This window comes from Micromonospora sp. CA-249363, from assembly GCF_050950185.1.
Taxonomy (GTDB): Bacteria; Actinomycetota; Actinomycetes; order Mycobacteriales; family Micromonosporaceae; genus Micromonospora.
Genome location: NZ_CP192020.1, coordinates 5,247,538 through 5,359,414, shown reverse-complemented (window position 1 = coordinate 5,359,414; position 111,877 = coordinate 5,247,538). Strand labels below are relative to the sequence as shown.

The following is a 111,877-nucleotide window of genomic DNA, read 5'->3' as shown; positions in this document are numbered from 1 at the left end:
CGTTGCCGAGCTGGACCAGGAACCTGGTGATCCACGCCCAGGCGAAGTCCGGGTGCCGGCGAGGGCTGATCCACATCGAGGCGAACAGCGCACGGACGCGCAGTGCCGGTCGGTGCGCGCGGGGCAGCGGGTCGTCGGGGGTGAGCAGCGCGAACGGCAGCGACAGCAGCAGGATGGCCACCGCGATGGCCAGGTAGCCGGCGGCGTTCCCGGTGACCACGGCGGTGACCAGCACCGCCCCGAGGACCAGCCCGAGCGCCTGCGGGATGCCCACCCAGCCCGAGACTCCGCCGCGCTGCGTCACCGGCACCCGGTCCGGGATGGCGGCGGTGAGGCTGGCGAGCATCGCGTTGAAACACACCTGCGCGGCGACCCAGCCGACGGCGACCCCGAGGATGGTCCGCTGCTGGGCCAGCAGCACCAGCGCCGCCGCGCCGAGCACCGCGCCGCCGGCGGTCCAGACGTGCCGCCGACCGAACTCCCGGCCTCCGACGCGCAGGCAGGTCCGGTCGGACAGCGCGCCCGCCAGGGGGTTGGCCAGCACCGCCGCCAGCGCGCCCAGGCCGGTGACCACGGCCAGCATGGTCTCCTTGTCGCCGGGCGCGATCCGCTCGATCTGCTGCGGCAGCAGGACCTGGATGGGGGTGAAGAACGCCATCCACACGCCCAGGTTGGCCGCGAAGACCAGGCCGATCCAGCCGCGCCGGACCGGCACGGTCGGCTCGGCGAGCGCCGCCGGCAGCGAGGCCGGCGTCGGGTCGAGGGTGGTCACCGCGCCGACCCCGGCGCGCTGCCCGCGATCACGTCCCGGAGCCAGGTGTACGACGACTTCGGCGTCCGCCGCTGGGTGGCGTAGTCGACGTGCACCAGACCGAAGCGCTTGGTGAACCCTTCGGCCCACTCCCAGTTGTCCAGCAGCGACCAGACGAAGTACCCGCGGACGTCCACCCCGTCGTCGATGGCGGCCCGGACCGCCCGCAGATGCCCGTCGAGGTACGCGATCCGCTCCGGGTCCGCCACCTGCCCGTGTGCGTCCGGCTCGTCGTCGTACGCGCAACCGCCCTCGGTGATCTCGATGGGCGGCAGGGCGTCGCCGTAGGTGTCGCGCAGCCAGCGGAGCAGCTCGTGCAGCCCGTCCGGGGCGACCGGCCAGTCGAAGGCGGTACGCGGGTAGCCGTCCAGCGGCACCAGGTCGAACGGCAGGGGCGAGCCCTCCTCGGCTGCCCGTACACCGGTGGGGTTGTAGTAGTTGACCCCGAGCACGTCGATGGGCGCGGCGATGGTGTCCAGGTCGCCGGCCCGGACGACGGCCGGGTCGAAGCCGGGCAGGTCGGGATAGCCCCGTCCGAGCAGCGGGTCGGTGAAGAGCCGGTTGTGCAGCGTCTCGTACGCGGCGCCGGCGGCCCGGTCGGCGTCGCTGTCGCCGAGCACCCGCACCGGCGAGTAGTTGTTGGCGATCGCGACCGGGTTGGCGGTGTGCGACCGCAGCGCCCGCACCGCGAGCCCGTGGCCGAGCAGTTGGTGGTGGGCGACCGGAAAGGCGTCGAAGAGCAGCATCTGGCCCGGGGCGTGCACGCCCATGCCGTAGCCGAGGCTCATGTGGATGAACGGCTCGTTGAGGGTGATCCAGAGTTTGACGCGGTCACCGAGGCGGGCGGCGGTCCGCTCGGCGTACTCGGCGAAGTGGGCGCCGGTGTCCCGGTGCAGCCAGCCGCCGGCGTCCTCGAGGGGCTGCGGCAGGTCCCAGTGGTACAGGGTGGCCACCGGGTCGATACCGGCGGCCAGCAGGTCGTCGACCAGCCGGTCGTAGAAGTCCAGGCCGGCGGCGTTCGTCGCGCCGCTGCCGTCCGGCTGCACGCGGGGCCAGGCGATCGAGAAACGGTACGCCCCGACGCCCAACCCGGCCATCAGCGCCACGTCCTCGGCGTGCCGGTGGTAGTGGTCGCAGGCGACGGCCCCGCTGCTGCCGTCGCTGATCAGGCCGGGGGAGAGCGCGAAGGTGTCCCAGATGGACGCTCCGCGTCCGTCGGCCGTGGTGGCGCCCTCGATCTGGTGGGCAGAGGTGGAGACGCCCCAGCGAAAGCCGTCGGGGAACTCGGGCATCGGTGCGGTCGACATACGCCCTCCCGGTGAACGTGAAACGTGTTCGGGACTCTAGGACGCCGTCGATGAATGCGCCATAGGGCGGTCTGGCGTAATCCGCAATGGTTGATCGGCGTGTCTTTTTCCGAACCCGTCCGGGTTGGTCCGATTTGACGCATAGAGTGCCGATATCGTGGGATGTCCTCACTGGAGGCAAGACGGAAATGATCCTCGTGGAACGCAGTGCGCACGTGGCGGCGCCGATGGAAGTGGTCTGGGACGTCGTTCAGCGGGCCGAGCAGTTGCCGGCCTGGCTGGCGGGGGTTCGCGCGGCCGAAGTGCTCTCGGGAGAGGGCTTCGGGCGGCGACAACTGGTCCAGGCGGGGCGCTCGGCGCATGAGGCCGAGGTGATCGCCTATCAGGAGCCGACGCTGATCGGCTGGCGGGAGCGGGCCAAGGGGGCCGGTGCTCGTGCGGAGGCGCGCACCGAAATCTACGTCCAGCTCACCGAGGACGAGGAGGAGGGCGGGACGGTCGTGCGGCTGATCGTGGTCCGCTGGCCGGCCGGGCCCGTCAAGGCGGCCCTGCTGCGTCTGGGTCTGCGTCGGGTCGGCGCCGACCTGGAGGACTCGTTGGCCCGGCTCACCGACCTGGCCGCCGTCGGCTGACCGAGCCACGTCCTCCCGGCGTCACCCGCCCCGGCGGTGGCCCGGCGTCCCCACCAGGAACGTCGGCCCACCGCCTCCCCGTGCCCCCGCTCCCCAGAGCCGGGTCGACCATGGACCTGTGGTGCCCGGAACGAGGTGACTTCACCGCTTCGTCCCCCACCACAACCCCGTGATCGACGCAGTGCGGGGCAGGGACGGGGAAGGGCCCGGCGCGTCAGCGCCGGGCCCTTCCTGGATCGTGCTTGATCAGCTGTCGCCGCCGGTCTCGCCTACGGGGGCGGCGTTGACGTCGTCGATCGCGTACTTCTTGGCGGCCTCGGCCGGCACCGTGGCCTCGACCGCGCCGCTGCGGGCGAGCTGCCGCAGCGTGGCGACCACGATCGACTCGGCGTCGACGTGGAAGTGCCGGCGCAGCGCGTGCCGGGTGTCCGACATACCGAAGCCGTCGGTCCCGAGCGACGTGTAGTCGCCGGGTACCCAGCGGGCGATCAGGTCCGGTACGGCACGCATCCAGTCGCTGACCGCGACCTTCGGCCCGTCCGCGTCGGCCAGCTTCTGCGCGATGTACGGCACCTTGGCATCGGCGCCCGGGTTGAGCAGGTTGTACTCCTCGGCCTCCACCGCGTCGCGGCGCAGCTCGGTCCAGGAGGTCACCGACCAGACGTCGGCGGCCACCCCCCAGTCCTGGGCGAGCAGCTGCTGGGCCTTGAGCGCCCACTGCATGCCCGTGCCGGAGGCCAGGACGTTGGCCTTCGGGCCGTCGACCTGCGGCGCGGGCGAGTAGCGGTAGATGCCCTTGAGCAGGCCCTCCACGTCCACGCCCTCGGGCTCGGCCGGCTGGAGGATCGGCTCGTTGTAGACCGTCAGGTAGTAGAAGACGTTCTCCTGCGCGTCCCCGTACATCCGGTGCAGGCCGTTCTCCATGATGTGCGCGATCTCGAAGGAGAACGCCGGGTCGTACGCGACCACCGCCGGGTTGGTGGCGGCGATCAGCAGCGAGTGGCCGTCCTCGTGCTGCAGGCCCTCTCCGTTGAGCGTGGTGCGCCCGGCGGTCGCGCCGAGCAGGAAGCCCCGCGCCATCTGGTCGGCCGCGGCCCACAGCCCGTCGGCGGTCCGCTGGAACCCGAACATCGAGTAGAAGATGTACATCGGGATCATCGGCTCGTCGTGGGTGGCGTACGCCGAGCCCGCGGCGGTGAACGAGGCGACCGAACCGGCCTCGTTGATGCCCTCGTGCAGGATCTGCCCGGTGGTCGACTCCTTGTACGACAGGAACAGCTCCCGGTCGACAGAGGTGTACCGCTGACCGTGCGGCGAGTAGATCTTCGCGGTCGGGAAGATCGAGTCGAGACCGAAGGTGCGCGCCTCGTCCGGGATGATCGGCACCCAGCGCTTGCCGAACTCCTTGTCCTTCATGATGTCCTTGAGCAGGCGGACGAAGGCCATCGTGGTGGCCACCTTCTGCTTGCCCGAGCCGCGCTTGACGTCGGCGAACCGCTCCGGACCGGGGATGCTCAGCCGCTTGGTGCTGGTCCGCCGCGACGGCAGGTAGCCGCCGAGCTGCTCGCGGCGCTCCTTCAGGTACGCCAGCTCCTCGGACTTCTCACCCGGGTGGTAGTACGGCGGCAGGTAGGGGTTGTCCTCCAGCGCCTTGTCCGGGATGTCCAGGTAGAGCCGGTCGCGGAAGGTCTTCAAATCCTCCAGCGTCAGCTTCTTCATCTGGTGGGTCGCGTTGCGGCCCTCGAAGTGCGAGCCGAGCGTCCAGCCCTTGATCGTCTTCGCCAGGATGACCGTCGGCTGACCGGTGTGCTCGGTGGCCGCCTTGTAGGCCGCGTAGAGCTTGCGGTAGTCGTGCCCACCCCGCTTGAGGTTCCAGATCTCGTCGTCGCTGAGCGGGTCGACCATCTTGCGGGTACGCGGGTCACGACCGAAGAAGTGCTCCCGCACGTACGCGCCGGACTCCGCCTTGTACGTCTGGTAGTCGCCGTCGGTCGTGGTGTTCATGAGGTTGACCAGCGCGCCGTCGGTGTCCGCGGCGAGCAGCGGGTCCCACTCGCGGCCCCAGACCACCTTGATGACGTTCCAGCCGGCGCCCCGGAAGAACGCCTCCAGCTCCTGCATGACCTTGCCGTTGCCCCGGACCGGGCCGTCCAGCCGCTGCAGGTTGCAGTTGATCACGAAGGTGAGGTTGTCCAGCTCCTCGCGGGCGGCCACGCCGATCGCGCCCAGCGTCTCCGGCTCGTCCATCTCGCCGTCGCCGAGGAACGCCCACACGTGCTGCTGCGAGGTGTCCTTGATGCCGCGGTGCTGCAGGTACCGGTTGAACCGCGCCTGGTAGATCGCGTTCAGACCGCCGAGACCCATCGAGACGGTGGGGAACTCCCAGAAGTCCGGCATGAGCCGCGGGTGCGGGTACGACGGGAGACCGCCGCCCGGGTGCGACAGCTCCTGGCGGAACCCGTCGAGCTCGTGCTCGCTGAGCCGCCCCTCCAGGAACGCCCGCGCGTACATGCCGGGCGAGGCGTGGCCCTGGTAGAAGATCTGGTCGCCGCCGCCCGGGTGGTTCTTGCCCCGGAAGAAGTGGTTGAAGCCCACCTCGTAGAGCGACGCCGAACTGGCGAAGGTGGAGATGTGCCCGCCGACGCCGATCTCCGGGCGCTGCGCCCGGTGCACGAGCATGGCGGCGTTCCACCGCACGTACGCCCGGATGCGCCGCTCGACGTGCTCGTCTCCCGGGAACCACGGTTCGCGCTCGGACGGGATCGTGTTGATGTAGTCGGTGGTGGTCAGGGGCGGAACCCCGACCTGGCGCTCACGGGCCCGCTCCAGCAGGCGCAGCATGACGTAGCGGGCGCGCTTGGCCCCCCGCTCGTCGATGACACCGTCAAGCGACTCGACCCATTCGCTGGTCTCTTCAGGGTCGATGTCCGGAAGCTGGCTCGGTAGGCCGTCGCTGATCACCGGGCGCTTGCGTTCCGTAGCCACAGGCGTTCCCTCGGTTGTGTGTGGGATAGGTCTCTAGCGCCATCCTGCCCCCTGGTGGCACCCGTCGTCACGTCTAGGTCCCCCGGACGCGATGCTGAACACAGGTACCCGTCGGTAACTTAGCGCTACGGCGGCCCGGCTTCCCGCTTGCCCGGGCTCGCTACGGTGCCGAATATGAACCGGCGGCGGGTGGTGAGCGGCAGCGTGGTCCTCCTGGTTGGCGCGCTCGGAGCGCTGGTCTCCGTGCCGGCGCTCCTGGCGGGGAATCCCGCCGTGCTGCCGATCACGATTCTCGGCGTCGCGGCGATGGCGTTCGGCGCGGTCCAGGTACGCGCCGGCCGGCGCGCGCCCGCGCCCCGACGAGGGCCTCGTCGGGTGCCCGGTCCGCGCCGACGGCACGCCGACACCAGCGTCCCCCTGATGTACTACGGCGACTCGGGCGGCGGCGACCGGTCCGACAGCGGCGGCGGGGGCGACTCCGGCGGTGGCGGCTTCTTCGGCGGAGACTCCGGCGGCGGCTTCTTCGGCGGCGGGGACTCCGGGGGTGGCTTCTCCGGCGGTGGTGGGGACTCCGGTGGCGGTGGCGGCGGTTCCTGACCGTCGGCTGCGGCAGAATGCGACGTATGCGCAGTGACGTGATCACCGTCCAGACCGGGTCCCGGCCGGCCGTCCGGGACATCACCGCCGAGGCTCAGAGCTTCGTCTCCGGCGAGGGGGACGGTCTGCTGCACGTCTTCGTGCCGCACGCCACCGCCGGGCTGGCGATCATCGAGACCGGATCGGGCTCCGACGACGATCTGCTCACCGCGATCGACGCGCTCCTGCCCACCGACAACCGCTGGCGGCACCGGCACGGCTCGGCCGGCCACGGGCGGGACCACGTCCTGCCGGCGTTCGTCCCGCCGTACGCCACGCTGCCGGTCCTCGACGGCCGGCTGGCCCTGGGCACCTGGCAGTCGATCTGCCTCGTCGACACCAACGGCGACAACCCGACCCGCCAGGTCCGCTTCTCATTCCTGCCCGCCTGACGCTCCGCCCGCCCGTCCGCGCGCGCGGCCCGCCCCGCACGATCGCGGCCGGCCGCCGTCCCGGTCGCGGGTCGCCCTTCCCGGTAGGGGTCAGACCTCACCGAGCACCCGACGTAGCTGCCCCGGCGTGTGGCCCAGGTGGGCGTGCAGAGTCCGGGTCAGGTGTGCCTGGTCGGCGAAGCCCAGCTCGGCCGCCAGTACGGCGAGGCTCGGCGCCCCTTCGGTCAGTCGGTCGAGCGCTCGCCCCACCCGCAGCCGGTTGCGGTAGCGGGTCAGCGGCACACCGACCAGCGCCTGGAAGGACCGGCTCAGCCGGTACGGCGACACGCCGAGCGAGCGGGCCAGCGGGACGAGGCCGTCGGTGTGCGGCCCACCGTCGTGCAGCGCCGAGCGGGCCGCTTCCACCAGCGCCCGATCCCGTGGCGGCGCGTCGACCGCCGGACCGGTGGCGGCGCCGACCAGTCGGACCAGGCGTTCGGCGGCGGCGAAGCCCGCGTCGCCGAGGCGTACCGCCCGCAGCAGTCGCCGGTGCGCCAGGTCGATGCGGGCGTCCAGGTGCAGCACCGACGTGGCAGTCCGGCCGGCGAGCAGTTCCCGCCACAGCCGGGGCGAGAGATGCACGGAGGTGCAGTCGTCGCCGCCGGCCGGGTGGGCGAACCGTTCCTCCTCGCCCGGCACCGTCAGGTAGCCCACGGTCGGGTCGACGAACTCCTCTCCGCCCCGACCGCGCCGCCGGAAGCCACCCCGGCGGGCCAGCACGATGCCGTGCGCCGTGGCGGGCTCCGGGCGCGACCAGCCGGTGTGGTCGTCCCGGCAGCGCACCGCGTGGACCACGAAGTCGGGCTGGCGCACGAGGGTGTGGCTGCTGCGCATGCCGTCAGGCTAGGCCCACCCGCCGACACGGCACCGACGTCGTGCGTCGGATCGGGCGGCCGCAAGGATCGTCAAGACACGCGTCCGCCCAGGTCGACAGGGTGGCCGGCATGACTTCCACGACGACGACCACGCAGGGACGCCGTGCCCCGCTCGTCGTCCTGCTCACCGGGCAGGCGATGGCCTCGATGGACACCTCGATCGCGGCGGTCGCCGCCCCGACGATCCGGCTCGACCTGGCGGGGCCGCCGGCACTGGCCCAGCTGGTGTTGGCCGGATACACCCTGGCCTTCGCCGTGCTGGTCGTCACCGGTGCCCGGCTCGGCTCCCGACATGGGCCGGCCCGGGTCTTCCTGCTCGGCCTCAGCGGGTTCACCATGGCGTCGCTGGCCTGCGGCCTCGCGCCGGATCCGGTGACGCTGGTCGGCGCCCGCGTCGTGCAGGGCGCCATGGCGGCGCTCATGGTGCCGCAGGTCCTCGCCCTCATCCAGGCCACGTACGTGGGCGCTGCCCGAGGTCGGGCGATCGGGGCGTACTCGCTGATCCTGGCGCTCGGTGTCGCGGCCGGGCAGGTGGCCGGCGGCCTGCTCGTCACCCTGGACGCCGGCGGGCTGGCCTGGCGTACCGCGTTCCTGGTCAACGTGCCGGTCGGCGCGGTGCTGCTGGTGGCCGGTCGGCGGGCGCTGGCCGCCGTGCCGACGGCGACTGTCCGGCCCGCGGCGCTCGACCTGCCGGGGGTGCTGTTGCTGGCCGCCGCGATGCTGGCCCTGGTGACGCCGGCGGTGCTCGGTCGGGACCTCGGTTGGCCGGACTGGTCGACGCCGGCGGGGGTGGCGGCGGGCGTGCTCGGCGTCGGCGTGTTCCTGCGCCACGAGCACGGCGTGATCCGGCGCGGCGGCACCCCGCTGTTGGACGTGGCGGTGCTGACCCGTGTCGGCGTGCCGGCCGGGTTGCTCGCCGCCTGCCTGGTGATGGGTTGCTACGCCGGCTTCCTGTTCACCCTCACCCTGCGGTTGCAGGAGGGGCTCGGTTTCACCGCCCTCGCCGCCGGGCTGGCCTTCCTGCCCTACGCCGCCGGGTTCGCGCTCTGTGGCCTCGCGGTGTCCCGTCTGCCCGCGCGACTGCGCGACGCGCTGCCGCTGCTCGGCCCGCCGGTGTTGGCGGCCGTCGTGCTGCTGGTCGCGATGCTGACGCGGCATGGTTGGCCGTGGCTGCCCGGAAGCCTGTTGCTGCTCGTGGGCGGCGCCGCACACGCCGCCGGGTTCACCCCGCTGGTCGACCGGCTCGCCACCGCCCTGCCGGCCGGCGCGGCGACCGCGTTCTCCGCGTTGATCTCCACCGGGACCCTGCTGGCCGCGGTGCTCGGAGTTGCCGTCATCGGTGGCCTGCACCTGGCCCGGCCCGACGCACCTGTGGCCGCCCTGGTGACGGCCGGCCTGCTGGTGACCGCGCCGGTGGCTGCCTTGCGCTGCGCCCGCGCCCTGCGCCGGCCCGCGGGACCGTCGTTCGCCGCGACCGATGCGGCGTCATCGTCCGTCGCCGCGCCGGCCGCGGTCACCGAACCCGAACGCTGAGCCGGCCGGGCGGACCCGATGCGTACGATGTCACCGTGACGCCAGCGGACGGGCAGGTGGACCGCGCCGGCCTCGCCGCCGACGTGATGCGTCGGATGGCGCACCTGACGGCGTCCCTGCGGCACCGGCAGGGCACGGCCTTCGCCGAGTTGGGGCTCACCCCGGCGGCGGCCCGGGCGTTGCACGAGCTGGACCCGGACCGTCCCCTGCCGGCACGTGACCTCGCCGACCGGCTGAGCTGTGACCGGTCGAACGTGACCGCGTTGGTCGACAAGCTGGAGCAGGCCGGCCTGGTCGAGCGTCGGACCGACCCGGCCGACCGCCGGCAGAAGACCCTCGTGGTGACCGGCGACGGTCGCGTCGTGCGGGACCGGGTGGCCGAGGTGATGTCCGACTCCCGACTCCTTGCCGGCCTGCGCGACGAGGAGCTGTCCACCCTGCGTGACCTGGTGTGGAAGGTGTCCGACGGCGGTTGGCCGGAGCCGTGCGACCCGCAGTGAGTCGACCCCTGCCGGCCGTGTCCCACTGGGCGACGGTGGCCCGCGTCGGTAATGCTGTCGGACGTGACCACCCCGCAAGATCTCGACGACCGGTTCCGCGAGACGCTGGCGGCGCTGCCCGCCGCACCGCAACGGCGTGACCTCGCCGATCCGGTCACCGACGACGCCCCGCTGACCGGCGCCCAACTGCTCGAACTGTTCGACGCGCAGGTGGCCAGCCGGCAGCTCGACCTGGCCGGGCGCTGGCTACGCAGCTTCGGGGAGGGCTTCTACACCATCGGCTCGTCCGGCCACGAGGGCAACGCGGCGGTCGCCGCCGCGCTGCGCCCCACCGATCCGGCGCTGCTGCACTACCGGTCCGGGGCGTTCTACTGCCTGCGCGCGGCCCAGGTCGCCGCCGCCGCTCCGGCGTCCGCCGCCGACGATCCGGAGCCCGCCGCCGAGGCCCCGGAGCCGGCCTCCGACGCCGAGCCGGCCGGGTCCGAGACCCCGGGCGGTGGGTTCGGGGTGTACGCGGAGGCGGCCCGCGACGTGCTGCGGGGCATGGTCGCGTCCAGCGAGGAGCCGATCGCCGGTGGCCGGCACAAGGTGTTCGGCCGGGCTGACCTGGCCATCGTGCCGACGACCTCCACCATCGCCTCGCACCTGCCCCGAGCGGTCGGGATGGGACTGGCCGTGGAGCGGCTGCGCCGGCTGGAAACCGCCGGGCGGCGTACCGGGACCGGGGTACGGCTCGGCAGCGGCGCCGGCGCGGCGCACGTCCCGTGGCCGCCGGACGCCATCGTGGTCTGCTCGTTCGGCGACGCGTCGGTCAACCACGCCAGCGCCACCGCCGCCTTCAACACCGCCGGCTGGTACGACCACGCGGGCCTGCGCATCCCCGTGCTCTTCGTCTGCGAGGACAACGGGCTGGGCATCAGCGTCCGCTCGCCGGAGGGCTGGGTGGAGGCGACGCTGCGCGCGAAACCGGGCATCCGCTACTTCAGCGCGGACGGCGCCGACCCGGTGCGCGCGTACACGGTGGCGCAGGAGGCGGCGGCCTGGGTACGCCGGTACCGGCGGCCCGCCGTGCTGCACCTGCGCACGGTCCGGCTCATGGGCCACGCCGGGGCGGACGCGGAGTCGGCCTACCGCAGCCCGGCCGAGCTGGCCGAGGACCTGGACCGGGACCCGGTGGTCGCCACCGCGCGGCTGCTCGTCGACGCCGGCGTGGCGACCTCCGACGAGCTGCTGGCGCGGTACGACGAGACGGGCTGGCAGGTACGCCGGCTCGCCGAGGAGGTGCTGGGCGAGCCCAAGCTGGCCTCCGCCGCCGAGGTGGTGGCGGCGCTGGCGCCCCGCCGCCCGGTGCGGGTGGCGCGGGCCGTGGCCGACGCGGCGGCCCGGGCCAGCGGGCCGGGCGCGGCGGCCCGGGAGGAGGCGTTCGGCGGCAAGCCGCCCGAGCTGGTCGGCCCGATGACCCTCGCGCAGAGCATCAACGCGGCGCTCGCCGACGGGCTGCTCGACCACCCCCAGATGGCCGTCTTCGGTGAGGACGTGGCCGCCAAGGGCGGGGTGTACGGCGTGACGAAGGGCCTGCGCGACCGGTTCGGGGCGGCCCGCGTCTTCGACACCCTGCTCGACGAGACGTCCGTGCTGGGGCTGGGCCTCGGCGCCGGGCTGGCCGGGATGCTGCCGGTGCCGGAGATCCAGTACCTGGCGTACCTGCACAACGCCGAGGACCAGCTCCGCGGTGAGGCCGCCACCATGCAGTTCTTCTCGCGGGGGGCCTTCCGCAACCCGATGGTGGTGCGGGTGGCCGGGTTGGCGTACCAGGAGGGGTTCGGCGGGCACTTCCACAACGACAACTCGGTGGCCGTACTCCGGGATGTTCCCGGTCTGGTGGTCGCGGTGCCGGCGCGGCCCGACGACGCCGCGCCCATGCTGCGGACCTGTCTGGCGAGCGCGGCGGTGGACGGCAGCGTGTGCGTGTTCCTGGAACCGATCGCGCTCTACCATACCCGTGACCTGTACGCCGACGGCGACGGTGAGTGGTTGGCCGGCTATCCCGAGCCGGGCTCGTGGGTGGCCGGGCACGTGCCGATCGGCCGGGCCCGGGTCTACCGCGTCGGCTCGGCCGACGACCTGACGATCATCACCTTCGGTAACGGCGTGCGGATGTCGCTGCGGGCCGCGGCCGTGCTGGCCGAGGAGGGCGTCGGGACCCGCGTGGTGGACCTGCGCTGGCTGGCGCCCCTGCCGGTGGCCGACATCATCCGGGAGTCCTCGGCGACCGGCCGGGTGCTGGTAGTGGACGAGACACGCCGGTCAGGTGGTGTGGGCGAGGGAGTTATCGCCGCCCTGGTGGACGGGGGATATGTGGGCGCAGCACGGCGAGTAGCCGGAGTTGACTCGTTTGTACCATTAGGTCCGGCAGCACGTCATGTTCTGGTCTCCCCGGAGGCCATTACCGACGGTGCCCGTACGCTGCTGGCACGGTAAATTCCGTTCCACCCGGTGCGCCACTTGCGCGCAGACCAACAACTGTGTGGACTTTGCCTGACGGCGTCGGTCCGACGCCGCGAGCAGGGACGAGATGAGGAGGCACGCGACAGTGAGCGCGACCGCTGGTCAGGCCGCCGACGGGGTACGCAGCCTGGCGGACCGGTTCGGCATCGAACCGGGGATGGTCGTCATGGAGATGGGGTACGACGACGACGTCGACCAGGATCTCCGCGACGCCCTGACCGACCGCTGTGGAGATCTGGTCGACGAGGACACCGACGAGGTGGTCGACGCGGTGCTCGTGTGGTACCGCGACGGCGACGGTGACCTCTTCGAGCTGCTCGTCGACGCCCTCGGCCCGCTGGCCGACAACGGAGTCGTGTGGCTGCTCACCCCGAAGGCCGGGCGCGACGGGCACGTCGAGCCGAGCGAGGTCGCGGAGTCCGCGCCCACCGCCGGCCTCCAGCAGACCTCGACCGTCAACGCCGGCCGGGACTGGAGCGGCGCCCGCCTGGTGCTCCGCCGAGGGGCCAAGGGCAAGAAGTAAGCCACCCTCGCCTCCTCGCGCCCCGGCGGTTCGCCGTCGGGCGCGCTGGGTTGGCCCCGTCCCGAGTCGACCGGAGGAGTTCGCATGCCCGTCGAGGTTGGCGTCGAGGCGCCGGACTTCGTGCTGAAGGACCAGAACAACCAGCAGGTCCGACTCTCGGACTTCCGCGGCCGGCGCATCGTGCTGCTGGTCTTCTACCCGTTGGCGTTCACCGGCACCTGTCAGGGCGAGCTGGCCGAGGTGCGGGACAACATCGACGAGTACGCCAACGACGACGTCCAGGTGCTGACGGTCAGCGTCGACTCGGTCTACAGCCACAAGATCTGGGCCGACCGGGAGGGCTACCAGTTCCCGCTGCTGGCCGACTTCTGGCCGCACGGCGGTGTCGCCCAGGCGTACGGGGTCTTCAACGAGGTCGCCGGCATCGCCAACCGGGGCACCTTCGTCATCGACAAGGCCGGCGTGGTCCGCTTCGCCGAGATGAACGGCCCCGGCGAAGCCCGCGACCAGCAGGGCTGGCGCAAGGCGATCGCCGACGCGGCGGCCTGATGCGGTCGGGTCGGCGGCGAGCAGGTAGGCTTGTCAGCCACCGGCCCGCCGCTCACGGGGCGATCCGGGGCGCGTAGCTCAGCGGGAGAGCACTCGCCTTACAAGCGAGGGGTCGCAGGTTCGAAACCTGCCGCGCCCACCAATCACCACCAGCCGTAGACGCTGCGGGTGCTTCTGCGCTGCCGGGGCAGCTTGTCCTCCGCGTGTACGACGTCGAGCTTGCGGAGCGCCTGAACCATCGCGTCGAGGTTGGCTGCGAATAGGCCGGCAGGTTGAATGCTTTTTGGTGAGGGCGGCCATGACGTCGGGGGCACAGAGTCGCCGCCCTGCTCGCCATCCTGTGACCAGCCGGCCGGCGAGACGAGGGTCGGGGCTGTCGGCGGGGGAATTCTCCCAGGAGTGTCAGGTCTCGGGACGCCCGTGACAGATCAGTCTCGGAACCTGGGTGACAACCGTGGCTAGAAGTTCGCTGGCCCTAGCATCTGAGGGGTGCCCGCTCGCTGGAGCCTTCCTCGCGTCGTGAACCGCCTTCATCGCGATGTCATGGCGCCGCTTGGCTTCGAGGGCCACGGCAACAGATGCACGCGGGCGGACAACGGGCTCCTACGAGAGATGCGGTTCTATACCTCGCGGTCGGGCGACCCCGCCACGAAGGGGATCCAGGTGTTCCTCAGCGTTCGGATTGCGGGCCTGCCGGAACCACTGGTGGAGTTTCGCCGCGACGCGCTGTGGACTCACCTTGAGCCGATCCGCCAACTCAACGAGTACCCGCGCCCCGAATCTGAGGAGCCGTTGCCGGGAGAGTTGATAGATGACGTCGCCGGACCAGGAGTCTCCTTCCTGTGTCACTCCGCAGACCTTCACGCCTTCGGCCAGTGGGCGACCGAAGTCCATGCCCAACAGGGGTCATGGGGGGTGTTCCGGCATGTGTATCCGGGGGGCACCGCGCCCTTGCAAGCAGCAGCGTTCGCAGCGGCGGTGGCGGGAGACAAGGCTCTGGCTAACCGCACGGCAGGGGCTGTGGTTGTTGAGGAAGGGAACCCGCGCGAGGTACGCGACTTCCGGTCAGAGCTAGGAAGAGTCGTCCCGGAATAAACAAGACTTTTAGCTGGCCAGCATAAGCCTCGTTGAACTGTCACGCAGGTGTTGATACCGATCTGTCACGGATGTCCCGACACCGGTCAACCGGACTGCCCGCAAGTGGTTCAAAGCTTCTGTACGTCTTCAAGGCGGCCCGCAACGGGCGCACGCGCCGCCGCCTGGTGCGCGTCCGTCGCTCCGCTGGCGCTCCGACTCCGGCCACGCAACACGCCCGGCGGCTGGCGCGGAAAGCCGGAAGCCCAAGGGGCCGCCGCAGAACGACGGGGCTTCGATGAGTGAGGTGGTGAGCCGGTCAGCCGGCCGGGCCGCGCGGCCACGAGTCCACGCGGCATAGGGGAGCGCACGCCGGCCGCATCGGCGAGCGGGCGGCCGGTGGCGGGGTTGTGGTTACTGCGCCTCCCGCGGGGCGCTCGGGCTCCGAGGTGGTTACAACCCCGTCGGCGGGTTGCGGTCCGTGGGTGGTTGCGCGAGCCATCCCGCCAGCCGACGCCCCGGCCAAGCCGAGCAGACCACCGCCCGACCCGCCAGCGCCCGACCGTGCGTCAAGGCCGTCTTGACGTGGCGGACCGGGCGGCGGCCCGCTCCCCGGAGGGCGGGTCGACGGCAGACGGGATGGCTTCGGACGACGAGGGTGCTAGGGATTCGCAAGACTTCAGGCCAAACTGAGCCCATGGCATGGGATTGGGTCGTCGCTCCCGTCGTAGCCGGCGTTGTGGGGTTGGCCGGTATCGCCTCTACATGGTCGATAGGGCTTAGAGATCGCAAGATCCGAAGCGAGGAACGCAAAGAGCAGCGCCGGTCAGAGGTGTACATCGATCTTCTGGTCCAGGTTTCCCACGACATTATCGATGCAATTCCCCTTGTTGGCGCGATTGGTGGGGCGGTTCCGCAGCCGCGCAAGCCGGAAGACGGCATCCTGTTGAGTGCCAGACTTGAGGCGTTTGGCACCCGAGAGGTTCGACGTAGATACACTGCATTGCTGGAGGAGATCGAGAACATTAGAGGCTTGAGGGCAACGATCGATCGTCGGCGAGAGGGAACGCCCCTGGTATCCGAGTCGGAAGTTACTCAAAGCCTTTCAACTGACGAGTTGTGGAAGGTTAATAGGGCAGGATGGCAAGACCTGCTCAAGTTGCGCGATGAATTGACCGATCAGATTCGTCGCGAACTGGGAGAACTGCCAATGTCGACGTAGGGATTTCGAGCTGCCTTGCCTGCTCTTATAGCGAAGCCTTGGGTGCCCAAAGGTTTACTCGCGGCTGTAGTAATCGCCTGTGAAGCGCACAGGATCATGCGCAGTCACACCCTCAGGCCACATATCGCTGGACAAGCTGGACCGAGATGGACTGCCTGAAAGGACTTCCGCCACTGCACTTAGCGAGCGATTGCGTACTGGCAAGACATGCCGTGCAAGTGCGACATGCTCTCCAACCTGCGTGATCCTAATACGTGCCTGGTACCGATCCACCGATCCAAGAACTTTGCCTGTCTTCGGGTCACGAATATCCTGCGTCCTTGAGTCGAAGACGTCGAACAACATCCCTTCTTTGACTCCTTGTGCAGATCCGATATTGATGACGAGTTCATCATCGGTAACGATTTTGGCTACAAGTCCCGACACCATCTCATCAGTCATCCTGATCGCGCTCCGCCCGTTTGCGTGCTTGTTCTTGGATCTCTTGGACCTCTTCCGGTACGATGTCCCGCCAGTCTTCGAGCGCATCATCGGCGGTCGCGATCTGTTCGGTAACTAGCTGGTCAAGTGCTACGAATCCCGCCCTGACATGCTCGTAATCTACTCGAGAAGTACTTCCTGTGCCGAGGCTAGCGAGCCTAACTGATTGCCGGTCTATTTCGGTACGCAGCCGTCCCAGCGCTTCATATAAGTTCCTCATGCGGCGGAATGCCGACCGGGCGTGCCTCCGTAAAGAGTCGTCGGCGGCGCTCTTGGAGGAGGCAAGTGTGAGAAGGATAGAACCCGCTGTGCTGAATATAAGCGTTATTGCCTGCAGAAGACCCGTAGCAAGGAGATTCGGGGGTTTTGAACCGCCACGTACACCGTCAGAACGGCCAGTGCAGCCGCACCGACGAACAGGCCGCCACCAAGCCTCGATAGATCTCGACGTCCCTTGGCCACTCAGGCAGGGTAGAGCATCAGTCGACCGGTGGCGTGGAGGCGACTCTGGCGGATTGTCTGGTTACCGGAGATCGTCCGGCACGGATCAGTACACGCCCCGTGCCCGACCCTGCAGAGCGACCGGTCGCAATTCCGGACAAAAGGGTGAAGAGTCGCTTAGCCGACAGTTATCTGGTCGCCTTGCCGACAGCCATCTGTCTGTTCGGAGACACTAGCTGGAGTTTTTTTTGAGGCCCAGGTGTAGTAGGCACAGCCAAATAGGCAAGGCCGCTGACCAACACAACCATCACGCAGGTAGACAAGGACTGCATGGCGGTGGGGACAGCAGAGAAACCTGCCGTGATCTTGGCAACCTCCGCCAACGTGGTGCCAGCAACCACGACGGCACGACGAGCAGCAGGCGAGGACCTCTTGGCCCTCTTCGGCTGTCGGCATCCCATGCGAACAGGGTAAGGCAGTGAAGCGAGTCCGCGCGGGCGAGCTGGACCGTGTCCGTTGCGGGCCCGATCTCGCGGTCGCTGACAGGTAGCCACGGCTAAGGCCCGAGGACAGACGACCTGCCTGGCCAGCGGTATCGGCAGGCAGTGGGTCCGCACGGCTCGCAGCGCCGAGAGTTCCTAAACCGTGTGCGCCCGGCCCGCACACGGTTGCACCCTCTGCCCGATGCCGGGCATCGGCTGGAGATCATCGGGCACAGATTCGGCACAGCCGACGGTGAGAGCGCGTGTGGAACGTCGAGAGTTGCCGAGGGATGCTGGCCAGGCCAGCGCACCGGTACGTCCGTCTTAGCCAGCTTCTCCCCCATGTCTCGGGTTAGGGGTTCCAATCCCCCGACGCACTCCGATGCCCTGGATCGGTGCCCGGGCCGCCGCTAGCGTTGTCAGCGTGAGGAGGGAATTCGAGCCGGAAGTACAGCGGCTGCGGGACCAGGCGATGACATGCGTCGGTCGCTCGTCTGGTCGGACCCCGATCCGTTCCGCGCTGTACCACCTAACGCGAGGTTGGGTGGACAGGCGCCCCCGCTATACCCTCGGCCAGCTTCCAACACTTGGAACACCTTGGCAGGACACCGTTTCCGGTCGGTACTTCGGGTGGCGCTGTCGGGAGGCGAACCTGGATGGCCGGTTCGCCTTCGCGGTGGAGTACGTAGTGTGTCCATACTGCCGAGCCGCTTGGGTGGACAAGCCGCATACGGCTGAGGAGTACCAGCGGAAGGGCCTTGCCTCAGCGGCCTTGAGCGCACTTCGCGAAGAAAACCCGGGGATGGATTGGTTCACGGGAAGCGGACACATGAGACACGCGAGAGCCTTCTGGGTAGCTGTCGGAACGGGCGCTCCTGGCGGGTACCAACAGCGCGAGTTGTGCGAGCACATCGACAGGCACGGGGGATTGAAGCCACGTTGGCTGCTCAGGCGGCAGCGGCGACTTAGCGCGAGTGTGCGACAGCAACGGTGACAGCGACCGGCCGGGACGAGGGCAGCCGCCAGAGGCTGACCACGGACAGCCGCCCGAGGTCGCAGACGTGGACGGACCCCGCCGGACGAAGCGCCCAGAACTTACAAGCGAGGGGTCGCAGGTTCGAAGTCTCATGTCCGGCGAGGTCGGCTTGTGTGACAACAGGGACGTTGATGACGCCGCCGTGACGGTGCTGGAGCGCACCTTCAGTCGCATTGGGCTGCCGGACTACCCGCTGTGGTCGTTACCAGACGGCCCGCCCGTGCGGTGGTTTGCCGACACGGACGTGCTCTTGCGCGACGACGGCCGGCAACGGCTGTGGTTGCGAGCGAGGACCCACGACGCCATGGAGCGAGTACGGCGGGCATTGCCAGCGACTGGCTCATGAACGCGGGATAGACCATCCCTGCAAACACATCCACCTACCGGCGGGGGCGGACAGCGCTTCACCAGCACTCAGTACCGGCAGCCGGCCGGGCTGCCGCGCCATCACGACCAGCGGCGAACGCTCCTGGTGCTCCTGGTGGTTGAGCGACGTCAGCCCAGCTACCGGGACCGTTTGTCCTCGACGTGTACGACGTCGAGCTCATGGCCGTCCTGGTCGCGCTTGTGGCGTCCATAGAGGCCAACGGCCAGGTCGCTGCCGTCTTGGACTTCGTCGGGCCCCACGTAGGTCAGCACGTCGTTGTGGTGGCCGTAGACCACCCATCCGGGACCGGGATCGAGAGTGATGGTGCTGAAGTCTCCGGCAGATGAGCCGACGTGAACGGGACCGTATTCGCGCAGGATCTCGATGGCCTGAGCGGCGAGGTCGGCGCCGGGTCCGGGAGCTGGTAGTACGACGCACGTGCCGTGGGCGAACACGACCCACGATTTGGCATCGCCTTGGATGATGCGACGCCAAATTCCGGCAAGATCCTGCTCCGACATGACGATGATCATCCCCGAGTTGGCGCACCAGCGCCAGCCGTGAAGAGCTTCACCACGGCGCGCCGGGTTGGGCCTTCCGCGCTAGTGACCGTCGATGATCGGCTCGGCCCATGCCGCGTGAGCGAACTCCCAGGCCCAGGTGATGCCGTCCGACCCGCCATTGGTCAAGCCGACGGCGGCGGCGATCAGATGCTGCCCTTGGGGCACGATGGCGACCCGCCGTCGGACACGCTTCGCGTGAAGAATCTGGTACCTCAGGCTCTCGATCTCTACCACGGCGCACTCGACGCCTGCCTCGTCGACGGAGGACGACTCCACCGTCACCGGCCAACCTTCCTTGTTGGCCTTGTAGAGCCAGACCTCCAGGGCGCGTTGCTTGCCGTCACGTGCTGACACTTGGGCGATGATCTCGATCGGGTCAGTCCGGTTCTCCATCGTCGTCCTTCGCCCTGAATTGAGATCGGTGGGTAACAGCGGGTACAGGTCCGGAGCATGCGCGAGCCGCGAGCTCATCGCCTTGTCGCAGATCTCGTGCGCCCTCTCTTGACGAGAACGGCGAACGTGCCTGCGCACAAGATCGAACTCGCCCCCATGATTACTGCGGCGAGCGGGTCGCTCTTCGGGCCTGACAAAAGGCTCGCCGACGTCACTCCGAACACGATGGCAAGAATGGGCAGCACGACTCGTGTCGCGGCGCGGTGATGGCGCCGATTATGTGCGGCGTTGATCTGGCGCTGCTCAGCGGTGAGGTCCTTCGCCCACGACATGTTGAAGGGCCAGTTGGCGACCCAGATCACCACACCCAACCCGGCAACGACGATCAGCGCCGCGAGGACGGCCTTGAGGGTCATGCGCTACGTCCCATCAGCCGTGATCAAGGGAAGGGTAGTGGTCGGCGGGACGTCGGTCGCCGCCTACTGGAGTGTGCCGAGGAGGAAGGGCGGTGGCAGCAGTTCTCCTGCCCGAGCAGGTCCCACTCACGTGCTGCTGGAGTTCTGGCCCCGCCGCCACACCTCGCCCTGTGCGCCATGTCGCTCGGCCGCGTGCCGCTCCTGGGCGGATCTCGCATCGCGCCCCGCAGCCGAGTCGTCAGGCGACGAGAGGCGCTTCCGATCGCGCCAACCGACAAAAGCGAACGCCGCCATCAGCAATACGACGAGCGCTCCGAGAGATACCACCAGACTCGTCATGCCATCGAAGCTACCGGGCGCGCGCCAGAGTCCGAGCTGTTGGCCGAACAGGTCGACGAACTGGATGGCGAGCACATGAACGGGATGGACAAACACTTCCTCACCGCCGGCGCGGGTCCGGTGACGGTCGTCCTCGTCACTGGCGACCGCTTCAACACGGCGGCCTAAGTCCAGCCCTGGCTATTCCGCGACGAAGACTCCCACGCCGGGCAGGGTCTCAGTCATACCTTTGATCCGTAATACCTGCATGGCGCGGTCGATCACCGGCTCGGTGACCCCGTAATGCTCGATCAGCTCTCGCCGACTGGGCAGCTTGGAGCCGGGCTGGAACTCGCCGGACTTGATGCGTTCGGCGAGGTCGTCGGCGATCTGCTCATAGCGGTAACGCGGCGGCACGTGGTTCTCCTCGGTTGGCAACACGAGTAGACCACCTACGTCAGCCCTTGACTACCCAACGGTACCTGTGGGAGGTTGCCGAGGAGGTCGATTCCCTCGGTTGGCGCTGTGGGTCGCCCTCGCCGGCGTGGATGTCCGGAGCGTCCCCCGCGCTCGGGCATCCACGCCTCCACATTGCTGAGGCACGAGGAGGCGGCGGTGCGTCCTTCGACGTGGGCAACATGCCAGACCACGGTGCGAGTGGGAGTGGCGGGCTGGTGAAGCGAGTCTCGTACGACGAGTACGTCTTGGCGGTTGCGTTGACTCTGGCTCGCCGGCACCGGCCCGTCTGGTCCTGGCGACATTGGCGGCATATCTGCCGCTGCGGAGGCGAGCTGCCATGCCGAAGCCGCCACCGCATTCCGATCAGCCGCGGCCACTGGCCCGATCAGGGCGGCCCGCAGTGACCGCTCACCGCCCGATCAAGCCAGCCTGGACGTGCGGCGGCTGCGCGGAGGAGTGGCCATGCCAGACTCGGCGCCGAGAGCTGCAAGCCGAATACGACCGAGCCCCGGTATCGCTGACTCTCTACCTGGCCGCCCATCTCGTCGAAGCAACCCAGGACCTGGCCCAGGTTCCCGCCGGCTACCTACACTACCGCTTCCTCGGGTGGACCCGATGAGCATCCTGCGGCCTGGCGACGAGAAGTTCCACTACAGCGACGGCTCGCACAAGTGGATTCCACCGCACGCGGCCTACGACCAGAAGGTCTGGGACGAACAGGTCCGTCAACACAAGCACGGCCACCTCCGGAACGAGCGTCCCAAGGTCCGCATCCAGCGACTCGTTTGAGGGCAGCGAAGTGCGGCAATCGGCCAGCCGACCCTCGATCCCTTGATCGCCTAGGGTTGACAGCGGATTCCTGGGGCGGCCCTGCCGTGACACGAGAGCCGACTCAGTCTGTTCCCGCAGCGTCCCTACGTGCGTCAAGGCCGTCTTGAGGTGCCGGCGATGTCAGGACTGGGTGCGGGTCCACTGCTGGTTGGCGCCGGTGCCGCAGGTGTACTGGGTGATGTCGGTGCCGTCTGCCGTGCCGCTGCTCACCACGTCCAGGCACTTGCCGCTGTGTCGGGCGCGCAGCTGGTAGTAGCTGCCGGTGGCGACCCACTGCCACTGCTGGTTGGTGCCCCCGCCGCAGGTGTACTGGACGATGTTGGCGCTGTTGGCGGTGGAGGCGTTGGCGACGTCGAGGCATTTGCCGCTGTTCTGGTTGACGATCCGGAAGTAGCCGCTACCGGCGTCACTGAATTCCCATTTCTGGTTCGCGCCCCCGTTCCAGGACCACTGTTTGACTTCGGCGTTGTCGGTGACGGCGTGGTCCATCACGTCGACCACCTTGCCGCTGTTGCGGTTGGTGATGCGGTAGGAGAGCGGCGTCTCCCCGGTGACGGTGCCCGCGGCGGCGTCGATGGTGATGGTGGGATACCAGGTCAGGCTCATGGTCGTGGCGGTGGGGAAGGCGATCGGCAACCACACGTACTGGGAGTCGTTGACCGGCCCGCCCCAGGCGCCGGCCCAGCGGTCGCCGAGGTAGAGGTAGCTCGTCGTCGACGTGCCCTGGATGGGGAGCACGAAGGCCGACTGGGAGCGGAAGGTGGTCGAGTCTCCGACGTTGGTCATGCCGGTCCACGGACCGGAAATGCTGGACGCCGTGGCGTACCTGGCCTGGTTCGGGCTCCAACCCGTCAGACCCGAGGTGAGCAGGAAGTAGGTGCTGCCGCGCTTGAACAGAGCCGGTGCCTCACGGTTGCCGTCGTTCCAGAAGTTGCCGACCAGCGTGGCCACGGTGAGGTAGTCGGCGGTGAGGCGGTAGATGAGCAGGTCGCGGTTCTCGTCGCCGGCGGAGATCATGTAGGCGGTGCCGCCGTCGTTGTAGAGCGTGATGTCCCGCGACATGTTGCCCAAGGGCCGGAAGCTGCCGTGGTAGGTGTAGGTGCCGTCCACGGTGGCCGAGGAGGCGACGGCGGCCCTGGCCTCGCCGTAGTCGCTGCCGTTCTCCTTGTGCATCCACATCACGTACCGGTTGGTGCTGGCGTTGTAGATGACCTTCGGCCGCTCGATGTTGGCCGATTGCAGTTCCGCCGCCGACGACTGGGTCAGCACGTTGTTGCGGAACTCCCAGTCGCGCAGGTTGGTGGAGCGGTAGACGGAGACCGCCCGGAACGTGTTGTTGGCGTTGCGGTTCTCGCCGAACCAGTAGTAGTAGTCGCCGACCTTGAGTACCCCACCGCCGTGCGCGTGCAAAAGGTTGCCGGTGGTGTCGGTGAACTGCGTGCCGTTGGTGATCGTGACCGGCGCGGCCTGGGCCGGGGTGGCGGCCATGGTGGTGACCGCCACGATCGCCGTTCCGGCCAGGGTGAGCGCCGCCACCAGGGATGGAAGCAGTCTGTTGCGTCTCACTACGTTCGTCCTTCCGTGGGTGGGCGGCGACCGGCCGAACCGATTCGCTCATCAATGTACATCTATTATCGTCGATGAAGGTCGATGGCGATCAGCAGTGGCATGGTGCCGCCGTGGACCGACCGTGGTGCAGGATGCAGTGGTGACGTCCATCTACCGCACCCCTGCGGGCAGAGACACCATTCGCCGGTGGTGTGCGCGACAGGTGGACGCGTGGTCGACTCCGCACGAGCGACACGTGATCAGCGCCCACGGCCACGACACACACCTCCTCACCGCCGGCGCGGGCCGCGTGACTGTCGTCTTCGTCGCCGGTGACCGCTTCAGCGCGGCGGCCTACCTACCGCTGCTCACGGCCCTGGCCCGGCAGTACCGGGTGGTGGCCGCCGACATCCCGGGTCAGCCCGGGTTGAGCTCCGACGCGGCGGACGTCGCCGACGGTGGGCTCGCCTGGTACGGCACGTGGCTGGCCGAGGTTGTCGAGGAGGCCACCAGCGGGCCGGTCGTGACGTTCGGGCACTCGTTCGGTGGCGCGGTGACGCTCGCCGCCGAGCATCCCCGCATCAGGGGCACGGTTGCGGTGGCACCCGGCGGGCTGTGCCGGCTCACGGTCACCCCTCGTGTGCTGCTGGCGTTCCTGGGCTGGCTCGCGCGGCCCCGGACGGCGTCGAGCCTCCGGTTGCTGCGGCTGCTGTCCGCCCCCGGCCGCACGCCCCGCGCCGAACTGGTGGAGTGGATGACGCTTGTCGCCCGACACGCCCGTCCGGTGAGTACCGATGCTCTGGTGCCGGTGGCGACGAGGAGGGCGCCGGTCGTGGTCGCGAGCGGTGACCATGACGTGTTCCTGCCCCCGGACCGGCTGCGCACGGCGGCGGAACAGCGGCTCCAAGCCGGCGTCGACATCGTCCCCGCCGCCGGTCACCTGGTGACCGACGAACACCCGGACACGCTCGCCGCGCTGGTGGATCGGCTGGTCGACTGACCAGGGTCGCAGCGTGCAGGTCGTACCGCCGCGCGGAGCCATTTGACCGCACCCGATAGCCTTCGCGGCTATGGGCGCGATCAAACCGTGGCACCTTGCGGTCCTCAGTCTCTGCTGTCTGCTTCCGTTCACGGCGGCAGTCGCGGGCGGAGTCTGGGCCGTACTCCGCAAGCGCAACCGACGCTGAGGCCGGTCGGCCCGTTACTGTCGACGTCCATGACCAACGTGTACGGGCACGGTCACCCCGAGCCGCCGATCGCGGGCGACGAGACCGCGACCCTGCTCGGCTCCCTCGACCGGCAGCGCGCCACCCTGGCCTGGAAGACCGGTGGGCTCGACGCCGCCGGCCTGCGGGCGACGCTCGGCCCGTCGTCGATCACCCTGGGCGGGCTGCTCAAGCACCTGGCCCTGGTCGAGGACCTCTACTTCTCGTTCAAGTTGGCCGGGCGCTCACCGGGGCCGCCGTGGGAGACCGTCGACTGGGACGCCAACCCGGGCTGGGAGTGGCGTTCGGCCGCCGAGGACACGCCGGAACAGCTCTACACGCTGTGGCGGGAGGCCGTGGCGCGGTCCCGGGCCACCGTGGCCGAGTTGCTGGCCGACGGTGGTCCGGAGCAGCTGGCCCGGGGCGAGTGGCCCGACGGTCAGGTGCCCAGCCTGCGGCGGGTCCTGGTCGACCTCATCGAGGAGTACGCGCGGCACGTCGGGCACGCCGACCTGATCCGCGAGTCGGTGGACGGGCTGACCGGCGAGGACCCGCCCCGCTGACCGACACGGGTGCCGTCAGAATGGGCGCGTGCAGGACACCGTCGCCGTTGCGCTGATCACGTCACTGTCCACGTTGACCGCCTCCGCCCTGGCCGGGCTGATCGCCGCCCGCAGCACCCGCCGGCAGCTCGCCCACCAGCTCACCGTCACCCGCGAGGAGCGCGCCGACCGGGCCGCGGCCCGGCGCGAGGAGCTGCGGCGCGACGCGTACGTCGGGTTCCTCGGCGCCTGCGACGCGGCGTACCGGCGGCTGGACCGGCGGTGGATCGAGCCGGGCGCGGGCGCGGTCACGCCCGGCTACGACGAGGCGTACGCGGCGATGCGCGCCGTGGACGAGGCGTACAACCTGGTGTTGCTCCAGGGCCCGGCGGACGTCGCGGCGGCGGGCCGATCGGTGGTGGCCAGCCTGACGACCGAGTACGCCGAGCAGCGCCGGCTCGCCGACGAGCCGGGTGACGCGGCGGCGTCGCTGCGCGACCGGCACCGGGAGCGCTGGCTCGCGGCCATCGAGGTACGCACGAACCGCCGCGTCGCGTTCGTCGACGCCGCGCGCCCCGCCGTCGACCGCGAGGGGTGACCGAGTGCGCCCTATGCTCGTGTGCGGAGGTGGTCAGGTGGATCTGTCCGGCATCGGCGCGGTGCTCTTCGACATGGACGGCACCCTGGTGGACTCCGACGCCGCCGTCGAGCGGGCCTGGGAGCGGTGGGCGTCCGAGTACGCCGTCGAACCGGCGGCGGCACTCGCGATCGCACACGGCAGGCCCGCCGACCAGACGATCCGCCGGCTCCTTCCCGCGCTCGACGACGTGGCGGTCGCCGTGGCGGCGGCGCGGCAGTTGGCGTTGCAGTACGACGACCTGTCCGACGTGACCGCCACCCCGGGCGCCCATGAGCTGCTGTCGACGTTGGCCCGGCTGGGGTTGCCCTGGGCGGTGGTGACCAGCGCCGACGTGCGGCTGGCCGAGGCTCGGCTCGGCGCCGCCAGCATCGCGCCACCGGTGTTGGTGACGGTGGAGGACGTGCGCGAGGGCAAGCCGGCGCCGGAGGGCTACCTGCGTGCCGCCGCGCTGCTCGACGTGTCACCGGCGCGCTGCCTGGTCGTCGAGGACGCTGAGGTCGGGTTGCGGGCCGGCCGGGCGGCCGGCGCGATGATCGCGGCGCTGAAGGGGCTGGACGGCGACGTACGCCTGGACGACCTGGGTCAGTTGGCCCGCCAGTTCGAGGCGGCGACCGCGGCGAGCTGACCCGGTCGGGCGTCACCCGAGGCGCTGGGCCAGCCACGGGAGCAGGGCGTCGGCCTGGGCCTGCTGGAACGCCCGTACGGTGGGGATGCCGGGCGGCGGCGGCCGGCGGGCGCTGTCGGCGAAGAAGCCGGCCAGCCCGGCGTACACGCCGGTGAGCGCGGCCGGGTCGACGTCGGCGGTGAGCGGCAGCCGGCGCAGCAGAGCCTCGGTGTCGTGCCCGCCGTGCAGCCGGACGTTCACCAGCAGCAGCGCCGTGTCCAGCCAGGCGGGCCCCCGGCAGGCCCACGGCCAGTCGACCACGGTCACCGTTCCGGCGGCGTCGAGCAGCAGGTTGTCGGCCCGTACGTCGACGTGGCAGAGCGTGTCCCCGGTGAGCGCGGCGACGCCCCCGTCGGCGGCCGCCCGCAGCTCGTCGAGGTGCGCGCGGGCCCACGGATCGAGTCGTGGCGGCGGGTCGGCGGCGATCCGCTGCCAGCCCGCGAAGTCCCGGGCCAGCAGGTCGGCGGCGGTCGGCACGTGCCCGACGGGGCTGGGGGTGAGCGCGACGGCCATCGCCTGGAGGGCGTCCAGGACGCGGGTCAGCTCGTCGGACCGCCACGGGGTGCGCGGGTGGCGTCCGGCCACGTCGGAGAAGACCAGGGCCACCCAGTCGCCGTCGTCGTGGCAACCCAGCAGGCGGGGCGTCGGCGCTGTCGCCGGGAGCGCGCCGGCGATGCGCGCCTCGGCGCGGTGCAGGACCGGACTGTCCGGGTTCAACGCCGGGTTGACCGCCTTCACGAACGCCCGTCGGCCGGTCGCGGTGCGGACCCGGTCGGCGGTGCCCGGCGAGTAGCCGCCCGGCTGGGAGACCGCCTCGACCACCCGGTCACCGACGATCTCCTCGACCGCGGACCGGACCGCCGCCGGCAGGTCACCCCAGCCGATCCGCGTCACAGCCCCCGGTGTCATCCCGCCACGGTGCGCCCGTCGACCGCGACGAACAACTCATTTCCGCCGCCGGAGCGAGGCTCTCTCGGGACGGCCATGCTGGACTTGTGGCCGCGATTCGATCGAGAAGAAGGAGTCCGCGGTGGAGTTGACCCTGACACCGATGACCGAGCAGGAACTGGCCCGGCTGCGGGAACCCCTGGAGGTCGGGTACGCCGAGGATCTGGTCGCGCACCGCGGCCTGACCCCGCAGGCGGCCCGGGAGCGGTCGGCCGAGCAGCTCCGCGAGCTGCTGCCGGCGGGCGCGGCCACCGAGCGGGTGCTGCTGCGGGTGGCGCGGGTCGAGGACACCGAGGTCGGCTGGATCTGGGTGAGCCTGCCGGCGAACGACCACACCCGACAGGCCTGGATCTACAACATCGAGGTGTATCCGGCACACCGGGGACGGGGGCACTCGCGACGGATGATCCAGCTCATCGAGGCCGAACTGGCCGAACTCGGCGTACCCGAGCTGGGGTTGAACGTCTTCGGCACGAACACCGTGGCGATCGGCCTCTACCGGAGCCTGGGCTTCGAGGTCACCTCGCAGCAGATGGCGAAGCGGATCGACCCGCCGAGCTGAACCGGGACTGTTCACCTGCCCAGCGGGAAACCCGCGCGGACCGCACCTGGGGAGGAGCGACGGATGACGCATGGCGCCGGACTGACCATCGGTGTGCTCGGCTCGTACGGTGGCCGGAACCTCGGCGACGAGGCGATCCTCACCGGCCTGCTCACCGATCTGCGTGCGCAGGAGCCCAACGCCCGGATCATCGTCTTCTCCCGTCACCCGGAACACACCCGGGCCGCCCACCCGGACGTCGAGGCGGTCCCGTGGGAGGGCGTCAGCCGTACCGACTCGGCGTTGGTGCTGGCCCAGCTGGACCTGCTGATCCTGGGCGGCGGCGGGATCCTCTACGACCGGGAGGCCCGCCGCTACCTGCGGGTCGTCCGGGTCGCCCAGGAACGCGGCCTGCCCCTCATCACGTACGCGGTGGGGGTCGGACCGCTCAGCGACGCGGTCGACACCGGGATGGTCCGCGAGACGCTGGCCGGCGCGACCCAGGTGACCGTGCGGGACCAGGAGTCCCGGATGGTCCTGGAGGAGGCGGGACTGCTCAACCCGATCACGGTCACCGCCGACCCGGCGTTCCTGTTGCAGCCGGCCGACTTCCCGACGCACCTGCTCACCGAGGAGGGGGTGCCGGCCGGCAAGAGGCTGGTCGGGATCAGCGTCCGGGAACCGGGGCGGGCCGCCGAACGCCTCGACGTCGACGGCTACCACCGGCTGCTGGCCCAGATCGGTGACTTCCTGGTGCACCGCATCGACGCGTACGTGCTGTTCGTGCCGATGGAACGCGACGACATCCGGCACTCGCACGGGGTGCTGTCGCACATGGTCGCCGCCGAGCGGGGGCGGATCCTGCACGGGACCTACTCGCCGGAGCAGGTGCTCGGGCTGATGCGCCACTTCGACCTGGCGGTCGGCATGCGCCTGCACTTCCTGATCTTCGCGGCGATGGTGGGTACGCCGTTCCTGCCCCTGCCGTACGCCGGAAAGGTCTTCGATCTTGCCCAACGGCTCGGTGTGCCGGCGCTGCGGGGTGTGGAACGGGAGGTGGAGGGGCCGCTGCTGGCCGAGGTCGACCGTCTGTGGGACGAACGCGAGCAGCGGGCCGAGGCCACCGCCCGCCGGGTCGCCGAGGTCTGCGAGCAGGCCCGCGGCACCTCCGAGGTCACCCGTGGAGTGCTCGACCAGTTGCGCAGTCAGACCCTCACCCGGGCCTGACCGCCGGTCACACCGCCGGGCCGGTCCAGCGGTAGCGCCACTCGCGGGCCTCCTCGCGGGCGGATTCCAACTCGTAGATCTGCGCCTCGGCCAGCCCACCGGACCCGAGGTGGTGGTGGGTGAGCGGCGGGCGGCCGTTGGTGTCCAGCTCGACGGTCACGGTCTGCCCGTCCGCCGTGCCGCCGACGAGAAGAATCTGCACGGATGAAGCCATGCGCCCATCCTGCCTGTCGTGCGGCCCTCTCGCAGCGGGATGCGGGGCAGCGCGAAGCCCGCCGCGTGGTTAGTGTCGGCGGATGGCAGAGCAGACCATCGATCCGACGCTCGGCCCGGTGCTCGCCCGCGTCGGCGACGAGCGCGCCGTCCTGGAGTCGTTCCTCGACTTCCACCGCTCGATGGTGGTGCGCAAGGTGCGAGGTCTGTCCGACGACGAGGCCGCCCGACGGCTGGTGCCCTCCGCGACCACGCTCGCCGGGCTGGTCAAGCACCTGACGCTGGTCGAGCGGAACTGGTTCCCGGTGCTGCTGGCCCCCCAGCCCGGCGACGTCTATCTCCGCTCGGAGAAGGACGCGGTGGCGAGCTTCACGCTCGACGAGCGGGACACGGTCGACGGGCTCGTCGAGGCGTACGAGCGGGCCTGTGACCGCTCGCGGGCGGTCGTCGCGCGTTTCGACCTCGACCATGTGGTGCCGCACCCGCAACTCGGCGAGGTGTCGGTGCGCTGGATCCTGGTCCACCTCATCGAGGAGACCGCCCGGCACGCCGGCCACGCCGACATCCTGCGCGAACTGACCGACGGGTCCACCGGCGCCGTCTGAGCGGGCTGGTTCCCCCACGACTCGTCGATCTTGCACTTTCTGTCCCGACACAAAGGGCATTACCACGCATCTCGACGACACAAACCGCAAGATCGGCGCGGGCTTGTCGCGCCGGGCCGCCTATCCTGGGCGGGGCGGCGACGAGGGGGAGTACGTGCTGGTCATCCACGGGCTGTGGTTGCCCGGCTCCGGGCTTGGCGTGTGGGCGGAGGACAGCGCCGCGCCGGTACCCGTCGCGCGTTCCGGCCGGCCACCCCGGGAGCGCCCGCACCCCTTCGCCGCCGGGCACGCCGACCTGGTCGCGGCCCTCGCCGAGGCCGCCGCGCCGGCCCGCCCGGCCACCGCGCCGCTCACCCTGCCCACCCGGGCGGGCGCGCCGACCGACTCACCCGAGCTGATCCGGACCACCGTCGCACCCCCGGTCCGCGGCCGGCTCACCCTCGCCGCGTGGCGGGTGCCCACCCTGGTGTACGCCCCGGACGACGCCCTGCCCCTGCTCCGCGCCCTGGACGATCTCCCGGTGGTGTGCGGGGCGACCCTGCGGCACCTCGCCGAGCTGGCCGACTTCGCCGCCGACCTGGTGGCCCGGGGCCGCGTCCTGCCCGGCGTCAGCGTCCCGATCGACACGACCGACCTGGCTGGCGCCGACCAGGCCCGCTCGGTGGACGGGCCGGCCGACCAGGTCGTCGCGCGGGCGGTGTGGCGTCCGCTGCTGACCGGCACCGACGCCGGGTGGGCGCGCTCGCTGGCCCTGGCCCTACCGCCGGCCGCCCGAGCCGCCGTCGTCGACGGTGTGGGCGACGGCGAGCTGAGCGCCGCCGAGCTGGTCGCGGACGCGCTCGACGCGCTGACCGACGCCGCCGCCCGGGCCGCCCTCGCGAACACCACGCTGGCCCGGGGAGTACGGCCGACCGGACCCGCGCCGGCCTGGCTGGCCGCGCTGGCCGGGCCGCGCCGCGACTTCACCGTCGACGAGGCGGCGCTGGACCTGCTGCGTACCGAGCTGGACGACTGGCAGCGCGACGCGGCCGGCGGGGCGGTGCGGGCCAGTTTCCGACTGGTCGAGCCGGCTCCCGACGAGGTGACCGAACCGATCCTGGCCACCCGCCCGTCCGGCGACAGCACGCCCGTCACCTCGTCCGACATCGCGCGCTGGCGGTTGGAGTTCGGGTTGCAGGCCGCCGACGAGCCGGGCCTGCACGTCGACGCCGCCGAGGTCTGGCGGGCGCACACGGACGGCGGTACGGGCAGCCCGCAGGAGACCCTGCTGGCCGAGCTGGGTCGGGCCAGCCGGCTCTGGCCGGACCTGGACGCCGCGCTGCGCACCGCCGCCCCGGAGGCGATGGGGTTGGACGTCGAGGGCGCGCACCGGTTCCTCAGCGAGGGCGCGCCGGTGCTGCACGCCGCCGGCTTCGGGGTGCTGCTGCCCTCGTGGTGGCAGCGCCCGTCGGCGCGGCTCGGCGCTCGGCTGCGCGCCCGCAGCCGTACGGCGCCCGGCACGGTCGCCGGCACCGAGGCCGGCGTCGGGTTGGACGCGCTCGTCGACTACCGCTGGGAGATCGCGCTCGGCGACCAGCCGCTGTCGGCCGAGGAGTTGGCGGCGCTGGCCGAGCTGAAGACCCCGCTGGTACGGCTGCGCGGCCGGTGGGTGGAGCTGGACCCGGGACGGCTCGCCGCCGGTCTGCGCCTGCTCCGCTCGACCGGCGAGCTGACCGTCGCCGACCTGCTGCGTCTGGGGCTCACCGACGGCGAGGACACGGGTGCCCTGCCGGTGCTGGAGGTGAGCGCCGACGGCGCGCTGGGCGACCTGCTGGCCGGGGCGGTCGAACACCGGCTCACCCCGCTCGACCCGCCGCCGGGATTCGCCGGGACGCTGCGGCCGTACCAGCAGCGGGGATTGGCCTGGCTGGCCTTCCTGCGGTCGCTGGGGCTCGGCGGGGTGCTGGCCGACGACATGGGGCTGGGCAAGACCGTGCAGTTGCTCGCGCTGCTCGCCGGTGACCCGCCGGACGCCGGGCCGACGTTGCTGGTCTGTCCGATGTCACTGGTCGGCAACTGGCAGCGCGAGGCGGCGAAGTTCACGCCGGGGCTGCGGGTGCACGTACACCATGGCGCGGAGCGCGCGCGGGGGGCGGAGTTCACGACGGCCGCGCACGGCGCGGACCTGGTCCTCACCACCTACTCGGTGGCCGCCCGCGACGCCGTCGACCTGGCCGGCATCGACTGGCACCGGGTGGTGGTGGACGAGGCGCAGGCGATCAAGAACGCCTCCACCCGGCAGGCCGAGGCGGTCCGTGCGCTGCCGGCGCGGCAGCGGGTGGCGGTGACGGGCACGCCGGTGGAGAACCGGCTCGCCGACCTCTGGTCGATCATGCAGTTCGCCAACCCGGGGCTGCTCGGTCCGGCCGCGACGTTCCGTAAGCGGTTCGCCGAGCCGATCGAGCGCAACGGCGATGCGGAGGCCGCCGAGCGGCTGCGCCGGATCACCGGCCCGTTCGTGCTGCGCCGTCTCAAGACCGACTCGTCGATCATCTCGGACCTGCCGGAGAAGCTGGAGATGGAGGTGCTCTGCAACCTCACCGCCGAGCAGGCCGCGCTCTACCAGGTGGTGGTCGACGACATGCTCGCCCGGATCGAGAGCAGCGACGGCATCGAGCGGCGCGGGTTGGTGCTGGCCACCATGACCCGCCTCAAGCAGGTCTGCAACCACCCGGCCCAGTTGCTGCGCGACGGCTCCCCGCTGGACGGGCGCTCGGGGAAGCTGGCCCGTCTCACCGAGATCCTGGAGGAGGTGTTGGCGGCGGGGGAGCGGGCGCTGCTGTTCACCCAGTACGCCGAGTTCGGGGCGATGCTGCGCGGTCACCTGTCGGCGCGGTTCGGCCGGGAGGTGCTGTTCCTGCACGGCGGGCTCGGCAAGGCCGAGCGGGACGCGCTGGTGCAGCGTTTCCAGTCCGCCGAGGGTCCACCGCTGTTCGTGCTGTCCCTCAAGGCCGGTGGTACCGGCCTCACCCTGACCGCCGCCAACCACGTGGTGCACGTGGACCGGTGGTGGAACCCGGCGGTGGAGGACCAGGCCACCGACCGGGCGTTCCGGATCGGGCAACGGCGACGCGTGCAGGTCCGCAAGTTCGTCTGCGCGGGCACCGTCGAGGAGAAGGTGGCCGCGATGATCGCGGACAAGCGTGCCCTCGCCGAGCGGGTGGTCGGCACCGGCGAGCAGTGGATCACCGAGTTGTCCACGGGTCAGCTCCGGGACCTGTTCGCCCTGGAGGCCGGGGCGGTGGTGGAGTGACGGACTTCGCCGACTACGGCCGCCCGCGCAAGGTCGACGGGGGACTCAAGGCACGCAGCGCCCGGGGCGCGATCGGGCGGTCCTGGTGGTCCCGGCGCTTCCTGGAGGTGCTGGAGTCGTTCGCGCTCGGCACCCGGCTGACCCGGGGTCGGTCGTACGCGCGGGCCGGTCAGGTGCTCCGGCTCGACGTCGCGCCCGGCCGGGTCACCGCTCAGGTGCAGGGCTCCCGGCCCCGCCCGTACGAGGTCTCCATCGCGCTGGCGGCGTTCCCGGAGGCGCTCTGGTCCCGGATCGAGGACGAGCTGGCCGGGCAGGCGTTCTTCAGCGCCCGCCTGCTCGCCGGGGACCTGCCCGAGGAGTTGGAGGAGCTGTTCGCCACCGTGGGCGCACCGCTCTTTCCCGCCGCCGTCGGCGAGCTGACGCAGCGCTGCAACTGTCCCGACTTCGCGGTGCCGTGCAAGCACCTCGCGGCCACGTTCTACCTGCTCGCCGAGGCGTTCGACGCGGACCCGTTCGAGCTGCTGCACTGGCGTGGCCGATCCCGGACGGACCTGCTCGACCGGTTGCGTGCCCGTCGCGCCGAGGCGACCGGCGCACCGGTGTCGCCCGTGCCGGGCTCCATCGTGGACACGAGCCCGTCGACGGTCGACGTCCTGCCGCCGGCCGGCGCGTCCCGGGCGCTCGCCGGGCTGGCCGCCACGCCCGTCACGGACGCGGTGGACCGCTTCTGGACGGCGCCCGTGCCGCTGCCGGACCGGCCACCCCGACTGGCGACCGGGCCGGACCTCCTGCTGCGCCAGCTCGGTCCGCCGGCGCCGGCCATCGGTGGGCCGGGCCTGCTGGAACGGCTGCGCCGCGCGTACCGGGCCTTCGGCCCGGGGTGAGCCGTCACGTCCAGCGGCGACGGAACCGCCACATGATCGCCGCGTTGGCCACCAGCACCACCGCGCAGATCGCGCCGGCCAGCCGGCCGGCGAACACGGCCATCGCCGGGAGCGACGCCCACAGCACGATGGTCAACAACATCAGATAACGGCCCCGACGGGCCCGGACCCGATGGTCGAGCCGGGCGAAGAACGCCGGGTCGCTCTCCCGGAGCTGACGGGTGATCTGGTCGAACCTGCGCTGATCCTCTTTGCTGAGCATGGCGCTGCCTTCCCCTCACGCGTTCAGCGGTTCGGCGGCATACCCGCTGCGACGGCGGCTCACGCTCCTGCTCCTCTTACTTTTCCCCAGCGTGAGGGCACCTCACGTCCGGCTTATCCGAACCTTAAGTTTGTCTGTGGTGGTGAACAGCGGTGAACGTGGCGCGTACGGCGGCGTGGTCCGATCCGTACCCGGCTGGCGCGCGTCGGCCCTGCTGAGAAGGTCGGAGCCCGGCCCGTGCGGCCCGCCGGACACGAATGCCGTGGTGAGGGCTGTCTTAAGTGCCCTCACGGGCGTGTTCGGCCCACCTTGAAGGCACCTGAGTGCTTGGTTACCTTGCCGTAGCAACCCCCTCAGGCAACAGTCGCCGCACCTGCCGCACCTGCCCGGTCGCAGCTTTCCGGCGCTCATCAGAAATCGGGATTGGTACATGGCCGACCAGAATGTGCCACCACGTCGACCGCGGGACGACCGCGGCTGGGACGGACGCCAGCACCACACCTCGGACACGTACGGCGACCCCTCCGCGTCCGCGTCGTACGGGTACGACTCGCCCCACCCCTACCAGGGCGGCTACCCGGCGCAGGGCGACCCGCGCGAGCAGTACGCCGACGGGTACGCGTACAACGCACAGCCCGCCCCCGGCCCGCGCGGGCCGCAGTGGGTCGGCCCGGAGGGCCTCGGCCGTCCCGCCCCGTCTCGCCCCGCCGGCACCGGACTGCCCACTCTGGACGACGACGACGAGCCGGGTCGCAAGGTCGGCCGCCGCAAGGCCATGGCCGCCATCGGTGGCACCGCCGCCGTCGTGGCCGGTGGCGCGGCGCTCGCCATGACCCCGCAGTTCCGCGACCTCTTCGGTGACGAGGCGGCGGCCGACGCCACCGGCAGCACGGTGACCGACGGCACCGCCGCGCGCCCCAGCGGCCAGCAGCCCAGCACGGTGCGTACCTACACCGAGCAGAACGAGAGCTACATGGGCTCGCGCGCCGGTGAGGCGCTGAAGAAGAACGCGCCCGCCGGTGGCCGTACCTTCTCCGGTCCGGCCGCGGCCGCGGCGGCGACCGAGGTGACCGTCAAGACGGTGCTCGCCAAGGACCCGATCCTGCACCTGGCCCGGCGGGCCACCTTCGGGGCGACGCCCACGGTGGTCGCCGACATCAAGAAGCAGGGCATCGACGCCTGGATCCGGTCGCAGCTCGACCCGGACAAGATCGAGCCGAGCAAGGCCGAGCTGAAGCTCGCCGAGCTGCCCACCCAGTCGCTCTCCGTGCAGCAGTTGCGTGATCAGCGGGACAAGCTGAACGACCAGGGCGCCCAGCCGGAGCGGGAGGTGGTCGACGCCACCCTGGCCCGGCAGATCTGGTCGAAGCGTCAGCTCTTCGAGGTGATGGTCGACTTCTGGAACGACTTCCTGCACGTCGCCGCCGACTTCGACGGCGGGGAGGTCTACCGCACCTCGTTCGACAAGGACGTCGTGCGCAAGCACGCGCTGGGCAGCTACCCCGAGATGCTGGTGGCGGCGAACAAGCACCCCGCGCTGCTGATCTACCTGAACCAGAAGGACTCCCGCAAGGACGCCATCAACGAGAACCTCGCCCGGGAGAACCTCGAGCTGTACTCGGTCGGCGTCGACGGCGGCTACAAGGAGGGTGACGTCCGGCAGGCCGCCATGCTCCAGACCGGCCGTGGCGTCGACGACAAGGGCCAGTACGTCCTGCGCGTCAACCAGCACTACATGGGCAAGGTGAAGATCCTCGGCTTCACCCACGCCAACACGTTCAGCATCAAGGACGTCAACAACCCGACGGCCAAGGAGATCGCCGCCGTGGACGCGGCGATCGACAAGTACATCACCTACATCGCGCTGCACCCGTCGACCGCGAAGTACGTGGCGCAGAGCCTCGCGACCCGGTTCGTCTCGGACACCCCGCCGAAGTCCCTGGTGGACCGGCTGGCCAAGACGTACAGCAGCAACAACGGCATGATCAAGCCGGTGCTGATGACGCTGTTCAGCTCGTCGGAGTTCTGGGCGGCGGTGGGTCAGAAGGTCCGCCGGCCCATGGAGTACCTGGTCGCCACGTATCGCACCCTGGGTGTCTCGCCCGAGGCGTCGGCGAAGAACGACAACGGCGACAACAAGCGCACCCCGTTCGCCCGGGGCCTGCGGCAGATCCACGACAAGCTGCGCGAGCTGGGCCAGTACCCGATGGGTCAGCCCACCCCGGACGGCTACCCCGACGTCTACGTCGCGTGGACCTCGGCGGGCACGATGGTCAACGGCTGGAACGAGGCCGGCGAGATCGTGGCCGGTTACCGCACCGTCTTCACGTACACCTCGCCGGAGAAGCTGGTCAAGGCGCCGGCCACCGCCGGGGCGTACGTGGACGCGCTGTCCCTGCGGCTCGTGGGCCAGAAGCTGAGCACCCGGGAGAAGAACCTGATCCTCGGCGTGGCCGGTGTGGCGGCGACCGCCAAGGTCGACGCCACGTTCAACGGGGCCATCACCGCCGTCGCGCGGGCGATCCTCGCTTCCCCCCAGCACCACCTCCGGTGAGGCACCCGATGGAGAAGACTGTGTACAACTCTTTCCCCCTGCACCCCGAATGCCCCGACGTGCGGCGGCTGGCCGACAACCCGGCCGAGGCGCTGCTGCGCGCCGAGGCCGACCTCGTGGCCGCCGAGAACGCGGCCGAGGCCGACCGTTACCGCCGGCTGGAGGACCTGGAGGAGGCCCAGCAGGACGGGCGCGGCGTCACCCGACGGACGTTCGTCGCCGGTGCCGCGGCCACCGCCACCGCACTGGCCACCGCCCAGTTCGTCACCACCTCGGCGTCGTTCGCGGCCACCAAGACCGGCACGCTGATCCACGTCTTCCTCTACGGCGGTCTCGACGGGCTCAGCCTCGTCGCGCCGGACGGTGACGCGGTGCTCGCCAAGGCCCGGCCCGACCTGCTGCTCGGCAACGACTCGCTGGCCCTGAGCCGCGGCTTCAAGCTGACCAGCGCGTTCAAGCCGTTGGAGAGCTTCCTCAAGGCCGGTCAGCTCGGCTTCATCCCGGCGGTCTCCGACGAGCGGCTGTCCCGCAGCCACTTCCAGGCCGCCGACGCCTGCAACCTGGGTGGGCTGCCCAACGAGACCGGCGGCCGGGGCTGGCTCGACGGCCTGGTCGACAACCTCGGCAAGGGCACCGCGTTCCGCAGCGTCGGCATCGGCAGCACGCTGCCCCGTTCGCTGGTCGGCAACAACGGCGCGCTCTCGCTGAACAGCGTCGGCTCGCTGCGGCTCAACGGCGACGACAAGTTCCGGGCCGCCACCGAGAAGGCCATCAAGGGGCTCTTCACCGGGATCAACCACCCGGTGGAGGAGGCCGTGCAGGAGGGCATGGGCGCCCTCGCCACCGCGCAGAAGCTCGCCGCCAAGCCCTACCAGCCCGCCGCGGGCGTCAAGTACGAGGGCGTCGGCAACGCGTTCCAGCAGCTCGCCCAGCTCATCAAGGGCGGCGCCAACGTCCGGGTCGCCACCGTCGGCATGGGCGGCTACGACACCCACGAGAACCAGGGCACCCAGAGTGGCGGCCAGCTGCACCGCCGGCTGAACGAACTGGCCAGCGCGATGGCGGCGTTCTTCACCGACCTCGGCCCGCAGGCCGCCGACGTGACGATCATGGTGTCCAGCGAGTTCGGCCGTCGGGTCAGCTCGAACACCGGCGGCACCGACCACGGCCACGGCGGCGTGGTGACCGTCCTGTCCGGCAAGAAGCTGGCCGGATCGCTGCTCGGCACCTGGAACGGCCTCAGCAAGTTGGACTCCGGCGACGTGCCGGAATACAACAACATGTTCAACGTCTACGGCTCCCTGGCACAGGGTCGCTTCGGGCTCACCAACGCCGAGGTGCAGAAGGTGTTCCCGCGCATGAAGTACGCCCCGATGAAGCTGTACGCGTGACGTACCCGGGCACCCACGCCGCCGGCCGCCGCACCGGGACCTCGTCCCGGCACGGCGGCCGGTCGGCTGCTCCCGTACCCCCGCAGGTTCCGGACCGGCGCGGACCCGGCGGCCGGCGGTTGCTGGCCGTGCTGCTGCTGGTCGGGCTGCTGGCCAGCGTGCTGCCGTGGTGGCTCGGCACTCCCGCCGGTTCGCTGCGCAGCACCGCCGCGACCCTCACCGCCGGCGGCCGGATCACCGGGCTGATCGCCGGTTACCTGCTGCTCGTGCAGGTGCTGATGATGAGTCGCCTGCCGGTGCTGGAGCGGTGGATCGGCGGCGAGCAGATCGGCCGCTGGCACCGCGACATCGGCGCGACGCTGCTGGTCGCCGTGCTGGCGCACCTGTCGCTGATCCTCGTCGGGTACGCCGACCTGCGGAACCACTCGGTGTTCGCCGAGGTGGGCACGCTGCTCGGCAGCTACGAGGACATGCTCTCGGCCTTCGTCGCCACCGGCATCATGATGGTGATCGGGTTCAGCAGCGTCCGGGCCATCCGGCGCGCGCTGCCCTACGAGCTGTGGCACCTGCTGCACCGGTCCAGCTACCTTGTGCTGCTGCTGGGCTACGGACACCAGTTCAGCCACGGCGCGCAGCTCTACAAGCCCGGCCCGGTACGCACCGGCTGGATCGCGCTCTACCTGCTGGTGGTCGCCGCGCTGCTCTGGGGACGGGTGATCGCGCCGCTGGCGTTCAACCTGCGCTACAAGCTGCGCGTCGCCGACGTGGTCGCGGAGAGCCCGGACACCATCTCCGTCTACCTCACGGGTGAGCGGCTGGGCCGGCTCGCGATGCTCGGCGGACAGTACTTCCGCTGGCGTTTCCTCGCCCCCGGCTGCTGGTGGCAGTCGCACCCGTTCTCCGTCTCCGCCGCCGCGAACGGCCGTTGGCTGCGGCTCACCGTCAAGGTCGTCGGTCGGCACACCGCCGACCTGCGGGACCTCGAACCGGGTACCCGCGTGTGGGCGCAGGGCCCGTCGGGCACCTTCACCGCCGCGCACCGGGTGCGTGAGCGGGCGCTGCTGATCGCCGGCGGCAGCGGCATCACGCCCATCCGGGCCATGCTCGAGGAGCTGCCGCCGGGCGCGGCCCTGATCTACCGGGCCCGCACCCCCGCCGACGTGCTGCTCAGCCGCGAGCTGGACTGGCTGGCCCAGGAACGGGACACGTCGATCTGGTACGTGATCGGCTCCCGCGACGACCCCGGCCCGCGCCAGCTCATGAGCCCCGACGGGTTGCGCCAACTGGTACCCGACGTGGCACGGCGCGACGTCTACCTCTGCGGACCGTCCGGGCTCGTGGAGCAGTCGGTGCGCGCGCTGCGCCGCGCCGGCGTACCTCGCCGGCAGATCCACCTGGCCACCTTCGAGCTGTAGGAAGGCATCGCATGCGTCGCGCGTTGCTCGCGATCACCGGCCTGGCCGCCAGCACCACCGCCCTGGTGGTGCTCAAGGGCTCGCCGGGCACCACCCAGGTCGCCCAGAACCTGCCGACAGCGCAACCGGTCAACCCCAGCGGGCCGGGGGTCGACCCGAGCGTCGCCCCGGCCGCCGACCCGTCGGGTGCGGCGCCGCAGCCGTCGGAGACCGCCGACGCGCCCGTGTCGCCGAAGCCCGGCAAGACCACCGCCCGGCCGTCCGGCACGAAGACCACCGCCAAGGCGCCGACCGCGCCGAAGACCACCAGGGCGCCGCAGCAGCCCACCACCCGCCGGATCACCGGGCCGACCGTGGACACCGCCGACGACTACGGGTACGTGCAGGTGCAGATCGTGGTCTCCGGCAACAAGATCGTCGACGCGGTGACGTTGTCGCTGCCCAGTGGCGGCGAGTCCGACATCCACAGCGGCGACGTCCGCAACGCGTACAACGGCAGCGGTGGCGAGGTGGTGAAGAAGCAGAGCGCCAACCTCAACACCGTCTCCGGGGCCACCGCCACCAGCAACGCGTACAAGTCGTCGCTGCGGTCCGCGATTGAGCAGGCGTTCTGACGTGCCGGCCGCGATGACCCGGCCCGGGCTGTGCCGGGTCGAACACATCATGGGTACGACGATCACCCTGGACCTCGCCGACGATCTACCCTCCGCGCGGCTGCGTGAACTGGCCGACGACGTCTTCGCCTGGATGCACGAGGTGGACGCCCGGTTCAGCACGTACAAGTCGGACAGCGAGGTGTGCCGGTTCGACCGGGGCGAGGTGCTGCTCTCCGAGGCGTCGGCGGACCTGCGCTTCGTGCTGGAGGCGTGCGCCGACCTGTGGGGCGTCACCGACGGGTTCTTCGACGCGTACGCCACCGGCGGGCTCGACCCGTCGGGGTTCGTGAAGGGCTGGGCGGCGCAGGTCGCCTCGGACCGCCTCCTCGCCGCCGGGGCGGCGAACCACTGCGTCAACGCCGGCGGCGACGTCCGCGTACGGGGTTTCTCGCCGACCGGCGAGCCGTGGCGCATCGGCATCCGGCACCCGTGGGACGAGATGGCGACGTGCCTCGTGCTCGCCGGCACCGACCTGGCGGTGGCCACCTCCGGCGTCTACGAACGGGGTCGGCACGTGCTCGACCCCCGCCGGGGCGCACCGGCCAGCGGGCTGCGCTCGGTGACCGTGGTCGGCAGCGACCTAGGCGTTGCGGACGCCTACGCCACCGCCGCCCTGGCCATGGGCGCGGCCGGGATCGGCTGGCTGGACCGACTGACCGACCACACCTACGCGGTGATCACCGACGACGCCCGCCAGTACCACTCCACCGCCCTCCCACAAACGGCCTAACCCACCCCCGCCCCGTCCCCGCGACCCGCCCCTGCCCCCGCGATCTTGCAGTTTCTGTTGTCGATTCGCCCCTTGTGATAGGGAATGTCGCCACACAAAGTGCAAGATCGACGAGGTGGGGGTGGGGGTCGTGGGGGCCGGGGGGTTAGCGCAGGGGGCGGTGGGTGGTGGCGGGGCGGGCGCCGGTGGGGCGTGGGCGGCCGGGGCGGGAGCCGGTGGGGCGGGTGCCGGCCCAGCGGTGCCCTCGTTGGCCGCGGCGGGGCGGCTCGGTGCCACCGGGATACGGCGACCGGTCGTGAGTGGACATCGTTCCCCCGTTCGTGGCGCGCGTTCGCGCCGTCACCTGCTCAACGAGGACCGGTGGCCCGGCGACGTTGTCGGTCACCGGATCGGATCGCATCGCCGGCCGGCCCCGGCTCACCTGCCCCGGCGGGGCAGCGGCAGGTGTCCGGGGAGCAGGTCGTGGGTGAGCGTCACTCCGCTGGCGCGCAGCGCCTCGATCAGGGTGTTCTGCACCAGGTACGAGTCGGGAAGCTGCCAGCGGGCCTGCTCCGGGGCGACCGCCCAGCGGACGGTGCCCTCGGGCAGCCGGGTCGGCGGCGCGGGGATCCACGAGCCCGGGCCGTGCCGGACGACGTGGAAGCAGTGCTCCAACTCCGGCCGCAGCGGGTCGCCCGGTCGCACCAGGAACATCCACCGGCCGGTGGGGGTGACCAGCACGGGCCCGCGTACGCCGGTGCCGGCCGGGTGGGTCTGCACCGCGTCGAGCACGTGCCGGCCGAGGTGCGCGGGCACCTCCAGCACGTCGAAGGTCCGCCCGGTGGGCAGCAGCACGCCGTGTGGGCGCGTCCGCCACCAGGTGGCCACCCGGGCCGGGTCGGTGGTGGCGGCCAGCTCCCAGTTCTCCAGCGCGGGGTGGCAGCCCACCGTGGGGCAGCCGGCCCGACCGCACACGAACCTGCTGCGGGCGAGGCAGGCGCCGGGCGTCACCTCCCACCCGTGTACGGCGTACCGGATGGCGACCCGGCGCAGCCGGACGCGCTCCAGCGGCGACAGTTCGGCGACGCGTGGTCCGACATTCCCCCACATGTGTGCCATCTCCCCTCGGTCGGGCCCGGCGGACGCCAGGTCGCATTTCGAGCACCGTCACTGCCGTAACCCACGATCGTTGAGGTTGACGAACGGCTCGTGCAACTTGCACGAAAAGTACGAGGACTGGCTGTCCGGCTGACGTACAGGCTGTGCGACCAGCGGAAACTGCAAGACGAACGACTGATCGCCGCACCCGCGGACATCGCCCCCGCCCGATCGGCGGCGGCAGGGGAGGGATGGGGAGATGGACGAGCTACCCATTGGACGGCGAGTGGCCTACTGGCGGGGGCGACGCAAGATGTCGCAGCAGGTCTTCGCGGACCGCCTGGGCAAGTCGAAGAGCTGGGTCGACAAGGTCGAGCGGGGCGTCCGCCGGCTGGACAAGTTCTCGGTCCTCTACGAGATCGCCGACATCCTCCAGATGGACGTGCAGCTGCTGCTGGGCCGCGACCCCGAGCGGCGTACGGACGCCCTGAACTGCATCGACCAGATCGAGGTGCAGGAGATCCGGGCGGCCCTCGAACGGTACGACTCGATGAGCGCGTACTTCGACGCCGTGCCGTACCCGCCCCCGCTGGACGACATGCGCAAGGCCGTCAACCACGCCTGGCTCACCTACCAGTACGGCCGCTACGGGATGCTCACCCGCGCGCTGCCCAAGCTGCTGCGCGACGCGCAGGCCGCCGACGCCGCCTACAGCGGGGCGCAGGCGCCGGAGGCCGCGCACCTGCTCGGGCAGGTCTACCAGATCGCCTCCTCGGTGCTGCGCAAGCTCGGCGAGTTCGAGCTGGCCTGGCTGGCCGCCGACCGGTCGATGGCGGTCGCCCAGCGTGCCGACGACCCGCTGCTGGCCGGCATCGCCACCACGCGGGTCTGCAACGCCCTGGTCGCCATGGGCCGGGCCCGGCCGGCGCTGGAGCTGAACGTGCAGATCGCCAACCGGCTGGCCCCCGGCGGCGGCAACGACGTCTCGCCGGCCCGGCTGTCCGTCTACGGGATGCTGCTGTTGCAGGGGGCCATGGCCGCGTCCCGGATCGGCGACTCGGCAAGCGTCGACGACCTGATCAACTGTGCGCAGGAGGCCGCGACCCTGCTCGGCGGCGACCACAACCACTACTGGACGTCGTTCGGCCCGACGAACGTCGAGCTGCACCGGGCCGCCGCCGCTGTCGAGCTGGGCGACGGGGGCCGCGCGGTGGAGGTCCACCAGTTGCGCATCGCCGAGCCCGACTTCAACGCGCTGCTGCCCGAGCGCAGGGCGCACCACCTGCTCGACATCGCCCGCGGGTACGCCCAGATCGGCGACGTCGCCAACGCCGGCGAGATGCTGCTGCTCGGTGACCGGCTCGCGCCCTCGGAGATCCGCTGCCGACCGATCGCCCACGAGGTGATGTCCGACGTCCTTCGTCGCACACGGGGTGCGCCGCCTTCTCCGGTAGCGGAGTTGGCTGAGCAAATGGGAGTAGGGGTATGAGCGCGGAGCCGGTGTGACGACCGGCCAACCACACACCAGCGAGCACCGCGCGGTGCTCTACGTCATCGCCTGCGGTTCGCCGTTGGCCCGTCACGTCGGACGCCTGGTGGAGTTGGCCCAGGCCGACGACTGGGACGTCTGCGTGGTCACCACGCCGGACGGCGCGAAGTTCGTCGACCAGGCGGCCCTGGTCCGTCAGACCGGCCACCCGGTACGGACGCACTACAAGAATCCCGGTGACCCGGACGTGCTGCCGCCCGCCGACGCCATGGTCGTCTGCCCGGCGACCGTCAACACGGTCAACAAGTGGGCGGCCGGCATCGCCGACACCCTCGCGCTCGGCCTCCTCGTCGAGGCGCAGGGCAGGGGCATCCCGATCGTCGCCGTGCCGTACACAAACGTCGCGATGGCCGCCCACCCGGCGTTCCGGGCCGGCGTCGCCCGGCTGGCGGACTGGGGGATCACGGTGCTCTTCGGCGACCATGTGGTCGCCCTGCACCCACCCGGTACGGGCGAGCAGCACATGCACGCCTTCCCCTGGGCAATGCCGCTGGCGGCCCTGCGGACCGTCGCGTACCGCGCCGCCTGAGCCGGCCCGCCGGGCCCGGGCGCGTCGGCGGCGCTGCCGCACCGGCGGCTCGCGCGGCGTCGCCAGTTCGCGGCCAGCGAGGGCCGGTCGGACCGCCGGCCGACGCGGCCAGGGCCGGGTGTCACCGCCTGCGGGCCTCCGCGCCGGTAAGCTGGCCCGCCGTGAGCACAAGCGGATCCGGCCCCACGGTGAGCGACGTGGTGGCCGAGCTGGAGCGCCGCTATCCGCCCGTCTGGGCCGAGGAGTGGGATCGTGTCGGCCTGGTGCTCGGCGAGCCGACCGCCCCGGTCCGCCGGGTGCTGTGCGTGGTCGACGTGGTGCCCGAGACGGTCGCCGAGGCACTGACCGTCGAGGCCGACATGATCGTCGCGCACCATCCGCTGCTGTTGCGCGGGGTGTCGTCGGTAGCGGCCACGACCGTCAAGGGGCGGATCATCCATGACCTGATCCGGGCCGGCGTGGCGCTGTACGCGGCGCACACCAACGCCGACGTGGCCTCGCCGGGCGTCTCCGACGCCCTGGCCGCCCGGTTCGGCCTGACCGGGCTGCGCCCGCTGCAACGGCCCGCGCCCGGCTCTGCGGCCTCCGGCGACGATCGTGGCTTCGGTCGGATCGGGGAGCTGCCCCACCCGATGACCCTCGCCGAGCTGACCCGGCACGCCGCCGCCGTGCTTCCCGTCACGTCCTGGGGAGTTCGCGCCGCGGGCGATCCCCGGCGTATGGTTCGTACCCTCGCCGTCAGCGGCGGGTCGGGGGACAGCTTCCTCGGCGCCGCGACCGCCGCCGGGGTGGACGCGTTTCTCACCTCCGACCTGCGGCACCACCCGGCCAGCGAGCACGTCGCCGCCGATGGTCCCGCCCTGATCGAGGCCGCCCACTGGGCGACCGAGCGACCGTGGCTGGATGACCTGGCCGCCTTCCTCCGGAAGGCGCCGGGCGTCGAGACGCTGGTGTCCGACCTGGACACCGACCCGTGGACCGTGCACGCCGCCGCACCCGTTGTGGACGACAAGGAGCCCGACCGTGAAGGCTGACCCCCAGGTCCAGCGCCGCCTGCTCGATCTTCAGGCGCTCGACACCAACCTCGCCCAGCTCGCGCACCGCCGCCGGTCGCTGCCGGAGCGGGCCGAACTGGAGGCACTGGCCCGGGAACTGTCGTCGCTGGAGGACGAGCGGGTGCGCGCCCAGGTGGCGGTCGACGACCTGGACCGGGACATCGCCCGCCTGGAGAAGGACGTCGAGCAGGTCCGCGCCCGCAAGGAGAAGGACCAGAACCGGCTCGCCGCCGGCACCGGCCCGGCCCGGGAGCTGGAGGCGCTCCAGCACGAGCTGGCCTCGCTGAACCGGCGTCAGGGTGACCTGGAGGACGCCGAGCTGGAGCTGATGGAGCAGCGGGAGACCGCCCAGGGCGTCCTCGACGGCGTGGAGCAGCGGTTGGCCGACGCCCGGGAGAAGCGGGCCGCCACCGAGCAGCGCCGGGACGACGCGCTGGCCGAGATCGCCAAGGAGGAGGAGTTCAAGCGGGGCGCACGGCAGCCGCTCGCGGCCGACCTCCCCGGCGAGCTGGTCACCCTCTACGACAAGATCCGCGAGGACACCGGGCTGGGCGCGGCGCTGCTCACCGCCGGCCGCTGCGGCGGCTGCCGGCTGGACCTCTCCGGCGCCGACCTGGCTCGCATCCGCAAGGCCGCCCCGGACGACGTGGTCCGCTGCGAGGACTGCCGGCGGATCATGGTCCGTACCAACGAGTCGGGTCTGTAGGTCGTGGCGCCGCGCGTGGTCGTCGTCGAGGCCGACGGCGGGTCCCGGGGCAACCCCGGACCGGCCGGCTACGGCGCGGTGGTCCGTGACCCGGAGACCGGCGAGGTGCTCGCCGAGCGCTCCGAGTCGTTGGGCACGGCGACCAACAACGTCGCCGAGTACCAGGGCCTGATCGCCGGTCTGCGGGCCGCCGCCGAGCTGGACGCCGCCGAGGTGGACGTCCGGATGGACTCCAAGCTGGTCGTCGAGCAGATGTGCGGCCGGTGGCAGATCAAGCACCCCGGCCTGCGTCCGCTCGCCGCGCAGGCGGCCGCGCTGGTGGGCCGCTTCGGCGCGGTCCGCTTCACCTGGATCCCCCGCGAGCAGAACCGGCACGCCGACGCGCTCGCCAACGCCGCGATGGACGCCGCCGCCGGCCGACCCACCCCGTCGGCGTCCCTCGGCACGCCGGCCTCGGCCAGCGCGCCGGCCGGGGGCGCGTCGACGGGCAGCGATCCGGCGACCGCGCCCGCCTCCTGGGAGCCCCGTCCGAGCTTCACGGCGACCCGCCTGATCCTCGTGCGGCACGGCGAGACCGCGTACACCGAGCAGGGCCGCTACTCCGGCCGCGGCGACGTGCCACTCTCCGAGCGCGGCCGGGCCCAGGCCGCGGCCACCGGCGCGCGCGTGGCCGCCCTCGCCCCGTCCGTCGCGGCCGTGCTCAGCTCACCCCTGTCCCGGTGTACGGCCACCGCGGCGGCGATCGCCGAGGCGATCGGTGACGTGCCGGTCCGCACCGAGGCCGACCTCATCGAGTGCGACTTCGGGCAGTGGGAGGGGCGCACCTTCGCCGAGGTACGCCAGCAGTGGCCGGGGGAGATGGACGCGTGGCTCGCGTCGCCGCGGATCGCCCCGCCGGGCGGCGAGTCGTTCACCCACGTCGCGGAACGTGTCCACCGGGTCGTCGACGCGCTGCCGAAGGCGTACCCCGGAGAGACCGTGGTGGTCGTCTCGCACGTCTCGCCGATCAAGCTGGCGCTGCGCGACGCCCTCGCCGCCACCGACAGCTTCCTGCACCGGCTCTTCCTGGACGCGGCCGGCATCTCGGTGCTCGACCTGTGGCCCGACGGCGGCATCGCCGTCCGCACGGTCAACGACACCGCGCACCTGCCCGCCGCCTGAGCAGCACGCCCCCCGCCGTTCGGCGCAGCCGATGCGCCGTTCGGCGCAGAGCCGTCCGCGCCCTGATCGTGACGGCGGTCACAGAGTCGTAGCCTCCGGCCGTTACATCGAGTGCCTCGACTCCCCGGAGGTGTGTCAGATGGCTGCACCCGAACCGGAGGCGCCTACCACGGCGTCATCCAGGGCGAAGGACCACAGCCCCTGGAACTGGTTGCTCCTGATCCCCATCGTGGTGCCGCTGGTCCCGGCGTTCTTCAACAGTGACGCGCCCCGGATCTTCGGATTCCCGCGCTACTACTGGCTGCAACTCGCCTGGATCCTGCTCGGCGTCTCCACCACGACGCTGGTCTACCAGGTGACGAAGAAGCGGGGGACCCGCTGATGTGGCGCGACCATCTCACCGAGATCATCGTCTTCTCGCTGCTGTTCCTGCTGGTCAGCGCGATGGGTTTCGTGGCCGCCCGCTGGCGCGCGCCGAAGGACATGGCGCACCTCGACGAGTGGGGTCTGGGCGGGCGCAGCTTCGGCGGCTGGATCACCTGGTTCCTGGTCGGCGGTGACCTCTACACGGCGTACACCTTCGTGGCGGTGCCGGCCCTGATGTTCGGAGCGGGGGCGGCCGGGTTCTTCGCCGTGCCGTACACGATCGTGGTCTACCCGCTGGTCTTCCTGGTGCTGATCCGGCTCTGGTCGGTCTCGCACCGGCACGGCTTCGTCACCCCGGCCGACTTCGTCCGTCGGCGGTTCGACTCGCCCGTGCTGGCGCTGCTGATCGCGATCACCGGGATCGTGGCCACCATGCCGTACATCGCGCTGCAACTGGTCGGCATCGAGGCGGTGCTCAAGACGATGGGCGTGACGGGCGACAGCACCCTGGCCCGGCACCTGCCGATCATCATCGCGTTCGCCATCCTCGCCGCGTACACCTACCAGTCGGGGCTGCGCGCGCCCGCGCTGATCGCGTTCGTCAAGGACAGCCTGATCTACATCGTGATCCTGGTGGCGGTCATCTACCTGCCGTACAAGCTCGGCGGCTGGGGCGACATCTTCGACGCGGCGGACGCGAAGTTCCAGGCGTCACCCAACCCGAACGACGGCATCCTGCTCAACGGCAACAACCAGCTCCAGTACGTCACCCTGGCGTTCGGGTCGGCGCTGGCCCTGTTCCTCTACCCGCACAGCATCACCGGCGTACTGGCCAGCCGGAACCGTGACGTGATCAAGCGCAACATGTCGGCGCTGCCCGCGTACAGCCTGCTGCTCGGACTGATCGCGCTGCTCGGCTACATGGCCATCGCGGCCGGCGTGAAGCCGCTGCCGGGCGCATCCGCCGGGAGCGTGGACAACAACACCATCGTCCCGCTGCTGTTCGACCAGCAGTTCCCGGACTGGTTCGCCGGCGTCGCGTACGCGGCCATCGGCATCGGCGCGCTGGTGCCGGCGGCGATCATGTCGATCGCGGCGGCGAACCTGTTCACCCGCAACATCTACAAGGAGTACCTGAAGAAGGACGCCTCCCCGGCCCAGGAGGCCAACGTCTCGAAGATCACCTCACTGGTGGTCAAGGTCGGCGCGGTCGCCTGCATCGTGTTCCTCGACCCGCAGTTCTCGATCGACCTCCAGCTCATCGGCGGCGTCATCATCCTCCAGACGCTGCCGGCGGTGGCGCTGGGCCTCTACACCCGCTGGTTCCACCGCACCGCCCTGATCGCCGGCTGGGTCGCCGGCATGGGCCTCGGCATGTGGATGCTGTACCAGGTCGCCAGCCCCACCCGGAAGCACTTCGGAGGCTCGGCGTTCCCGCTGGAGAAGTTCGGCTTCGACACGCCCAAGACGATCTACGTGGGCATCGTGGCGGTGCTGGTCAACCTGGCCGTCGCCGCCCTGCTGACGCTGATCCTGCGGGCTCTGAAGACGCCCGACGGAGTCGACGGCACCGAGCCGGACGACTACTTCGCCGACGAGGGCGACCCGCGCGTCACCCCCGGCGCCGAACGCGACGCCGACTCAGCGCGCGAGCCGGTCGCCTGACCGCTGACCCGCCCGGCTGCCGATGCTCAGGTCATCGTCCGCCGGGCGGGTGCGTCTGCCTGTCTGGTCTGGCCTGGGTCGGCGGCCGGGCTGGCCCGGCACCCTGGGCTGGTCCGGCACCCTGGGCTGGCCTGGCACCCTGGGCTGGTCTGGCGGCTTGGGCTGGCCAGGTGGTCTGGCCTGAGTCCGCGGCCGGGCTGGGTTGGCGGCCGGCCGCACTGGCCCGGCACCCTGGGCTGGTCTGACGGTGTGGGCTGGTCTGACGGCGTGGGCTGGTCCGACGGCGTGGGCTGGTCTGACGGCGTGGGCTCGCCTGACCCGGCCCGGTGTGCTTCAGGCGCTTTGGAGTTGATGTCACAAACGAATCGGGGTGGGTCTCCTGCGGGGTGACTCGTTGGCGGCATCAGCTCCAAAGCGCTTGTCCACCACCCACCACCCCCGGGCTCCAGCAAGGCGACATCCCTCCGCGCCGATCTTGCACTTTCGGTTGTCGATTTAGGGCATTGTGCGGCACTTGTCGGCACAGAAAGTGCAAGATCGCTGGGGCTGGGGCTGGGGCTGGGGCTGGGGCTGGGGCTGGGGCTGGGGCTGGGGCTGGGGCTGGGGCTGGGGCTGGGGCTGGGGCTGGGGCTGGGGTGGGGTGTGCGCAACTTCGGGGATGTTGCTGCCTCAGGCGGGCCGGAGACAGCAGCATCGGTGAAGTTGTGCGGATCTTGACGGTCAGCGTTGGCGGTTGCGGTTTACCAGGGCCTGGTTGAGGCGGCCTAGCAGCGCGGCCAGCGTGGCGCGGTCTTCGGGGCTCCAGTCGGACAGCATATCGCCGTAGAGGCGGGTGCGGGCCGCCCGCACGGCGGCCATCCGTTGCAGGCCTGCGGTCGTGGGGGAGATGACCGTGCCGCGCCCGTCCGTCGGGTCGGGGGCGCGGGCGATGAGGCCGTCGCGTTGCAGGGCGGAGACCTGCCGGGTCACCGTCGAGCCGTCCAGGTTGAGGCGCGCGGCGAGCGCGGAGACGTTCTGCGGGCCGGCGGCGTCGAGGTGCCGCAGGATGACGTACGCCGCGCGGTCGAGCACCCGGTGCTCGGCGGACCCGGAGGCCCGCCGGGTGGCCTCGCCGAAGCGCATCAGTAGGGCCACCTCGGTCTCGATCAGTCCGAGGGTGCTCTCGTCGTCGTCGCTCATAGCTGTAGGATACAGGATAAATACCTGTACGATACAGCTACTTGGGGAGTCGGAGTGGATCGGTCATCCGAACCAAACCGCAGTGCCATCTACGCCACCACGCTTGTGGCTTTCCTCGCCATCGCCGGCATCGCCGTCGTCGATCCGATCCTGCCCGCCATCGGCGAGGCGATCGGGGTCACCGCCTGGCAGGTCGAGCTGCTGTTCACCGCGTACATCGCGGTCATGGCCCTGGGCATGATCCCGGCGACGCTCGCCAGCGGCCGGTTCGGCTTCAAGCCGGTGTTGATCACCGGTGTCTCGGTGGTCGGCCTGGCCGCCATCCTCGCCTCGTTCAGCAACAACATCGTGCAGCTCTCCGTGCTGCGCGGCGTGTGGGGCCTCGGCAACGCGATGTTCTTCGCCACGGCCATGGTGGTACTGGTCAACTTGGCCGTCGACCGGGAGTGGGTGGTGGGCCTCTTCGAGACCGCCCTCGGGCTCGGGTTCGCCGTCGGCCCGCTGATCGGTGGCCTGCTCGGCGAGGTGAGCTGGCGGCTGCCGTTCTTCGTGTGCGGCGTGTTCATGGTCCTCGCCCTCGGCGTGGCCGCCCGCAAGCTGCGCGAACCCACCAACCGTCAGGCGCCGGTACGCCTCGGCCAGATCTTCGCCACCTACCGCCGCCCGGCGTTCGTCGCGCTGTGCGTGGTCACCGCCGCGTACAACTTCGTGTTCTTCGTCGTCCTCGGCTACACGCCGCTCTTCCTGGGCCTGGACGTGATTCCGCTGGGGCTCGCGTTCACCGGCTGGGGGCTCGGCCTGGCCACCGGCATCCTGCTGATCGGCCACCGCCTGGCCCACCGGATCGGCGCGGTCCAGACCGTCGGCGTGGCCATCGCCGGGCTGCTGGTCTGCATGGTCCTGTTCGCGACCTCCACCAGCACCGCCGAGGCGCTCGTGGTGCTGGTCCTCGCCGGCCTGTGCATGGGCCTCGCCAACGCCAACCTCACCGACCTGGCGCTCGGCCTCGGCTCCAACGACCGCCGGCTCGCCACCGGCGCGTTCAACCTGGTCCGCTGGGGCGCCGCCGCGCCCGCGCCGATCATCTCCGGCAAGCTCGCCGAGCAGTCCCTGGCGCTGCCGTTCTGGGTCGGGTTCGGGGTGCTCGCCGTCGGGGTGCTGGTCTACCTGGCGTTCGCGCACGTGATGGCCGCCGGCTACGGCGAACGGGTCCTGTGGTCGCGCTGGAACCGGGCCGCCGCCGACACCGAGCACGCGCCCGAGGAGCCGGTCGGCGAGGCCTACTGAGGGGCCCCGGGTGCCAAAGATCCGCGCACTATCGGGGAAACTGCTGCTTCAGCGTCGTGGGAGGCAGCAGTTTTCCGGTAGTTGTGCAGATCTTGGATGGCGCAGCGTCAGCGCAGGGCGCGGTAGAGCAGGAAGAGGCCGATCGTCGTACCGAACACCACGATCAGCGTCTTGAGCACCACCGGCGGCAGCCGGCGGACGAGCCGGGCGCCCGCGTACCCCCCAAGGAGCGTGGCGGGCGCGACCACCGCGACCACCGCCCAGTTCAGTGGGCCGAACAGGGCGAAAATCACGAGCGTGGTCAACCCCACCACGGCCGAGAGCAGATTCTTGATCGCGCTCACCCGGGCCAGGGTCGCGTCGAGCACCAGAGCCAGGCCGGCGACCAGCATCACCCCGAGCGCCGCGCCGAAGTACCCGCCGTACACCGCGCCGAGCGCGACCATCGTCTGGACCGCGACCGTCCGCTGGCGTGGCGACAGGTCCCGGGGGTGACCGACCAGCCGGCGCAGCGGGTCCTGGAAGGCCAGGACCGCGGTCGCGCCGAGAACCAGGAAGGGTACGACCAGCTCGAACGCGCGGGCCGGAGTCGCCAGCAACAGCAGCGCCCCGACGATCGTGCCGACGATCGTGGTGGGCACCAACGTGGCGAGCGCGCGGGGGCGCGGCAGGTCCTGGCGGCTGCCCGCGACACTGGCGACGTACCCGGGAAAGACGGCGACGGAGTTGCTGACGTTCGCCGGCACCGGCGGCAACCCGACCGCGATCATCGCCGGAAAAGTGATCAACGAACCACCACCGGCCACCGCGTTGACAGTGCCCGCGGCGAGACCGGCGGCGAGCAGCAGCGCGGCGTGGGAGAGATCCATAACCCCACGAGGCTAGCCCGGCCGACTGAAGCCCCGCACGATCGGCCGGCTAATCGCCCGCGCGCCGACGCCGAACGTCGGCGTACCCCTCGTCCAGCAGGTCGGCCGGGGTGGCTCGGTCGGCTCCGGAAGCTGGGTGTGGACTAGGGGGATGCCCTCACATCTGGATTTCCTCGCGGACGTCGCGGTCACCGGCACGGTCCTCGGCGTCGGTCTCGGCTCCCGCCCGGACGACTGGCCGGGCGTACTGGGCTCCGACTTCCATGAGGCCTCGTGGACCGACCGCCACCTGGTGCGGCAGTTCGGGTTCGTCGATGCCAACTTCCATGACGGGTCGGGCGAGTGGATCTGTGATTACGTCGACGTCAAACTCTGGCAGGTGCATCGCTTCGATGACTTCGTCCCCGAGGCGATCCTCAGCCGGTACGGGCACTTCCCGCCTCGGGTGCCGTTCGAGGAGGTGGCCGACCGGCTCGTCAGCGGGGGCGTGGAGATCTATCACGTCAGGCGGGAGCAGGTGGCCTCCCTCGAACAGTATTGGATACCGGAGGGCAAGGTCATGTTCTCGTTGATCTCCGAATACCAGCGGGAAGACTTCTCCGCGCTGCGCCTCCGGGACATCTATTCGGTGTCCACCACGGCAGGCGTCGACCTTCGGCCGGAATTGCTCAGCCGGTACCGCTGATCGTCTGCTCCTGATCCGCGGTCTGACCCGTGCCGCTGCTATGGCACGCTTCAGCGATGATCGAACTCGCGGACATCGAGGCGGCCGCCGGCCGGATCGCCGGCCACGTGGTTCACACACCGACAGTGCCCAGCCCCGGCCTGTCCGAGCTGCTCGGCGTGCCCGTCACCGCCAAGCTGGAACTGCTGCAACGTACCGGGTCGTTCAAGGCGCGCGGCGCAGCGGCGAAGCTGCTCGTCCTGGACGACGCCGAGCGGGCGGCGGGCGTGCTGGCGGTCAGCGGCGGCAACCACGGCATCGCGGTCGCGGTGATGGCCGGCGCCCTGGGCGTGGCGGCGACCGTGGTGATGCCCCGGACGGCGCCGGCGCGTGCCATCGAGGTGGCCCGCGCGGCCGGCGCCGACGTTCATCTGACCGACGGCATGTCCGCCGCGTTCGCGCTCATGTCCCGGCTGCGGGAGGACGGACTGACCCTGCTGCACCCGTTCGACGACCCGGTGGTGCTCGCCGGACAGGGCACGGTCGGACTGGAGTTCGCCGACGACGCCGGTGAGTTGACCGACGTGCTGGTCAGCGTCGGCGGTGGGGCGCTGATCTCCGGGGTGGCCGCGGCGCTGCGGGCACGCCGGCCGGGGGTACGGGTCTGGGGCGTGGAGACCGAGGGCGCGCAGGCGATGTCGCAGGCCCTGGCCAAGGGCGGGCCGGTCGAAGTGCCGCTGTCGTCGATCGTCACCACGCTGAGCGCGCCGACCGTCTCGCAGCTCACCTACGACCACGTGACCGCCCTGGTGAACGATGTGCTCGTCGTCTCCGACGCCGAGGCGGTGCGCGGGACGGTGGAGCTGGCCGAGCACGCGAAGGTCTGGGCCGAGCCGGCCGCCGGATGCCTGCTCCCGGCCGCCCGACAGGTGCGGGAGCAGGTGGGTGACGACGCCCGGTTGGGTCTCGTGCTCTGCGGCGGCAACTCCACGGTCGCCGACGTGACGTCGTGGACGGCGCGCCTGGGGGCCTGAGCGCCCTCGAGTTGTCCCATGGCATGCGACGGATCAAGCGTGCCGCTTTGGTGGGCACCTCCTCGGCCGGCGGGCGGCGTTTGTTCCTGCGTCGTCCCGGCTGTCTCGCCCTCGTCGGCCGCCCCGGTCCATCGTCATCGGCCGTGCCGAGCCGGGCGGAATGGGGCGTCCCCATCGCGCCGTTAGGATGGGAGCGCGACGGACGAGTCGACCGGGCGGTCGCGTCGGCGGGCTGATGCCCGCCGCCGAGGAACGTCCGGACTCCACAGGGCAGGGTGGTTGTTAACGGCAACCCGGGGCGACCCGCGGGACAGTGCCACAGAAAACAGACCGCCGACCCCAACGGGGACGGTAAGGGTGAAACGGTGGGGTAAGAGCCCACCAGCACCCCGGGTGACCGGGGTGGCTCGGTAAACCCCACCCGGAGCAAGGCCAAGCAAGGGCCGTCACCGCAAGATGACGACCCGGCGCAGACGCTTGAGGGCTGCCCGCCCGATGTCTGCGGGTAGGCCGCTAGAGCCTGCCGGCAACGGCAGGCCGAGATGGATGGCCGCCGCCGGCGCGAAACCCCTCGGGGTACGCGCCGAGCACAGAATCCGGCGTACAGGTCGACTCGTCCGTCGCCCACCAGCTCAGAGACCTGATCAAGGCTCTGAGCTGGCTGTTTATCCGGTGCTGTTGGTTGACCTTGGTCATCGTTGGGTGGCGTTTGACGGCCTGGCCACGGCCTGAGACGGCCTGGCCACGGCCTGAGTGCTGGCTCAGCGGACCTCAGATCCGGCCTACGCCCCGCCTTCGTCTTGAGGGCCATTCGGTAGTGCGTGGGCTCTGCCGGTGTGCCGCCGGCTGTCGTGGAGGTCGGGCACGTCCTGCGGCAAGCCGCCCCGGCCGCCTACGGCGCCGGGGCGGTAAGCCACCGACAGCCGCCGGGACACCGCCCCCACGGGAAGAGGAACTAGCCTCAGCGAGGCCGTGACGGAAGCCAGCGGGGCCGCTCTGGTCGGATGTCGGGGCTTTCGTCTGCCGCGCCAGTCCAACCCCGGGACTGACTTGCCAACGGATCACCGGGTCGCCGGCACCAGCTCCACCGCCGGCCGGGCTTGCCGCCCCGCACCACGCGGAGCGCGGTGCCTTGATCTAGAACAGAGGAAATCGGCAATAGCAAGGAGAGTGAGTGTCGTGTCAGGGCACATGCTGAATCACCATGGCGACTGAAACTTCGCAAGAGCGATCCGAAATTCGCCTACTTGAGGGTTGACATCAAATACTCGACTACGGCAGGAACGGACGTAATCGCCTCCTCTAGGAGATGCTCAATAGCGTTGGCCTCCGCCGACCTGTCAATATCGATCATCTTCGACCATAGGGCGGGTTCGTATCGCGCCAGCGAGGAAAGTGCCAGCAACGACGCCCATAGTGCCAGGAAAGGATGGAGTCCGCTCGACATCGAGCCGACTCTCGGAGTAATGAAGCAGTCATCGGCCGCCCTGTATTTGGCTATGCCTAGATCGACTGTAGTCTTGTTGTCTGCAAGCATCAGCGGTGGAGAGCCCATGTTCCGGCGCCACTCAACGTCGAGGCGTAGTCCAGGTCCCGCTTCGCTCCACCTGAGCTTTTTCATGGGCTGCTCTAGCCGTATCGTGCAGTCCGCTAGGGAGGGATAGCTGTTGAGGTAGTGCTTGACCTGCAAGTGGTCCTCCCCGTACAGGTCGCGCACTTGCTTAGGAATCCAATAGACTTCCGCCTGCGAGAAGACTTCAGAATAGGGAAATCCGCCCGGAAAGAACCGCAACACCGGCCGTGCGACCTCGTTTGTGAGGGGAACGAAAGCCGCCTCGGGCAGCAGTGGCCAAAGGTCGCTAAGCGCTGCGGGTTCACCGGCTGCCAAGGCTTCGATGCCTAGCGCCGAGGCAACTGCGGGGAATAGGCCAGATCTGGCGGCGGTCACGCTGACGTCTGCCGCGAGCGAAACATCTGTCTTCGCGGACAGGCCGTGCCCGCTCACCCTCCACGCCTGGTTACCAATGCGCGGCGAGGCTGCTACCATAGCGCGCCCTGCCTGAGACAGAGCGTAGAACAGTTGCACCGAGCGTGTGGCGTAGCCGGCTTCGGTTGCTGCCGCTAGAAACTGCTCACACTGTTCTAGCGCTGACTGAAAGGTAGTCCTTCGTGCACCCTGCTTGGCATAGCCAGGAGGGTCGTACCGGAGAGCTCGAAGGTTCCTCAGGGCTGTCCCAGCAGCCGCCACTTCGGCTCCCTCCGTCAGCGCGTCATCGCCACCTTGATTTGCCTTCATAGGGTCCATGCCGTCTCCAATGGCCGCAAGTGGTTAAGGCACGGCCGACGCATCGGCGCATCGGTATCGCCGTCAGGGCGCCGTCCCGGCCGCCCCCGCACCCTGCCACCGATCGAGGACGGCGACGCCATCGAGGTCGAACGCTGCGTCAACCGAGGCGGAGGCGTCTCCCTGGGCCAACACATCATCCTGGCCGCAGAGATCCTCGGCGGCCGCCGCGTCGGCATCCGCATCGAAGCGGCCACCCTCATGTTCTACGACCTCGACACCCGGTCCGTAGCATCAAAGGCCAGCGACCGCGGATCGCTACCCAAGTTTTCTAGACCACCCGTCGCACATCATCTGACGGAACCGCGTCGCACATCACCTGACGGATCACATCGTTCAGACATCGTTGAGCCTAGGCTGAGACTTGGAGCGTCACCATCGCATCGATTAGATCTTGCATGATTTCCGCCTTCGCTTTCCCGCTTGAACCCTGCGCCAACATCTCCACCGATACGGTTACGTACCGAGCGCGTCTTGGGTTTAAGAGCGTTACATTGTCGATGGCCTCCCCCTTCGCATAGAGCATCGCTGTGTAGGTCAGAAGTTGCCGCAAATCTGTCCCGCGAAACGGGCGAGTTACAGTCTTGATTTCTATGAGCTGACTAGGGCTAGCCATGTCTCCTGTACATCTTGCGACTACACCGCAGCCGGGAATTTGGGGCGAGAAGCTTGCCGATGGAAGCCCTTCGGCAAAGCGGAGGATCTTGTCAGACAACTTCTCGACTTCGCTGAGCTCCTCATAATCTAAATCTGCCCTTGCGAACTCGCCGCGAGGCAGGAATTGTAAAGCCGTCCGTGCTGCCTGGGCCGCATGACGCCCCGTTAGCCCGGTAGAGTCATAGACGGATGCGGCGGTGAGGAATGCGGTCTCGGCCAACAGGGCATTGCGCTGGGGTGCCGAGGTGTTGACCACCGCTCGTCCCAATGAGACCTGCTGCGTGTTGAGCCAACGAGCCACGCGGTCGAGCATTGGAGCGCACTGGCGCCAGACTGACGTATGATGGGCAAATTCTTTGGCAGATATCAAATCGGAACTCTCCATGTCGGAGAAGCGACCTTGCTGGCGGCCCAATCCCGGACGATAATGTCGAATTCAGGCAGCCCAGATTTGCTGGTATCTCTCCAGTGTTTGCCTTCGTCCTTCAACACATAAGAAGCAATGATAAAAGCTCGCCTTACCCACGGGTGCATTGAATTTACGTAGTTCTTCTGATCGCTGAGCCAGTAAGTGGCATCCCAGCGGGCTAGGGCAAGCATGATGTCACGCTGAATATTGGGAGAGCTTGCGGAGCCGAAGCCGTGGGCGGTGCTGTAAAGCCGGATCAGCAATTGTTCGTTTTCAAGCGAGTACTTGCCAACAAGGGCGCGAATCATGTATGCAAGGTTCAGATCTATGTGCGCGAGATAGTGGCCCGAGGTGATTAACTCGCGGATCTTGCCTTGGACATGCTTCACCACTTCTTCATCTTCGGACTTTTCGATAAACGACCGCGCGGCAAGCATGACTTGCGGTATCACCGGTGCCAACGTTTCTATATTCTCCATGAGACTTTGTACGGCTTGACCCCTTGGTTCGGGGTCCATCAGGTCCAGGGCGCCAATCAGCCGTCGTGCTAAGGCAACGTGAACTCGACCCTTCGTTAGCTCGTCACGCAGTAAGCCAAGGATGTCGAACTCATTGAGCTGATCTCTCAACCGCTCATAGTCATCGCTTGCCGTTGGCGAATATGGATCATAGTGAATATGGAGGCCAAGAAACTTGGATGCGCTTCCGGCTGCAGGATTCACCGGATCGAGCATTGATAGGTACTCGGCTGACGTCATAATTCGAGTCTTGCTTTTTTGTAGCGACATTCCTTCATTGCGAAGAAGCTTCTCGGAGACGAATCCGATTGCCCGATATGCGGCTTGCATGTCGTTAACAAAGAACCGATAGTCATCCGCGTATCGGCAGAAGGTAAGCGAGGGTTCTGCTGCAATTAGATGATCCACGCGATCGAGGACGAGCTCGGCCAATAGTCGTGCCGCAGGACCCCCAACGGGCAGTCCGTAAGATGTGTTATTGGAAAGCTTCCCTAGGATGGACATAATCTGATTAGTGCAGTTGCTTCCGGGGTCCGCCCGTTGTAAAGCATTCTCTAGGCGGTGGTGATAGACCCTTGAATAGAAGTCTGCGATATCAATTGTCACCACATAGTTGGAAGTGGTGGCCAGCTGGCGCGTTCTTTCTTGGAAATCTCGCCACCCGCTTGCGTTGAAGATGCCATCCGGCGAGTCGTGGACATATCTATAGGAAAAGACTTGCTGAGATTCGACGGGCAGTCGCCTTTGCTCAATCTCTGGCGCGAGCTCTAGCACCAAGCTAAGCAGGTAGGCGTTCCAGAGGGGGTCGATCTGAGTAGCCCACCGAAACCCTGTGTATCCAATCGGCGCAAGCGTGGAGTAGTTATTGATCGGCGAGTTGCTGTACTCGCGAAAGCTCTTCGAAATCTTGTCGAGCAGTGCCACTACGGCGTCTGATTGGTCATTCATTACGTGGTTTTCGAAAGGATAGGGAAATACGTCGGTATCTCCCCGCTCTGCCACATTGCTCACCGCGCGAACAAGGGTGGATTTCTGGATCAAAGTCATTTCGCCAACCGAGGGGTAGGTGCCGGTGCGGAGGGGGACACTCGGTAATAGTGCTCGTTCTTAGTCTTTTCCTCCTCCTAGGCTGAAGGCTCGGACCACACTGGTGTCGGATCCGGGGGATCGTTCGATTACCTCCCTGACCCATAGTGACGTTCCAGGGCTTACCTGAAAGATCTCTGCTAGATCGGGGGGCGCTGGTAATTTGTACTCTTTGATCTGAATCACCCGATTGTCGGCGGTGTGCGAAAGTGCACTGTGCGCGTTGTTCGGGGCAACGACGTATGTGCCTCGCCCGTGCGCGGTTGCAACTAAACCACTTTCTCTCAGTAGCGCGCCCGGCCTTTGTTAGGGCCGCTCGATGACCTGGGCGACGAACACCTGCCAAGCCGACGGACCGAAGGTCAGTGCCGGGCCGGCAGGGTCCTTGCTGTCCCGGACACCGACAACACCGGGCAGATTGTCGGCGACCTCGACGCAGTTGCCCCCGGACGATCCGCTGCGCCGGGACTTGCGCCAGATGGCGTTAGTGAGGTCCATGGTGGCTGTGCACTTCCTTCATCAGCTCGTTGGACTGTCGGCGCGGGAGTGCTTCGTTCCGAACGTTCTCCCATCTCGCCTGGAGAGTATCCAGCCCATCATCCGTGTTGACCACGATCCCGCCTAGCTGATTCTCAAGGTGCCCGACCCACGTCCCGTCGTTGGCCCGGGCCAACGCGAACGGCCCAGACAGCCCGATGTGGAGGCCGGCACCTGCTGGGATCACGTGTACGTGGACGTGCGGCAGTTCGGCGACTGCGATGAGGTGGGCGATCTGCTCCGCCATGATGCCGGCGTACTCGTCGCCGCCGCGATGGAGCGCGGACTCGTCCAGGACGGCCACCACCTGCGGCGGAGCGTCGCTGGTGAGGATCTTGTGCCGACTCATGCGGGCGCTGACCTGGTGGTCCACCTCCGTGGCGGACATGAGGTCGTTCAAGCGCATCACGACGCGGGCGTAGTTCTCGGTCTGGAGTAGGCCGGGAATCAGGAGTGGTTCGAAGAGACGAAGCTGTCGCGCGCCGCGTTCGGCGTCCAACCAGGGCAGGAACCACGACGGCGCGCCGAGCTTCATCACCAAGCGTCCGAACAGCCCGTCGTTGCCGAAGGCGCGGTCTGCGCCTTTGATGAAGTCCATCGTCAGGGCGCGGGTGCCGCTCTCGACGGCGCTGACGTGTGAGGCGCTGAAGCCCGCCGCCCGCCCGAACGCCTCCTGCGTCATCCCGGACGCTCCGCGAGCACGGCGGACCTCGCCCACGATGAAGTCCGCCAGCGGACTCGGCACGTCAGCCATGCAGTGCTCCTCAGATCTGAGATCGACTACCCGGGGCGCCACACGCTGGACACCTGTCCTGCCAGCTCCGGCCCGGACCCTGCGGACACCTTCCGAGCGTAGTGGCCTCCACAGCAGAGTGTCACCAGGCAGCGCGGCTGGTAGGGACCACGAGACCGGCGGTCGCGTTCGTAGCGGGGCCGCTTCCGGCGGGCGAGCACTCACGGGAGCGGCCCCTTCTCAACGCCATAAAGGGGAGACCGTGCCCGACGACAAGCACGAAAGGCCCATGAAGGCGGGCGACCTCGTCCACCTGACCACCGCCGCGAGCGTGCAATTCCTTCGTCCGATCGTCGTACGCGTCATCCGCGAGCTGCCCGAGCGGCACACGTACGACGGATGGGTCTGGATCGAGGGGTACCAGCTCAACGCGGCGGGTGACGCCGTGGCGCGGCGAGAGCTGTACGTGAGGCGTGCGGGCGTGTGCTGGCTGGTCCTGCCCGCCGCACCGGCGAAGCTGGCCCAACGCCGGCCCGGCTGCCGAGGTCCGGTGCGGGTCGGATGACAACCCGCCCTCGTCCGCATCTGCCGATGCGTCCGGCGTGGCTGTGCCGCAACTGCGCCGCGCCCTGGCCGTGCGGTCCGGCACAGCTCATTCTCGCGGCCGAGTTCTACGGCCACTCCATCGCCTTGGCGTTCTACCTGGCGGCGTTGATGCACGACGCGATCGACGACGCGTACGGCCTGGGGTTGCGCCCGAACCTGCCGGCGATGCACGCCAGGTTCCTCGGGTGGTTGTCGCTGGCCCGGCGGCCTCGTTGGTCCGGTCGGGCTTGAGGTCCTGTCGGCGGCCTACAGCTAGCCCTCGTCCCCTGACCGTATGAGTGCCGGTAGAGGCGACGGCAGCAGTTTTACCGCGCCAACCGTCTCGACGGTCCGGACGGCGCGTGGGGCAGCTTGCGTGGCAGTCGGCAGGGCGGCGCAGGTCAACCACGGGTGCCGGCGTCCGGGAGTTGACCAGGCCGTGTACCTTCGCCGCCGTTATGACCAGCGACCGCGACGCGACGCCCAGCGCCTTGGCTACTCCGGCGTGGAAAGGCACCGTCGGCTGTCTCACGGCCGTCGTCATGCTGTGCGCCGTCTCGGCCGGAGCGACGGCTGTGCTCGGCTCGGCGATCGATTTCCGGCAACGCTTCGTTCCGTGGTTCGCCGACCTGGCTTGCCAGGCCTCCGGCTGCGGCCGGCTCTCTATGGCCACGATTTGGCTGGATTGTGCGGGCGACTGCTGTCGGTGTCGTGGCCGTGCTTGCGCTCGCGTATCGGCCGCGTCGATGGCTCTTCTACGTTCTCCCGCTCCCAGCTGTGGGGCTGGTTGTTGCAGGTCTGTTGCTCTCGGACGTCACGTACAAGACTGGCCACGAGCCGTGGATGAGAGACCTCGTGGTCGAGGTGCCGAACGGAGACGCCCTCGTGGTCGGGATTCACTGCGGGACGTGGGCCGCGTGGTTGGTGCTCCTGACCGTGTGGCTCGCGAGCGGCCGCATAAAGCATGGTTCGCGCCGCAACGTCTGGGCGTGGCAGCTCGTCCGCCTTGCGGCGCCCCTCATGATGCTGCCTGCCCTGGGGATCGCGCTGGTCCTGGCGTAGGTCCGAGCCGCGACCGCAGGGCATTGGTGAGGCGGCCCATGGCGGTTGACGCGTTGGGGATCCTGGACAGGTGGACAACCAGAACCTCGACGAGCTGATCCGGGCCGGGCGCAACATACAAGCGCTCGCTCTGATCCGCGAGCAGTCCGGCTGCGGCCTGATAGAGGCCATCGACGTGCTGAGCGAGCATCACTTGCGGTTGAGGGCCGAGCGTGAACCGTTACCCCCGGTGATCAGTTCCGACCGCACCACAGAGTGAGGCTCAACGCCCAGGGTCTTCGGCGTCCCAGCCGAGGTCGGCGAGTTTACGCAGGACCGCGCCAACGCGCGGAGTCCAGAAGAGCAGAACCTGGTCGCGTCCCTCGACCTGAATGGAGACAGCGGTTGCCGGCAGCGGGAACCGTCCGTGTAGAGGTCGGTGCGGCAGTGCCTCCACCTGGAAGTGCCGCAAGGTGTCCGAGCTGGTACGTGATGTCAGGGTCAATGTGCTGTCGTCGACGTGCAGCTTGACCGTTGGCCAGGCCATTCGGCGGACAGCCCTGAGCGGGCTGCCTCGGGTGAAGTCGAGGCGGTCAACGTAGGTGAGCCCACCGCGCGTATCGAAGGCATTCGAGATCACTGAGGGATGGTAAGGGGGCGAGCACCGGGTCGGTGGGGTCGGCTCATCGTCCCGTGCCGAGGGGATGACGGCGTGGCGGCGCCGTCGGGCTTGCATCTGGTACCCGGGTACGGGCTTACCGTCGACGGTATGAGTGACCGCCACATCACGACGGACGAGGCCTGGGTGCCGGATGCCTGCACCCTCCCGACGGCCGAACGGCCGCTGCGGCTCGCTGAGTTCGATCGGTTCTTCACCAGCGCGGTACGGGGCGTCGACCGACTGTCGGCGCAGCATCTGCGGTTGCGGCTCGACGGTGCCGCGCAGACCGAGGAGTTGGCGCGGGACCTGACGGCCCGAGAGTCGTCCTGCTGCTCGTTCTTCACCTTCGACTTCTCGCGGCCGGAACCGGACTCGCTCTGGCTGGACGTCCGGGTGCCGGCGGCCCACGTCGACGTGCTCGATGCCCTCACCGAACGGGCCGTGTCTCTGTGGACCGAGAGGTGACCGGGGCGCGCCTGCGCAGCGGTCAACTGGCCGACGCGGCAGGGGTGAACCAGCAGACCCTGCGCTACTACGAGCGCCGGGGCCTGCTCGATGCGCCGCAGCGTTCGCCCGGCGGGCACCGGCTCTACCCGGCCGAGACGGTCACCCTGCTGCGGGTCATCAAGACCGCGCAACGCCTGGGCTTCACCCTCGACGAGGTGGGCGACCTGCTCGACGCCGGCAGACACCAGCATCGGGGCCGATCCGACACCGGCCTCCAGGCGCGTGCGAGGGAGAAGCTTGTCGAGATCGAGCAGAGGTTGGCGGACCTGACGGTCATCCGCGACACCCTGCGCGACGCCATCTCGGCCGGCTGTGACGACCTGGTCGCCTGCGCCGGCAACACCTGCTGCCCCCTGCCCTTCGCCGAACTGGCGGAGCAACGTCAGGGCGGCGAGCCGCACCGACGATGACCAACGACGGTCGCGATCGGGGCGCCACCGAACCTCGGCGGTCACTTAACCTCCCTTCGTGGACGACGGACTTCTTCGCCGGCTCCGGGTCGAACAGGCCCGAGCTCTGCTCGATCACGCTGACCCGCAACACGCGGTGATGCTGGCGTGCGACCTGTTGGTGGCTGGCATCGAGGGCGAGGCCGTCGTGGCACTCGCGGCAGAGTCATCTCGGACAATGCCGACGCATGACGCGGACCGACACCTGGCGGCGATCATCGCCGAACTCGGGCTTCCGGAGTTGGACCTGTCGACCGCGGTGGCGCTGGTCGCGGCCGACACGTCCGAGCGGATCCTCGACCGGAGCATTCCCGCCGAGGTGGGGGCACACGGTCTCTACGTGGTGGGGTACGAGGGGAGTCGGCTGGATGACCTGCTCCCGGCCGTCACCGCCCTGGCCAGTCGACTTGAGGACGACCTCGACGGACGGGCTGACGACGATCTGCGAACCCAACTCGCCACGCTGGCGCGGACCGTCCTGCACCGCACGACAGCCGACGACCGGGCGGCTTGAGAGTGTGCGCTCCGGCCGGTCACGTCGATGCCGGGGTCCAGTTGACGAAGCGGCCGGGCGGGGTTACCCCCACCCGGCCGGCGCCTTGATCTCTGGAACGTCAGTGCTTCTTGAACACCGGCATGGTGTCCAGCGTGGTGGTGATGGTCTGCGTGGTGCCGCCCCGGTACGTCTTCCCGGTGAAGATGTCCGTCCAGCTGTTGCCCGGCGGGAACCACACCGACGTCGTCGCGGTGGTGCCCGGCGTGGTCACCGGTGCGACCAGGTAGTCCGGGCCGTAGAGGTACTGCGAGCCGGCGGTGGCGTACGCGGCCTGCTCGTTCGGGTACGCCAGGTACATCGAGCGGACGATGGGCGTACCCGTGCGGGTTGCCTCCTTGGCGGCGGCGTAGGTGTACGGCTGTAGTTCCTTACGCAGGTTGAGGAACTTCTTGGCCGACGCGTTCGCTGCCGGCCCGTACTGCCAGGGCAGCCGGTCGCTGTGGTTGGAATGCAGCCGGTCGATGGGCTGGAACGTGCCGAACTGCACCCACCGGGCGTACAGGTCGTCGGGCAGCTTGGTGCTGCCCGGTTCGCTGCCCGGCTCCCGCAGGCCACCGGTGTGCCCGCCGATGTCGTGGCTGACGGCGGCCAGGCCGGTCGCGGCCGACTCGCCCGGCGTGTAGCCGACCTCCATCTGGAGGGTCGACCAGTCGCTTGTGGTGTCACCGGTGAAGTGCAGCGTGGTGCGCTTGTCGGCCCACGGGCCGGTCGCCACGGGGGTGGGGCTGCTGTAGCCGCCGGCCTGCAACGACCCGTACGCCCGGGAGAACGCGAAGCCGGTCTCGTCGGCGTACTGCTGGTTGATCCACGCGTCCGCCGTCACGCCGGCGAGGGAGGACGTGGTGTTGTCGCAGCACCAGTCCAGCCACCAGAGGTCCGGGCCCTTGCTGCCCTTCGGGAGCATCCCGTCGTGGAGCTGCATATAGGCCTTGAGCTGGTCCGGGTCGCCGAAGTCGAACGTGTAGCAGTCCGGGCCGCCGTTGCAGCCGACGCGTTGCAGCTTGCCCTTCGCGGTGGCCTGCGCCTGGGCGAACTTCGGGTCCGATCCGAGGATGCTCGGGTGGATGTTGATGCCGGTGTGCAGGCCCTGCTTCTTCGCCCAGTCGAAGAACGCCTTCGGGTCGGGGATACGGGTGGGGTCGATGCTCCAGCCGTTCCACTTGTCCGGCGCCTTGATGTCGGTGTCAAGGACAAGAACATCCATGGGTACGCCTTCGGCCTTCGCCCGGGCCGCGATGTCCTGGAACTCGGTGGCGGTGCGGTCGTAGTACTCGGAGTACCACACCCCGTACGCCCACTTGGGCAGCAGCTTCGTCGGGCCGGTCAGGGTCGACAGCTCCTTGAGGCCACGGGTGAAGTCCTGCCCGTACGCGAAGACGTAGCCGTCCTGCTCGGGGGCGGGCCGGGGCTTGGTGGTGCGCAGGGCCGACGCCGAGTCGTCGAGCAGGTACCAGCCGTCCTGGTAGAGCAGGCCCGGGGCGGTGAGCGCGGCGCCGGTCACGCCGTCCAGGCCCCGGCGGTAGCCGCCGAGCGGCGCGTGCGGGGCGAGCAGCGGGGAGGCCTTGCCCGTGACGGCGACGGTGTCGACGTTGACGTTGCAGCTGGCGTCGGTGGGGCAGCCCAGCGTCACGGTGGTGGTGCCACGGTCGAGGTGGACCGGGACGGAGACGGTGTTCCAGTAGTCCCATCCGCTGGTCGGCGGCAGCGTAGCGGTGACCGGCGCCGCCGAGCCCGCCGTCACCGACATGGTGCGCGTCTGGCTCGGCTGCGCGCCGGCCTGGCCGTTGGCGTAACGGATCTGGAGCTGGTAGTCGCCTGCGGCGGGTACGTCCGTGACGGTGAGCGCCACGGCGGCGCTGGTGTTCTCCAGGCCGGCCAGGAAACCCGTACCGGATGCGCCGTTGTGGTCGTTCGCGGGCCGCGCGCCGCCGGCGAGCGCGCCGGTCTCGGCCTCTCCCAGGGTGCCGAAGGGCAGAGGCTGCGGTTGGGGCGCGGCCGGTGCGGGGAACGGGTCACCCGGGTTGACCACGGCGAGGCTGTCGACGTTCACGTTGCCGGAGTCGTTGGGACCCCGCACGACGCTGATCTCGTGCCGACCGGCGGTGAGCTCGACCGGCACGGTGGCCAGGCCCCAGGTGTCCCAGTTCGCGGTGGGGGGCAGCGTCAGCGTGGGGCCGGCGTCGCCGTCGATCTGAACCGTCAGGGTGCGGTCCACGTTCTGGCCGTCGCCGCCGGTGCTGTTGGCGTAGCGGACGGCGAGCTGCTTCGTGCCGCCATCCGGCGCGTCGAGCGCGAACGTGACCGAGTCGCCCGACGCGGCGAAGCCGGCCGCGAAGCCGCGCCCGGTGTATCCCCGGTGGTCGGTGGCCACGCCGGGACCGTTCAGTTGCAGGGACTCGGCCTCACAGAGGACGCCGAACGCGCAGGTCGGCGCGGTGTGACCGGCCCAGGGCCGGCCCTGGACGATCTGCTTGCCGGCCGTGAGCCGCACGGTGAGGTTGTCGGCGGTGAACGCGCCCGAACCGACCCGGTAGCGCAGCGTCATGGCGCCGGTGTCGATGGTGAGCCAGCCGTCCTCGACGCGCTTCGTGAAACGCGTACGGGAGAAGTCGTCGCGCCCGATGGCGTTGAAGGTGGCGGCGTCGGTGAAGCGGCCGTCCTTCTGGTACTCGGTGCGGATCAGGGTGGGGGACAGCACCTCGAACCGGGCGTTGCCCGAGCGTACGGCCGCATCCTGCGCCCGATGTGGGCCGGCCTGCGCCGGCCCGGCCGGGGCGAGCGCCAGCCCCGTGAGAAGAATGCCGACCGCGGCGGCTGCTGTCGCGCGGCGACGCGGTGAGTTCCGATAGAGCAAGATGCGCTCCTCGTCTCATATGGAGGAAATGAGTCGATGACAACGCTGTCACTAGCCTGAAACGTCTGTCAACGGGCTCCGAGAGTTTCCCTTCTCTCCTTCGCGGACGACCCCGCACGTGAGCAGGCGCCAGGTCGGCGATGTGGGGGTGTTGCGCCGCTCGGATGCCGCCACATCGGCGATCTAAAGCGGATCACCGCACGCCGCACACCGCGCAGGCGCACGCCGAGCACCGCAGCCTGGCGCTGGTCAGCAGCTCGCCGCCAGCGGAGCTGCGCCGGCCAGGGCCTCGACCGTCGTCGTCGGAGCGGCCGACTCCGCCGGCGTGGGCGAGACCGACGGCGTGGGCGTAGGCGTCGGCATCGGCGTCGGGGAGGCGCTGGGTGGGACGGCGACGAGGGACGCCGTGCTTCGCTGGACCTGCTTCGGCGTCATGCGGATGCCCGCGGCGGTCGCCTGGTGGCCGTACACGTCGGTGACCCGGATCGTGTAGGGGCCGGGGCCGATCCCGTCGTCGACGGTCCAGTAGTTGTCGACCTGGCGGGCCGCCTTGCGGAAGCCGCCGCTCGGCCCCTTCGCCTCGACCGAGCGCAGCGGATTGCCGTGGTTGCCGACCTGCACCGCGAACCACCACTGCGACGCCCCACCCTTGATCCGGAAGGTGAGGCCGCCGTCGAGCGAGGGGTCGACCACCGCCCGGTACGTCACGGAGGCGATGCCCTGCGAACGGTCGGCGATCCGGGCGAACGCCTCCTCGGAGAGGTCGATCTTGCTGCTTCCGCAGCCGCCGCACTGGTCCATGACCAGCACGCGGACCGTGCCCTTCGGGCCGGTCACGTCCAGGTAGCTGCCGCAGGCGGCTGCCCCGGCGTACTGCGACGAGCCGAGGGCCACGTAGAGCCGGTCCGCCGGTGGACCCGGGAAGGAGCAGGTGCCGCCCGAGCGGCCCGCGTCGTAGAAGCTGGCCGTTCCCCGGTGGACGGTGGTGCCGCTGGGTGGCGCGGCGCAGGCCGGGGTGGCGCCGCCGCGTACGGCGAGGGTGACGCCGAGGACGGCGGCCAGGGCGGCGATTCCGGTACCGGCCATCCACCGGAACCGCCGACTCGGCCGGGGCGTGCTGGCCGGGCTGTCGCTTGCGGGTTCCGTGCGTGGTGCCGTCACGGCGCCTGATGTTGCCGCATGATCCGCAGGCAGCGCAAAGGCGGTTACGCGCCGGATCGGCGGGGACGCAGACCGTCGAGGGCGGTGGCGACGACGCGGTCGGCGTACGCGGCGGTGAGTGGTCCGCTGCGTTGGAGCCAGCGGCTGAACAGCGGCCCCCAGATCAGGTCCACCGCCACGTCGAGGTCGATGTCCTCGGCGAGTTGTCCCGCCCGTTGGGCGCTGCGCAGTCGCTGCCGCTTGGCCTCCTTCAACGGCCCGTCCAGCCGCTCGGCGTAGACCGCCGCCAACTCGGGGTCGTGCGCGATCTCGGTGGCCAGGGCGCGCATCGGCTGCTCGTAGCGGGGATCGTTCATCTCCACGACCGTGGCGCGCAGGACGAGGGTCAGGTCCGCCGCCAGGTCACCGGTGTCCGGCAGCGTCGGCGGCTCCCCCTCCGCGCCCTCGCTGAGCATGAGGAACGCGTCGAAGATGACCGCGCCCTTGGACGGCCACCAGCGGTAGATGGTCTGTTTACCGACGCCGGCCCGCGCGGCGATGCCCTCGATGCTGAGCTTCGCGTACCCCGTCTCCGCAAGCAGGTCGAACGCCGCGGTGAGGATGGCGCGGCGCGACGTCTCGTTGCGGCGGGTGGTGTTGGGCGTCACGGATGACCACCCTACCAGTGACGAGACGGACCGTATCGTCTTGACAGCGACGGCAGCGCGGCCTAATCTTCGACACCTGGCGAGACGGACCGTCTCGTCTCGCAATGACGAGGGAGACCATCATGCGTACCTGGTTCATCACCGGCGCGAGCCGCGGTCTCGGCCGCGCCTTCGCCGACGCCGCGCTGGACCGTGGCGACCGGGTGGTCGCCGCCTCCCGGACCGTCTCGTCGGACGACTTCGACGAACGGCACGCCGACCGGCTGCTGACGCTGAGGCTCGACGTCACCGACCGGACGGCGGTCCTCGCCGCCGTGGCCGACGCCGTCGCGCACTTCGGACGTCTCGACGTCGTCGTCAACAACGCCGGCACCCTGTCCATGGGGATGGTCGAGGAGTTCACCGAGGCCGAGGCGCGAGCCCAGTTCGAGGTCAACCTCTTCGGCGCGCTGTGGGTCAGTCAGGCCGTGCTGCCGCACCTGCGCGCCCAGCGGTCCGGCCACATCGTGCAGGTTTCCAGCATCGCCGCACTCGGTGGCTTTCCCAGCACCGGCCTGTACAGCGCCAGCAAGTTCGCCCTGGAAGGCCTGAGCGAAGCGCTGGCGCGGGAGGCGGCGGCCTTCGGCGTCCGGCTGAGCATCGTGCAGCCGGGCGGCTACTGGACCGACCTCTACACCAGCATCAGCGCCACGACTCCGCTGGAGGTCTACGCGCCGCTCCGTGCCGAGCTGGAGCGGCAATGGGCGGACGGCTCGATCGACAGCGAGCCCCGGCTCGCCGCCGAGGCGCTGCTGCGTCTGGTCGACAGCGACGATCCGCCGCTGCGGCTCCTGCTCGGAAGCATGGTGTACGACCTTGCGTTCGACATCTCCCGCCAGCGGATGGAGACCTGGGCGGCGTGGGAACAGGTCAGTCGAGCCGCCGAGCACGCCGTCGCCGCTCCCACCGACCGCTGACTTCCCGTATCGCCACGCGGTCCTTCGGTGGCGTTCTACGCTCCGGGAGATGGCGGCGGTGCACCCCTGATGGCGCGGCGCGCTGCCGTTTCCGCAGGTCGCGCGAACTCAGACGAGAGGAAGCACGCATGGCGGTCAGGACGAAGACCCGGCCCGGCACCACCGAGATCCGGCCGTTCACGGTGGAAATCCCGCAGGCGGACCTGGACGACCTGAAACGGCGGCTCGCCGCCACGCGGTGGCCGGAAAAGGAGATCGTCGACGACCAGTCGCAGGGTGTGCCACTGGCGACCATCCAGGCCGTCGCGCGTTACTGGGAGAACGAGTACGACTGGCGCAAGGTCGAGGCGCGGCTGAACTCCCTACCGCAGTTCATGACCACCATCGACGGGGTCGACATCCACTTCATCCACGTGCGCTCGAAGCACGAGGACGCGCTTCCGCTCATCGTGACCCACGGGTGGCCCGGGTCGATCATCGAGCAGCTGAAGATCATCGAGCCGCTGACCGACCCGACCGCGTACGGCGCGAGCGCGTCGGACGCCTTCCACGTGGTGATCCCGTCGCTGCCCGGCCATGGCTTCTCGGGCAAGCCCACCTCCGCGGGCTGGAACCCGCAGAAGATCGCCACCGCCTGGACCGAGCTGATGACGCGCCTCGGGTACGACCGGTTCGTCGCCCAGGGCGGCGACTGGGGAGCGGTCATCGTGGACCAGATGGGCGTGCAGGCCCCGGCGGAGCTGCTCGGCATCCACACCAACATGCCCGGCGCGATCCCGCCCGAGATCGACCTGCTGTTCCAGGGCGACACCACCGGCGCGAACAACGCCATGGGCTCGCTGCCATCCGGTCTCTCCGACGACGAGATGCGTGCCGCCGAGGAGGCCAACTTCGTCTGGAAGCACGTCGCGTACGCCCTGATGATGGCGACGCGTCCGCAGACGCTGACCGGGCTCGCGGACTCCCCGGCCGGCCTGGCGGCGTTCCTGCTCGACCACGACGCGAAGAGCCTGGCCCTGATCGCGAACGTCTTCGAGGGCGCCCAGGCGGGCCTGACCCGCGACGACATCCTGGACAACATCTCGCTCTACTGGCTGACGAACACCGCGATCTCCGCGTCCCGCCTCTACGCGGAGAACAAGCTCTCGTTCTTCGCCACCAAGGGCGTCAACGTCCCGGTCGCCGTGAGCGTCTTCCCCGACGAGCTGTACGAGGCGCCGCAGAGCTGGGCGGAGCAGGCGTACCCGAACCTCATCTACTACAACAGGCTGGACGTCGGCGGGCACTTCGCGGCCTGGGAGCAGCCGAAGATCTTCTCCGAGGAGCTGCGCACCGCCTTCCGGTCGCTGCGCTAGATGGCCGCGTTCGGTCGGGTGCACCTGCCGCCGCTCGGCGGGGCGGTCGAGTGGCTCAACTCCGAGCCGCTCGGCCCCGCCGATCTGCGCGGACGCGTCGTACTCGTGAACTTCTGGACGCTGACCTGCATCAACTGGCTACGCCAGGAGCCGTACGTGCGGGCCTGGTCACGGGCCTACCGGGACGACGGCCTGGTCGTCGTCGGGGTGCACACGCCGGAGTTCGGATTCGAGCACCAGATCGACTGGGTACGCGCCGCCGTCGCGGCGCGCGACATCGACTACCCGGTCGCGGTCGACAGCGACTACGCGATCTGGGGCGCGTTCGCCAACCAGTACTGGCCGGCGCTCTACTTCGTCGACGCCGACGGCGTGATCAGCGACGAGCACTTCGGTGAGGGCCGCTACGAGCAGTCCGAACGGGTTCTCCAGCGGCTGCTCGGTGTCGAGCGGGACCTCGTACCCGTCGCGGGGACCGGCATCGAGGCGGCGGCCGACTGGGACCAGGTGCGCACGCCCGAGACGTACCTCGGCTTCGGTCGTGGCGGACACTTCGCGTCGCCGCACGGCGCCGCCCTCGACGAACGCCGCGTCTACGACCTCCCGGAGAGCCTGGGACTCAACCAGTGGGCCCTCGCCGGGGCGTGGACGATCGGTCCCGAGAAGGCGGTGCTCGCCCAGGCCGGCGGGAGCATCGCCTTCCGCTTCCACGCCCGCGACGCGCACCTCGTGCTGTCGCCCGACGGGCAGGGGCCGATCCCGTACCGGGTGCTCCTCGACGGCGAGCCTCCCGGCGCGTCGCACGGCGTGGACGTCGACGTCGACGGCAACGGCGTCCTCCAGGACGGGCGGCTGTACCAGCTTGTCCGCCAGGACGGCACGGTCGGCGAGCGGACCGTCGAGATCAGGTTCGACGCGCCCGGCGCCGAGGCGTACGCCTTCACGTTCGGCTGACCGGGGGCCACCTCGGCGCGTGGGCCCGCCTAGTGTCGACTGCTGTGACAACGCCCGAGATCACCATCGCCACCCCCGCCGATCGGGACGCCGTCGTCGCCACGCTGGTCGCCGCGTTCGTCAAGGACCCCGTCCTGCGGCACCTGTTCCCCGACGACGAGACCTATCCGCGGCACGCCGCGACCTTCTTCGGAGACCTCTTCGACAAGCGGGTGCACCGGTCGTCGATCTGGACGATCGGTGCCGGAGCCTCGGTCGCCCTGTGGGACCCGCCGGCCGAGCCGCAGGACGCCGGGCATCCGTCACCGCCCGACGGAGGTGCCGCCGCTCGTTACCCCGCCGACGTGCTGGCCCGTGTCCAGGGGTACGACGACGCCGTACACGCGGCCCTTCCGTCGTACCCCTTCTGGTATCTGGGCGTCCTGGGCACCCACCCGGACAGCGCCGGACGCGGCTGGGGCCGCGCGGTCATGCGGGCCGGGCTGGCCCGCGCCGCCGCCGACGGCCTGCCGGCGATCCTGGAGACCAGCAACCCGGGCAACGTCGAGCTGTACCGCCGCGCCGGCTGGGAGGTGATCGGCTCCCTGGCGGAACCGGTCCCCACCTGGTTCATGCGGCAACCGCCCCGCTGACCTACCCGATCATCGCGGGCATCGGATGTCGGGTGGGCCGCCTGCCCTGCCACCTAGCGTTGCTGCTCGTAAGGGAAGGAGGCCCGAGTGCTGGAACGGCTCAACGAAGCCATGGCGCACATCGAGCGCCACCTCGACCAGCAGATCGAGGTGGCCCAGTTGGCGCGGATCGCGCTCACGTCGGAGTACCACTTCCGGCGGCTGTTCTCCGCGCTGGCCGGCATGCCGCTGTCGGAGTACATCCGCCGCCGTCGGCTCACCGTTGCCGGCGCGGACGTGCTGGCGGGGGAGCGGACGCTGCTCGATGTCGCGGTGCGCTACGGCTACGGCTCGGCCGAGGCGTTCGCCCGGGCGTTCCACGCCGTACACGGCGTGGGGCCCGGAGAGGCCCGGCGTACGGGGGCGGCGCTGCGCTCCCAGCCCCGGATGTCCTTCCGACTCACCGTGGAAGGGAGCGGCAGCATGGAGTACCGAATCGTCACGAAGGACGCCTTCGCGCTGGTGGGGCGCAAGGCGCGTGTCCCGCTGGTGCACGAGGGGATGAACCCGGCGATCGTCGCGTTCATCAGGAGCATCGACAAGGAGACGACCGCCCGGATCGAGGCGCTCTCCGACCAGGAGCCGGCCGGGATCGTCAACGTCAGCGACAACCTGGCCGACACCCGGGCCGAGGGCAGCGAGCTGGACTACTGGCACGGGGCGGTCACCTCGGCCACGCCACCGCAGGACCTGGACGCGCTGCCCGTACCGGCCGGATCGTGGGCGGTGTTCACCACCTCCGGCGCGTTCCCGCAGGCGGTGCAGTTCCTGTGGCGGGACGTGTTCACCCAGTGGTTCCCGTCCAACCCGTACCGCAGCCGACCCGGACCGGAGATCTCGCGGGTGCGGGTCTCCGCGGACGGGACCACGGCGGACGCCGAGTTGTGGATCCCCGTCGAACGGGTCACGGCCTAGTCGGGTACGTCGTCCCAGGTGGTGCCCGGCGGCAGGTGCCCGGCCGACGGGTTGTCGCGCAACGCGTACGCGATGACCAGCAGCGCGTGCTTGTCCAACTCGGGCAGCCGGTCCAGCGGGAACCATCGCACGTCCAGCGACTCGTCGTCGTTGACCCGGGCGGTGCCGGACACGACCCGGCAGACGAAGCCCAGGTTGAGGTACTCGCAGTGGTCGCCGTTGGGGTAGGTGTGCGGGTGGGAGACGGCACTGGTGAGGCGCAGCGGCGTCACGTCCAGGCCGGTCTCCTCCCGCACCTCCCGGACCAGCGCGGTGGCCGGCTGCTCGCCCGGCTCGACGAAGCCGCTGATCACCGACCATCGCCCGTCGTCCGAGCGTTGGCCGAGCAGCAGCTCACCGGCGTCGTTGCGGATGACCGCGCTGACGCTGGGCAGCCACAGCAGGTCGTGGCCGACGTGCTTGCGCATCCGCACGATGTAGTCCGGTACCGCCATCGGGCGATCATAGGCCGCGCGGCGTCGGCCACCGTCGTCCCGTCGAGGTCGCGTCGTGCTCAGCCCGACCATTGCACGGTACGACGAAAGCGCGCGTACTCCGCGGCGAGCTCGGCGTCGATGCGTTCCAGCCGGGCGGGGGTGAGCACCACCGACGGGTCCTGCCACGGGCGTCCGGCGAGCAGTTGGCGACGCAGCCCGCGCGGCGGGTGAGCGGCGAAGAGCGAGGCCTCGTCACGGACCGACAGTTGGCGCAGCAGCGGTAGCCGGTCACTGTTCGCCGCGCGGGCCTCGGTGAACGCCGACCGCCAACGGTCCGGGCCGTGCCCCGCCCGGGCGTGAACGCGTACCGCCAACTTCAGCGACTCGGTGGCCAGCATCGCGTCGAGCAGGTCGGTGGCGGCCGTCGTGCCGGCGACCCGGGCGGCGAGGTCGTCGGCGAGGTACTCGGCGCGCTGGCTGTCCCGCAGCGCCACGCTCACCAACACGAGGTGCGCGCCGAACAGCACCCGGGACACCATCCACTGGAACGCGCGGCCCAGCGCGTCAGCCACCATCTCCACCAGCCCGGCCCCGACGGTGTTCGGTACCGGCCGGAACAGGTCGGCCGCCGACGCGAGCGTGGTGAACGCGGGTTGGGTGAGCAGCCCCCGACGCGGGTCGCCGTTGACGAAGTGGCCGAGTTCGTGCCCGAGCAGCGCCACCCGCTCGCCGGCGGGAAGCGAACCCCACAGTGGCAGCCCGAGCGCCCGCACCCGGCGGCGTCGCACCCCGACCGCGCCCGCGTACGCGTTGACGGCCCCGTCGACGCCGACCACGTCCGGTACCGGCGCGCCGATCGCCGCGGCCACCTCGTCGATCAGCCCGAACAGCTCCGGCGCCCGGTCGCGGGACAGCACGTCCAGATCCGGGTCGACCCGGCCGAAGCGTGGCCGGAGAGCGACCGCCAGGGCGACCATCGCCACACCGAACACGATCGCCAGGTTGGGGAAGGGAAACGCCACGATCAGCCATCCGCCGACGACCGCGAGGGCGAGCAGGGCCGCGATCAGCAGCAGGGACACCACCGCGATCAGCGTCCGGGCCGCACTCGACCCGCCGCCGCCGAGCGGACGGCCGAGCAACTGGCGGAACTGCTGCCCGGTCGCCCGGAACGCCAGCCGGTAGGTCCACCGGTCGATCCAGGTCCAGCCGAACTCGCGCTCGCGCCGCCCGGGGTCGTACGCGTCCAGGTTCCACTCGCAGCCGGGGCACCACGGCGCCGCGTCCCTCAGCGACGCGGTGGTCGTTCCGCATCGCGGGCACGCCCCCGTGCCCGTCACCGTGTTGATCACGGCCACGAATCCTGCCCCGGACCGCCGGACGGGGGAATCAACCGTTCGGCTCGCGCTTCACAGCGCCTCCCACCTGCACTTCTTTCGGCGTTTTCGCCCGCGGTGCGATAAGCGTCTCTACTGTGGAGAGGGTTAGGCGACTTGTGTGATCCGGTGGCGGGCGACCGGTTCGCGGTGCACAGTGTTTCCCATGAGCGACAGCGGACGCAGTGGGCAGTTCTACTGGTGCACCCGACACCACCGGGTCGAGACGGACGCCGACGTGTGTCCGGCGAAGCACGTCCTCGGCCCGTACAACTCGGCGGCCGACGCGGAGAACGCCCTGCAGCGAGTGCAGGAGCGGAACGAGGCGTGGGAGGCCGAGGACGCGCGTTGGGCCGGGGAGGACAGGTAGACGGCGCGGGACGGCCCGCGTCGCGGTAGTTCGTGCTCCGCGAGGACGCACGCGAGAGCACGTCCCCAAGGAGGGAACCACGATGGCCGTTACACAGCAGGCCACCACCCGCCCGGCTGCCCGCAAGACCACCGCGAAGAAGACCGCCGCGGCGGAGCGTGGCACGTCGGCGAGCCGGACCACGCCCGTACGCAAGTCCACCACGGGTGTGGCGAAGGCGCCGGGCCGCAAGGCGGCCGGCGGGGCGGGGCGTGCCCCGGCGAAGAAGACGACCACGGCGGCGACGAAGGCCCCCGCGAAGAAGGCCACGGCGACGAAGACGGCGAAGACCACGGCGGCGGCCAAGAAGACGACGGCGGCCAAGAAGACCACGGCGGCCAAGAAGGCCCCCGCGAAGAAGACCGCGACCACGGCCAGGACCACGGCCGCCAAGAAGGCCCCCGCGAAGACCACGTCCGCCCGCGGGACGACCACCGCCGCGAAGCGGAGCCCGGCGTCCACGGCGCGCAAGAGCGCCACCGCGACCAAGGCGACGAGCACGGCGAAGAAGACGACGAGCGCGGCGAAGAAGACCACCGCGTCGGCGGCCAAGAGGACCACGGCCGCGACGAAGGCGCCCGCCCGCAAGGTCGCGACCAAGGCGTCGGCGGTGAAGAAGACGGCCGCGAAGAAGGCCCCCGCGAAGAAGGCCCCCGCCAAGAAGACCACGGCGGCGAAGAAGACGGCGACCCGTCCGGCCGTCGGCGCCCGCAAGGCGGCGGCGAAGAAGGCCCCGGCCTCGAAGGTGACCGGCACGTCGTCGACGACCGCCCGCAAGGCGGCGGCGAAGAAGGCCCCGGCGAAGAAGACCACCGCCGCCAAGGCGCCGGCCCGCAAGGTGACCGCCCGCAAGTCGCCGTCGCGGCCGGTCGCCGCACGGGCAACCGCCCCCCGGGGTACGCGGACCACGGCTCGCAGGGCGACCGGCTGACCGCTGGTTGTCCCGGGCTGACCGCTGGTCGTCCTCGGGCTGGCCGCCGGGTGCCTCGGGCTGGCGCTGGTCGCCGTTCCGGCCTGGCCGCTGGTCGTCCTCGGGCTGGCCGCTGCTCGTCCCCGGCCTGACGGCTGGTCGTCCTCGGGGTGGCCGCCGGTTGCCTCGGGCCGGCGCTGGTCGCCGTTCCGGGCTGGCCGGGCGGCGCGGCGTCGACTCGGCCGGTCACCGGAAGCGGATCACCGGCGGCGCTGTCAGGATTGACCCGTGGTCATCCGACGCGTACTCGCCCCCCGCATCGACTTCGGCGCGCTGCGCCGCGAGCTCGGCCTGCCCGAGCGCTTTCCCGAGGCCGCCCAGCGGGAGGCCGACGCCGCGGCTGCCGCGCCGCCCCGGCCGGCCGTCGACCGCACCGACGTACCGTTCGTCACCGTCGACCCGGCCACCTCCCGTGACCTGGACCAGGCGATGCACCTGGCCCGCCGGCCGGGGGGCGGCTACCGCGTGCGGTACGCGATCGCGGACGTCGCCGCGCACGTCGAGCCGGGCGGCGCGCTCGAGGAGGAGACCTGGCGGCGGGGGCAGACGGTCTACCTGCCCGACGGCAACGTGCCGCTGCACCCGGTGACGCTCAGCGAGGGCGCGGCCAGCCTGCTGCCTGACGACGACCGCGCGGCCGTGGTGTGGACCATCGACCTGGACGCCGACGGCGGCACGGTGGCCGTCGAGCTGGAGCGGGCCCTGGTCCGTAGTCGGGCCAAGCTCGACTACACCGGCGTGCAGGCGGCGGCGGACGCCGGCCGGCTGCCCGAGCCGATCGCGCTGCTGCCCGAGATCGGCGACCGGCTGACCGCCCGAGGGCTGCGCCGGGGGGCCATCAACCTGCCGCTGCCCGAGCAGGACGTGGAGCCCGACGGCGACGGGTGGCGGCTGGTGCTGCGCGGTCCGGCGCCCATGGAGGAGCACAACGCGCAGATCTCGCTGCTGACCGGGATGGCCGCCGCCGACATCATGCTGGCCGGCGGGATCGGTCTGCTCCGGACGATGCCCCCACCGAAGCCGGAGGCGGTGCAACGCCTGCGGGCGGCCGCCGCCCCGCTGGGCGTGCGCTGGCCGGACGGCGCGAGCGCCGGCGAGGTCATCGCCGGCCTGGACGCCGCGCAGCCACGTGCCGCCGCGTTCATCGACCAGGCGGCCGAGCTGATGCGCGGCGCCGCGTACACCGCCTTCGACGGCAGCCGCCCGGAGCAGCCGGAGCACGGCGGGGTCGCGGCCGCGTACGCCCATGTCACGGCGCCGCTGCGGCGCCTGGCCGACCGGTACGCCACCGAGGTCTGCCTGGCCCTGCACGCGGGCCGTGAGGTGCCCGACTGGGCCCGCGCCGCGCTTCCCCGGCTGCCCGAGGTGATGGCCAGCACCGACCGCACCGCCTCGGCGGCCAGCCGGGGTGCGGTCGAACTGGCCGAGGCGGTGCTCCTGGAACACCGGGTGGGGGAGACCTTCGACGCGGCGGTGCTCGACGTCGACGCTCCGCCCAACGGCAAGTCCCGGCCGCGCCCGCCCGGCGGCACGGTGGCCCTGGACGCCCCGCCGGTCCGCAGCCGCTGCCTCGGCGAACTGCCGCTCGGCGAACGGGTCCGCGTCCGCCTGGTCACCGCCGACCCGGCGGCCCGCACGGTGCTGTTCGAGCTGGCCTGAGGGGGCCGCGCGGGCAGCGGGGATTGTCACAGCGGCTGGCGGCTCTGGCACGCCCAGCGGTTTGCGAGGATGAGCCCATGGCATACGACGCGAGCACGCTGCCCGACGTTTCCGGGCTGACGGTCGGCATCATCGGCGGCACCGGCGACCAGGGACGTGGCCTCGCCTATCGACTCGCCCGGGCCGGACAGACGGTGCTGATCGGCTCGCGTTCCGCGGAGCGCGCCGCCGAGTCGGCCGCCGAGATCGCCGCGCTTCCCCGGATGCCGGCCGACGTCCGCATCACCGGCGCGGCCAACGACGAGGTGGCCCGCCGCAGCGACGTGGTGATCATCGCGGTGCCGTGGGACGGGCACGCCGCCACCGTCGCCGCCCTCGCCGAGCCGCTGGCCGGCACGATCGTCGTGGACTGCGTCAACCCGCTCGGCTTCGACAAGCAGGGTCCGTACGCGCTCACCGTCGCCGAGGGCAGCGCCGTCCAGCAGGCCGCCGCGCTGCTGCCCGACTCCCGCGTCTGCGCCGCGTTCAACCACGTGAGCGCCCCACTGCTGGCCGATCCCGAGGTCGACCGGATCGACCTCGACGTGCTGATCTGCACCGAGGACCGGGAGCTGGTCGACATCGTCGGGGCGCTCGCCGCCCGGATCCCCGGCATGCGGGGCATCTACGCAGGCCGGTTGCGCAACGCCCACCAGATCGAGGCGTTCACCGCGAACCTGATCGCCATCAACAAGCGCTACAAGGCCCACGCCGGCATTCGCGTCACCGACCTCTGACAGTGCCCTGGGGGATCATGGGGCATGACCGATGCTGACGCGGTGTTGCGGATCGCGGATCTGCGCCGAGCGTGCTCGATGTTGTTGGATGCGGCCGAGAGCCGATTCGGTCCGGAGATCCAGCTGTCACAGCTCGGCGTCGACCATTACTGGGACATGGACCTGGGTGCGGCGTTTGGGATGGTCCAGCGCCCCGAGTTGGAGATCGACTGTGGGCAGAGCAGCGACGAGGTCGCCGAGCTGACGAGCCTCCTGCAACGGGGTGGTCCAGAGGGCTTCGTGTCGCTGTGGCACGACCTTTCGCACGTGAGCGGGCTGTTGCGACTGCTGGCGTACCTCGACCTGCCCGACAATCGCGACGCGCCCGAGAAGTGCGATGCGGCTCGCTGATCGGTTGACCCAGCAGTTGGCAACCGGTGGGTGGCGGCAACATCGGTTCGTGCCCGACGACGAGGTCGCCTTCGTGCGCGAGCCCGTCCCAGGGTCGTCTTCCGCTTCGGCGTCAATCTCGCCGGGCGTCATGCTGTTTCGCTCAACCCCAGCCTCGGCGTCGAACTCGCGGCCGTCGCCGAACTGCAAGGGCAACTCTTCGGGCGCGTAGGCACTGTGTGCCAGGTGGGCGCAACCATGATGGACCTGGTGAGGGCCGCGGAGAATTCCGAGGTTTCGGTCTTCCGCTGGTGGGTCGCGTCGCCAGAACAGGTGGACGAAGTCGTTGACCGGGTGGTCGCCGACCAGGCTGCCTATGGTGATCCGTTCCTAGCCGCCAACCAGACGCTGCCGAAGGTGATCCAGACCCTGCTCGGACAGCCGAAATCGCAGGTCCAGTACGGGACTCTGGCCGTCTGCCTGGCGGTGTCAGGCGACTTGCCCGAGGCCCGCGCCATGCTGGCGAAGTTCGGTTCGGTCCGCCAGGTGTTCGCGGGCGGCGTGACCGAGATGTTCGTCCACAACTTCACCGAGCGGTTCGGCAACTAGGGATCCATCCTCACGGTAGGCCACCTCCGGGTGGGTCACGTTCGTCGGTGGTACTGGTTGCGGCGGGGGAGCTGGTCCGGGTCGAGCCAGGCCGGCGGGACGAATTCGGGGTGGCCGTCGCCGCCGAGTCGGACCGTCCACTCGCCGTGGTGGAGGTGGCGGTGGTGGTGGCCGCAGAGGAGCACGGAGTTGGTCAGGCGGGTGTCGCCGCCGTCGGCCCAGTGGTGGATATGGTGGGCGTCGCACCAGCGGGGTGGGCGGTCGCAGCCGGGGAAGGCGCAGCCGCGGTCGCGTAGGACCAGGGCGCGGCGCAGGGGGCCGGTGACGAGTCGGCGCTGGCGGCCGACGTCGAGTGTCTGGCCGGCGCTGCCGAGGACAGCGGGCAGGATGGCGGCGTCGCAGGCGAGCCGCCGTACGGTCTCGGCGGTGAGCCCGAGGCCGCTGTCGAGGGCACCCGCGCCGAGTTGCTCGACGAGGCGGTCGAAGCTGGTGGTGACCACGAGTTGAGTCGGCTCGCCGCCGTGCTCGGGCAGCTGACCGGTGCGCAGGGCGAGTCGGCAGAGGTCGCCGAGCGCGTCGTGCCGCCGTTGCCCGGGTGACCGCTGGTCGTCCTGGCCGCAGGGAGCGGTCAGCGGGTCGATGGCGGTGCGGAGCAGGCCGGCTGTCTCCGCGTCGAGGGTGCCGCTCAACCGCAGCCGGCCGTCGGTCAGCTCGGACAGGGTGAGGTGACGATCCCGGGTGGCGCGGCGGGCTTCGGCGTCGAGGGCGGCCTTGGCGGCGGCGTCGGCTGCCTCGGGGGCGACGTGGTCGAGGATGCGGGTGCCGAGCTTGCGCAGCAGGCTCGGGTCGAACTGACCGGCCCAGTCGACGAGGACGCCGACCGCTCTGCTGGCGACCTCGGCGCCGGCGGCGGCCCGCACGGTGTCGACGGTGTCGGCGATGACGCGGGCGTGCTCCAGGCTGACGTCTCCGTCGGTCAGCGCCCGGCGGACTTCGGGAGCGCCTGCGTCGAGGGCGGCGGCGGACTCGACCAGCCGGCGGGCGGCGGGGACGGTCAGTCGCAGGCGGTCGCGCAACCAGACCGCTGTGGACGACGCGCCCTGTGCCCGGGCCGTGCCCCGGCCGTCCAACTCGCGCACCAAGGCCAGCTTGACCGCCGCGAGCTGCTGCTCGAGCCGGTGCGCGTCGTCGAGCGCAGCCACCAGGTCGTGCTCGGCGAGGGCCCAGACGGGCGCGACGGCGGCAGCCGCCACCGCGCCCCTCGCCTGCGCCAACTCGTCGATCACATGGCGATATTAGAACAGGCGTACGACAAAACCAGTCACCATGATCAATGAGGATCGCTGTGGGCGGCGGCGAGGCCGCCCGTCATCAGAGGTGCACTGACAGTCGCTCGCTACCGCCAGCCGCCGCCGACGACGGCGCCCCTCGCCGCCTCTGCCTGCGCCGTCGCTAGTGGCCACACCTGCCTTTGCCGGCGGTGGTGGCGGCTCTCGCCTGTGCGGCCGCGCTAGGTCGCGCATGGTTGAGCGAGAGCCCCGGCGGGGCGGAGGCGGCGCGGACCTCGCCGCTTCCCGCCACCAGGAGCGCTGACCCCTGGCGCGGCCATCGCTATCGGGAGCGCTGGCCCCGCCGTGACGCGTTGTCCGCCCTAGAAGGTGTGCTCGGCGGCCGGGAATTCGCCGCCCCGAACCTCGTCGGCGAAGCGGCGGGTGGCGTCGATGAGGACGTCCGCGAGGTCCGCGTACCGCTTCACGAAGCGTGGCGCCTTGCCGGTGCGCAGGCCGGCCATGTCCTGCCACACGAGCACCTGGGCGTCGGTGTCCGGGCCGGCGCCGATGCCGACGGTGGGGATGGGCAGCTCGTGGGTGATCTGCTTGGCCACCACGCCCGGCACCATCTCCAGCACCACCGCGAACGCGCCGGCCTCGGCCACCGCCCGCGCGTCGGCCAGCACCTCGTCGGCCGTGTCGCCCCGGCCCTGCACCCGGTAGCCGCCCAGGGTGTGCTCGCTCTGCGGGGTGAAGCCGATGTGCGCCATGACCGGGATGCCGGCGCCGACGATCGCGGCGATCTGCGCGGCGCAGCGGCGGCCACCCTCCAGCTTCACCGCGTGACAGCCGCCCTCCTTCATGAACCGGACGGCGGTACGCAGCGCCTGGGCCGGGCCCTCCTCGTAGGAGCCGAACGGCAGGTCACCGACGACGAGCGCCTGCTTCGTCGAGCGCACCACGGCCCGTACCAGCGGCAGCAGGTCGTCGGCGGTGATCGGCAGGGTGGTCTCGTAGCCGAAGACGTTGTTCGCCGCCGAATCGCCGACCAGCAGCACCGGCACGCCGGCCCGGTCGAAGATCCCCGCCGTGTACTGGTCGTACGAGGTGAGCATCGGCCACCGTTCGCCGCGCTCCTTGGCGGCGATCAGGTCGCGGGTGCGGACCCGACGGGTGGCCGGTCCGCCGTACAGCGCGGTCACCTCGTGCGGAGTGGACTCGATCATGACTGTCTCCCTTCCTCGAGGCCGCCTGCGCGGTCCCCGGGCTCCGCCGATCGTCGCACCGCGAGGTGGGGCGGCGGCAGGGCGCAGTGCAAGATGTCACTCCGCCGGCCGGGGCCGTCGGGCGCGAGCCCGCCGGGAGGCCGCCGGGCCGCGTCACCGGCCCGGCAACCCATCGGGTGTACGAGGTCAGCCGTGCTCCCGCCACCGGTTCGTGATCGGCAGTCGACGGTCCCGGCCGAACGCCTTCATGGAGATCTTCGTGCCCGGCGCGGACTGGCGTCGCTTGTACTCGGCGGTATCCACCAGCCGCAGCACCTTGTCGACCACAGCCGGATCGTGACCCGACTCGACAAGCCCGTCCCGGCCCAGGTCGCCGTCGACGTAGCCGATGAGGATCGGGTCCAGCACGTCGTAGTCGGGCAGGGAGTCGCTGTCGAGCTGGCCCGGGCTCAACTCGGCGCTCGGCGGCTTGCCGATCGAGTTCTCCGGGATGGGGGCGGTCTCGCCGCGGCGGGCCGCGTCCGTGTTGCGCCACTTCGCCAGACGCCACACCAGCGTCTTCCAGACGTCCTTGATCGGGTTGAAACCGCCCACCGAGTCGCCGTACAGGGTGGAGTAGCCGACCGCCAGCTCGCTCTTGTTGCCGGTGGTCAGCACCAGGTGGCCCTCCTGGTTCGACAGCGCCATGAGGATGACACCGCGTACCCGGGCCTGGAGGTTCTCCACGGCGATCCCGGACAGCGACAGGTTCGCCAGGAAGGCGTCCACCATCGGCTGGATCGGCTCGACGCGGTAGTCGAGGCCGGTGCGCTTGGCCAGGTCGGCGGCGTCCTCGCGGGAGTGCTCGGAGGAGTGCTGGCTGGGCAGCGACACGCCGACCACCCGGTCCGGGCCGAGCGCGTCGACGGCGAGGGCGGCCACCACCGCCGAGTCGATGCCGCCGGACAGGCCGAGCACCACCGACGAGAACCGGTTCTTGTTGACGTAGTCGCGCAGGCCGAGCACCAGCGCGTGCCAGACCTCGGCCTCGTCGGCGACCGGTTCGATCAGCCCGCCGATGACGGCGGGACCGGTCGGCGCGGGCGGGATGGCGTCCACCGTGTGGTACGCCACCCGCATGCCGTCCGCGACGCCGTCGTTGCCCGGGGTCCCGGTGGCGGCCGGCAGCTCGACGTCGTGCACGAGCAGGTGCTCGACGAACTGCGGCGCGCGGGTGAGCAGCTCGCCGTCGGGGGTGACGATCATCGAGTCGCCCTCGAAGACCAGCTCGTCCTGCCCGCCGATCATGTTCACGTACGCGATGGTCGCGTTCGCCTCGGCGGCGCGGCGGCGGACCAGGGGCAGCCGGATGTCGTCCTTGTTCAACTCGTACGGCGAGCCGTTGATGTTGACCACGAGCCCGACGCCGGCCTGCCGGGCGGCGGTGAACGGCCCGCCGGCCTGCCACAGGTCCTCGCAGATGGTCAGCGCCACGTCCACCCCGCCGATCCGCACAACGGTCAGCTCGTCACCGGAGACGAAGTAGCGGTCCTCGTCGAACACGCCGTAGTTGGGCAGGTGGTGCTTGAAGTAGCGGGCGACCACCTCGCCCCGGTGCAGCAGCGCGGCGGCGTTGCGGGCGCCCCGCCCCGGCTCGGCGTCCCCGCTGACCTGGGGCGGCCCGTCGGCGTCCAGGTAGCCGACCACGACCGGCAGGTCACCGAGACCGTCACCGGCGAGGTCGGCCGCGAGCTGCCGCAGGGTGGCCTGGGACGCGGCCACGAAGGACCGCCGGAAGACCAGGTCCTCGACCGGATAGCCGGTCAACATCATCTCCGGGAAGAGCACCAGCTGGGCGCCGGCGTCGGCCGCCTGGCGGGTCCAGCTGCGGACCAGGTCGGCGTTGCCGGCGAGGTCGCCGACGCTCGGGTTGACCTGGGACAGGGCGAGACGCAGGGTGGGCATGTCCTCATCTTGCCTCAGCTTCGGCAGAGCAATCCGTACCCTCGGACGAGACGGCGACCACGCGCGGACAGCGCGCGGCCGTCGGGTCGCATCGGTACCGCTCGTCGGGCGGGACACGAGGGGACGCGCGGCGGCGGTTCGCGTAACGTCTGCGTAACCAGGCCCGGGAACACTGGGCCGGCAGGTCGGGCGCAGCCCGGCCAAGGCGGACAAAGAGTGTCGCGAGGGGTTGGGGAAGTGGACCGTCAGCAGGAGTTCGTCCTCCGTACGCTGGAAGAGCGGGACATCCGGTTCGTCCGGCTGTGGTTCACGGACGTGCTGGGCACGCTCAAGAGCGTCTCGGTGGCGCCCGCGGAGTTGGAAGCGGCCTTCGAGGAGGGCATCGGCTTCGACGGCTCGGCGATCGAGGGCTTCGCGCGCGTCTTCGAATCGGACATGGTCGCGATGCCCGACCCCACCACCTTCCAGGTCTTCCCGTTCGAGGGCGGAGTCAGCGGCGAGAGCGCCCGGATGTTCTGCGACATCCTGCTGCCCGACGGCGGCCCCTCCTGGGCCGACCCACGGCACGTGCTGCGCCGCGCGCTGTCCAAGGCGGCCGAGAAGGGCTTCACCTTCTACACCCACCCGGAGATCGAGTTCTTCCTGCTGGAGAACGGCCCGCAGGACGGTTCGGTGCCCACCCCGGTGGACACCGGCGGCTACTTCGAGCACACCACCCACGCCGTGGCCCGCGACTTCCGCCGCCAGGGCGTGCTGGCGCTGGAGCGCATCGGCATCTCGGTGGAGTTCAGCCACCACGAGGTCGCGCCCGGCCAGCAGGAGATCGACCTGCGGTACGCCGACGCGCTGACCACCGCCGACAACATCATGACCTTCCGCCACGTGGTCAAGGAGGTCGCGCTCTCCACCGGTGTGCAGGCCAGCTTCATGCCGAAGCCGTTCACCGACCAGCCCGGCAGCGGCATGCACACCCACCTGTCGCTGTTCGAGGGCGAGCGCAACGCCTTCCACGACGGTGGCGACCCGATGAAGCTCTCCAAGGTGGCGAAGTCCTTCATCGCCGGCCTGCTGATGCACGCCCGGGAGTACACGGCGGTCACCAACCAGTGGGTCAACTCGTACAAGCGGCTCTTCCCGCAGGCACTGCCGGACCGGATCACCGAGAGCCCGGCGTACGTCTGCTGGGGTCACCTGAACCGGTCGGCGCTGGTCCGGGTGCCCGCGTACGGCAAGCCGAACTCGGCCCGGGTCGAGGTTCGCTCGCTGGACTCGGCGACCAACCCGTACCTCGCCTTCGCGGTGCTGCTCGGCGCGGGCCTCAAGGGCATCGAGGAGGGCTACGAGCTGCCGCCGGGCGCCGAGGACGACGTCTGGTCGCTGAGCAGCGCCGAGCGCCGCGCCATGGGGTACGAGGCGCTGCCGGAGAACCTGGCCGAGGCGATCGATGTGATGGCCGAGTCCGAGCTGGTCGCCGAGGTGCTGGGCGAGCACGTCTTCGACTTCTTCCTGCGCAACAAGCGGGCCGAGTGGGAGCAGTACCGCCGCGAGGTCACCCCGTACGAGCGGCAGCGTTACCTGGCGCTGTAGGGCAGGGCCTCGGCGTGGGGCTGACGCGCTTGCCCCCTGCCGCTATCGTCTCGATCACCGCGCCGGAACCTCTTCCGGGCGGAGACTCGGGAGGCAGTCGGTGCTGGAGGACCTGCTCAGCGGTGCCTGGCAGAGCGTCGTGTTCGGGATCGTGGGCGTCGGGCTCATGGCGGCCGGGTTCGGGCTCGTCGACCTGCTGACCCCGGGGCGGTTGCGGGAGCTGATCTGGGTCGAGCGCAACACCAACGCGGGGTTGCTGCTCGCCGCCAACCAGCTCGGCATCGCCGGCATCGTCTTCACGGCGATCCTCACCAGCTACAGCGACTTCGGCAAGGGGCTCGCCTCCACCGTGGTCTTCGGGTTGGTCGGGCTGGCCATCATGGCGCTGGCCTTCTTCGTGCTGGACCTGCTCACCCCGGGCAAGCTCGGTGAGGTCATCTGCTCGTCCGAGCCGCACCCGGCGGCCCGGGTCAGCGCCGCCACCCACTTCGGCGCCGCGTTGATCGTCTGCGCCTGCATCGCCTGAACGGGCGTCGCCTAAGCGGGCGTCGTCGGAGCGCGGACGTCGTCCGCGGGGGCGTCGCTTACGCGGGCGTCGTCTGCGGGGGCGTCGTGTGAGCGGGCGTCGTGTGAGCGGGCGTCGTCTGAGCGCGGGCGTCGTCTGAGCGCGGGCGTCGTACCCCGGTCGTAGCGTGCCGGGCATGAACCGCACGGATCGGCTCTACGCCCTGGTCGAGGAGCTGCGGGCGGTGTCGCCACGGCCCCGCAGCGCGCGCTGGCTGGCCGTGCGCTTCGAGGTGAGCAGCCGGACCATCGAGCGGGACATCGGCGCGCTCCAGCAGGCCGGGGTGCCGATCTGGGCCGAATCGGGGCGTACCGGCGGTTACGTCCTGGACCGCACCCACACCCTGCCGCCGGTCAACCTGACCGCCGCCGAGGCGGTCGCGATGGCCGTGGCGCTGCACCGGCTCGCCGGTTCGCCGTTCGCCGGGCCGGGAGCCACCGCGCTGCGCAAACTGCTGGCGGTACTGCCGGCCGCCGACGCCGCCGAGGCGCACCGGCTCGCCGGTCGGGTGCACCTGATCGGCGACGGGCCGGCCACGCCCGTCCCGGCCACCGTCGCCCACGCGGTCAGCGCGCGACGGGTGCTGCGCATCCGGTACGCCGACCGCGCCGGCGTCGGCTCGCTCCGAGACGTCGAGCCGTTGGGCTACCTCGGTAACTCCCACCACTGGTACCTGGTCGCCTGGTGTCGCCTCCGCGGCGAGGTGCGATGTTTCCGTACCGACCGGATCCGCGAGGTCGAGGCCCTGCCGGAAGTGGTGGTCCGGGAACTCCGGCCCGACGACCTGGACATCCCGCACGAGCGGGTCCGCGCGCTGAGTCTGGTCTGAGCGCCGCCTTGGGGTGTCTGAGCGCGGTTCCGGGGCCGGCGCGGTCCAGGAGTGGGTGCGCGCGGCGCGCGGAGGTCAGCACCAGCGGCGTGGCGGGTCGCCCTGGCGGTCAAGATCTACTCGGTCGCGTTGAGCGCGGTTCGGTGTGTCCGTGGCCGGCGCGGTCCGTGTCTGACGCGGTCCGGGGTTCGGTGTGTGCGCGGCCTCGGGGTCGGTCCCTCCGACCCTGCCGAATGATCGGTAAACACCGACAGGACGGTGTCGCGGACGACGTCGAAACTCCTTCGAGAGCCGGCCGGAGGGCCGGCAGTGCGAAGACCTGGAGGCAGTATGTCCGCGACGCCCATCACGTGGTTCGAGATCGGCACCGACCGGCCGGAGGAGGCGGAGCGCTTCTACGGCGACCTGTTCGGCTGGACCTTCACCGAGGAGGGCGGGGCCGCCGGTTCCTACCGGACCACCGGGGCCGGTGGCGACACCGGGATCGCCGGGGCGATCCGGGCGATCGACGGCTCGGCGCCGAACTACACGATCTTCTACGCCGAGGTCATCGACGTGGCGGAGACCTGCCGGCGGGCCGAGGCGGCCGGTGGTCAGGTGCTCGTACCGCCCCGGACCACGCCGACCGGGCTCACGCTGGCCCGGCTGACCGACCCGACCGGCAACCACCTGGGCGTGTTCGCGTCCCCACCCGGGCAGAGCTGACGCCGGCGGGCCGGTGCCCTGCCGCCGTCCAGGGGCATGATCGACTCCAGGTCGCCGATGTGGCGGTGTCCGAGTGCGATGGACACCGCCACATCGGCGACACGGAGTCGATCAGTCCGGGTGGATCACCAGACGGCCTGCCGGCCTGTGTGCTCGGCGTGCACTCGCGGGGCACGCCGTGACCGCCCCGAGCGCGGCCCAGGCTTGCGGCGCTGATCAACTCGACATCCTGGAGGTCGGGGTGTCCGGGGCCGCCGGACACCCCGACTTCACCGAGGCCGAGTGGATCAGGCCGGGCCGCCCTGTCCGGCCGGGCCGTTCTGTCCGGCGGGGCCGTTCTGTCCGGCGGGGCCGTTCTGTCCGGCGGGGCCGTTCTGTCCGGCGGGGCCGTTCTGTCCGGCGGGGCCGTTCTGTCCGGCGGGGCCGTTCTGTCCGGCCGGGCCGCCGTGGCCGCCCGGGCCGCCGTGGCCGAAGGCGCCGGGGTGGCCGGCAAGGCCGGGGAGGACGCCGGCCTCGACGGCCTTGGTGATGGCGTCGGCCTGCTCCTGGGTGAGCTTGCCGTCCTTGACGGCCTGGTCCAGTCGCTCCTTGAGCGCGGCCTTGCGATCCTCGGCGGAGTGGCGCTGCGGCCGGTCGGCCGGCCGGTGCTGCTCGCGGATCTTCTCCAGCGCGGCGGTCACCTTGTCGGTGGGCACGCCCAACTCCTTGGCCAGCTCCTCGGCGAACTGACCCTGCCGGTCGGCCTTGGCCCCGGGCGCCGGGGCGGTGCTGGCGCTCGGCGTCGGCGAGTCGGCGGCGAAGGCGATCGTCGGAGCCGCGATCCCGACGCCGAGGACGCCGGCTGCGGCCAGGCCGGCCAGCATGTGCTTCCTGCTGATGGTGCGGGACATGCTCTCCTCCAGAAAGGCTAGGTGGTACGCGATGTCGTCACCGACAGTGACCGGTGAGTCTGGGCGCGACCCGTGGCGAACCTGTCAGCGGGCTGACAATCGAAGACGGAAATCGGTTGTGTCGTCGCTTGTCGGGCGGTCAGGGTCGGTCCACCGCCAACGAAGGGACGTACGCCGAGATGACAGTCGAGATCCGGGAGATCGCACTCGTCGAGCCGGACGCCGGCCCGTACGGCATCACGGTCGGGCCCGACGGCGCGCTGTGGCTGACGCTGGTCCACGGCGGCGGCATCGCCCGCGTGGATCCGGATGGCTCGGTCCGAACCCACCCGCTGGAGCCGGCCGGCGGCCGTCCGTTGATCATCACGACGGGCCCGGACGGAGCGCTCTGGTTCACCCGCTCGGGTGACGACCGGATCGGTCGGATCACCGTCGACGGCGCGCAGCGCACGGTCGCCCTGCCGCCCGGAACCGGGCCGGGTGGCATCGCGGCCGGACCCGACGGGGCACTCTGGTACGCGGGAATGACCTCCGACACGATCGGCCGGGTAGCCACCGACGGCACGGTGACCGTCTTCCCGCTGCCGATCACCGGCGGGTTCCCCTCGATGATCACCGCTGGCGCGGACGACGCCCTCTGGTTCACCCTGAACCGCGCGAACGCGATCGGCCGGATCGCCCTCGACGGCACGGTGACGCTGTACCCGTTGCCCACCGCGGACGCCGGACCGGTCGGCATCGCCCTGGCCACGGACGGTGCCATCTGGTTCGTCGAGATCACCGCCGGTCAGGTCGGACGGATCGACACCGACGGCGTGATCGTCGAGTATCCGCTGCCGGATCGGGCCGCGCGCCCGCACGCGATCGTGGCCGACCCGGCGGGTGGGGCCTGGTTCACCGAGTGGGGTGCCAACCGGATCGGCCACCTCGATCCGACTGGACGATTCGAGAGCTACGCCCTACCCACACCGCAGTCGGAACCACACGGCATCGTCCACACCCCCGACGGAGTGTGGGCAGCCCTCGAAACCGGCGCACTAGCCCACCTAACCGGCGCTGACCCGCGCTGATCATGAAGTTATTGTCGCGACACGCCGTAGCGAGTGACAACAACTTCATGATCGCCGGGGCCGGGCGGGCCGGGGGGCGGACGGGCCGGGGCGGTCGGGTGCGGCGTGGGTGGGGTGCGCGGGCCGGCGGGGGTTACTGGACTGCGGGGGTGACCTTCAGGGTTTGGGTTTCGGTGTCCAGTACTGCTTCGGTGCCTACCGGGACGGTCAGTTGGTGGTGGCCGTGGCCGATGGGGAGGCCGCCGAGGACCGGTACGCCCAGGTCGCCGAGGCGTTCGTTGAGGACGTCGACGATCGTGGTGTCCCAGCCGTCGCCGCAGTCGGTGAACTGCCCGACCGCGACCCCGGCCAGCCCGTCCAGCGCGCCGGCCCGGCGGAGCTGGGTGAGCATCCGGTCGACCTTGTACGGGGGCTCCTGCACGTCCTCGATCAACAGCACCGCGCCGGTCAGGTCGGGCAGGTCCGGTGTGCCGATCGAGGCGGCGATGAGGCACAGGTTGCCACCGAGCAGGGTGCCGGTGGCGCGGCCCGGGACGCGTACGTCGAAGGTCTCCTCGGTGGGTGCCGCCTCGACGGTCACCGGCTCGGTGGTCATCAACGCCGCGTGCAGGGACTCGGCGGAGCGCAGCGGGGTCCGCTCGTCCCGCCAGGCTGCCCCGGGGCCGTGCACCCCGGCCAATTTGGCACCCCGCCACAGGGCGAGCTGCAACGCGGTGATGTCCGAGAAGCCGGCCACCACCTTCGGGTCGCGGCGCACCGCTGCCATGTCGATGGCGTCGACGATGCGCTGGGCGCCGTAGCCGCCCCGGGTGCAGATCACCCCACGGATCTCGGGATCGGCGAACGCCGCGTTCAGGTCGGCGGCGCGCAGGTCGTCGGTGCCGGCGAGGTAGCCGTGGCGGGCGTATGCGTTCGGGGCCGGTACCGGACGCAGACCCCAGCCGGTGAGCAGCTCCATGCCCCGGGCCACCCGCTCCGGAGAGGTCGGCCCGGACGGCGAGACGAGCAGCACCGCGTCACCCGGGCGCAGCACGGGCGGGCGGACGGCGGCGGTCTCCTGGTTGATCACAACCGCAGAGCCTAACCACCGTGCCGACACGGAGGCCGTCGGCCGGTCCGGTGGACCCGCGCCAGGGCGTGGCGGAGCGCGCCGCACCCGCTAGCCTCGACAGGTGGCAACCGCGCTGGTGATCGAGAACGACCCGACGGACGACGCACGCCGGTTGGGTGAGTGGCTGACCGAGGCAGGGCTGGAGCTGTGGGTGGTCCGCCCGCACGCCGGTGACGAACTTCCCGCCGACCTTGAGGGGTACGCGGCGCTGGTGGTGCTGGGTGGCGACCAGCAGGCGTACCCGCTGCCGGACGGCTCGCCCGGCGCGCCCTGGTTCCCGGCGGTGGAGGGCCTGCTGCGCAAGGCGGTCCGGTACCGCGTGCCGACCCTGGCCGTCTGCCTGGGCGCGCAGTTGCTGGCCACGGCGCACGCCGGGCTGGTCGAGCGGAGCCCGTCCGGGCCGGAGGTCGGCCCCGGCGTGGTCGGCCGGCGCGACGCCGCCGAGCAGGATCCACTGTTCCGGTACGTGCCGCTGATCCCGGACGTGCTCCAGTGGCACTCCGACGAGATCACCGAGCTGCCCCGGGGCGCGACCCTGCTGGCGGCCTCCACCCGTTATCCGCACCAGGCGTTCCGGCTCGGTGACCGGGCCTGGGGGTTGCAGTTCCACATCGAGTGCGACACCGCGATGATCGCCGACTGGGCCACCGACTCGACCCTGCTCGCCGAGTTGGGCTACGACCCGGAGCTGGTGGTGGCGGCCTGCGACTCGGTGATGGTGGACGTCGAGGAGGTCTGGCAGCCGTTCGCCGCCCGGTTCGCCGCGCTGGCCCTCGGCGAGTTGGACGACAGCACGATCCGGCGCGGCCTGCCGCTGCTCGGGCACTGATGAGCCGGCCGACGAGGGCCCCGGGTCGGCTCGCCCGCTACGGCTTCGGCACCGCCGAGGGCGACGGTGGCGCGCGCGCCGCCGACCTGCTCGGCCCGGACGGGCTGGCTCTCTGGCTGCCGGTGAAGCAGGAGCCGGTCGACGACGCGGCCGGGGAGCTGCTCGCCGCGCTGTCCCGGGCCGCCGACCCGGACCTGGCGCTGCGACAACTGCACCGCATCGTCGAGGCCGAGAGCCGCACCAGCGCCACCAGCACCGGTGCCGGCTCGCGGCTGCTCGTGGAGCTGCACGCCGATCCCGGGCTGCGGCGGCGGCTGATCGCGGTGCTGGGCGCGTCGTCGGCGCTCGGCGACCATCTGGTGGCGAACCCCGAGCACTGCCTGACGCTGCGTACCGCACCGGACGGGCTCGCGCCGATCGCCGACGGTCGGCTGGAACCGGTCGGCGACGGTAACCCGGTGGCGGTGCTGCGTGCCGCGTACCGGCTCTCGCTGCTGCGGATCGCGGCGGCCGACCTCACCGGTGGCCGTGCCCTGGAGCAGACCATGGCGGCGCTGTCCGCGCTGGCGGACGCGACGCTGGCCGCCGCCTACGAGATCGCCGTCGCCGAGTTGGCGGCGGGCACCGAGCGGCCCCGGCTGGCGGTGGTGGCGATGGGCAAGTGCGGCGGCGGCGAGCTGAACTACGTCTCCGACGTGGACGTGATCTTCGTGGCCGCCGAGGACGCCGACCTGCCCGCCGCGACCCAGGTGGCGACCCGGTTGATCTCCGTGTGCGGGATGGTCGCCTGGCCGGTGGACGCCGCCCTGCGGCCCGAGGGCAGTCGCGGGCCGCTGGTGCGTACCCTCGCCAGCCACCTCGCCTACTACCGCCGGTGGGCGCGCACCTGGGAGTTCCAGGCGCTGCTCAAGGCCCGCCCGGCCGCCGGGGACCTGCCGCTGGCCCAGGAGTGGATCGACCAGCTCGCGCCGCTGGTGTGGCGGGCCGCCGAACGACCCGAGGCGGTCGAGGACGTCCGGGCGATGCGCCGCCGGATCATCGACAACATCCCGCCCAAGGAGCTGGAACGCGAGATCAAGCGCGGCCCGGGCGGGCTGCGCGACATCGAGTTCGCCGTCCAGCTGCTGCAACTCGTGCACGGTCGGGGGGACGAGACACTGCGGGTGCCGGGCACCATTCCGGCGCTGCGCGCGCTCGTCGCCGGCGGCTACGTCGGGCGCGCCGACGGCGAGTCGCTGCTGCGCGGCTACCGCTTCCTGCGCGGTGTCGAGCACCGGCTCCAACTCCAGGCCCTGCGCCGCACGCACACCGTGCCCACCGAGCCGGGCGCGCTGCGCTGGCTCGCCGCCGCGCTGGGTTTCGTGGCCACGCCGGGCCGCAGCGCCGTCGAGAGCTTCCGGGCCGACTGGGTCACCCATGCCGCCGAGGTACGACGGCTGCACGCCAAACTGCTCTACCGGCCCCTGCTGGAGTCGGTGGCCCGGGTACCCGCCGACGGGCTCCGGCTCACCCCGGAGGCGGCCCGGCACCGGCTGGAGATCCTCGGCTTCGCCGACCCCGCCGGGGCGCTGCGTCACCTCCAGGCGCTCACCGGCGGGGTGAGTCGTACGGCGGCCATCCAGCGGACCCTGCTGCCGGTGCTGCTGAGCGAGTTCGCCGACGCGCCGGAGCCGGACCGGGGACTGCTCAACTACCGCAAGGTCTCCGACAAGCTGGGCAGCACCCCCTGGTACCTGCGGCTGCTGCGCGACGGCGGTCCCGTCGCCCGCCGGCTGGCCCGGGTCCTGGCCCTGTCCCGGTACGTCGCCGACCTGCTCGCCCGCGATCCGGAGGCGCTGCGGCTGCTCGCCGAGGAGAACGAGCTGTCACCGCGTCCGCGTCCGGTGCTGCGGGAGGGCTTCCTAGCGGCGGCGGCCCGGCACACCGATCCCGTCGAGGCGACCCGCGCGGTGCGGGCGCTGCGTCGCCGGGAGCTGGTCCGGGTGGCCTGCGCGGACGTGCTCTGCCGAGCCGGCGCGCTCGCACCCAGCCCGACCCGGGCGGACGGCGCGACGCGGCCGTCGCCAGGTCTGGCCGACATCACCGAGGTCGGTACGGCCCTCGCCGACGTCACCGACGCCACCCTCGCCGCCGCGCTGCGGGCCGCGCGAGCCGGTCAAGCCGCCCCGGACGGGCTGCGGTTCGCGGTGATCGGGATGGGCCGGCTCGGCGGGTACGAGTCGAACTACCTCTCCGACGCCGACGTGCTCTTCGTCTACGACCCGCCCGCCGGCAGCAGCGAGAGCGCTGCCAGCGCCGCCGCGCACGCCATCGCGGAGGAGCTGCGTCGACTGCTCGGCATGCCCGCCCCCGATCCGCCGCTCGGTGTGGACGCCGACCTGCGTCCGGAGGGCCGGCAGGGTCCGCTGGTGCGCAGCCTCGCCGCCTACGCCCAGTACTACGCCCGCTGGTCACGGGTGTGGGAGGCGCAGGCGCTGCTGCGCGCCCGGTTCGTCTGCGGCGACGCCGACCTGGGCGCCCAGTTCGAGGCGATGATCGAGCCGGTGCGCTACCCGGCCGACGGACTGACCCGCGAGCAGGTCGTCGAGATCCGCCGGATCAAGGCCCGGGTGGAGACCGAACGGCTGCCACGCGGGGCCGATCCGGCCACCCACACGAAGCTGGGCCGGGGCGGGCTGGCCGACGTCGAGTGGGCCGTCCAACTCGTCCAGCTCCGACACGCGGGCGCGATCCCGGAACTGCGCGGCACGCGTACCCTCGATGCCCTCGCGGCGGCCGAGCGGGCCGGCCTGGTCGATCCGGCGGACGCCGCGGAGATGGCCGCCGGCTGGTCCCTGGCCGCGCAGGTCCGCAACGCGTTGATGCTGGTCCGGGGCCGGGCCGGCGACCAGCTGCCCCGGCACGGCGTGGAGCTGGCCGGGGTGGTCCGGCTGCTCGGCCGGGACGATCCGGGCGAGTTCCTCGACGAGTACCTGCGCACCGGCCGCCGCTCCCGCGCCGCCGCCCAGCGGGTGCTGGAGGGGTAGGACGGTCAGCCGAGGGTGTATTCGCCGGCGCGGGGAACGGTGACGGTGGTCCAGTCCCCGTCGGCCGCGACCGTCGCGCCGCCGGACGCGGTCAGCCAGCGGCTGTGCCGCACCCGCACCGACACCGGGCCGGCCGCCGGGGTCCGGAAGGTGACCGCCGCGCCGTCCGCGCGGACCAGCTCGGCGGGCGCGGCGACCAGCGGCGTCGGGTCGACCACCGCCCAGACCCGCCAGTGCGGGCCGGACCAGGCCGGGGTCAGGTACGGCAGGCCGCCCTCGACGAGTTCCGCCTCGGAGCGCCCCACCCAGGACAGCGGGGCGTCCGGCACCGCCACGTACTGCACGGCGTTCTCCGCCAGCCAGGCCCGGTAGCTGTCCGGGTTCAGCGCTACGCCGGTGCCGGTCGCGCCGGGCACGGTGGTGAAGAACAGCGGGTTGCGGTCGATGTCGGCCTGCCGCAACCAGCCTCGGGCCAGCGGCACCTCACCGAGCCGGGCCGCCTCCCAGTAGTTGCGCGTCGGCGGCACCTCGACCCGGCCGGTGAGCCGCTGCCCGGCCAGGAACGCGCGCAGTGGCGCGTGGTAGCCGGGCGCGCTGGTCGGGTCGCCGAGGCTACGCAGGTCGGCGGGGACCACCGGCGGCTGCCAGACGCACACCGCCGCCAGCAGCGCGGCCAGACCGATCCCACCCACCAGCCGCGCCGGCACGGGACCGACAGTCGGCCGGCGGGCCAGGCGGGTCGAGAGCCAGGCCGGCGGACGGGCCGCGGCGGCCAGCACCGGCAGCGCGAACATCGTCGCCAACCGGGTCGCGTTCAACCCCACCGGCGTGTGCACTCCGGCGGCGACCAGCACGCCGGCGGCGGCCAGCAGCGCGCCGAACCGCACCGGCCGGTACGCCACCAGCGCCGCCACCAGCAGGCTCGTCACCACCGCCCGCACGGTGTCGGTGCGGCTGATGTTCATCCAGCCGCCGTCGCCGAAGAACAGCGCGGTCGCGGCCAGCGGCACGGCCGCCGCGACACCGAGCGCCAGGCCGTCGGCGTACCGGCGGGCCAGCAGCAGCGCCGCGCCCGCCAGGCCGACGAACAGGCCGGCCACCGGGCTCGTCGCCGACGCCAGCAACGCGCCGGCCGCGGCCAGCGCGACACGACGACCCGGGGGTACGCCCCGCGTCAGCGCGACGAGCGCCGCCAGCCCGAAGGCGACACCGAGGGCGTACGTCACCCGGCCCGACACCAGGTTGCCGGCCAGCGTGACCACGCCGACCAGGCTGCCCAGCAGCGGACGCGGCACCGGGCTGCGGACCAGCAACGCCGCCAGCGCGGTCGCCGACGCCACCAGCGCCAACGCACCGGTCACCCGCACGCCGAGCACCGCCATCACGGGCTGCGACACCAGGCTGTAGCCGAACTGCTGCACCCCGCCGTACCAGCGCAGGTCGACCGGGGTGAAACCGTGGGCGGCGAAGAAGTCGGCGCGGGCGACCTGCGCCGAGAGGTCCGAGCCCATCAGCGGCAGCGCCAGCCAGAGCGCGCCGAGCACGACGGAGCAACCGGCGGCCACCGCCACCACCCGACTGCGCCGCATGCCCACCTCCGTACCGCGACAACCGTACTGGCAGCATGTCCGGCGTGCCTCACCACCTCGCGCGCTGGACCGGACTGGCGGGATCGGCGCTCCTCGCCGTCGCCGCGTTCCTCGGCGGCGCACTGCCCGACTCACCCCTGCGCAGCAACCCGGTCAGCATCTGGCAGGGCCCGAACGGGCCGCTGGTGCTCATCGCCTGGCTGGTCGGCACCGCCCTGCTGGCGTACGCCTGGTGGTCGCTGCGCGACGACGTGCCGTCGACCCGCTGGGCGCTGGTCACCGTCGGGCTCTGGCTGCTCCCGGTGCTGATCGCGCCGCCGCTGGCCAGCCGCGACGTCTACGCGTACGCCTGCCAGGGCGCCAGCTACGCCGCCGGGATCAACCCGTACGAGCAGGGCGTCTCCGCGCTGCCGTGCCCCTGGCTGGACACCATCTCGTACATCTGGCGGGACACCCCCGCGCCGTACGGGCCGCTCTTCGTGGTGCTGTCCGGCGCGGTGGTCAAGGCCACCGGTTCGCTGACCGGCGCGATCGTGGTGTTCCGGCTGATCGCCGTGGCGGGGGTCGCGCTGATGGCGGTCAGCCTGCCGGTGCTGGCCCGACGGGTGGGCGTACCGGCCTCCCGGGCCGTCTGGCTGACGCTCGCCTGCCCGCTGGTCGCCGTGCACCTGGTCTCCGGCGCGCACAACGACGCCCTGATGGTCGGCCTGCTGGTCGCCGGACTGGCCGTGATCGCCTCCCGGTCCGGGCGCCCCGGCCCGCTGCTCGCCGGGGGCGTGCTGCTCGGTCTCGCCGCCGGTATCAAGGTGACGGCCCTGGTCGTGGTGCCGTTCGCCGCGCTGGCCGCGATCGTCGGCGGGTACTCGATCCGCGCGCTGATCCGCCACGGCGGCTGGGTGGTCGGCGGCGCGGTCGCCGTCGTGGTCGGGGTGACCTTCGCCGCCGGCCTCGACTTCGGCTGGGTCGGCGGGCTGGCCCGAGGCGGTGACGTGATCGCCTGGACGTCGCCGTCCACGGCCGTCGGGCAGACCATCGCGTACCTGGCGGTGCCCTTCGGCGGGCACGTCGACGCGCTCGGGGTCACCCGGGGGATCGGCATGGCGGTGCTGGCGGTGCTGCTGGTGTGGCTGTGGTGGCGGGCCCGCACCCGGGAACCGCTGTGGTACGCCGCCGTGGCGCTGGCCGCCACGGTCGCCCTCGCGCCGCTGTTCCACCCCTGGTACTGGATCTGGCCCCTCGCGGTGCTCGCGGCCACCGCCCGGCGTACCGGCTGGTTCACGGTGGTGGCGCTGGTCGCGTCGTTCCTGGTGCTGCCCGACGGCACCGGGCTGCCCCGGTACACCAAGACGGCCGGTGCGCCACTGATGACGCTGTTGGTGATCGTGCTGGCCGTCCGGTTGGTACGGTCGGCTCGGGCGACCCGCCAACCGGTCGCCGCCGACTAGGAGGAAGGTGCGCCGGTGACCACTCCCGGCGCGTCCCTCTCCCGCTACGCGGGGGTGGTCGGCGCGGTCCTGCTCGCCGTGGCCGGGTACCTCGGCGGGGCGCTGCCCGACGCCCCGCTCGGGGCGACACCGGTGTCGATCTGGCGAGCCCCGGACGGCCCGGCGACGTTGGCCTGCTGGCTGGCCGGCACCGCGCTGCTCGTCGGCGCCTGGTGGTCACTGCGCGCCGGCGCGCCGTCCGGCCGGTGGGCGTACGTCACCGCCGGGCTGTGGGCGTTACCGCTGCTGGTCGCGCCGCCCCTGGGCAGCCGGGACGTCTACTCGTACGCCTGCCAGGGCTGGACCTACGCGCACGGTGCCGACCCGTACGCCGTCGGGGTGGCCGCGGCGGGTTGCCCGTGGGTGGAGACGGTGGCGCCGATCTGGCGGGACACGCCCGCTCCGTACGGGCCGGGTTTCGTGCTGCTCGCGGCGCTGGCCGTCGTCCTCGGCGGTGGGCTCACCGGCACGGTCGTGGCGCTGCGGGTGATCGCCGTGGCGGGAGTGCTGCTGGCGGCGTACTGCCTGCCGGGCCTGGCCCGGGCGGCCGGCGTACCGACCCGGCGGGCGGCCTGGCTGGCGCTGGCCGCGCCGCTGGTCGGCGTACACCTGGTGGCCGGCGCGCACAACGACGCCGTGATGCTCGGGCTGTTGCTGTGCGGGCTGTCGGTGGCGGTCCACCGGCCGGGCCGGCCCGCCGCGCTCCTGCTCGCCGGGGCGCTGCTCGGGCTGGCGGTGACCGTGAAGGCCAGCGCCGTGGTGGTGGTGCCGTTCGCGGTGCTGGCGGGAGCGTCCGGCCGCACGGTGTTCCGCAGCGGCGCGTGGCTGGGCGGCGGACTCCTGGGCGCGCTGCTGGCCAGCTCGGCCCTGTCCGGCCTCGGGTTCGGCTGGGTGGGCGGGCTGACCCGCAGCGGAGACTCCGAACAGTGGACGTCGCCGCCCACCGCCGTCGGATTCGTCGTCGACTACGCCGGCGCGCTGGTCGGACGGGAGCCGCAGTCCGTGCCGGTGACCCGCGTGCTCGCGCTGGCGCTGCTCGCGGTCGTGCTCGTGGCCCTCTGGTGGCGTACCTGGCGAGTGTGGCGGCGAGCTGATGCCGGCCCGGGCGGGCTGTCGGGCGGGCTTTCGGACGGCTCGGCCCGGTGCCGCGTGGCGCTTCGCGGCGCGGGCCTGGCCCTGGTCGCCACCGTCGTCCTGTCGCCGGTCTTCCACCCCTGGTACGCGACCTGGCCGCTGGCCCTGCTCGCGCTCAGCGCCGCCCGGACCACGTGGTTCGTGCTGCCGGCCGCCGTGGCTGCCTTCCTGGCGCTGCCCGACGGCACCAATCTGGCCCGCTTCACGAAGGCACCCGGCGCGGTGGCGATGACCGTCCTGCTCCTGTTCCTGCTCCTGCGGCGTAGTGACGCCCGCGCGCTTCGATCCTGGATGTCCGCACCGCCGCACTAGGGCGGGACCAGGTTGTCCACGCTGTCCCGCGCCGGCGCTCGCGTCCTGTCGCGAGCTGGCCCGGTGGAGCGGGCCCCGGCCGGCCTGGTCGCGTCCTGTCGCGTGGTGACCTTGTGGAGCAGGCCCCGGCTTGGTCGCGTCCTGTCGCGTGCTGGCCCGGTGGAGCAGGCCCCGGCTTGGTCGCGTCCTTTGCTCTGCTTCAGCGGAGGCAACACCCGCTGTCCGACTATCGGACGTCAGGTGTTTCCTGGGTTGAAGCAGAGCAAAGGACGAGCGGAACTCCCTGCCACCTCGGCGCAGGAGACGGCCAGGGTCATCCGGTGGGCCCGGGCGGGCCCGTTGCGTCAGTGGCGGGTGCCGTAGGTCCGGCCGGCGGCCGAAGGGCTGCCCAGACGGGTGCGCACCGCGAGGGCCACCGGCAGCAGGGTGGGGCCGACCAGGCCGACCACTGCCGCCGTCACGGCGAGCGCCGTCCAGTTCGCGGCGAACGCCGACGGGACGCCGTCCGCCGCCCCCGCCAGCGGATGCAGGGCCAGCAGGCCAACCGGGGTGAGCAGGATCAGAGCGGCCCAGCCGCCCCGGTAGTCGCCGCGCAGCGCCAGCCCCACCGCGAGCAGCAGCGCCATCGCGAGCACCGCCATGGCGGCGTTCCCCAGGACCGGCTCCGCCGTCAGGGCGCGGTAGCTCCAGGAGAAGACGTTCCTCGGCATCGCGCTCGCCACTGCCAGACCGCCGACGGCGGCGACCAGCGGCGCCACCCGCAGCGACAGCGGCCGGGCGCGGGACGCGCCGAGCGCGACCAGCCCCAGCCCGACCTGGGGGAGCAGCACGAACAACGGCGGGCGCGGCAGGCCGGTGAGCGCGGCGGCGGGGACGAGCGCGACCGTGAGGAGCAGCGCGACCGCGACCGCGCGCCGGTGCCAGCGGCCGGGTGTCAGCGCCTGCGCCGCCGCGGCGAGCAGCCAACCGACCCACGCCACGATGCCGAGCGAGACGAACGGCCCGGCGGACGGCTCGCCGAAGCCGGGCAGCGCCGGGCGCAGTTCGAGCACGGTCCACATGCCGGCGAGCGCGGTGGCGGTGAGCAGGGCCAGGGCGGCCGCGAGGTGCACCCCGGGGACCAGGTGGACCGCGCCGGCGGCGCGTACCCGCTGGCGAAGCCCGCCACGCAGGAGGTCCACGGCGTCCGCGGGCGCCGGCCAGCGGCGGCCCGGCGCGGCCAGGTCCAGGTACGTGCCGACGATCTCGGCGCCCCGGGCCCGCCGGTAGTCGGCGGGGTACGCGACGAGGAGTCGGAGGTAGCGGCGCTCAAGCTGGGTCATGCGAGCCCTCCGGCGAGGCGTGGGGTGGTGGTCGGTCGGGCGGCGCGGGCTCGTGCGGCGAGCCGGGCGGTGGCGGCCTCGACGTTGCGTCGGAGCCGCTCGGTCTCGGCGCTCAGGGTGGCGTCGCCGGCGGGGGAGAGCCGGTAGTAGCGGCGCAGGCGGCTGTCCACCACCTCCTCCCGGTCGACCTCGACGAGACCGGCGTCGACCAGCCGGTCCAGCGCGCCGTAGAGCGTTCCGGGGCGCAGCGACACGCGGTTGTCGGAGAGAGCGGCGACCTCGCCGATCAGTCCATAGCCGTGCATCGGCTCGACGGCGAGCGCGGTCAGGATCAGGAAGGTGGGTTCACGCAGCGGTGTATCCATCGCCGTAATATAACGGACGCGAAGGCATGACGGGGAGAGGGGCCACGAAACGGGCCGGGCCGGCTCCGCGATGGCGGAGCCGGCCCGGCCGGTGTAGCGGTGAACTGCTCAGCAGTCGTAGTACATGGCGAACTCGTGCGGGGTCGGGCGCAGACGCACCGGGTCGACCTCGTTGGCGCGCTTCCAGTCGACCCAGGTGGAGATCAGGTCGGGGGTGAAGACGCCGCCCTCGAGCAGGTAGTCGTGGTCGGCCTCGAGCGAGTCGAGCACCGCCGGCAGCGAGCCCGGAACCTGCTTGACGTCGCCCCACTCCTCCGGCGGGAGGTCGTAGAGGTCCTTGTCGATCGGCGTCGGCGGCTCGATCTTGCTCTTGATGCCGTCCAGGCCGGCCATCATCATGGCCGAGAAGGCCAGGTAGACGTTTGCCGACGGGTCCGGCACGCGGAACTCGACGCGCTTGGCCTTCGGGTTGGCGCCGGTGACCGGGATGCGGGTGCAGGCGGAGCGGTTGCGCTGCGAGTAGACCAGGTTGACCGGGGCCTCGTAGCCGGGGACCAGGCGACGGTACGAGTTGACCGTCGGGTTGGTGAACGCCAGCAGCGACGGCGCGTGGTGCAGCAGACCGCCGATGTACCAGCGGGCCGTGTCGGACAGGCCGGCGTAGCCGGTCTCGTCGTAGAAGAGCGGCTCACCGTTGAGCCAGAGGCTCTGGTGGGTGTGCATGCCGGAGCCGTTGTCACCGAAGAGCGGCTTGGGCATGAACGTCGCGGTCTTGCCGTTGGCCCAGGCCTCGTTCTTGACGATGTACTTGAAGAGCTGGAGCTGGTCGCCGGCGTGCAGCAGCGTCGAGAACTTGTAGTTGATCTCGGACTGGCCGGCGGTGCCCACCTCGTGGTGCGAGCGCTCCACGGTGAAGCCGGTGTCGACCAGGCGACGCACGATCGAGTCACGCAGGTCGGCGTAGTGGTCGACCGGCGGCACCGGGAAGTAGCCGCCCTTGTAGGCGGTCTTGTAGCCGAGGTTGCCGCCCGACTCGTCGCGGCCGGTGTTCCAGGCGCCCTCGATCGAGTCGATGTAGTAGAACGACTGGTGCGCCGACGTCTCGTGGCGGATCGAGTCGAAGATGTAGAACTCCGCCTCGGCGCCGAAGTAGGCGGTGTCGGCGATGCCGCTGGCCGCCAGGTACGCCTCGGCCTTCTTCGCGACGTTGCGCGGGTCGCGGCTGTAGGCCTCGCGGGTGAACGGGTCGTGGATGAAGAAGTTCAGCGCGAGCGTCTTCTGCGCGCGGAACGGGTCGATGAACGCGGTGGCGACATCCGGGAGCAGGAGCATGTCCGACTCGTGGATCGCCTGGAAACCGCGGATCGACGAGCCGTCGAACGCGAGGCCGTCGGTGAAGAGGTCGTCGTTGACGGACTCGACCGGCAGGTTGAAGTGCTGCATCACACCGGGCAGGTCACAGAAACGCACGTCGACGAACTTCACGTCCTCGTTCTTGAGGTATCGCAGCAGTTCCTCGGGATTGGCGAACACACATCCTCCTGGCACGTCCACGGGTGGCTAGCGTCCTGGCGACGCTATGGCCGGGGAGTTGCCCGGCCATGTCTTCAGTGTTTCTGCCGTGTTACGTCCCTCGCGGAGCGTCAGGGATGCTCCTGTCCACGCACTCAGCCTGCGCGAACGTCGTACCGGCTGTGCCAGTGTAATGACACTTGAGGTCATTGGCCCGAATCGGCACGCAGTGGGGACGGCACCTCGACGGCCTCGATTCCGACGCGGATACCCTTGATCGCTGTGACCAGTCCGCACGTCCCGGCATCGCCGGCCACCGACCCGACCTTCACCCCGCCGAGCCTGGGCCGGCGCTTCGGCGCGCTGATCGTGGACTGGGTGCTCTCCCTTCTGGTGGCCAACATCTTCGCCGACCCGGTACGCGACGGCTGGGCGCCGGTGCTCGTGCTGATCCTGGAGTACGGCCTCTTCCTCGGCCTGTTCGCCCAGACGCCGGGCATGTACATCACCAAGGTCCGCTGCGTGAACTGGCACGACGGAGGCCGGATCGGCGTGCTCCGCGCGCTGGCCCGAGGCGTGCTGCTGGCGCTCGTCGTCCCCGCGCTGATCATGGACCAGCACCGCCGGGGCGTACACGACCGGCTCGTCGACTCCGTCGTCGTCGACGCCCCCCGCGCCTGACGCCCGGCACCGCCCGCCGCTGGGCGAGCCCTCGCCCGCCATCCCGCCCCCGGCGCGGAGATCCGCACAAGTTCGGGGATGTTGCTGCTTCCCGCGCGTCGGAGGCAGCAACATCGGGGAAGTTGCGCGGATCTTGGGCGCGGGGCGCGAGGCGCGAGGCGCGAGGCGCGAGGCGCGAGGCGCGAGGCGCGAAAGAGCCGGACCCGTGGGGGTCCGGCTCTTTTTCGGGTACGGGGTCAGCGTCGCGGCTGGCGGGCGCCGCCCGGCGGGCGCATGTTCTTCGGGATCGCGCCCTTGGGCATCTGCGGACGGGCGGTGAGCGCCTTGAGGCGCCTGTCCAGCGCGTTGACGTCCTTGCCGCTGAGCGCGCGGGGCAGCCGCAGCAGGGTGTTGCGCAGCTTGCGGATCGGCAGCTCGCCCTCCTGCTGGCCGATCACGTAGTCGTGCAGCGGGGCGGAGCCGATGACCTTGGCCAGTCGACGCTTCTCCTGCCCGAGCAGGCCGCGTACGCGCTGGGGGTTGCCCTCGGCCAGCAGGATCACGCCCGGCCGGCCGATCACCAGGTGGACCATGTCCATCTGGGTGGTGGAGCTGACGGCCGGCGTGACCCGCCAGTCACCGCGCATGTTCTCCATGATCTGCGCCGCCGCGCCGGGCTGGCCCTCGGCGGCGTTCATCATCGCCTTGTTGGACCGCAGGTTGAGCACGATCAGCACCGCGAGCAGGGCGAACAGGATGCCCAGCGGCAGCCAGATCCAGCTCCAGAGGATCACCGCGACCACGGTGAGCGCGAGCGGGATGAGCACCGCTGCGGCGACCAGCGGCGCGAACCACCGGTCCTGCTTGGCGGTGAACTGGAACACCATCCCGATCTGCTTCAGCCGCTGGCCGAACGAGACCTTCTCCTGGGGCTTTGCCATGCCGCAGAGTCTAGTGGTCCCCGTCGCCCGGGTTGATCCGCGTCCGGGTGCCGCCCGGCTGAGTACCTTACGTCGCCTCAGCGGCCCGGATCGGACGGGTAAGGAGGGTGCCGCTGGGGAAGATGAGGCGGTGTGCCCATGCCGGGGTGGGGCCTTCACGCGAAGAGTTGTCGGCAGAGGACGACGACGCGATGAAGGAGCCTGACATGTTCGGCAACGACGTGGACTTCCTGCTCTCCCTGCACCGTACCCATGCCGCTGAGCTGCGGGCCGAGGCCGCTGCGGAGCGGCTGGCCCGCTCGATGCCGCGCCGGGCCGGCCGTACCTGGACGGGCCGCCGCCAGCCGGTCCGACGCGCGGGCGACGACCGCCGGTGACCGCCGTGGCTCCACCCGCCGCCTCACGCGCTGCCGCGACCCCGCCGATCGGCGGGGTCGCGGTGTCGTCCGGTTCTGGCATGCTCGGTCCCGTGACCGTACGCGCCGCCAGTTCCGTCCTCGTTGGCCGCCAGCGCGAGATCGCGGCGCTGCACGACGCGCTGGGTCGGGCCGGGAAGGGCGAACCGGCCACCGTGCTGGTGGGTGGTGAGGCGGGGGTGGGCAAGACCCGGCTGTTGGAGGACTTCGCGGCCGGGGCCACCGCCTCCGGCGCCCGGGTCCTGGTCGGCCAGTGCCTGGAGCTGGGTGAGGCGGGGTTGCCGTTCGCCCCGTTCGCCGCGGCTCTGCGGGCGGTGCTGCGGTCCGACGGCGCGGAGGTGTTCGCCGGCTTCGAGGCGGAGTTCGCCCGTCTCCTGCCGGAGTTGGGCCGGGCGCCCTCGGCGTCGACGGTGTCGCGAGCGGGACCGCTGATCGACGCCCCGCGTGGATACCTGTTCGACCTGGTCGCCGAGCTGTTCCAGCGGCTCGCCGACGTCCGGCCGCTGCTGCTGGTGATCGAGGACCTGCACTGGGCGGACCGGTCCACCCGCGATCTGATCGGTTTCCTGGTCCGGGCCGCCCGGCCGGGCCGGCTGCTGCTGGTCTGCACGTACCGCACGGACGAGTTGCAGCGCGGGCATCCGCTGCGCCCGTTCCTCGCCGAGCTGGACCGGGCCCGCGGTGTCGAGCGGGTCGAGCTGGGCCGGCTGGACCGTGACGGCACCGGCGCGATCCTCGCCGATCTGCTCGGCGGCGAGCCGGCGCCGCGTGCCGTCGACGACGTCCACAACCGTACGCAGGGCAATCCGTTCTTCATCGAGGAACTGGCGGTGGCCGGTGACCCGATCGGCTGCGCGGCGATCCCCGAGACGCTGCGTGACCTGCTGCTGGCCCGTGTGGACCGGCTGCCCGAGCCGACCCAGCGGGTGCTGCGGATCGCCGCGGCCGGCGGCACGCGCTTCGCCCACGACCTGCTCGCCGAGGTCGCCGGCCTGCCCGAGGCCGAGTTGGAGGACGCGCTTCGCGCCGCCGTCGCCGCCCAACTGGTGGTGGCCGACCGGGACGGCGACTACGAGTTCCGGCACGCTCTGGTCCGCGAGGCCGTGCACGACGAGTTGCTGCCCGGTGAGCACGCCCGCCTGCACGCGCGGTTCGCCGCCGCGATCGAGGCGCAGCCGCACCTGGTCGTCGCCGGCCGGGCTCCGGCCGAGATCGCCCACCACTGGTACGCGGCGCACGACCACCCCCGTGCCCTCGTCGCCGCACGGGTCGCGGCCTGCGCCGCCGCCGACCGGTACGCGTACGCCGAGCAGCGTCGCCTGCTGGAGCGGGCGTTGGAGCTGTGGGAGTTGGTGCCGGACGCGGCCGACCTGCTCGGCATGGACCATCTGGCGTTGCTGGAGCAGACGCTGGACGCGGCGGTGACGGCCGGCGACTTCAGCCGGGCCATCACGTTGACCCGCGCCGGACTGGCCGAGGTGGACGCCGACGCCGCCCCGCTGCGCGCCGCCCGCCTGCTGGACCAGCGGGGCCGGCTGATGGCCCTGCTGGGCAAGAGCGACGGCCGTCGCGAGCTGGACGAGGCGTACCGGCTGGCGGCCGGGGGTCCACCCGGCGTCGAGCGGGTCCGGCTGCTCGCCGACATCGCCACCCACCTGGTCAAGATCGATGCTGCGCAGGCCGCCCGGGTGGCCGCCGAGGCTGCCACGGACGCGAAGGCGCTCGGCGCGGAACCGGCCCTGCTCGCGACCCGGATCGCGCTGCTCTGTCAGGGCGAACGGGACGGCGAACGAGGGCTCGTGGAGCTGGAGCGTGCCGAGGCGGCGGCCCGGGCGTCGGGTGACGTGCCGGCCCTGGTGCTCGCCAAGGTGTTCCAGTCCGACATGCTCTGCGAGGCGGGCCGCTACGCCGAGTCCGCCGAGGCGGCCGAGGCCGGGATGACCGAGGCGCGCCGGGTGGGGATCAGCCGCTCGACCGGGGCGTACCTGCTGTCCAACCGGGCCGAGGCGCTGATCGCGCTGGGCCGCTGGGACGAGGCGGAGACGGTGTGCGCGGAGGCGGCCCGGATCGACCTCTCCGGGGTGACCGGTCTGCACTGGCTCCAGGTGTGCGCCGGTCTGCGACTGGCCCGGGCGCACCCGGGCGCCGACGAGCTGGTCGAGCGGGCGTTGGCCTTCCTCGGCCGGCCCTACCTGTGGCCGAACCACCGACTGCCCCTGCACGAGCTGGGGATCGAGGCGGCGCTGGCGGCCGACGACAGGACCGAGGCGGTACGCGCCGCCCGTGTCGCGGTGGCCGACGAGAGCCTGCCGCAGCTGCCCCGTGAGGGCTGGCCGGTGCTGAGCGCTGCCGCGCGTACCGCCGCCCGGACGGGTGATGACGAGCTGGCCGCCGCCGTGGCCGCGCTCGCGGCCGACCTGCCGGCGCGGCACCCGGCCGCTCGGGCGCACTCCGCCCAGGTCAGCGCTCTGCTGGCGGCCGACGGCGAGGCGCTGCCCGCGTGGCGGACGGCGGTGCGGGCGTGGCGTGCCGACGGGCAGCCGTACCCCCTGGGCCGGGCGTTGCTGGCGTTGGCCGAGGCCGCCGCGGTGGCCGGCGAGCGGGACGAGGTGTCGGCGGCGATCACCGAGGCGGCCGAGATCGCCCGGCGGCTCGGCGCGACGCCGCTGGCCGGGACCGCCGCCACCCTGGCCCGGCGGGTCGGTCTGCGTGGGGCGGGCACCGGTGCGGCCGGCCCGGATGTCCTGACGTCCCGGGAACGGGAGGTGCTGCGGCTGGTCGCCGAGGGGCACAGCAACAGCCGCATCGCCGAGCGCCTGTTCATCTCGCCGAAGACGGCGAGCGTGCACGTCTCCCGCATCATCGCCAAGCTGGACGTCACCAACCGGGGGGAGGCCGCCGCGCTGGCCCACCGCCTCGGCCTGCTGGCCGAGCCCGCCGCCCAGCGTTGACGGCAGCGGCCACCGTCAGCCGCGCGGCAGGTAGATCCGCCAGCCGTCGAGGGTGACCAGGTCGAGGGCGTCCGGGCCGGCGCCCAGTCGCGCGTCGAGCTGGGCCGCCAGCGGTGAGCCGGTCGGCGCCACCCAGGCGGGCGCCGCCGCGCGCTCCACCTCGCGGCGGTACGCGGGGTAACGGTCGAAGCCGGGGCGCAGGTCGTCGTCGACGACCGCGCAGACCACCCGCTCCGCGCTGGCGAAGGTCAGACGGTTGCAGGTCCAGTAGCCGGCGCGTACGTGTCGTACACCGAGGTGGCGCAGCGTGGTCACCAGCTCGGCGTGCCGGGCCTCGGCGGCCCGGGCCGCCGAGGCCGTCCGCGCCGCCTGCGCGGTGGCCCAGACGGTGGTGAGCAGCGTGGCGGCCAGGACGGCGAGCCCGACCGGCCGGGCCGCCGTCGACCCCGACCGCGCCAGGGTCCAGACCGGCCAGAGCAGCGCCGGCACGCAGACGAGCAGGGTGGACAGGTACCGGGCGCTCTCCGTCGGGGTCAGGCCGGAGGAACTGCTGACGGTGTACGCGACGAGCGTCGCCACCGCCGCCAGCACGAGCGCCAGCCGTACCGCTCCCGCGACGCGCGGCGAATCATCTTCCGGGCCGATCGATGCGGGCGGGCGGCGCAGGGTGCGCCAGGCCGTGCCGGCCGCGACGACGAGCAACACCGGCAGCGCGTACGCCCACCACAGTTGCCAGGTCGCGCACGCGCCCGGGCCGCAGAAGCCCATCCCCAGCGGCGGCCCGACCAGCAACCCGCCGTGCAGCCGGGCGGCCCACCCGGCGGTGGCGTCGGCGCCGCCTGCGGCGAGCACCGCGTGCACCGGGTTCCGGCCGGTCAGCAGGCTGTCCGTGAGCAGCGGGGCGGCCCCCAGCAGGACGGCCACCCCGACCAGCGCGCCGACCCGCCCGCGCAGCTCGCGGTGGCGGAACGCGACCAGCACCGCGCCGGTCGCCGCCACGTACGGCAGCACCAGCGGGTCGACCCAGAGCATCAGGCCGGCCAGGAACCCCCAGGTCGCCCAGCGGGTCAGCCGCCACCCGGGTCGGCCGGCGGCCAGGTCCACGGCGAGCAGGGCGAGCGCCACCCCGACGACGTTCATCTCGGGGTAGCCGCCGCCGGCGATCAACTGGTTCTTCACGATCCGGTCGGATCCGAGAGTGAGCAGGACGACCACCAGCAGGCCGAACCAGCGGTCCCCGGTCAACCGCAGCGTCAGCCGCCAGGCCAGCAGCAGGAACAGCGCGTACAGCGCCAGCGTGGGCAGCCGCAGGGCGAGCAGGGACGGGCCGGCGAGCGCGAACCCCGGCGCGGCCAAATACGCCTCCAGCGTGCCCATGTACTGCTGGCCGTAGAACCAGACCGGGAAGTCCTCGCCCCGGGCGATGTGCAGCGCGGCCAGGCCCATGGTGGCCTCGTCGCTGTTCGTCGGCGGAGTCGCGTGGCCCAGCAGCCAGAGCCGGTAGCCGACGCCGCCGAGCAGGGCCAGCCCGGTGAGCCGGCCGACCGTCCCGAGGCGCGTGCCGAGCCGTGGGCGCGGTCGATCCGCGCCGCGTGGCTGGTCGCGTACCCCGGCGGTCATCGCACGATCATGACACCCGGGCGCCGCACGGTCCGTGCGGCGCTGTCGGCGGGTCAGCCGGCGGTGACGACGGTGCTGGCGGCGCGGGCGTCCAGGGCCTGCTGGTAGAGCCGGCCGGCGCGGTACGACGAGCGCACCAGCGGCCCGCTCATCACTCCGGCGAAGCCGATCTCCTCGGCCTCCTCGCGCAGCTCCACGAACTCCTCCGGCTTGACCCAGCGGGTCACCGGGTGGTGCCGGGGGGAGGGGCGCAGGTACTGCGTGATGGTGATCAGCTCACAGCCGGCCTCGTGCAGGTCGCGCAGCGCCTGCGAGATCTCGGCCCGCTCCTCGCCCATGCCCAGGATGAGGTTGCTCTTGGTGACCAGGCCGTCGGCGCGCGCCTGACGGATCACGTCGAGCGAGCGGTCGTAGCGGAACGCCGGCCGGATGCGCTTGAAGATGCGCGGCACGGTCTCGACGTTGTGCGCCAGCACCTCGGGCCGGGAGCCGAACACCTCGGCCAACTGCTCGGGAACGGCGTTGAAGTCCGGGATCAGCAGCTCGACGCCGCAACCCGGCTGGAGCGCGTGGATCTGCCGGACGGTCTCGGCGTAGAGCCACGCGCCGCCGTCGGGCAGGTCGTCCCGGGCGACACCGGTGATGGTGGCGTACCGCAGGCCCATCGAGACGACCGACTCGGCGACGCGACGTGGTTCGTCGGCGTCGAACTCGGCCGGCTTGCCGGTGTCGATCTGGCAGAAGTCGCAGCGCCGGGTGCACTGGTCGCCGCCGATGAGGAAGGTGGCCTCCCGGTCCTCCCAACACTCGTAGATGTTGGGGCAGCCGGCCTCCTGGCAGACGGTGTGCAGCCCCTCGCGCGAGACGAGCCCGCGCAACTGGGTGTACTCCGGGCCCATCTTGGCCTTGACCTTGATCCACGGGGGTTTGCGCTCGATCGGCGTCTCGGCGTTGCGCGCCTCGATCCGCAGGAGGCGACGCCCCTCGGGGGCGGCCGTTGCGGTACGCGCTGCCTGGCCGGTCGTCGGCGCGGAGTGCTCGATCGTCACGAAAACGAGCCTACGCCGGATGGTGGCCGTCTATGTGGGTCAGGCGACCGGCGTCACGCCGCAGACGTTGTGACGCCGGACACCGGCGAGCCGAAAAATGGCGTCACACGCTCGGAGGGGGCCGCCGTACACCCGGCCGGGGCCATCGCGCGGGCCCGTCATGTGTCTGCGGACCCTTTGGAGCTGATGTCGTAAGCGAATCGGCACGCGAGGCAGACCCTTGGTCCTCCGCGCAGCCGAGGGATTCGGCCGCTGCTCAGCCGGGATGCGGTCTCCAGCCGGAGGGCTCAGACCTCGATGAGGGTGGCGAGGCGACGCTCGACCACCGGCAGCACGTCGGCGACGGTGATCGTGCGGCCCAGCTCGGCGGTGAGCGACGTGACGCCCGCGTCGCGGATGCCGCAGGGCACGATCCGGTCGAAGTACGTCAGGTCGCAGTCGCAGTTGATCGAGAAGCCGTGCAGGGTGACGCCCCGGGCCACTCGGATGCCGATGGCGGCCACCTTTCGGGCCGGCCCCCGGTCGTCCTCGGGCACCCAGACTCCGCTGCGCCCGTCGACCCGGCCCGCTGCCAGGCCGAACTCGGCGCACACGTCGATGAGCAGGTCTTCGGTCCGACGGACGTAGGCCACCACGTCGACCGGGTCGGGCAGCCGCAGGATCGGATAGCCGACGAGCTGACCCGGCCCGTGCCAGGTGATCTTGCCGCCGCGGTCCACGTCGACGACCGGGGTGCCGTCCATGGGACGGTCCCACGGCTCGGTGCGCTTGCCGGCGGTGTAGACGCTCGGGTGCTCCAACAGCAGCACCGTGTCGCCGCGCTCGCCGGCCACGACCGACTCGTGCAGGCGCCGCTGCTCGTCCCAGGCGGCCTGGTAGTCGAGCAGGCCGGCACGGACGGCCGTCAGGCCCGGGGTCGTCGTCGTCACGGCATCCAGCCTAGTCCCGTACCCGGCTTCGATAGCTCGTGAGACGTCTCACCAATGGTCGGTCAGGCCGGTGGGACGCGCCAGAGCCAGACGTCGTCGACCCGCTGCGGTTCGCCGAACAGTGCCGTGGCGGTACGCCGGACCGCCTCCTCGTCCACCTCGAACTTCGCGCCGTGCACCGCGTCGGCGAGGACCAGCGTCTCGATCCGCCAGTGCCGCAGGTCGGACCGGACCTCCGTCCGGGTGCCGTCGGTGATGATCGGCACCAGCCCGGTGCGGCCGGCCTGGTCCATGAGCGCGCTCAGGGTGCGCGGCACCGGACCGATCCGGCCCCGCCCGTCGGGGCCGCCCGGACCGAGGAAGAAGCCACCCGGGATGTCGAACTCGCCCTGCCGGTGCGACAGGGCGTACGCCTGCCAGCGCTGGCCGTCCGGATAGATGTCCACCGTCAGCGGCACCGGGGTCAGCGT

105 protein-coding genes, 1 tRNA gene, 1 other RNA gene and 3 pseudogenes (2 of these 110 running past the window's edge) are annotated in these 111,877 nt (G+C 71.2%); 69 read left to right on the top strand and 41 right to left on the bottom strand.

The annotated features are described in order from the left end of the window. Both ACQPZK_RS23765 and ACQPZK_RS23760 read right to left on the bottom strand, forming a co-directional pair. Positions 1-772, bottom strand: partial view of an MFS transporter gene (locus tag ACQPZK_RS23765; RefSeq protein ID WP_433535099.1) — the 5' portion only. It extends 506 nt beyond the left edge of the window; 772 of the gene's 1,278 nt are visible here — the first part of the coding sequence; the start codon lies at positions 770-772; the stop codon falls past the left edge of the window. Beyond that, positions 769-2,118, bottom strand: a complete 1,350-nt coding sequence (locus ACQPZK_RS23760) for a GH1 family beta-glucosidase (protein WP_433535098.1) — start codon at positions 2,116-2,118, stop codon at positions 769-771. Before ACQPZK_RS23760 ends, ACQPZK_RS23765 begins: the two co-directional genes overlap by 4 nt. 188 nt (positions 2,119-2,306) lie before the next feature. On the opposite strand from ACQPZK_RS23760, the gene ACQPZK_RS23755 reads away from it, so the two are divergent. Continuing rightward, entirely contained in the window at positions 2,307-2,750 is a 444-nt protein-coding gene (locus tag ACQPZK_RS23755; RefSeq protein WP_355051413.1) for an SRPBCC family protein, read from the top strand. A gap of 246 nt (positions 2,751-2,996) precedes the next feature. Here the strand turns inward: ACQPZK_RS23755 and aceE are convergent, their stop codons facing one another. Continuing rightward, positions 2,997-5,735: a pyruvate dehydrogenase (acetyl-transferring), homodimeric type gene (gene aceE / locus ACQPZK_RS23750; RefSeq protein ID WP_433535097.1), complete on the bottom strand. Its 2,739-nt coding sequence runs from the start codon at positions 5,733-5,735 to the stop codon at positions 2,997-2,999. Positions 5,736-5,909: 174 nt separating this feature from the next. Here aceE and ACQPZK_RS23745 point away from each other — a divergent pair, with 174 nt between their 5' ends. Both ACQPZK_RS23745 and ACQPZK_RS23740 read left to right on the top strand, forming a co-directional pair. Beyond that, positions 5,910-6,332 (top strand): hypothetical protein, encoded by a 423-nt coding sequence (locus ACQPZK_RS23745; RefSeq protein WP_433535096.1) that lies wholly within the window; start codon positions 5,910-5,912, stop codon positions 6,330-6,332. A 26-nt stretch (positions 6,333-6,358) separates the two neighbouring features. Beyond that, positions 6,359-6,763 carry a secondary thiamine-phosphate synthase enzyme YjbQ gene (locus tag ACQPZK_RS23740; protein ID WP_355051416.1) on the top strand — a complete coding sequence of 135 codons (405 nt, stop codon included), beginning with the start codon at positions 6,359-6,361 and terminating at the stop codon, positions 6,761-6,763. A gap of 90 nt (positions 6,764-6,853) precedes the next feature. Here ACQPZK_RS23740 and ACQPZK_RS23735 read toward each other — a convergent pair whose 3' ends face one another. Then, complete coding sequence (locus tag ACQPZK_RS23735) at positions 6,854-7,636, bottom strand: helix-turn-helix domain-containing protein (RefSeq protein ID WP_433535095.1); 783 nt, start codon at positions 7,634-7,636, stop codon at positions 6,854-6,856. 110 nt (positions 7,637-7,746) lie between these two features. Here ACQPZK_RS23735 and ACQPZK_RS23730 point away from each other — a divergent pair, with 110 nt between their 5' ends. The 8 genes from ACQPZK_RS23730 to ACQPZK_RS23695 all read left to right on the top strand — a co-directional run bounded on the left by ACQPZK_RS23730 (position 7,747) and on the right by ACQPZK_RS23695 (position 15,586). After that, a complete protein-coding gene (locus tag ACQPZK_RS23730) occupies positions 7,747-9,210 on the top strand; it encodes an MFS transporter (RefSeq protein WP_433535094.1) in 1,464 nt (487 codons plus the stop codon). 86 nt (positions 9,211-9,296) lie between these two features. Then, positions 9,297-9,710: a MarR family winged helix-turn-helix transcriptional regulator gene (locus tag ACQPZK_RS23725; RefSeq protein ID WP_433539291.1), complete on the top strand. Its 414-nt coding sequence runs from the start codon at positions 9,297-9,299 to the stop codon at positions 9,708-9,710. Positions 9,711-9,761: 51 nt separating this feature from the next. Continuing rightward, the gene (locus ACQPZK_RS23720; protein ID WP_433535093.1) at positions 9,762-12,191 is read left to right on the top strand and encodes a thiamine pyrophosphate-dependent enzyme; all 2,430 of its coding nucleotides are present in this window, start codon (positions 9,762-9,764) and stop codon (positions 12,189-12,191) included. 112 nt (positions 12,192-12,303) lie between these two features. Further along, on the top strand, positions 12,304-12,741 hold the full coding sequence (locus ACQPZK_RS23715) for a DUF3052 domain-containing protein (RefSeq protein ID WP_396798964.1): 438 nt from the start codon (positions 12,304-12,306) through the stop codon (positions 12,739-12,741). Between the two features lie 84 nt (positions 12,742-12,825). Then, positions 12,826-13,290 (top strand): peroxiredoxin, encoded by a 465-nt coding sequence (locus tag ACQPZK_RS23710; protein ID WP_433535092.1) that lies wholly within the window; start codon positions 12,826-12,828, stop codon positions 13,288-13,290. A 67-nt stretch (positions 13,291-13,357) separates the two neighbouring features. Beyond that, a tRNA-Val gene (locus tag ACQPZK_RS23705) sits at positions 13,358-13,432 on the top strand. 347 nt (positions 13,433-13,779) lie between these two features. Further along, complete coding sequence (locus tag ACQPZK_RS23700) at positions 13,780-14,385, top strand: hypothetical protein (protein WP_433535091.1); 606 nt, start codon at positions 13,780-13,782, stop codon at positions 14,383-14,385. Between the two features lie 676 nt (positions 14,386-15,061). Next, positions 15,062-15,586 carry a hypothetical protein gene (locus ACQPZK_RS23695; protein WP_433535090.1) on the top strand — a complete coding sequence of 175 codons (525 nt, stop codon included), beginning with the start codon at positions 15,062-15,064 and terminating at the stop codon, positions 15,584-15,586. Between the two features lie 54 nt (positions 15,587-15,640). Here the strand turns inward: ACQPZK_RS23695 and ACQPZK_RS23690 are convergent, their stop codons facing one another. The 4 genes from ACQPZK_RS23690 to ACQPZK_RS23675 all read right to left on the bottom strand — a co-directional run bounded on the left by ACQPZK_RS23690 (position 15,641) and on the right by ACQPZK_RS23675 (position 19,764). Next, positions 15,641-16,027 (bottom strand): hypothetical protein, encoded by a 387-nt coding sequence (locus ACQPZK_RS23690; RefSeq protein WP_433535089.1) that lies wholly within the window; start codon positions 16,025-16,027, stop codon positions 15,641-15,643. Between the two features lie 2,502 nt (positions 16,028-18,529). Next, positions 18,530-18,913, bottom strand: a complete 384-nt coding sequence (locus tag ACQPZK_RS23685; protein ID WP_433535088.1) for a hypothetical protein — start codon at positions 18,911-18,913, stop codon at positions 18,530-18,532. 81 nt (positions 18,914-18,994) lie between these two features. After that, positions 18,995-19,348: a hypothetical protein gene (locus ACQPZK_RS23680; protein ID WP_433535087.1), complete on the bottom strand. Its 354-nt coding sequence runs from the start codon at positions 19,346-19,348 to the stop codon at positions 18,995-18,997. Positions 19,349-19,422: 74 nt separating this feature from the next. After that, positions 19,423-19,764 carry a hypothetical protein gene (locus ACQPZK_RS23675; protein WP_433535086.1) on the bottom strand — a complete coding sequence of 114 codons (342 nt, stop codon included), beginning with the start codon at positions 19,762-19,764 and terminating at the stop codon, positions 19,423-19,425. A gap of 177 nt (positions 19,765-19,941) precedes the next feature. Here ACQPZK_RS23675 and ACQPZK_RS23670 point away from each other — a divergent pair, with 177 nt between their 5' ends. Further along, entirely contained in the window at positions 19,942-20,271 is a 330-nt protein-coding gene (locus ACQPZK_RS23670; protein ID WP_433535085.1) for a hypothetical protein, read from the top strand. A 12-nt stretch (positions 20,272-20,283) separates the two neighbouring features. Here the strand turns inward: ACQPZK_RS23670 and ACQPZK_RS23665 are convergent, their stop codons facing one another. Beyond that, complete coding sequence (locus ACQPZK_RS23665) at positions 20,284-20,523, bottom strand: winged helix-turn-helix domain-containing protein (RefSeq protein WP_124773732.1); 240 nt, start codon at positions 20,521-20,523, stop codon at positions 20,284-20,286. A gap of 633 nt (positions 20,524-21,156) precedes the next feature. Here ACQPZK_RS23665 and ACQPZK_RS23660 point away from each other — a divergent pair. Next, positions 21,157-21,330 carry a hypothetical protein gene (locus ACQPZK_RS23660; protein WP_433535084.1) on the top strand — a complete coding sequence of 58 codons (174 nt, stop codon included), beginning with the start codon at positions 21,157-21,159 and terminating at the stop codon, positions 21,328-21,330. A 162-nt stretch (positions 21,331-21,492) separates the two neighbouring features. On the opposite strand, the gene ACQPZK_RS23655 is transcribed toward ACQPZK_RS23660, so the two are convergent. Then, positions 21,493-22,938 carry an RICIN domain-containing protein gene (locus tag ACQPZK_RS23655; protein WP_433535083.1) on the bottom strand — a complete coding sequence of 482 codons (1,446 nt, stop codon included), beginning with the start codon at positions 22,936-22,938 and terminating at the stop codon, positions 21,493-21,495. A 238-nt stretch (positions 22,939-23,176) separates the two neighbouring features. Between ACQPZK_RS23655 and ACQPZK_RS23650 the strand changes: the two genes are divergently transcribed. The 4 genes from ACQPZK_RS23650 (at position 23,177) to ACQPZK_RS23635 (ending at position 25,932) form a co-directional block, all read left to right on the top strand. Then, positions 23,177-23,920 carry an alpha/beta fold hydrolase gene (locus ACQPZK_RS23650; protein ID WP_433535082.1) on the top strand — a complete coding sequence of 248 codons (744 nt, stop codon included), beginning with the start codon at positions 23,177-23,179 and terminating at the stop codon, positions 23,918-23,920. Between the two features lie 216 nt (positions 23,921-24,136). Beyond that, positions 24,137-24,688, top strand: coding sequence for a DinB family protein (locus ACQPZK_RS23645; RefSeq protein ID WP_433535081.1), 552 nt, complete (start codon positions 24,137-24,139; stop codon positions 24,686-24,688). A gap of 28 nt (positions 24,689-24,716) precedes the next feature. Continuing rightward, the gene (locus ACQPZK_RS23640; RefSeq protein ID WP_433535080.1) at positions 24,717-25,265 is read left to right on the top strand and encodes a hypothetical protein; all 549 of its coding nucleotides are present in this window, start codon (positions 24,717-24,719) and stop codon (positions 25,263-25,265) included. A 37-nt stretch (positions 25,266-25,302) separates the two neighbouring features. After that, the gene (locus ACQPZK_RS23635; RefSeq protein WP_433535079.1) at positions 25,303-25,932 is read left to right on the top strand and encodes an HAD-IA family hydrolase; all 630 of its coding nucleotides are present in this window, start codon (positions 25,303-25,305) and stop codon (positions 25,930-25,932) included. A 12-nt stretch (positions 25,933-25,944) separates the two neighbouring features. Here the strand turns inward: ACQPZK_RS23635 and ACQPZK_RS23630 are convergent, their stop codons facing one another. Next, positions 25,945-26,880: a phosphotransferase gene (locus ACQPZK_RS23630; protein ID WP_433535078.1), complete on the bottom strand. Its 936-nt coding sequence runs from the start codon at positions 26,878-26,880 to the stop codon at positions 25,945-25,947. Positions 26,881-27,001: 121 nt separating this feature from the next. Here ACQPZK_RS23630 and ACQPZK_RS23625 point away from each other — a divergent pair, with 121 nt between their 5' ends. Beyond that, the gene (locus tag ACQPZK_RS23625) at positions 27,002-27,481 is read left to right on the top strand and encodes a GNAT family N-acetyltransferase (protein ID WP_433535077.1); all 480 of its coding nucleotides are present in this window, start codon (positions 27,002-27,004) and stop codon (positions 27,479-27,481) included. A gap of 63 nt (positions 27,482-27,544) precedes the next feature. Further along, entirely contained in the window at positions 27,545-28,687 is a 1,143-nt protein-coding gene (locus ACQPZK_RS23620; RefSeq protein WP_433535076.1) for a polysaccharide pyruvyl transferase family protein, read from the top strand. A 7-nt stretch (positions 28,688-28,694) separates the two neighbouring features. Here the strand turns inward: ACQPZK_RS23620 and ACQPZK_RS23615 are convergent, their stop codons facing one another. Next, positions 28,695-28,901 carry a hypothetical protein gene (locus ACQPZK_RS23615; RefSeq protein WP_433535075.1) on the bottom strand — a complete coding sequence of 69 codons (207 nt, stop codon included), beginning with the start codon at positions 28,899-28,901 and terminating at the stop codon, positions 28,695-28,697. An 82-nt stretch (positions 28,902-28,983) separates the two neighbouring features. Here ACQPZK_RS23615 and ACQPZK_RS23610 point away from each other — a divergent pair, with 82 nt between their 5' ends. From ACQPZK_RS23610 to ACQPZK_RS23595, 4 genes and pseudogenes are all read left to right on the top strand, one after another. Beyond that, positions 28,984-29,505 (top strand): DinB family protein, encoded by a 522-nt coding sequence (locus ACQPZK_RS23610; protein WP_433535074.1) that lies wholly within the window; start codon positions 28,984-28,986, stop codon positions 29,503-29,505. Between the two features lie 154 nt (positions 29,506-29,659). Further along, positions 29,660-30,584 (top strand): annotated as a pseudogene (locus ACQPZK_RS23605) (ATP-dependent helicase); the annotation flags it as partial. Between the two features lie 74 nt (positions 30,585-30,658). Beyond that, positions 30,659-32,797 (top strand): annotated as a pseudogene (locus ACQPZK_RS23600) (DEAD/DEAH box helicase); the annotation flags it as partial. Further along, entirely contained in the window at positions 32,794-33,681 is an 888-nt protein-coding gene (locus ACQPZK_RS23595) for an SWIM zinc finger family protein (RefSeq protein WP_433535073.1), read from the top strand. The pseudogene ACQPZK_RS23600 and the gene ACQPZK_RS23595, both read left to right, overlap by 4 nt. Positions 33,682-33,685: 4 nt before the next feature. On the opposite strand, the gene ACQPZK_RS23590 is transcribed toward ACQPZK_RS23595, so the two are convergent. Continuing rightward, entirely contained in the window at positions 33,686-33,943 is a 258-nt protein-coding gene (locus ACQPZK_RS23590) for a DUF3040 domain-containing protein (RefSeq protein WP_234586377.1), read from the bottom strand. A 430-nt stretch (positions 33,944-34,373) separates the two neighbouring features. Between ACQPZK_RS23590 and ACQPZK_RS23585 the strand changes: the two genes are divergently transcribed. Genes ACQPZK_RS23585 through ACQPZK_RS23565 form a run of 5 tightly spaced genes read left to right on the top strand, consistent with a single transcriptional unit; the run spans position 34,374 to position 40,689 of the window. After that, the gene (locus tag ACQPZK_RS23585) at positions 34,374-36,497 is read left to right on the top strand and encodes a DUF1800 family protein (protein ID WP_433535072.1); all 2,124 of its coding nucleotides are present in this window, start codon (positions 34,374-34,376) and stop codon (positions 36,495-36,497) included. 8 nt (positions 36,498-36,505) lie between these two features. Beyond that, the gene (locus ACQPZK_RS23580) at positions 36,506-37,888 is read left to right on the top strand and encodes a DUF1501 domain-containing protein (protein WP_433535071.1); all 1,383 of its coding nucleotides are present in this window, start codon (positions 36,506-36,508) and stop codon (positions 37,886-37,888) included. Beyond that, on the top strand, positions 37,885-39,303 hold the full coding sequence (locus ACQPZK_RS23575; protein ID WP_433535070.1) for a ferredoxin reductase family protein: 1,419 nt from the start codon (positions 37,885-37,887) through the stop codon (positions 39,301-39,303). Before ACQPZK_RS23580 ends, ACQPZK_RS23575 begins: the two co-directional genes overlap by 4 nt. A gap of 11 nt (positions 39,304-39,314) precedes the next feature. Continuing rightward, entirely contained in the window at positions 39,315-39,917 is a 603-nt protein-coding gene (locus ACQPZK_RS23570; RefSeq protein ID WP_433535069.1) for an FMN-binding protein, read from the top strand. Between the two features lie 49 nt (positions 39,918-39,966). Then, positions 39,967-40,689: an FAD:protein FMN transferase gene (locus ACQPZK_RS23565; protein ID WP_433539290.1), complete on the top strand. Its 723-nt coding sequence runs from the start codon at positions 39,967-39,969 to the stop codon at positions 40,687-40,689. Positions 40,690-41,106: 417 nt separating this feature from the next. Here the strand turns inward: ACQPZK_RS23565 and ACQPZK_RS23560 are convergent, their stop codons facing one another. Then, on the bottom strand, positions 41,107-41,778 hold the full coding sequence (locus tag ACQPZK_RS23560) for a bifunctional DNA primase/polymerase (RefSeq protein WP_355051440.1): 672 nt from the start codon (positions 41,776-41,778) through the stop codon (positions 41,107-41,109). A gap of 247 nt (positions 41,779-42,025) precedes the next feature. Between ACQPZK_RS23560 and ACQPZK_RS23555 the strand changes: the two genes are divergently transcribed. The 7 genes from ACQPZK_RS23555 (at position 42,026) to mctP (ending at position 48,797) form a co-directional block, all read left to right on the top strand. Then, positions 42,026-43,255, top strand: coding sequence for a helix-turn-helix domain-containing protein (locus tag ACQPZK_RS23555; RefSeq protein ID WP_433535068.1), 1,230 nt, complete (start codon positions 42,026-42,028; stop codon positions 43,253-43,255). Positions 43,256-43,268: 13 nt separating this feature from the next. Beyond that, positions 43,269-43,844, top strand: a complete 576-nt coding sequence (locus ACQPZK_RS23550) for a flavoprotein (RefSeq protein WP_433535067.1) — start codon at positions 43,269-43,271, stop codon at positions 43,842-43,844. 197 nt (positions 43,845-44,041) lie between these two features. Beyond that, on the top strand, positions 44,042-44,878 hold the full coding sequence (locus ACQPZK_RS23545; protein WP_433539289.1) for a Nif3-like dinuclear metal center hexameric protein: 837 nt from the start codon (positions 44,042-44,044) through the stop codon (positions 44,876-44,878). Next, complete coding sequence (locus ACQPZK_RS23540; protein WP_433535066.1) at positions 44,868-45,605, top strand: zinc ribbon domain-containing protein; 738 nt, start codon at positions 44,868-44,870, stop codon at positions 45,603-45,605. Before ACQPZK_RS23545 ends, ACQPZK_RS23540 begins: the two co-directional genes overlap by 11 nt. A gap of 3 nt (positions 45,606-45,608) precedes the next feature. After that, the gene (locus ACQPZK_RS23535) at positions 45,609-46,766 is read left to right on the top strand and encodes a bifunctional RNase H/acid phosphatase (protein ID WP_433535065.1); all 1,158 of its coding nucleotides are present in this window, start codon (positions 45,609-45,611) and stop codon (positions 46,764-46,766) included. A 139-nt stretch (positions 46,767-46,905) separates the two neighbouring features. Further along, entirely contained in the window at positions 46,906-47,148 is a 243-nt protein-coding gene (locus ACQPZK_RS23530; RefSeq protein WP_433535064.1) for a DUF3311 domain-containing protein, read from the top strand. Further along, positions 47,148-48,797, top strand: a complete 1,650-nt coding sequence (gene mctP, locus ACQPZK_RS23525) for a monocarboxylate uptake permease MctP (RefSeq protein ID WP_433535063.1) — start codon at positions 47,148-47,150, stop codon at positions 48,795-48,797. The genes ACQPZK_RS23530 and mctP overlap by 1 nt, the downstream gene beginning before the upstream one ends. A gap of 720 nt (positions 48,798-49,517) precedes the next feature. Here mctP and ACQPZK_RS23520 read toward each other — a convergent pair. Further along, positions 49,518-49,976, bottom strand: coding sequence for a MarR family winged helix-turn-helix transcriptional regulator (locus ACQPZK_RS23520; protein ID WP_433535062.1), 459 nt, complete (start codon positions 49,974-49,976; stop codon positions 49,518-49,520). A 54-nt stretch (positions 49,977-50,030) separates the two neighbouring features. Between ACQPZK_RS23520 and ACQPZK_RS23515 the strand changes: the two genes are divergently transcribed. Then, a complete protein-coding gene (locus ACQPZK_RS23515) occupies positions 50,031-51,263 on the top strand; it encodes an MFS transporter (protein ID WP_433535061.1) in 1,233 nt (410 codons plus the stop codon). A 107-nt stretch (positions 51,264-51,370) separates the two neighbouring features. Here the strand turns inward: ACQPZK_RS23515 and ACQPZK_RS23510 are convergent, their stop codons facing one another. Beyond that, on the bottom strand, positions 51,371-52,132 hold the full coding sequence (locus ACQPZK_RS23510; RefSeq protein ID WP_433535060.1) for a sulfite exporter TauE/SafE family protein: 762 nt from the start codon (positions 52,130-52,132) through the stop codon (positions 51,371-51,373). Positions 52,133-52,283: 151 nt separating this feature from the next. On the opposite strand from ACQPZK_RS23510, the gene ACQPZK_RS23505 reads away from it, so the two are divergent. The 3 genes from ACQPZK_RS23505 (at position 52,284) to rnpB (ending at position 54,450) form a co-directional block, all read left to right on the top strand. Then, positions 52,284-52,817, top strand: coding sequence for a hypothetical protein (locus ACQPZK_RS23505; protein WP_433535059.1), 534 nt, complete (start codon positions 52,284-52,286; stop codon positions 52,815-52,817). Positions 52,818-52,873: 56 nt separating this feature from the next. Beyond that, a complete protein-coding gene (locus ACQPZK_RS23500) occupies positions 52,874-53,830 on the top strand; it encodes a threonine/serine dehydratase (protein WP_433535058.1) in 957 nt (318 codons plus the stop codon). A 203-nt stretch (positions 53,831-54,033) separates the two neighbouring features. Continuing rightward, positions 54,034-54,450: RNase P RNA component class A (gene rnpB / locus ACQPZK_RS23495), an RNA gene on the top strand. Between the two features lie 623 nt (positions 54,451-55,073). On the opposite strand, the gene ACQPZK_RS23490 is transcribed toward rnpB, so the two are convergent. From ACQPZK_RS23490 to ACQPZK_RS23470, 5 genes are all read right to left on the bottom strand, one after another. Continuing rightward, positions 55,074-56,135 carry a YaaC family protein gene (locus ACQPZK_RS23490; RefSeq protein ID WP_433535057.1) on the bottom strand — a complete coding sequence of 354 codons (1,062 nt, stop codon included), beginning with the start codon at positions 56,133-56,135 and terminating at the stop codon, positions 55,074-55,076. Positions 56,136-56,526: 391 nt separating this feature from the next. Further along, a complete protein-coding gene (locus tag ACQPZK_RS23485) occupies positions 56,527-57,216 on the bottom strand; it encodes a hypothetical protein (RefSeq protein ID WP_433535056.1) in 690 nt (229 codons plus the stop codon). After that, the gene (locus ACQPZK_RS23480) at positions 57,198-58,805 is read right to left on the bottom strand and encodes an RNA-directed DNA polymerase (protein WP_433535055.1); all 1,608 of its coding nucleotides are present in this window, start codon (positions 58,803-58,805) and stop codon (positions 57,198-57,200) included. The genes ACQPZK_RS23485 and ACQPZK_RS23480 overlap by 19 nt, the downstream gene beginning before the upstream one ends. A gap of 345 nt (positions 58,806-59,150) precedes the next feature. After that, positions 59,151-59,342 carry a DUF397 domain-containing protein gene (locus ACQPZK_RS23475; RefSeq protein WP_433535054.1) on the bottom strand — a complete coding sequence of 64 codons (192 nt, stop codon included), beginning with the start codon at positions 59,340-59,342 and terminating at the stop codon, positions 59,151-59,153. Next, a complete protein-coding gene (locus ACQPZK_RS23470) occupies positions 59,329-60,135 on the bottom strand; it encodes a helix-turn-helix domain-containing protein (RefSeq protein ID WP_433535053.1) in 807 nt (268 codons plus the stop codon). Before ACQPZK_RS23470 ends, ACQPZK_RS23475 begins: the two co-directional genes overlap by 14 nt. 241 nt (positions 60,136-60,376) lie before the next feature. Here ACQPZK_RS23470 and ACQPZK_RS23465 point away from each other — a divergent pair, with 241 nt between their 5' ends. The 4 genes from ACQPZK_RS23465 (at position 60,377) to ACQPZK_RS23450 (ending at position 62,020) form a co-directional block, all read left to right on the top strand. Further along, a complete protein-coding gene (locus tag ACQPZK_RS23465) occupies positions 60,377-60,679 on the top strand; it encodes a hypothetical protein (RefSeq protein ID WP_433535052.1) in 303 nt (100 codons plus the stop codon). Positions 60,680-60,705: 26 nt separating this feature from the next. Then, positions 60,706-60,951, top strand: a complete 246-nt coding sequence (locus ACQPZK_RS23460; protein ID WP_433535051.1) for a hypothetical protein — start codon at positions 60,706-60,708, stop codon at positions 60,949-60,951. 591 nt (positions 60,952-61,542) lie between these two features. Further along, positions 61,543-61,761, top strand: a complete 219-nt coding sequence (locus ACQPZK_RS23455) for a hypothetical protein (RefSeq protein WP_433535050.1) — start codon at positions 61,543-61,545, stop codon at positions 61,759-61,761. 70 nt (positions 61,762-61,831) lie between these two features. Next, positions 61,832-62,020: a hypothetical protein gene (locus tag ACQPZK_RS23450; protein ID WP_433535049.1), complete on the top strand. Its 189-nt coding sequence runs from the start codon at positions 61,832-61,834 to the stop codon at positions 62,018-62,020. Positions 62,021-62,023: 3 nt separating this feature from the next. On the opposite strand, the gene ACQPZK_RS23445 is transcribed toward ACQPZK_RS23450, so the two are convergent. Next, complete coding sequence (locus ACQPZK_RS23445; RefSeq protein ID WP_433535048.1) at positions 62,024-62,380, bottom strand: hypothetical protein; 357 nt, start codon at positions 62,378-62,380, stop codon at positions 62,024-62,026. Positions 62,381-62,509: 129 nt separating this feature from the next. Here ACQPZK_RS23445 and ACQPZK_RS23440 point away from each other — a divergent pair, with 129 nt between their 5' ends. From ACQPZK_RS23440 to ACQPZK_RS23430, 3 genes are read left to right on the top strand one after another with little or no spacing between them, the layout of a single operon-like run. Continuing rightward, positions 62,510-62,866: a hypothetical protein gene (locus tag ACQPZK_RS23440; protein WP_433535047.1), complete on the top strand. Its 357-nt coding sequence runs from the start codon at positions 62,510-62,512 to the stop codon at positions 62,864-62,866. Beyond that, entirely contained in the window at positions 62,863-63,318 is a 456-nt protein-coding gene (locus ACQPZK_RS23435; RefSeq protein ID WP_433535046.1) for a MerR family transcriptional regulator, read from the top strand. The genes ACQPZK_RS23440 and ACQPZK_RS23435 overlap by 4 nt, the downstream gene beginning before the upstream one ends. 58 nt (positions 63,319-63,376) lie before the next feature. Beyond that, positions 63,377-63,871 carry a hypothetical protein gene (locus ACQPZK_RS23430; protein WP_433535045.1) on the top strand — a complete coding sequence of 165 codons (495 nt, stop codon included), beginning with the start codon at positions 63,377-63,379 and terminating at the stop codon, positions 63,869-63,871. A gap of 100 nt (positions 63,872-63,971) precedes the next feature. Here the strand turns inward: ACQPZK_RS23430 and ACQPZK_RS23425 are convergent, their stop codons facing one another. From ACQPZK_RS23425 to ACQPZK_RS23415, 3 genes are all read right to left on the bottom strand, one after another. Then, positions 63,972-66,767, bottom strand: a complete 2,796-nt coding sequence (locus tag ACQPZK_RS23425; RefSeq protein ID WP_433535044.1) for a TIM-barrel domain-containing protein — start codon at positions 66,765-66,767, stop codon at positions 63,972-63,974. A gap of 249 nt (positions 66,768-67,016) precedes the next feature. Further along, positions 67,017-67,853: an expansin EXLX1 family cellulose-binding protein gene (locus ACQPZK_RS23420; protein ID WP_433535043.1), complete on the bottom strand. Its 837-nt coding sequence runs from the start codon at positions 67,851-67,853 to the stop codon at positions 67,017-67,019. Positions 67,854-67,972: 119 nt separating this feature from the next. After that, on the bottom strand, positions 67,973-68,575 hold the full coding sequence (locus tag ACQPZK_RS23415) for a TetR/AcrR family transcriptional regulator (protein WP_433535042.1): 603 nt from the start codon (positions 68,573-68,575) through the stop codon (positions 67,973-67,975). Between the two features lie 104 nt (positions 68,576-68,679). Between ACQPZK_RS23415 and ACQPZK_RS23410 the strand changes: the two genes are divergently transcribed. The 5 genes from ACQPZK_RS23410 to ACQPZK_RS23390 all read left to right on the top strand — a co-directional run bounded on the left by ACQPZK_RS23410 (position 68,680) and on the right by ACQPZK_RS23390 (position 73,426). Next, positions 68,680-69,531, top strand: coding sequence for an SDR family oxidoreductase (locus ACQPZK_RS23410; protein ID WP_433535041.1), 852 nt, complete (start codon positions 68,680-68,682; stop codon positions 69,529-69,531). Positions 69,532-69,659: 128 nt separating this feature from the next. After that, a complete protein-coding gene (locus ACQPZK_RS23405) occupies positions 69,660-70,886 on the top strand; it encodes an epoxide hydrolase family protein (RefSeq protein WP_433535040.1) in 1,227 nt (408 codons plus the stop codon). Continuing rightward, positions 70,887-71,840 carry a redoxin domain-containing protein gene (locus ACQPZK_RS23400; RefSeq protein WP_433535039.1) on the top strand — a complete coding sequence of 318 codons (954 nt, stop codon included), beginning with the start codon at positions 70,887-70,889 and terminating at the stop codon, positions 71,838-71,840. 44 nt (positions 71,841-71,884) lie between these two features. After that, positions 71,885-72,472 (top strand): GNAT family N-acetyltransferase, encoded by a 588-nt coding sequence (locus ACQPZK_RS23395; protein ID WP_433535038.1) that lies wholly within the window; start codon positions 71,885-71,887, stop codon positions 72,470-72,472. 87 nt (positions 72,473-72,559) lie between these two features. Continuing rightward, complete coding sequence (locus ACQPZK_RS23390; protein ID WP_433535037.1) at positions 72,560-73,426, top strand: GyrI-like domain-containing protein; 867 nt, start codon at positions 72,560-72,562, stop codon at positions 73,424-73,426. Here the strand turns inward: ACQPZK_RS23390 and ACQPZK_RS23385 are convergent. Both ACQPZK_RS23385 and ACQPZK_RS23380 read right to left on the bottom strand, forming a co-directional pair. Beyond that, entirely contained in the window at positions 73,423-73,920 is a 498-nt protein-coding gene (locus ACQPZK_RS23385; RefSeq protein ID WP_433535036.1) for an NUDIX hydrolase, read from the bottom strand. The genes ACQPZK_RS23390 and ACQPZK_RS23385 overlap by 4 nt on opposite strands. A 59-nt stretch (positions 73,921-73,979) precedes the next feature. Next, a complete protein-coding gene (locus tag ACQPZK_RS23380; RefSeq protein ID WP_433535035.1) occupies positions 73,980-75,254 on the bottom strand; it encodes a M48 family metallopeptidase in 1,275 nt (424 codons plus the stop codon). Positions 75,255-75,444: 190 nt separating this feature from the next. Between ACQPZK_RS23380 and ACQPZK_RS23375 the strand changes: the two genes are divergently transcribed. The 6 genes from ACQPZK_RS23375 to ACQPZK_RS23350 all read left to right on the top strand — a co-directional run bounded on the left by ACQPZK_RS23375 (position 75,445) and on the right by ACQPZK_RS23350 (position 80,070). Continuing rightward, complete coding sequence (locus ACQPZK_RS23375; RefSeq protein ID WP_355051468.1) at positions 75,445-75,648, top strand: hypothetical protein; 204 nt, start codon at positions 75,445-75,447, stop codon at positions 75,646-75,648. A gap of 82 nt (positions 75,649-75,730) precedes the next feature. Beyond that, positions 75,731-76,618, top strand: a complete 888-nt coding sequence (locus tag ACQPZK_RS23370; RefSeq protein WP_433535034.1) for a histone — start codon at positions 75,731-75,733, stop codon at positions 76,616-76,618. A 267-nt stretch (positions 76,619-76,885) separates the two neighbouring features. Then, the gene (locus ACQPZK_RS23365; protein WP_433535033.1) at positions 76,886-78,316 is read left to right on the top strand and encodes an RNB domain-containing ribonuclease; all 1,431 of its coding nucleotides are present in this window, start codon (positions 76,886-76,888) and stop codon (positions 78,314-78,316) included. A gap of 77 nt (positions 78,317-78,393) precedes the next feature. After that, positions 78,394-79,092, top strand: coding sequence for an NADPH-dependent F420 reductase (gene npdG / locus ACQPZK_RS23360; RefSeq protein WP_007463329.1), 699 nt, complete (start codon positions 78,394-78,396; stop codon positions 79,090-79,092). A gap of 24 nt (positions 79,093-79,116) precedes the next feature. Continuing rightward, positions 79,117-79,482: a hypothetical protein gene (locus tag ACQPZK_RS23355; RefSeq protein WP_433535032.1), complete on the top strand. Its 366-nt coding sequence runs from the start codon at positions 79,117-79,119 to the stop codon at positions 79,480-79,482. Positions 79,483-79,719: 237 nt separating this feature from the next. Then, positions 79,720-80,070 (top strand): hypothetical protein, encoded by a 351-nt coding sequence (locus tag ACQPZK_RS23350; RefSeq protein ID WP_433535031.1) that lies wholly within the window; start codon positions 79,720-79,722, stop codon positions 80,068-80,070. A 35-nt stretch (positions 80,071-80,105) separates the two neighbouring features. Here the strand turns inward: ACQPZK_RS23350 and ACQPZK_RS23345 are convergent, their stop codons facing one another. The 3 genes from ACQPZK_RS23345 to ACQPZK_RS23335 form a co-directional block, all read right to left on the bottom strand. Continuing rightward, positions 80,106-81,356, bottom strand: coding sequence for a DUF222 domain-containing protein (locus ACQPZK_RS23345; protein WP_433535030.1), 1,251 nt, complete (start codon positions 81,354-81,356; stop codon positions 80,106-80,108). A gap of 365 nt (positions 81,357-81,721) precedes the next feature. After that, complete coding sequence (gene panB / locus ACQPZK_RS23340; RefSeq protein WP_433535029.1) at positions 81,722-82,567, bottom strand: 3-methyl-2-oxobutanoate hydroxymethyltransferase; 846 nt, start codon at positions 82,565-82,567, stop codon at positions 81,722-81,724. 186 nt (positions 82,568-82,753) lie between these two features. Beyond that, complete coding sequence (locus tag ACQPZK_RS23335) at positions 82,754-84,511, bottom strand: NAD+ synthase (protein ID WP_433535028.1); 1,758 nt, start codon at positions 84,509-84,511, stop codon at positions 82,754-82,756. Positions 84,512-84,748: 237 nt separating this feature from the next. Between ACQPZK_RS23335 and glnA (ACQPZK_RS23330) the strand changes: the two genes are divergently transcribed. From glnA (ACQPZK_RS23330) to ACQPZK_RS23315, 4 genes are all read left to right on the top strand, one after another. Then, positions 84,749-86,098: a type I glutamate--ammonia ligase gene (glnA, locus tag ACQPZK_RS23330; RefSeq protein WP_355051478.1), complete on the top strand. Its 1,350-nt coding sequence runs from the start codon at positions 84,749-84,751 to the stop codon at positions 86,096-86,098. 100 nt (positions 86,099-86,198) lie between these two features. Further along, positions 86,199-86,624, top strand: a complete 426-nt coding sequence (locus ACQPZK_RS23325; protein ID WP_433535027.1) for a DUF350 domain-containing protein — start codon at positions 86,199-86,201, stop codon at positions 86,622-86,624. A 175-nt stretch (positions 86,625-86,799) separates the two neighbouring features. Then, positions 86,800-87,492: a helix-turn-helix transcriptional regulator gene (locus ACQPZK_RS23320; RefSeq protein WP_433535026.1), complete on the top strand. Its 693-nt coding sequence runs from the start codon at positions 86,800-86,802 to the stop codon at positions 87,490-87,492. A 330-nt stretch (positions 87,493-87,822) separates the two neighbouring features. Continuing rightward, complete coding sequence (locus ACQPZK_RS23315) at positions 87,823-88,197, top strand: VOC family protein (protein WP_433535025.1); 375 nt, start codon at positions 87,823-87,825, stop codon at positions 88,195-88,197. Between the two features lie 437 nt (positions 88,198-88,634). Here the strand turns inward: ACQPZK_RS23315 and ACQPZK_RS23310 are convergent. Next, positions 88,635-89,087 (bottom strand): annotated as a pseudogene (locus ACQPZK_RS23310) (hypothetical protein); the annotation flags it as partial. A gap of 179 nt (positions 89,088-89,266) precedes the next feature. Between ACQPZK_RS23310 and ACQPZK_RS23305 the strand changes: the two are divergent. Then, positions 89,267-90,157, top strand: a complete 891-nt coding sequence (locus ACQPZK_RS23305; protein WP_433535024.1) for a Vgb family protein — start codon at positions 89,267-89,269, stop codon at positions 90,155-90,157. A gap of 133 nt (positions 90,158-90,290) precedes the next feature. Here the strand turns inward: ACQPZK_RS23305 and ACQPZK_RS23300 are convergent, their stop codons facing one another. After that, complete coding sequence (locus ACQPZK_RS23300; RefSeq protein ID WP_433539288.1) at positions 90,291-91,223, bottom strand: S66 peptidase family protein; 933 nt, start codon at positions 91,221-91,223, stop codon at positions 90,291-90,293. Between the two features lie 106 nt (positions 91,224-91,329). Between ACQPZK_RS23300 and ACQPZK_RS23295 the strand changes: the two genes are divergently transcribed. After that, complete coding sequence (locus ACQPZK_RS23295) at positions 91,330-92,097, top strand: type 1 glutamine amidotransferase (RefSeq protein ID WP_433535023.1); 768 nt, start codon at positions 91,330-91,332, stop codon at positions 92,095-92,097. Further along, positions 92,097-95,123 (top strand): bifunctional [glutamine synthetase] adenylyltransferase/[glutamine synthetase]-adenylyl-L-tyrosine phosphorylase, encoded by a 3,027-nt coding sequence (locus tag ACQPZK_RS23290; protein WP_433535022.1) that lies wholly within the window; start codon positions 92,097-92,099, stop codon positions 95,121-95,123. Before ACQPZK_RS23295 ends, ACQPZK_RS23290 begins: the two co-directional genes overlap by 1 nt. A gap of 5 nt (positions 95,124-95,128) precedes the next feature. Here ACQPZK_RS23290 and ACQPZK_RS23285 read toward each other — a convergent pair whose 3' ends face one another. Beyond that, entirely contained in the window at positions 95,129-96,712 is a 1,584-nt protein-coding gene (locus ACQPZK_RS23285) for a hypothetical protein (protein WP_433535021.1), read from the bottom strand. Positions 96,713-96,756: 44 nt separating this feature from the next. Here ACQPZK_RS23285 and mptB (ACQPZK_RS23280) point away from each other — a divergent pair, with 44 nt between their 5' ends. Together mptB (ACQPZK_RS23280) and mptB (ACQPZK_RS23275) are read left to right on the top strand one after the other, a co-directional pair. Further along, entirely contained in the window at positions 96,757-98,157 is a 1,401-nt protein-coding gene (mptB, locus tag ACQPZK_RS23280) for a polyprenol phosphomannose-dependent alpha 1,6 mannosyltransferase MptB (RefSeq protein ID WP_433535020.1), read from the top strand. 15 nt (positions 98,158-98,172) lie between these two features. Then, positions 98,173-99,642: a polyprenol phosphomannose-dependent alpha 1,6 mannosyltransferase MptB gene (mptB, locus tag ACQPZK_RS23275; RefSeq protein WP_433535019.1), complete on the top strand. Its 1,470-nt coding sequence runs from the start codon at positions 98,173-98,175 to the stop codon at positions 99,640-99,642. A 344-nt stretch (positions 99,643-99,986) separates the two neighbouring features. Here mptB (ACQPZK_RS23275) and ACQPZK_RS23270 read toward each other — a convergent pair whose 3' ends face one another. The 3 genes from ACQPZK_RS23270 to glnA (ACQPZK_RS23260) all read right to left on the bottom strand — a co-directional run bounded on the left by ACQPZK_RS23270 (position 99,987) and on the right by glnA (ACQPZK_RS23260) (position 102,862). Further along, a complete protein-coding gene (locus ACQPZK_RS23270) occupies positions 99,987-100,964 on the bottom strand; it encodes a hypothetical protein (RefSeq protein ID WP_433535018.1) in 978 nt (325 codons plus the stop codon). After that, positions 100,961-101,329 carry a PadR family transcriptional regulator gene (locus ACQPZK_RS23265; RefSeq protein WP_433535017.1) on the bottom strand — a complete coding sequence of 123 codons (369 nt, stop codon included), beginning with the start codon at positions 101,327-101,329 and terminating at the stop codon, positions 100,961-100,963. The genes ACQPZK_RS23270 and ACQPZK_RS23265 overlap by 4 nt, the downstream gene beginning before the upstream one ends. Positions 101,330-101,437: 108 nt before the next feature. Next, positions 101,438-102,862 carry a type I glutamate--ammonia ligase gene (glnA, locus tag ACQPZK_RS23260; RefSeq protein WP_433535016.1) on the bottom strand — a complete coding sequence of 475 codons (1,425 nt, stop codon included), beginning with the start codon at positions 102,860-102,862 and terminating at the stop codon, positions 101,438-101,440. Between the two features lie 261 nt (positions 102,863-103,123). Between glnA (ACQPZK_RS23260) and ACQPZK_RS23255 the strand changes: the two genes are divergently transcribed. Then, complete coding sequence (locus tag ACQPZK_RS23255) at positions 103,124-103,522, top strand: RDD family protein (protein WP_433535015.1); 399 nt, start codon at positions 103,124-103,126, stop codon at positions 103,520-103,522. A gap of 236 nt (positions 103,523-103,758) precedes the next feature. On the opposite strand, the gene ACQPZK_RS23250 is transcribed toward ACQPZK_RS23255, so the two are convergent. Next, on the bottom strand, positions 103,759-104,442 hold the full coding sequence (locus ACQPZK_RS23250; protein ID WP_433535014.1) for a DUF4191 domain-containing protein: 684 nt from the start codon (positions 104,440-104,442) through the stop codon (positions 103,759-103,761). 206 nt (positions 104,443-104,648) lie between these two features. On the opposite strand from ACQPZK_RS23250, the gene ACQPZK_RS23245 reads away from it, so the two are divergent. Further along, on the top strand, positions 104,649-104,819 hold the full coding sequence (locus tag ACQPZK_RS23245; protein ID WP_433535013.1) for a hypothetical protein: 171 nt from the start codon (positions 104,649-104,651) through the stop codon (positions 104,817-104,819). Between the two features lie 80 nt (positions 104,820-104,899). Then, a complete protein-coding gene (locus tag ACQPZK_RS23240) occupies positions 104,900-107,809 on the top strand; it encodes a helix-turn-helix transcriptional regulator (protein ID WP_433535012.1) in 2,910 nt (969 codons plus the stop codon). A 15-nt stretch (positions 107,810-107,824) separates the two neighbouring features. Here the strand turns inward: ACQPZK_RS23240 and ACQPZK_RS23235 are convergent, their stop codons facing one another. The 4 genes from ACQPZK_RS23235 to ACQPZK_RS23220 form a co-directional block, all read right to left on the bottom strand. Next, positions 107,825-109,429 (bottom strand): hypothetical protein, encoded by a 1,605-nt coding sequence (locus ACQPZK_RS23235; RefSeq protein WP_433535011.1) that lies wholly within the window; start codon positions 109,427-109,429, stop codon positions 107,825-107,827. 53 nt (positions 109,430-109,482) lie between these two features. Continuing rightward, positions 109,483-110,478: a lipoyl synthase gene (gene lipA / locus ACQPZK_RS23230; protein WP_433535010.1), complete on the bottom strand. Its 996-nt coding sequence runs from the start codon at positions 110,476-110,478 to the stop codon at positions 109,483-109,485. A 287-nt stretch (positions 110,479-110,765) separates the two neighbouring features. After that, positions 110,766-111,407: a lipoyl(octanoyl) transferase LipB gene (gene lipB / locus ACQPZK_RS23225; protein ID WP_433535009.1), complete on the bottom strand. Its 642-nt coding sequence runs from the start codon at positions 111,405-111,407 to the stop codon at positions 110,766-110,768. 62 nt (positions 111,408-111,469) lie between these two features. Beyond that, positions 111,470-111,877: the end of a DUF3488 domain-containing protein gene (locus tag ACQPZK_RS23220; RefSeq protein WP_433535008.1), read on the bottom strand. The gene runs 1,419 nt beyond the window's last position; the window shows 408 of its 1,827 coding nt (coding positions 1,420-1,827); its start codon lies beyond the right edge, outside the window; the stop codon is at positions 111,470-111,472.

What these genes read in the sequence shown, in the direction of transcription:
- ACQPZK_RS23695 (WP_433535090.1), top strand. Translation starts at nt 15,062, where the DNA reads ATGGCATGGGATTGGGTCGTCGCTCCCGTCGTAGCCGGCGTTGTGGGG.
- ACQPZK_RS23285 (WP_433535021.1), bottom strand. Translation starts at nt 96,712, where the DNA reads ATGCGGCGCAGTCGGGTGGTGGCGGTGGCCGCCGGTTGCTCCGTCGTG.
- ACQPZK_RS23335 (WP_433535028.1), bottom strand. Translation starts at nt 84,511, where the DNA reads ATGCCCACCCTGCGTCTCGCCCTGTCCCAGGTCAACCCGAGCGTCGGC.
- ACQPZK_RS23290 (WP_433535022.1), top strand. Translation starts at nt 92,097, where the DNA reads ATGAGCCGGCCGACGAGGGCCCCGGGTCGGCTCGCCCGCTACGGCTTC.
- ACQPZK_RS23250 (WP_433535014.1), bottom strand. Translation starts at nt 104,442, where the DNA reads ATGGCAAAGCCCCAGGAGAAGGTCTCGTTCGGCCAGCGGCTGAAGCAG.
- ACQPZK_RS23755 (WP_355051413.1), top strand. Translation starts at nt 2,307, where the DNA reads ATGATCCTCGTGGAACGCAGTGCGCACGTGGCGGCGCCGATGGAAGTG.
- ACQPZK_RS23505 (WP_433535059.1), top strand. Translation starts at nt 52,284, where the DNA reads ATGCCCTCACATCTGGATTTCCTCGCGGACGTCGCGGTCACCGGCACG.
- ACQPZK_RS23760 (WP_433535098.1), bottom strand. Translation starts at nt 2,118, where the DNA reads ATGTCGACCGCACCGATGCCCGAGTTCCCCGACGGCTTTCGCTGGGGC.
- panB (WP_433535029.1), bottom strand. Translation starts at nt 82,567, where the DNA reads ATGATCGAGTCCACTCCGCACGAGGTGACCGCGCTGTACGGCGGACCG.
- npdG (WP_007463329.1), top strand. Translation starts at nt 78,394, where the DNA reads ATGGCATACGACGCGAGCACGCTGCCCGACGTTTCCGGGCTGACGGTC.
- ACQPZK_RS23440 (WP_433535047.1), top strand. Translation starts at nt 62,510, where the DNA reads ATGAGTGACCGCCACATCACGACGGACGAGGCCTGGGTGCCGGATGCC.
- ACQPZK_RS23730 (WP_433535094.1), top strand. Translation starts at nt 7,747, where the DNA reads ATGACTTCCACGACGACGACCACGCAGGGACGCCGTGCCCCGCTCGTC.
- ACQPZK_RS23320 (WP_433535026.1), top strand. Translation starts at nt 86,800, where the DNA reads ATGAACCGCACGGATCGGCTCTACGCCCTGGTCGAGGAGCTGCGGGCG.
- ACQPZK_RS23590 (WP_234586377.1), bottom strand. Translation starts at nt 33,943, where the DNA reads ATGCTCAGCAAAGAGGATCAGCGCAGGTTCGACCAGATCACCCGTCAG.
- ACQPZK_RS23680 (WP_433535087.1), bottom strand. Translation starts at nt 19,348, where the DNA reads ATGGAGAACCGGACTGACCCGATCGAGATCATCGCCCAAGTGTCAGCA.
- ACQPZK_RS23610 (WP_433535074.1), top strand. Translation starts at nt 28,984, where the DNA reads ATGGCAGAGCAGACCATCGATCCGACGCTCGGCCCGGTGCTCGCCCGC.
- ACQPZK_RS23405 (WP_433535040.1), top strand. Translation starts at nt 69,660, where the DNA reads ATGGCGGTCAGGACGAAGACCCGGCCCGGCACCACCGAGATCCGGCCG.
- ACQPZK_RS23675 (WP_433535086.1), bottom strand. Translation starts at nt 19,764, where the DNA reads ATGACCCTCAAGGCCGTCCTCGCGGCGCTGATCGTCGTTGCCGGGTTG.
- ACQPZK_RS23720 (WP_433535093.1), top strand. Translation starts at nt 9,762, where the DNA reads ATGCTGTCGGACGTGACCACCCCGCAAGATCTCGACGACCGGTTCCGC.
- ACQPZK_RS23490 (WP_433535057.1), bottom strand. Translation starts at nt 56,135, where the DNA reads ATGGACCCTATGAAGGCAAATCAAGGTGGCGATGACGCGCTGACGGAG.
- ACQPZK_RS23240 (WP_433535012.1), top strand. Translation starts at nt 104,900, where the DNA reads ATGCTCGGTCCCGTGACCGTACGCGCCGCCAGTTCCGTCCTCGTTGGC.
- ACQPZK_RS23710 (WP_433535092.1), top strand. Translation starts at nt 12,826, where the DNA reads ATGCCCGTCGAGGTTGGCGTCGAGGCGCCGGACTTCGTGCTGAAGGAC.
- ACQPZK_RS23355 (WP_433535032.1), top strand. Translation starts at nt 79,117, where the DNA reads ATGACCGATGCTGACGCGGTGTTGCGGATCGCGGATCTGCGCCGAGCG.
- ACQPZK_RS23370 (WP_433535034.1), top strand. Translation starts at nt 75,731, where the DNA reads ATGGCCGTTACACAGCAGGCCACCACCCGCCCGGCTGCCCGCAAGACC.
- ACQPZK_RS23375 (WP_355051468.1), top strand. Translation starts at nt 75,445, where the DNA reads ATGAGCGACAGCGGACGCAGTGGGCAGTTCTACTGGTGCACCCGACAC.
- ACQPZK_RS23645 (WP_433535081.1), top strand. Translation starts at nt 24,137, where the DNA reads ATGACCAACGTGTACGGGCACGGTCACCCCGAGCCGCCGATCGCGGGC.
- ACQPZK_RS23660 (WP_433535084.1), top strand. Translation starts at nt 21,157, where the DNA reads ATGAGCATCCTGCGGCCTGGCGACGAGAAGTTCCACTACAGCGACGGC.
- ACQPZK_RS23555 (WP_433535068.1), top strand. Translation starts at nt 42,026, where the DNA reads ATGGACGAGCTACCCATTGGACGGCGAGTGGCCTACTGGCGGGGGCGA.
- ACQPZK_RS23400 (WP_433535039.1), top strand. Translation starts at nt 70,887, where the DNA reads ATGGCCGCGTTCGGTCGGGTGCACCTGCCGCCGCTCGGCGGGGCGGTC.
- ACQPZK_RS23530 (WP_433535064.1), top strand. Translation starts at nt 46,906, where the DNA reads ATGGCTGCACCCGAACCGGAGGCGCCTACCACGGCGTCATCCAGGGCG.
- ACQPZK_RS23630 (WP_433535078.1), bottom strand. Translation starts at nt 26,880, where the DNA reads ATGACACCGGGGGCTGTGACGCGGATCGGCTGGGGTGACCTGCCGGCG.
- ACQPZK_RS23270 (WP_433535018.1), bottom strand. Translation starts at nt 100,964, where the DNA reads ATGACCCAGCTTGAGCGCCGCTACCTCCGACTCCTCGTCGCGTACCCC.
- ACQPZK_RS23385 (WP_433535036.1), bottom strand. Translation starts at nt 73,920, where the DNA reads ATGGCGGTACCGGACTACATCGTGCGGATGCGCAAGCACGTCGGCCAC.
- ACQPZK_RS23615 (WP_433535075.1), bottom strand. Translation starts at nt 28,901, where the DNA reads ATGGCTTCATCCGTGCAGATTCTTCTCGTCGGCGGCACGGCGGACGGG.
- ACQPZK_RS23460 (WP_433535051.1), top strand. Translation starts at nt 60,706, where the DNA reads ATGCGTCCGGCGTGGCTGTGCCGCAACTGCGCCGCGCCCTGGCCGTGC.
- ACQPZK_RS23620 (WP_433535076.1), top strand. Translation starts at nt 27,545, where the DNA reads ATGACGCATGGCGCCGGACTGACCATCGGTGTGCTCGGCTCGTACGGT.
- ACQPZK_RS23475 (WP_433535054.1), bottom strand. Translation starts at nt 59,342, where the DNA reads ATGGACCTCACTAACGCCATCTGGCGCAAGTCCCGGCGCAGCGGATCG.
- ACQPZK_RS23485 (WP_433535056.1), bottom strand. Translation starts at nt 57,216, where the DNA reads ATGGAGAGTTCCGATTTGATATCTGCCAAAGAATTTGCCCATCATACG.
- ACQPZK_RS23470 (WP_433535053.1), bottom strand. Translation starts at nt 60,135, where the DNA reads ATGGCTGACGTGCCGAGTCCGCTGGCGGACTTCATCGTGGGCGAGGTC.
- ACQPZK_RS23570 (WP_433535069.1), top strand. Translation starts at nt 39,315, where the DNA reads ATGCGTCGCGCGTTGCTCGCGATCACCGGCCTGGCCGCCAGCACCACC.
- ACQPZK_RS23725 (WP_433539291.1), top strand. Translation starts at nt 9,297, where the DNA reads ATGCGTCGGATGGCGCACCTGACGGCGTCCCTGCGGCACCGGCAGGGC.
- ACQPZK_RS23500 (WP_433535058.1), top strand. Translation starts at nt 52,874, where the DNA reads ATGATCGAACTCGCGGACATCGAGGCGGCCGCCGGCCGGATCGCCGGC.
- ACQPZK_RS23315 (WP_433535025.1), top strand. Translation starts at nt 87,823, where the DNA reads ATGTCCGCGACGCCCATCACGTGGTTCGAGATCGGCACCGACCGGCCG.
- ACQPZK_RS23740 (WP_355051416.1), top strand. Translation starts at nt 6,359, where the DNA reads ATGCGCAGTGACGTGATCACCGTCCAGACCGGGTCCCGGCCGGCCGTC.
- ACQPZK_RS23420 (WP_433535043.1), bottom strand. Translation starts at nt 67,853, where the DNA reads ATGGCCGGTACCGGAATCGCCGCCCTGGCCGCCGTCCTCGGCGTCACC.
- ACQPZK_RS23410 (WP_433535041.1), top strand. Translation starts at nt 68,680, where the DNA reads ATGACGAGGGAGACCATCATGCGTACCTGGTTCATCACCGGCGCGAGC.
- ACQPZK_RS23690 (WP_433535089.1), bottom strand. Translation starts at nt 16,027, where the DNA reads ATGACTGATGAGATGGTGTCGGGACTTGTAGCCAAAATCGTTACCGAT.
- ACQPZK_RS23480 (WP_433535055.1), bottom strand. Translation starts at nt 58,805, where the DNA reads ATGACTTTGATCCAGAAATCCACCCTTGTTCGCGCGGTGAGCAATGTG.
- ACQPZK_RS23510 (WP_433535060.1), bottom strand. Translation starts at nt 52,132, where the DNA reads ATGGATCTCTCCCACGCCGCGCTGCTGCTCGCCGCCGGTCTCGCCGCG.
- ACQPZK_RS23685 (WP_433535088.1), bottom strand. Translation starts at nt 18,913, where the DNA reads ATGTCGGAGCAGGATCTTGCCGGAATTTGGCGTCGCATCATCCAAGGC.
- ACQPZK_RS23305 (WP_433535024.1), top strand. Translation starts at nt 89,267, where the DNA reads ATGACAGTCGAGATCCGGGAGATCGCACTCGTCGAGCCGGACGCCGGC.
- ACQPZK_RS23585 (WP_433535072.1), top strand. Translation starts at nt 34,374, where the DNA reads ATGGCCGACCAGAATGTGCCACCACGTCGACCGCGGGACGACCGCGGC.
- ACQPZK_RS23265 (WP_433535017.1), bottom strand. Translation starts at nt 101,329, where the DNA reads ATGGATACACCGCTGCGTGAACCCACCTTCCTGATCCTGACCGCGCTC.
- ACQPZK_RS23670 (WP_433535085.1), top strand. Translation starts at nt 19,942, where the DNA reads ATGTCGCTCGGCCGCGTGCCGCTCCTGGGCGGATCTCGCATCGCGCCC.
- ACQPZK_RS23745 (WP_433535096.1), top strand. Translation starts at nt 5,910, where the DNA reads ATGAACCGGCGGCGGGTGGTGAGCGGCAGCGTGGTCCTCCTGGTTGGC.
- ACQPZK_RS23245 (WP_433535013.1), top strand. Translation starts at nt 104,649, where the DNA reads ATGTTCGGCAACGACGTGGACTTCCTGCTCTCCCTGCACCGTACCCAT.
- ACQPZK_RS23520 (WP_433535062.1), bottom strand. Translation starts at nt 49,976, where the DNA reads ATGAGCGACGACGACGAGAGCACCCTCGGACTGATCGAGACCGAGGTG.
- ACQPZK_RS23235 (WP_433535011.1), bottom strand. Translation starts at nt 109,429, where the DNA reads ATGACCGCCGGGGTACGCGACCAGCCACGCGGCGCGGATCGACCGCGC.
- ACQPZK_RS23580 (WP_433535071.1), top strand. Translation starts at nt 36,506, where the DNA reads ATGGAGAAGACTGTGTACAACTCTTTCCCCCTGCACCCCGAATGCCCC.
- mctP (WP_433535063.1), top strand. Translation starts at nt 47,148, where the DNA reads ATGTGGCGCGACCATCTCACCGAGATCATCGTCTTCTCGCTGCTGTTC.
- ACQPZK_RS23565 (WP_433539290.1), top strand. Translation starts at nt 39,967, where the DNA reads ATGGGTACGACGATCACCCTGGACCTCGCCGACGATCTACCCTCCGCG.
- ACQPZK_RS23560 (WP_355051440.1), bottom strand. Translation starts at nt 41,778, where the DNA reads ATGTGGGGGAATGTCGGACCACGCGTCGCCGAACTGTCGCCGCTGGAG.
- ACQPZK_RS23455 (WP_433535050.1), top strand. Translation starts at nt 61,543, where the DNA reads ATGAGAGACCTCGTGGTCGAGGTGCCGAACGGAGACGCCCTCGTGGTC.
- ACQPZK_RS23350 (WP_433535031.1), top strand. Translation starts at nt 79,720, where the DNA reads ATGATGGACCTGGTGAGGGCCGCGGAGAATTCCGAGGTTTCGGTCTTC.
- ACQPZK_RS23735 (WP_433535095.1), bottom strand. Translation starts at nt 7,636, where the DNA reads ATGCGCAGCAGCCACACCCTCGTGCGCCAGCCCGACTTCGTGGTCCAC.